The organism is Ruegeria sp. AA6, from assembly GCF_056542865.1.
In genome coordinates this window covers 1-115,343 of the sequence record NZ_JBQGAN010000005.1, presented here as the reverse complement: position 1 = coordinate 115,343, position 115,343 = coordinate 1, and the positions used below count along the sequence as shown (strand labels likewise).

Annotated in this window: 91 protein-coding genes and 4 pseudogenes (1 of these 95 running past the window's edge); 44 read left to right on the top strand and 51 right to left on the bottom strand. The window is 55.4% G+C overall.

Features of this window, described 5'->3' with window-relative positions; translation table 11 throughout:
• A protein-coding gene (locus ACR0LN_RS09125) for a TRAP transporter substrate-binding protein (RefSeq protein WP_480429203.1) crosses the window boundary here: on the bottom strand, nucleotides 1-791 show its 5' portion. Its footprint begins 259 nt before the window's first position; 791 of the gene's 1,050 nt are visible here — the first part of the coding sequence; its start codon is at nucleotides 789-791; its stop codon lies off the left edge, out of view.
• Between the two features lie 334 nt (nucleotides 792-1,125).
• On the opposite strand from ACR0LN_RS09125, the gene ACR0LN_RS09120 reads away from it, so the two are divergent.
• The 3 genes from ACR0LN_RS09120 (at nucleotide 1,126) to ACR0LN_RS09110 (ending at nucleotide 7,123) form a co-directional block, all read left to right on the top strand.
• The gene (locus tag ACR0LN_RS09120) at nucleotides 1,126-1,902 is read left to right on the top strand and encodes a FadR/GntR family transcriptional regulator (RefSeq protein ID WP_480429202.1); all 777 of its coding nucleotides are present in this window, start codon (nucleotides 1,126-1,128) and stop codon (nucleotides 1,900-1,902) included.
• A 556-nt stretch (nucleotides 1,903-2,458) separates the two neighbouring features.
• Complete coding sequence (locus ACR0LN_RS09115) at nucleotides 2,459-5,506, top strand: response regulator (protein ID WP_480429200.1); 3,048 nt, start codon at nucleotides 2,459-2,461, stop codon at nucleotides 5,504-5,506.
• A 3-nt stretch (nucleotides 5,507-5,509) separates the two neighbouring features.
• Nucleotides 5,510-7,123, top strand: coding sequence for an adenylate/guanylate cyclase domain-containing protein (locus ACR0LN_RS09110; protein ID WP_480429199.1), 1,614 nt, complete (start codon nucleotides 5,510-5,512; stop codon nucleotides 7,121-7,123).
• An 11-nt stretch (nucleotides 7,124-7,134) separates the two neighbouring features.
• Here ACR0LN_RS09110 and ACR0LN_RS09105 read toward each other — a convergent pair whose 3' ends face one another.
• Nucleotides 7,135-7,503 carry a response regulator gene (locus ACR0LN_RS09105; protein ID WP_480429198.1) on the bottom strand — a complete coding sequence of 123 codons (369 nt, stop codon included), beginning with the start codon at nucleotides 7,501-7,503 and terminating at the stop codon, nucleotides 7,135-7,137.
• A 288-nt stretch (nucleotides 7,504-7,791) separates the two neighbouring features.
• Nucleotides 7,792-8,811: an AbrB family transcriptional regulator gene (locus ACR0LN_RS09100; protein WP_480429196.1), complete on the bottom strand. Its 1,020-nt coding sequence runs from the start codon at nucleotides 8,809-8,811 to the stop codon at nucleotides 7,792-7,794.
• A gap of 122 nt (nucleotides 8,812-8,933) precedes the next feature.
• Here ACR0LN_RS09100 and ACR0LN_RS09095 point away from each other — a divergent pair, with 122 nt between their 5' ends.
• Nucleotides 8,934-9,614, top strand: a complete 681-nt coding sequence (locus ACR0LN_RS09095) for a GntR family transcriptional regulator (protein WP_480429194.1) — start codon at nucleotides 8,934-8,936, stop codon at nucleotides 9,612-9,614.
• Nucleotides 9,615-10,042: 428 nt separating this feature from the next.
• On the opposite strand, the gene phnY is transcribed toward ACR0LN_RS09095, so the two are convergent.
• On the bottom strand, nucleotides 10,043-11,491 hold the full coding sequence (gene phnY, locus ACR0LN_RS09090) for a phosphonoacetaldehyde dehydrogenase (RefSeq protein ID WP_480429192.1): 1,449 nt from the start codon (nucleotides 11,489-11,491) through the stop codon (nucleotides 10,043-10,045).
• Between the two features lie 223 nt (nucleotides 11,492-11,714).
• Here phnY and ACR0LN_RS09085 point away from each other — a divergent pair, with 223 nt between their 5' ends.
• Complete coding sequence (locus tag ACR0LN_RS09085; RefSeq protein WP_480429190.1) at nucleotides 11,715-12,389, top strand: GntR family transcriptional regulator; 675 nt, start codon at nucleotides 11,715-11,717, stop codon at nucleotides 12,387-12,389.
• A 4-nt stretch (nucleotides 12,390-12,393) separates the two neighbouring features.
• Here ACR0LN_RS09085 and ACR0LN_RS09080 read toward each other — a convergent pair whose 3' ends face one another.
• The 6 genes from ACR0LN_RS09080 to ACR0LN_RS09055 form a co-directional block, all read right to left on the bottom strand.
• The gene (locus tag ACR0LN_RS09080; RefSeq protein ID WP_480429188.1) at nucleotides 12,394-13,350 is read right to left on the bottom strand and encodes an ABC transporter ATP-binding protein; all 957 of its coding nucleotides are present in this window, start codon (nucleotides 13,348-13,350) and stop codon (nucleotides 12,394-12,396) included.
• Nucleotides 13,347-14,324, bottom strand: coding sequence for an ABC transporter ATP-binding protein (locus tag ACR0LN_RS09075; protein WP_480429186.1), 978 nt, complete (start codon nucleotides 14,322-14,324; stop codon nucleotides 13,347-13,349). The genes ACR0LN_RS09080 and ACR0LN_RS09075 overlap by 4 nt, the downstream gene beginning before the upstream one ends.
• 4 nt (nucleotides 14,325-14,328) lie before the next feature.
• On the bottom strand, nucleotides 14,329-15,231 hold the full coding sequence (locus tag ACR0LN_RS09070) for an ABC transporter permease subunit (protein WP_480429184.1): 903 nt from the start codon (nucleotides 15,229-15,231) through the stop codon (nucleotides 14,329-14,331).
• Nucleotides 15,231-16,238, bottom strand: coding sequence for an ABC transporter permease subunit (locus ACR0LN_RS09065; protein WP_480429182.1), 1,008 nt, complete (start codon nucleotides 16,236-16,238; stop codon nucleotides 15,231-15,233). Before ACR0LN_RS09065 ends, ACR0LN_RS09070 begins: the two co-directional genes overlap by 1 nt.
• Nucleotides 16,238-17,332, bottom strand: coding sequence for a M24 family metallopeptidase (locus ACR0LN_RS09060; RefSeq protein ID WP_480429180.1), 1,095 nt, complete (start codon nucleotides 17,330-17,332; stop codon nucleotides 16,238-16,240). The genes ACR0LN_RS09065 and ACR0LN_RS09060 overlap by 1 nt, the downstream gene beginning before the upstream one ends.
• Before the next feature lie 68 nt (nucleotides 17,333-17,400).
• Nucleotides 17,401-18,984 carry an ABC transporter substrate-binding protein gene (locus ACR0LN_RS09055; RefSeq protein WP_480429178.1) on the bottom strand — a complete coding sequence of 528 codons (1,584 nt, stop codon included), beginning with the start codon at nucleotides 18,982-18,984 and terminating at the stop codon, nucleotides 17,401-17,403.
• A gap of 455 nt (nucleotides 18,985-19,439) precedes the next feature.
• Here ACR0LN_RS09055 and ACR0LN_RS09050 point away from each other — a divergent pair, with 455 nt between their 5' ends.
• The 3 genes from ACR0LN_RS09050 (at nucleotide 19,440) to ACR0LN_RS09040 (ending at nucleotide 22,142) form a co-directional block, all read left to right on the top strand.
• The gene (locus ACR0LN_RS09050; RefSeq protein ID WP_480429176.1) at nucleotides 19,440-20,015 is read left to right on the top strand and encodes a beta-barrel domain-containing protein; all 576 of its coding nucleotides are present in this window, start codon (nucleotides 19,440-19,442) and stop codon (nucleotides 20,013-20,015) included.
• A 105-nt stretch (nucleotides 20,016-20,120) separates the two neighbouring features.
• Nucleotides 20,121-20,894, top strand: a complete 774-nt coding sequence (locus tag ACR0LN_RS09045) for an HAD-IIB family hydrolase (protein WP_480429174.1) — start codon at nucleotides 20,121-20,123, stop codon at nucleotides 20,892-20,894.
• Nucleotides 20,895-20,912: 18 nt separating this feature from the next.
• A complete protein-coding gene (locus tag ACR0LN_RS09040; protein WP_480429173.1) occupies nucleotides 20,913-22,142 on the top strand; it encodes a glycosyltransferase family protein in 1,230 nt (409 codons plus the stop codon).
• Here the strand turns inward: ACR0LN_RS09040 and ACR0LN_RS09035 are convergent.
• Complete coding sequence (locus ACR0LN_RS09035) at nucleotides 22,093-23,871, bottom strand: sugar phosphorylase (protein WP_480429171.1); 1,779 nt, start codon at nucleotides 23,869-23,871, stop codon at nucleotides 22,093-22,095. The two genes, ACR0LN_RS09040 and ACR0LN_RS09035, sit on opposite strands and share 50 nt — an antisense overlap.
• 134 nt (nucleotides 23,872-24,005) lie before the next feature.
• The gene (locus ACR0LN_RS09030) at nucleotides 24,006-24,623 is read right to left on the bottom strand and encodes a TetR/AcrR family transcriptional regulator (RefSeq protein ID WP_480429169.1); all 618 of its coding nucleotides are present in this window, start codon (nucleotides 24,621-24,623) and stop codon (nucleotides 24,006-24,008) included.
• Nucleotides 24,624-24,793: 170 nt separating this feature from the next.
• Here ACR0LN_RS09030 and ACR0LN_RS09025 point away from each other — a divergent pair, with 170 nt between their 5' ends.
• The 5 genes from ACR0LN_RS09025 (at nucleotide 24,794) to ACR0LN_RS09005 (ending at nucleotide 29,338) form a co-directional block, all read left to right on the top strand.
• On the top strand, nucleotides 24,794-25,723 hold the full coding sequence (locus ACR0LN_RS09025) for an AEC family transporter (protein ID WP_480429167.1): 930 nt from the start codon (nucleotides 24,794-24,796) through the stop codon (nucleotides 25,721-25,723).
• Between the two features lie 103 nt (nucleotides 25,724-25,826).
• A complete protein-coding gene (gene fghA / locus ACR0LN_RS09020) occupies nucleotides 25,827-26,660 on the top strand; it encodes an S-formylglutathione hydrolase (RefSeq protein ID WP_480429165.1) in 834 nt (277 codons plus the stop codon).
• A 3-nt stretch (nucleotides 26,661-26,663) separates the two neighbouring features.
• Complete coding sequence (sthA, locus tag ACR0LN_RS09015; RefSeq protein ID WP_480429163.1) at nucleotides 26,664-28,121, top strand: Si-specific NAD(P)(+) transhydrogenase; 1,458 nt, start codon at nucleotides 26,664-26,666, stop codon at nucleotides 28,119-28,121.
• Nucleotides 28,118-28,573: a YaiI/YqxD family protein gene (locus tag ACR0LN_RS09010; protein ID WP_480429162.1), complete on the top strand. Its 456-nt coding sequence runs from the start codon at nucleotides 28,118-28,120 to the stop codon at nucleotides 28,571-28,573. The genes sthA and ACR0LN_RS09010 overlap by 4 nt, the downstream gene beginning before the upstream one ends.
• Before the next feature lie 144 nt (nucleotides 28,574-28,717).
• Nucleotides 28,718-29,338, top strand: coding sequence for an HAD family hydrolase (locus ACR0LN_RS09005; protein ID WP_480429160.1), 621 nt, complete (start codon nucleotides 28,718-28,720; stop codon nucleotides 29,336-29,338).
• A 1-nt stretch (nucleotide 29,339) separates the two neighbouring features.
• Here ACR0LN_RS09005 and ACR0LN_RS09000 read toward each other — a convergent pair whose 3' ends face one another.
• Entirely contained in the window at nucleotides 29,340-30,578 is a 1,239-nt protein-coding gene (locus tag ACR0LN_RS09000) for an MFS transporter (RefSeq protein ID WP_480429158.1), read from the bottom strand.
• 148 nt (nucleotides 30,579-30,726) lie between these two features.
• Here ACR0LN_RS09000 and zapE point away from each other — a divergent pair, with 148 nt between their 5' ends.
• The gene (gene zapE, locus ACR0LN_RS08995; protein ID WP_480429155.1) at nucleotides 30,727-31,785 is read left to right on the top strand and encodes a cell division protein ZapE; all 1,059 of its coding nucleotides are present in this window, start codon (nucleotides 30,727-30,729) and stop codon (nucleotides 31,783-31,785) included.
• A 279-nt stretch (nucleotides 31,786-32,064) separates the two neighbouring features.
• Nucleotides 32,065-33,291: pseudogene (locus tag ACR0LN_RS08990) on the top strand (transposase).
• A 219-nt stretch (nucleotides 33,292-33,510) separates the two neighbouring features.
• Here ACR0LN_RS08990 and ACR0LN_RS08985 read toward each other — a convergent pair.
• Nucleotides 33,511-33,885 (bottom strand): DUF4345 family protein, encoded by a 375-nt coding sequence (locus ACR0LN_RS08985; protein ID WP_480429153.1) that lies wholly within the window; start codon nucleotides 33,883-33,885, stop codon nucleotides 33,511-33,513.
• A gap of 17 nt (nucleotides 33,886-33,902) precedes the next feature.
• Nucleotides 33,903-34,826, bottom strand: coding sequence for an SDR family NAD(P)-dependent oxidoreductase (locus tag ACR0LN_RS08980; RefSeq protein WP_480429152.1), 924 nt, complete (start codon nucleotides 34,824-34,826; stop codon nucleotides 33,903-33,905).
• A gap of 112 nt (nucleotides 34,827-34,938) precedes the next feature.
• Here ACR0LN_RS08980 and ACR0LN_RS08975 point away from each other — a divergent pair, with 112 nt between their 5' ends.
• A complete protein-coding gene (locus tag ACR0LN_RS08975; RefSeq protein ID WP_480429150.1) occupies nucleotides 34,939-35,850 on the top strand; it encodes a LysR family transcriptional regulator in 912 nt (303 codons plus the stop codon).
• A gap of 632 nt (nucleotides 35,851-36,482) precedes the next feature.
• Here the strand turns inward: ACR0LN_RS08975 and ACR0LN_RS08970 are convergent.
• A pseudogene (locus ACR0LN_RS08970) lies at nucleotides 36,483-36,807 on the bottom strand (transposase family protein); the annotation flags it as partial.
• Nucleotides 36,808-37,399: 592 nt separating this feature from the next.
• On the opposite strand from ACR0LN_RS08970, the gene ACR0LN_RS08965 reads away from it, so the two are divergent.
• Nucleotides 37,400-38,044 (top strand): GNAT family N-acetyltransferase, encoded by a 645-nt coding sequence (locus ACR0LN_RS08965; RefSeq protein ID WP_480429149.1) that lies wholly within the window; start codon nucleotides 37,400-37,402, stop codon nucleotides 38,042-38,044.
• 100 nt (nucleotides 38,045-38,144) lie between these two features.
• Complete coding sequence (locus tag ACR0LN_RS08960) at nucleotides 38,145-39,920, top strand: adenylate/guanylate cyclase domain-containing protein (protein ID WP_480429147.1); 1,776 nt, start codon at nucleotides 38,145-38,147, stop codon at nucleotides 39,918-39,920.
• 65 nt (nucleotides 39,921-39,985) lie between these two features.
• Here the strand turns inward: ACR0LN_RS08960 and ACR0LN_RS08955 are convergent, their stop codons facing one another.
• The 6 genes and pseudogenes from ACR0LN_RS08955 to ACR0LN_RS08930 form a co-directional block, all read right to left on the bottom strand.
• Nucleotides 39,986-40,564: a hypothetical protein gene (locus ACR0LN_RS08955; RefSeq protein WP_480429145.1), complete on the bottom strand. Its 579-nt coding sequence runs from the start codon at nucleotides 40,562-40,564 to the stop codon at nucleotides 39,986-39,988.
• 150 nt (nucleotides 40,565-40,714) lie between these two features.
• Nucleotides 40,715-42,010 (bottom strand): gluzincin family metallopeptidase, encoded by a 1,296-nt coding sequence (locus ACR0LN_RS08950; RefSeq protein WP_480429144.1) that lies wholly within the window; start codon nucleotides 42,008-42,010, stop codon nucleotides 40,715-40,717.
• 42 nt (nucleotides 42,011-42,052) lie between these two features.
• Nucleotides 42,053-43,363, bottom strand: a complete 1,311-nt coding sequence (locus tag ACR0LN_RS08945; protein ID WP_480429142.1) for a TfuA-like protein — start codon at nucleotides 43,361-43,363, stop codon at nucleotides 42,053-42,055.
• Nucleotides 43,360-44,565, bottom strand: a complete 1,206-nt coding sequence (locus ACR0LN_RS08940; protein WP_480429140.1) for a YcaO-like family protein — start codon at nucleotides 44,563-44,565, stop codon at nucleotides 43,360-43,362. The genes ACR0LN_RS08945 and ACR0LN_RS08940 overlap by 4 nt, the downstream gene beginning before the upstream one ends.
• A 204-nt stretch (nucleotides 44,566-44,769) precedes the next feature.
• Nucleotides 44,770-45,438, bottom strand: a pseudogene (locus ACR0LN_RS08935) (aldose epimerase family protein).
• The gene (locus tag ACR0LN_RS08930; protein WP_480429138.1) at nucleotides 45,398-45,646 is read right to left on the bottom strand and encodes an aldose epimerase family protein; all 249 of its coding nucleotides are present in this window, start codon (nucleotides 45,644-45,646) and stop codon (nucleotides 45,398-45,400) included. Before ACR0LN_RS08930 ends, ACR0LN_RS08935 begins: the two are co-directional and overlap by 41 nt.
• A gap of 151 nt (nucleotides 45,647-45,797) precedes the next feature.
• Here ACR0LN_RS08930 and ACR0LN_RS08925 point away from each other — a divergent pair, with 151 nt between their 5' ends.
• The 3 genes from ACR0LN_RS08925 (at nucleotide 45,798) to ACR0LN_RS08915 (ending at nucleotide 51,160) form a co-directional block, all read left to right on the top strand.
• Nucleotides 45,798-49,340, top strand: a complete 3,543-nt coding sequence (locus ACR0LN_RS08925; protein ID WP_480429136.1) for an ATP-binding protein — start codon at nucleotides 45,798-45,800, stop codon at nucleotides 49,338-49,340.
• A 30-nt stretch (nucleotides 49,341-49,370) separates the two neighbouring features.
• On the top strand, nucleotides 49,371-49,628 hold the full coding sequence (locus ACR0LN_RS08920; RefSeq protein ID WP_480429135.1) for a DUF4242 domain-containing protein: 258 nt from the start codon (nucleotides 49,371-49,373) through the stop codon (nucleotides 49,626-49,628).
• A 116-nt stretch (nucleotides 49,629-49,744) separates the two neighbouring features.
• A complete protein-coding gene (locus ACR0LN_RS08915; RefSeq protein WP_480429134.1) occupies nucleotides 49,745-51,160 on the top strand; it encodes an FAD-binding oxidoreductase in 1,416 nt (471 codons plus the stop codon).
• A gap of 21 nt (nucleotides 51,161-51,181) precedes the next feature.
• Here ACR0LN_RS08915 and ACR0LN_RS08910 read toward each other — a convergent pair whose 3' ends face one another.
• Nucleotides 51,182-53,887, bottom strand: coding sequence for a DUF6493 family protein (locus tag ACR0LN_RS08910; RefSeq protein WP_480429133.1), 2,706 nt, complete (start codon nucleotides 53,885-53,887; stop codon nucleotides 51,182-51,184).
• Nucleotides 53,884-55,218, bottom strand: a complete 1,335-nt coding sequence (locus ACR0LN_RS08905; protein WP_480429131.1) for an SWIM zinc finger family protein — start codon at nucleotides 55,216-55,218, stop codon at nucleotides 53,884-53,886. Before ACR0LN_RS08905 ends, ACR0LN_RS08910 begins: the two co-directional genes overlap by 4 nt.
• 439 nt (nucleotides 55,219-55,657) lie before the next feature.
• Between ACR0LN_RS08905 and ACR0LN_RS08900 the strand changes: the two genes are divergently transcribed.
• Both ACR0LN_RS08900 and ACR0LN_RS08895 read left to right on the top strand, forming a co-directional pair.
• Nucleotides 55,658-57,385 (top strand): type I secretion system permease/ATPase, encoded by a 1,728-nt coding sequence (locus ACR0LN_RS08900; protein ID WP_480429388.1) that lies wholly within the window; start codon nucleotides 55,658-55,660, stop codon nucleotides 57,383-57,385.
• On the top strand, nucleotides 57,375-58,691 hold the full coding sequence (locus tag ACR0LN_RS08895; protein WP_480429130.1) for an HlyD family type I secretion periplasmic adaptor subunit: 1,317 nt from the start codon (nucleotides 57,375-57,377) through the stop codon (nucleotides 58,689-58,691). Before ACR0LN_RS08900 ends, ACR0LN_RS08895 begins: the two co-directional genes overlap by 11 nt.
• 235 nt (nucleotides 58,692-58,926) lie before the next feature.
• Here the strand turns inward: ACR0LN_RS08895 and ACR0LN_RS08890 are convergent, their stop codons facing one another.
• The 3 genes from ACR0LN_RS08890 to ACR0LN_RS08880 form a co-directional block, all read right to left on the bottom strand.
• On the bottom strand, nucleotides 58,927-59,628 hold the full coding sequence (locus ACR0LN_RS08890) for a response regulator transcription factor (RefSeq protein WP_480429128.1): 702 nt from the start codon (nucleotides 59,626-59,628) through the stop codon (nucleotides 58,927-58,929).
• Nucleotides 59,628-61,523, bottom strand: coding sequence for a PAS-domain containing protein (locus tag ACR0LN_RS08885; protein ID WP_480429126.1), 1,896 nt, complete (start codon nucleotides 61,521-61,523; stop codon nucleotides 59,628-59,630). Before ACR0LN_RS08885 ends, ACR0LN_RS08890 begins: the two co-directional genes overlap by 1 nt.
• Nucleotides 61,524-61,593: 70 nt before the next feature.
• Nucleotides 61,594-63,132 carry a sulfatase-like hydrolase/transferase gene (locus tag ACR0LN_RS08880; protein ID WP_480429125.1) on the bottom strand — a complete coding sequence of 513 codons (1,539 nt, stop codon included), beginning with the start codon at nucleotides 63,130-63,132 and terminating at the stop codon, nucleotides 61,594-61,596.
• A gap of 274 nt (nucleotides 63,133-63,406) precedes the next feature.
• Here ACR0LN_RS08880 and ACR0LN_RS08875 point away from each other — a divergent pair, with 274 nt between their 5' ends.
• Genes ACR0LN_RS08875 through ACR0LN_RS08860 form a run of 4 tightly spaced genes read left to right on the top strand, consistent with a single transcriptional unit; the run spans nucleotide 63,407 to nucleotide 67,305 of the window.
• Nucleotides 63,407-64,519: an ABC transporter permease gene (locus tag ACR0LN_RS08875; RefSeq protein WP_480429124.1), complete on the top strand. Its 1,113-nt coding sequence runs from the start codon at nucleotides 63,407-63,409 to the stop codon at nucleotides 64,517-64,519.
• A gap of 1 nt (nucleotide 64,520) precedes the next feature.
• Nucleotides 64,521-65,336, top strand: coding sequence for an ABC transporter ATP-binding protein (locus ACR0LN_RS08870; protein WP_480429123.1), 816 nt, complete (start codon nucleotides 64,521-64,523; stop codon nucleotides 65,334-65,336).
• Between the two features lie 5 nt (nucleotides 65,337-65,341).
• Nucleotides 65,342-66,658, top strand: a complete 1,317-nt coding sequence (locus ACR0LN_RS08865) for an MlaD family protein (protein ID WP_480429122.1) — start codon at nucleotides 65,342-65,344, stop codon at nucleotides 66,656-66,658.
• Nucleotides 66,655-67,305 (top strand): ABC-type transport auxiliary lipoprotein family protein, encoded by a 651-nt coding sequence (locus ACR0LN_RS08860; RefSeq protein WP_480429121.1) that lies wholly within the window; start codon nucleotides 66,655-66,657, stop codon nucleotides 67,303-67,305. The genes ACR0LN_RS08865 and ACR0LN_RS08860 overlap by 4 nt, the downstream gene beginning before the upstream one ends.
• 39 nt (nucleotides 67,306-67,344) lie before the next feature.
• On the opposite strand, the gene ACR0LN_RS08855 is transcribed toward ACR0LN_RS08860, so the two are convergent.
• From ACR0LN_RS08855 to ACR0LN_RS08845, 3 genes are all read right to left on the bottom strand, one after another.
• On the bottom strand, nucleotides 67,345-69,336 hold the full coding sequence (locus ACR0LN_RS08855) for a vWA domain-containing protein (protein WP_480429120.1): 1,992 nt from the start codon (nucleotides 69,334-69,336) through the stop codon (nucleotides 67,345-67,347).
• Nucleotides 69,333-69,872, bottom strand: a complete 540-nt coding sequence (locus ACR0LN_RS08850; protein WP_480429119.1) for an RNA polymerase sigma factor — start codon at nucleotides 69,870-69,872, stop codon at nucleotides 69,333-69,335. Before ACR0LN_RS08850 ends, ACR0LN_RS08855 begins: the two co-directional genes overlap by 4 nt.
• A 61-nt stretch (nucleotides 69,873-69,933) precedes the next feature.
• Nucleotides 69,934-71,514: an FMN-binding glutamate synthase family protein gene (locus tag ACR0LN_RS08845; RefSeq protein WP_480429118.1), complete on the bottom strand. Its 1,581-nt coding sequence runs from the start codon at nucleotides 71,512-71,514 to the stop codon at nucleotides 69,934-69,936.
• Nucleotides 71,515-71,710: 196 nt separating this feature from the next.
• Here ACR0LN_RS08845 and ACR0LN_RS08840 point away from each other — a divergent pair, with 196 nt between their 5' ends.
• Both ACR0LN_RS08840 and crcB read left to right on the top strand, forming a co-directional pair.
• Nucleotides 71,711-72,106 carry a fluoride efflux transporter FluC gene (locus ACR0LN_RS08840; protein WP_480429116.1) on the top strand — a complete coding sequence of 132 codons (396 nt, stop codon included), beginning with the start codon at nucleotides 71,711-71,713 and terminating at the stop codon, nucleotides 72,104-72,106.
• Nucleotides 72,103-72,465 carry a fluoride efflux transporter CrcB gene (crcB, locus tag ACR0LN_RS08835; RefSeq protein ID WP_480429114.1) on the top strand — a complete coding sequence of 121 codons (363 nt, stop codon included), beginning with the start codon at nucleotides 72,103-72,105 and terminating at the stop codon, nucleotides 72,463-72,465. Before ACR0LN_RS08840 ends, crcB begins: the two co-directional genes overlap by 4 nt.
• Before the next feature lie 50 nt (nucleotides 72,466-72,515).
• Here the strand turns inward: crcB and ACR0LN_RS08830 are convergent, their stop codons facing one another.
• The 4 genes from ACR0LN_RS08830 to ACR0LN_RS08815 are packed head-to-tail and all read right to left on the bottom strand — an operon-like array spanning nucleotide 72,516 to nucleotide 76,507.
• The gene (locus ACR0LN_RS08830; protein ID WP_480429113.1) at nucleotides 72,516-72,842 is read right to left on the bottom strand and encodes a cytochrome o ubiquinol oxidase subunit IV; all 327 of its coding nucleotides are present in this window, start codon (nucleotides 72,840-72,842) and stop codon (nucleotides 72,516-72,518) included.
• Nucleotides 72,835-73,467, bottom strand: a complete 633-nt coding sequence (locus ACR0LN_RS08825; protein WP_480429111.1) for a cytochrome c oxidase subunit 3 — start codon at nucleotides 73,465-73,467, stop codon at nucleotides 72,835-72,837. Before ACR0LN_RS08825 ends, ACR0LN_RS08830 begins: the two co-directional genes overlap by 8 nt.
• Entirely contained in the window at nucleotides 73,464-75,548 is a 2,085-nt protein-coding gene (locus tag ACR0LN_RS08820; RefSeq protein ID WP_480429110.1) for a cbb3-type cytochrome c oxidase subunit I, read from the bottom strand. Before ACR0LN_RS08820 ends, ACR0LN_RS08825 begins: the two co-directional genes overlap by 4 nt.
• The gene (locus tag ACR0LN_RS08815; protein ID WP_480429109.1) at nucleotides 75,545-76,507 is read right to left on the bottom strand and encodes a cytochrome ubiquinol oxidase subunit II; all 963 of its coding nucleotides are present in this window, start codon (nucleotides 76,505-76,507) and stop codon (nucleotides 75,545-75,547) included. Before ACR0LN_RS08815 ends, ACR0LN_RS08820 begins: the two co-directional genes overlap by 4 nt.
• A gap of 187 nt (nucleotides 76,508-76,694) precedes the next feature.
• Here ACR0LN_RS08815 and ACR0LN_RS08810 point away from each other — a divergent pair, with 187 nt between their 5' ends.
• The 6 genes from ACR0LN_RS08810 (at nucleotide 76,695) to galU (ending at nucleotide 84,887) form a co-directional block, all read left to right on the top strand.
• Nucleotides 76,695-77,930, top strand: a complete 1,236-nt coding sequence (locus ACR0LN_RS08810; RefSeq protein ID WP_480429107.1) for a lytic murein transglycosylase — start codon at nucleotides 76,695-76,697, stop codon at nucleotides 77,928-77,930.
• A 400-nt stretch (nucleotides 77,931-78,330) separates the two neighbouring features.
• A complete protein-coding gene (locus ACR0LN_RS08805; protein ID WP_480429105.1) occupies nucleotides 78,331-79,959 on the top strand; it encodes a peptide ABC transporter substrate-binding protein in 1,629 nt (542 codons plus the stop codon).
• A 67-nt stretch (nucleotides 79,960-80,026) separates the two neighbouring features.
• Nucleotides 80,027-80,950 (top strand): oligopeptide ABC transporter permease OppB, encoded by a 924-nt coding sequence (gene oppB, locus ACR0LN_RS08800; RefSeq protein WP_480429103.1) that lies wholly within the window; start codon nucleotides 80,027-80,029, stop codon nucleotides 80,948-80,950.
• Between the two features lie 10 nt (nucleotides 80,951-80,960).
• Complete coding sequence (locus ACR0LN_RS08795; RefSeq protein WP_480429102.1) at nucleotides 80,961-81,890, top strand: ABC transporter permease subunit; 930 nt, start codon at nucleotides 80,961-80,963, stop codon at nucleotides 81,888-81,890.
• 1 nt (nucleotide 81,891) lies between these two features.
• The gene (locus ACR0LN_RS08790) at nucleotides 81,892-83,697 is read left to right on the top strand and encodes an ABC transporter ATP-binding protein (RefSeq protein ID WP_480429101.1); all 1,806 of its coding nucleotides are present in this window, start codon (nucleotides 81,892-81,894) and stop codon (nucleotides 83,695-83,697) included.
• 296 nt (nucleotides 83,698-83,993) lie between these two features.
• Nucleotides 83,994-84,887 carry a UTP--glucose-1-phosphate uridylyltransferase GalU gene (gene galU, locus ACR0LN_RS08785; protein ID WP_480429100.1) on the top strand — a complete coding sequence of 298 codons (894 nt, stop codon included), beginning with the start codon at nucleotides 83,994-83,996 and terminating at the stop codon, nucleotides 84,885-84,887.
• Nucleotides 84,888-85,009: 122 nt separating this feature from the next.
• Here the strand turns inward: galU and fcl are convergent, their stop codons facing one another.
• The 3 genes from fcl to ACR0LN_RS08770 form a co-directional block, all read right to left on the bottom strand.
• Nucleotides 85,010-85,987 (bottom strand): GDP-L-fucose synthase, encoded by a 978-nt coding sequence (gene fcl, locus ACR0LN_RS08780; protein WP_480429099.1) that lies wholly within the window; start codon nucleotides 85,985-85,987, stop codon nucleotides 85,010-85,012.
• Between the two features lie 11 nt (nucleotides 85,988-85,998).
• Entirely contained in the window at nucleotides 85,999-87,123 is a 1,125-nt protein-coding gene (gene gmd, locus ACR0LN_RS08775) for a GDP-mannose 4,6-dehydratase (RefSeq protein WP_480429098.1), read from the bottom strand.
• Between the two features lie 128 nt (nucleotides 87,124-87,251).
• A complete protein-coding gene (locus tag ACR0LN_RS08770; RefSeq protein WP_480429097.1) occupies nucleotides 87,252-88,124 on the bottom strand; it encodes a phytanoyl-CoA dioxygenase family protein in 873 nt (290 codons plus the stop codon).
• A 103-nt stretch (nucleotides 88,125-88,227) separates the two neighbouring features.
• Between ACR0LN_RS08770 and ACR0LN_RS08765 the strand changes: the two genes are divergently transcribed.
• Nucleotides 88,228-89,118 (top strand): LysR family transcriptional regulator, encoded by an 891-nt coding sequence (locus ACR0LN_RS08765; protein ID WP_480429095.1) that lies wholly within the window; start codon nucleotides 88,228-88,230, stop codon nucleotides 89,116-89,118.
• On the opposite strand, the gene ACR0LN_RS08760 is transcribed toward ACR0LN_RS08765, so the two are convergent.
• Genes ACR0LN_RS08760 through ACR0LN_RS08750 form a run of 3 tightly spaced genes read right to left on the bottom strand, consistent with a single transcriptional unit; the run spans nucleotide 89,091 to nucleotide 91,539 of the window.
• Nucleotides 89,091-90,170, bottom strand: a complete 1,080-nt coding sequence (locus ACR0LN_RS08760; protein WP_480429094.1) for a helix-turn-helix domain-containing protein — start codon at nucleotides 90,168-90,170, stop codon at nucleotides 89,091-89,093. The two genes, ACR0LN_RS08765 and ACR0LN_RS08760, sit on opposite strands and share 28 nt — an antisense overlap.
• A gap of 59 nt (nucleotides 90,171-90,229) precedes the next feature.
• Nucleotides 90,230-90,970 carry an anti-sigma factor gene (locus ACR0LN_RS08755; protein ID WP_480429092.1) on the bottom strand — a complete coding sequence of 247 codons (741 nt, stop codon included), beginning with the start codon at nucleotides 90,968-90,970 and terminating at the stop codon, nucleotides 90,230-90,232.
• Entirely contained in the window at nucleotides 90,967-91,539 is a 573-nt protein-coding gene (locus tag ACR0LN_RS08750; RefSeq protein WP_480429091.1) for an RNA polymerase sigma factor, read from the bottom strand. Before ACR0LN_RS08750 ends, ACR0LN_RS08755 begins: the two co-directional genes overlap by 4 nt.
• A 49-nt stretch (nucleotides 91,540-91,588) precedes the next feature.
• Between ACR0LN_RS08750 and ACR0LN_RS08745 the strand changes: the two genes are divergently transcribed.
• Together ACR0LN_RS08745 and ACR0LN_RS08740 are read left to right on the top strand one after the other, a co-directional pair.
• The gene (locus tag ACR0LN_RS08745) at nucleotides 91,589-92,521 is read left to right on the top strand and encodes a c-type cytochrome (protein WP_480429090.1); all 933 of its coding nucleotides are present in this window, start codon (nucleotides 91,589-91,591) and stop codon (nucleotides 92,519-92,521) included.
• Nucleotides 92,522-92,620: 99 nt separating this feature from the next.
• On the top strand, nucleotides 92,621-94,927 hold the full coding sequence (locus ACR0LN_RS08740; protein ID WP_480429089.1) for a Tex family protein: 2,307 nt from the start codon (nucleotides 92,621-92,623) through the stop codon (nucleotides 94,925-94,927).
• A 37-nt stretch (nucleotides 94,928-94,964) separates the two neighbouring features.
• Here the strand turns inward: ACR0LN_RS08740 and ACR0LN_RS08735 are convergent, their stop codons facing one another.
• Nucleotides 94,965-96,224: a replication initiation protein gene (locus ACR0LN_RS08735; protein ID WP_480429088.1), complete on the bottom strand. Its 1,260-nt coding sequence runs from the start codon at nucleotides 96,222-96,224 to the stop codon at nucleotides 94,965-94,967.
• 580 nt (nucleotides 96,225-96,804) lie between these two features.
• Between ACR0LN_RS08735 and ACR0LN_RS08730 the strand changes: the two genes are divergently transcribed.
• The 4 genes and pseudogenes from ACR0LN_RS08730 to ACR0LN_RS08715 all read left to right on the top strand — a co-directional run bounded on the left by ACR0LN_RS08730 (nucleotide 96,805) and on the right by ACR0LN_RS08715 (nucleotide 101,581).
• Nucleotides 96,805-98,190 (top strand): AAA family ATPase, encoded by a 1,386-nt coding sequence (locus ACR0LN_RS08730; protein ID WP_480429087.1) that lies wholly within the window; start codon nucleotides 96,805-96,807, stop codon nucleotides 98,188-98,190.
• Nucleotides 98,183-99,268, top strand: coding sequence for a ParB/RepB/Spo0J family partition protein (locus ACR0LN_RS08725; protein ID WP_480429086.1), 1,086 nt, complete (start codon nucleotides 98,183-98,185; stop codon nucleotides 99,266-99,268). The genes ACR0LN_RS08730 and ACR0LN_RS08725 overlap by 8 nt, the downstream gene beginning before the upstream one ends.
• Nucleotides 99,269-99,716: 448 nt before the next feature.
• The gene (locus ACR0LN_RS08720; protein WP_480429085.1) at nucleotides 99,717-100,730 is read left to right on the top strand and encodes a proline racemase family protein; all 1,014 of its coding nucleotides are present in this window, start codon (nucleotides 99,717-99,719) and stop codon (nucleotides 100,728-100,730) included.
• Nucleotides 100,731-100,914: 184 nt separating this feature from the next.
• Nucleotides 100,915-101,581: pseudogene (locus tag ACR0LN_RS08715) on the top strand (IS6 family transposase).
• A 65-nt stretch (nucleotides 101,582-101,646) separates the two neighbouring features.
• Here the strand turns inward: ACR0LN_RS08715 and ACR0LN_RS08710 are convergent.
• Nucleotides 101,647-101,982, bottom strand: a complete 336-nt coding sequence (locus ACR0LN_RS08710; protein WP_480429084.1) for a hypothetical protein — start codon at nucleotides 101,980-101,982, stop codon at nucleotides 101,647-101,649.
• Between the two features lie 618 nt (nucleotides 101,983-102,600).
• Nucleotides 102,601-103,164, bottom strand: coding sequence for a hypothetical protein (locus ACR0LN_RS08705; RefSeq protein ID WP_480429083.1), 564 nt, complete (start codon nucleotides 103,162-103,164; stop codon nucleotides 102,601-102,603).
• 390 nt (nucleotides 103,165-103,554) lie between these two features.
• Between ACR0LN_RS08705 and ACR0LN_RS08700 the strand changes: the two genes are divergently transcribed.
• Nucleotides 103,555-104,235, top strand: a complete 681-nt coding sequence (locus ACR0LN_RS08700; protein WP_480429082.1) for an IS6 family transposase — start codon at nucleotides 103,555-103,557, stop codon at nucleotides 104,233-104,235.
• Nucleotides 104,236-104,566: 331 nt separating this feature from the next.
• On the opposite strand, the gene ACR0LN_RS08695 is transcribed toward ACR0LN_RS08700, so the two are convergent.
• From ACR0LN_RS08695 to ACR0LN_RS08675, 5 genes are all read right to left on the bottom strand, one after another.
• A complete protein-coding gene (locus ACR0LN_RS08695; protein WP_480429081.1) occupies nucleotides 104,567-106,063 on the bottom strand; it encodes a DUF7056 domain-containing protein in 1,497 nt (498 codons plus the stop codon).
• Between the two features lie 10 nt (nucleotides 106,064-106,073).
• Complete coding sequence (locus ACR0LN_RS08690) at nucleotides 106,074-106,700, bottom strand: class I SAM-dependent methyltransferase (RefSeq protein WP_480429080.1); 627 nt, start codon at nucleotides 106,698-106,700, stop codon at nucleotides 106,074-106,076.
• Between the two features lies 1 nt (nucleotide 106,701).
• On the bottom strand, nucleotides 106,702-107,646 hold the full coding sequence (locus ACR0LN_RS08685) for a glycosyltransferase family 2 protein (protein ID WP_480429079.1): 945 nt from the start codon (nucleotides 107,644-107,646) through the stop codon (nucleotides 106,702-106,704).
• Nucleotides 107,643-108,593, bottom strand: coding sequence for a flippase-like domain-containing protein (locus ACR0LN_RS08680; RefSeq protein ID WP_480429386.1), 951 nt, complete (start codon nucleotides 108,591-108,593; stop codon nucleotides 107,643-107,645). Before ACR0LN_RS08680 ends, ACR0LN_RS08685 begins: the two co-directional genes overlap by 4 nt.
• 75 nt (nucleotides 108,594-108,668) lie before the next feature.
• Nucleotides 108,669-109,865: a glycosyltransferase family 2 protein gene (locus ACR0LN_RS08675; protein WP_480429078.1), complete on the bottom strand. Its 1,197-nt coding sequence runs from the start codon at nucleotides 109,863-109,865 to the stop codon at nucleotides 108,669-108,671.
• Nucleotides 109,866-111,042: 1,177 nt separating this feature from the next.
• On the opposite strand from ACR0LN_RS08675, the gene ACR0LN_RS08670 reads away from it, so the two are divergent.
• Nucleotides 111,043-111,543 carry a hypothetical protein gene (locus tag ACR0LN_RS08670; RefSeq protein ID WP_480429076.1) on the top strand — a complete coding sequence of 167 codons (501 nt, stop codon included), beginning with the start codon at nucleotides 111,043-111,045 and terminating at the stop codon, nucleotides 111,541-111,543.
• An 11-nt stretch (nucleotides 111,544-111,554) separates the two neighbouring features.
• Here ACR0LN_RS08670 and ACR0LN_RS08665 read toward each other — a convergent pair whose 3' ends face one another.
• The 3 genes from ACR0LN_RS08665 to ACR0LN_RS08655 form a co-directional block, all read right to left on the bottom strand.
• Entirely contained in the window at nucleotides 111,555-114,299 is a 2,745-nt protein-coding gene (locus ACR0LN_RS08665) for an AsmA family protein (protein ID WP_480429075.1), read from the bottom strand.
• Nucleotides 114,300-114,699: 400 nt separating this feature from the next.
• Entirely contained in the window at nucleotides 114,700-115,080 is a 381-nt protein-coding gene (locus ACR0LN_RS08660; protein WP_480429074.1) for a hypothetical protein, read from the bottom strand.
• A 24-nt stretch (nucleotides 115,081-115,104) separates the two neighbouring features.
• The gene (locus ACR0LN_RS08655; RefSeq protein WP_010437819.1) at nucleotides 115,105-115,227 is read right to left on the bottom strand and encodes a hypothetical protein; all 123 of its coding nucleotides are present in this window, start codon (nucleotides 115,225-115,227) and stop codon (nucleotides 115,105-115,107) included.
• Nucleotides 115,228-115,343 lie beyond the last annotated feature (116 nt).

Genomic DNA, 115,343 nt, shown 5'->3' with positions numbered 1-115,343 from the left:
CAGGCGCTTTCGATGATCGCTTTGTGCTGGTCGCTGGTTTCGTTCCAGACGTCCTTGTTGATCAGCAGTTCGAACACGGTCGCTTGCTGGTGCCAACCGGGGAAGTAGTTGAATTTCACCAGCTTGTGGAAGCCCAAACGTGCGTCGATGGCAGGCATCGAGAATTCGGTCGCGTCGATGGCGCCTTTTTCCAGCGCGGGGAAGATTTCACCACCCGGCAGCAGCGATGTCGCCACGCCCAGTTTCTGCATTACTTTACCGCCCAGACCGAAGAAACGCATCTTCAGACCGTTCAGGTCTTCGGGCGAATTGATTTCAGTTGCGAACCAGCCCGAGGTTTCCGGCGCGATGATGGCGCAGGGCAGAACGTGAACGTTATAGCCCGCCTGATCATACATTTCCTGATACAGGGTCAGGCCGTTACCATAGTACAGCCACGCCATGTATTCGCCCGCTTCGGGGCCAAAGGGCACGGCCGAGAACAGTGGTGCAGCCGGGATTTTACCCGCCCAGTAACCGGCTGTGGTGTAACCTGAGTTGATCTTGCCGGTGGACACGGCGTCCAGAATTTCAAACGGCGGAACCAGTTTGCCCGGCTCATACACCTTCATTTTCAGCGTGCCACCCGACATAACGTCCAGCTGTTCGGCAACGCGTGGGATCGGCGAGCCGAGGCCCGGCAGCTCGGTCGAGAAGGCGATCGGGGTTTTCAGCAGCAGCTTGTCAGCGGCGACCGCAGGTGCGGCCATAAGGCTGGCAGCTACGGCCAGGCTCGTCAGAGTCTTTTTCATGAATTCTCCTCCAGGGTTGGTCAGGGCATCTACCCCAATCAGCGGCGCGGGCTCTTCCAGCGCCCTTCCGGTGGTAAACTAACTTTACCAGTCAGCAGCAGTCAACAATTTTGTTTACCACTGATTGAAATCTCAGCTTCACGATCCGCGCAAATCTCGTGCTGTGGCAGAGTGTATTTTGGGGCTTTACGCTAGTTTGATACAAGTTTCTCTTTGTTTTACTGGGTTTTAAAAGTTCTCCTCCAAGAAGACACACTCGCTTGAAATTTTCGTCTATATGGTTATATTTATTTACCAGTAAGTCCCGAAACTCTTCAAAACAGAGGCAAAGCTCATGAGCCGTACAGCGATCTTTGAACCGGTTGGACACGAATCGCTGGCCGAGGCTGTGGTGGCTCAGATCGAGGATCTGATCGCTTCGGGCATTTTGAAACAGGGGCGCAAACTGCCGTCCGAACGTGATCTGGCCGAGATGCTGCGCGTGTCGCGCCCGAAACTGCGCGAAGCCCTGGCGGTTCTTGAAGAACGCGGGCTGGTAATCACTCAACATGGCGAAGGCACTTTTGTTGCTGCCTTGACCGGCCAAGCGATGATGCCCGCCCTGCTGGCGCTGTATGAACGGCACGAGCCTGCCTTTTTTGATTATCTGGAATACAGGCGCGAGCAGGAAAGCTTTGCCGCTCGTCTCGCTGCGCGCCGGGCCACCACCGCCGACAAAGAGCGGATCGCCGAAATCCTGGCCGAAAATGAACGGGCCTGGAAAGAAAAAGACACGAAAGCTTCGCAAGAGGCAGATTTTGCACTTCATTCCGCGATAGTAGATGCAAGTCAGAACGCGACTTTGATCCATATCATGGCCTCGATCTACGAGCTTACGCGAAAGGGCGTCTTCTATAATCGCGATTTTCTGAAAACGATAGATGGCACTGGACGGCAGCTTTTGTCTCAGCACCTTGAGCTTGGTCACGCGGTCATCGACGGAGATGAAGACCGCGCGGTCAAAGCTGCCACGGACCATATCGACTTTGTCGAAGAGTCGTTCAGACTGGGCATCGAGCGCAGCCGTCGCGAAGCCATGGCAGAAAAACGCAGGTTATTGTCAGAACGGTAATTCGCAGTAACAGTCATCCACCAAAGGTTCTTTTGCGAAACTTCTACCGGCCGAAGGCATCTTGATGCGTTTGCGGGTTAATCGGCCAATACCGTGAACCGAGGAACCGGACTGAATTCATGCATGTGTTGGCGCCACTTTTGTCGGTGACTTTGTTCCCTGGCAACCCATGGCCCTCCAACATGCCGACAAAGCGCTAACAGTCGGAAGCTAGCAATATCCAGTTAACACTGCGCTGCGGATTGCCAAAGCGATAGTGCCCGCATCCAACTCGACGGTTTTGACTGGCCTCTGATTGCGCTCCACCCTGCCCCAAATCTTTGGCGTTGCTACCTGAACTTCAGGATACCACGAAAAAGGACAGAAACTTTGCTGCTACAGTCGATACCAATCGGCTGCACAAAGATGAAGGAAAACAACCTTGTTTTGCTGTTATATTTCAATTCAACTGCCAATAGGCGGGGAAACCTGAATGTAAGTTTCACTGAAGTGCTGGTCTCGCCAACTGGAGAGCACATTTATGAACCGAACCAACGGTCAAAGAAAATCTAGCCCAATGAAAACAAGGGAGACGCTGTTTGAGGAGATCTCATCTCTGGCCGCTGACACCTCAGATCCTGACAGGCTGCTTTTCGAGATCGTTCTCAGATTGAAAACCGCACTTAAATTCGACGAATGCACATTGGCGATGCTGGACACTGGCCGAACCTTTTATTGCGAAGGTTATTTGCAGGAAAATCAAAGCAACCGGGTTGTTTGGAGCGACACACGCATTCCGCTTTCACATGGCCACATAGGCGGGGTTCTACAAAACGGAGACTTGCGTCTGCTTCAGGCCACACAAAACGACAAAGCCCCGGAAAAATCCTCGGCTCCTGTCGCGGAGATGGCGCTGCCAATAAAAACCCTTGGACAGATCGTGGGAGCCATCAGCTTTCGAACCAACCTTTCAGCGGGATTTAGTGACGAAGACATTGGTTTTGCCCAACGCGTTGCGCGCCTTTGTGCTGCGGCAGTTGTTGATAGGCAAGCGCAACATACCGCACCGGAACGGGTACTGGATCGGATCGTTGATGCCATAAACACAATTCCCGAGGGCTTTGCCTTTTATGACTCGGATGATCGTCTGATGTTGGCGAACGAAGCGTATCGAAAGATGCTGTATCCTGGGCATGAAGATCTGGTGAAACCCGGGATGACCTTCGAACAGGTTGTTCGAAAAGCTTTGTCTCTCAACGTTATCTCAGATGCAGTCGGGCGCGAAGAAGAGTGGTTGGCGCAACGGCTGAAACGTCATGAAAACCCGGAAGGCACCCAGATGCAAAGCCGGACATCCGGCGGATGGATCAAGATTAGCGAGCGCAAAACCAACGACAAAGGGACAGTCGCGATCTACAGCGATGTGACCGAGCTGAAGAAAGTCGAAGCTCGCAACGCCGAACTTGCCCAGATCCCGGAGGAAAACCCCAATCCGGTAATGTGTATCCGGGGTGATGGTACTCTACTTTTTGCAAACAAGGCCAGTGATCCAATGTTGGAGGCATTGGGCCTTTCAGTTGGTGCACGCGTCACAGAGGAATGGCTGGCACGCGTCACGCAAGGGTTAAAGGACAACAAACGGCAGGACTTTGAATGTCATGCCGGGGGGATGGTGTTTGCATTGTTGCTGTGGCCAGTTCCGGATGCTGACCATGTTAACCTTTATGGGCGGGACGTGACGCAGTTGAAGCGGGCCGAAAACCGGATGCGAGAACTGGCGCGTATTCCGGAAGAGAACCCCAATCCCGTTTTACGTATCACCGATCAGGGCAAGCTGACTTATGCCAACAAGGCAAGCAAGCCGTTGATCGAGGCGTTGCAACTGAAGGTCGGCGACCGGGTGGGGACCGGGTGGCGCACTCGAGTTGCCAAAGGCTTGCACGAGGACAAACGACAGGACTTTGAATACGAGGCTGGCGGTCAGATTTATTCGCTGTTGCTGTGGCCGGTTCCCGAGGCGGGATACGCGAATATATATGGCCGCGACATCACCGCACAGAAACAGGTGGAAAGCGAATTGCGCGTGGCACGGGATATCGCTGAGGCCGCCAACAAGACCAAAAGCACCTTCCTCGCCAACATGAGCCATGAGCTTCGCACGCCGTTGAACGCTATTATCGGGTATAGCGAACTGATGCTGGAAGAGGCCATTGATCAGAATGACGAAGCAAACCTGAGTGATCTTCGGAAAATTCAATCCGCCGGGAAACATTTGCTGGCCCTGATCAACGACATTCTGGACCTGTCCAAGATCGAAGCCGGAAAAATGGAGTTCACCCTGGAAGCCTTTGACGTTTTCCAGATGATCAAGGACGTCGAAACCACGGTGCTACCGCTGGCCGAAAAGAACAACAACGTTCTAAAAATCGTGTGTCCCGAAGGGGTCGGGGAAATGATCTGCGACCTGACCAAGGTGCGCCAAGCATTGCTCAACCTGCTGTCCAATGCTTGCAAGTTTACTGAAAACGCAACAATCACCCTGTCGGTTCATCGGTCGAATAAGCCGGATCAGTTTGAATTTTCTGTCGTTGATCAGGGTATCGGCATGTCACCCGAACAGGTCGACAAGGTCTTTGACGCATTCACACAAGCGGATTCCTCGACAACACGCAACTATGGTGGCACGGGGCTGGGGCTGTCGATTACCAAGGTTTTCTGTGAACAATTGGGGGGTAGCATTCAATGCAGCAGTACGCTTGGCGAGGGATCGACCTTTACCATCTGTCTTCCGGGCATTTGCCGAGATCCGTCTATCGATGCGTCGCGAAACGTGGCCCATTCCGAGGACGATCCGCACACAGACCCAAACGCTCCGCTGGTTTTGTTGATCGATGACGACCCGACGGTGCATGACCTTTTGGGGCGGCGACTGCGCAGGGAAGGATACCGGATTCTTTCCTCGACCAAAGGCCAGGAAGCTTTGGAACTGGCCCGAAAAACCAGACCTGACGCCATCACACTGGATGTGTTCATGCCCGAGATTGATGGCTGGGCTGTGTTGTCAAAGTTGAAAGAAGACCCGGCATTGGCAGAAATACCAGTGATCATGCTGACATTCGCCGAAGACCGCAGTCGCGGGCTGTCGCTGGGCGCTAGCGAATATCTGGGCAAGCCCATCGACACGGTTGAGCTGTTGAACGCGCTTAAAGAACATTGTCCGTACTTGCCGACGCCCCGGGCCTTGGTTGTTGAAGACGAGGCTGAGACGCGGGAAATGATCTGTCGCATACTTGGCAAGGAGGGGTGGCAGGTTGAGCAGGCAGTTAACGGTCTGGATGCTCTGGAACAGCTGTCCGCACCCATGCCGGACGTTATTCTGCTGGATCTCATGATGCCTGAGATGGACGGGTTTGAATTTCTGGCGAGGATGAAGAAGAACCCAGAATGGAAAGATATACCGGTCATCGTTGTCACCGCGAAAACCCTTTCAAACGACGACCGTGCAAGACTGAGCGGCTCGGTAGAGACGCTGATCAGCAAAGATGGGGATGAAATCGAAACCATCCTCAACCAGTTGAATGACATACTGGCTGGTTCCCGGCCTGCCCCGGCAAGGGAAACATAAGCTGTGAATATCGACCGGGACAACGAAGCCAAACAAGCAAAAGCGATGTGGCTTGCGAATTTGCGTCATAACCTGATCTCACCGGTCAGCGCCATTGTCGATTTTTGCGAATTGCTTCAAAGCGAAGCCGCGCGGCTGTCGTTGGACGAAATCGCCCCGGATATGGACCGGATTTCACATGCAGCGACTGAATTGAGTTCCTTGATCGACCAGCTTCTGCATCCTGACATGGTTCAAAAATTGGCACGTGGCGGCGATGCAGGTGTGAAACAATTGCGACACGATCTGCGAACCCCGATGAATGCGATCAAGGGCTACAGTGAGATGTTGCTGGAGGATTTGGAAGATCTGAACGCAAAGCAACTTGAGGCGGATTTGGTTGGTCTTCTGGAACAATCTGGCGCTCTTTTGCAGCAAATCGACCAACTAGCGGCCCTATCTGACAAACCCTCTAGTGATGGCTTCAAAGTTCCCGATGCGCCACTGAAAACCGCCGCGATGTTCGCCAATCTGGCTCAGAGCATGCGGCCTCTTGCGCAAATTGCAGACACCGATGCACCAACCGGCAAAATCCTTGTCGTGGATGATATCGAGGCCAACCGAAGCTTGCTGGCCCGTCGGTTAGAGCGGGACGGACATCAGGTATGGACCGCCGACGGAGGATACGCGGCCCTGGATATGCTGTCCGACGGCTCGTTCGATCTGGTGCTGCTGGATCTCATGATGCCGGATATCAATGGTTTTGATGTGTTGGCCCGATTGAAAGAGGATGACACCCTCCGCCACATACCCGTCATTATGATCTCTGCCCTGGATGAGATCAAAAGCGTTGCGCTATGCATCGAGGCCGGCGCTGATGACTACTTGCCCAAACCTTTTGACCCTATTCTGCTGCGCGCCAGAATAAGCGCGGCATTGGAGAAAAAAAGCTGGCGAGAGCGTGAGCGTCATTACCTTGAACAGATGGAAGCTGAAAAGAGAAAGTACAAAGATCTTTTGCACAGCATATTGCCGCAGCAAATCGTGACGCGACTGAATGACGGCGAGACCACAATCGCGGATCGCTACAATGACGTCTCCGTTTTGTTTTCCGACATCGTTGGCTTTACAGAGATGTCAGCCTCGCTTCCGCCAGCACAAGTGGTTTACTACCTGAACCGGATGTTTTCGAGCTTTGACGAGATCGCGACAGAGCTTGGCGTAGAAAAGATCAAGACAATCGGTGATGCATATATGGTCGCCGCCGGTGTGCCGGACGGTCATAACGGGCATGCGGAAGTGATCGTTGAAATGGCCCTTCGGATGCTGGATCAGGTTGAGGCTTTGAACCAGGATACGGACTACCCGATGCACATTAGGATTGGCGTGCATAGCGGACCGGTGATCGCCGGCATAATCGGGTCGCACCGTTTCCTCTATGATGTCTGGGGAGATACCGTAAACTTTGCCAGCCGCCTTGAAGCAACGGGCGCGCCGGGTCGAATACAGGTGTCAGAAGCAACGGCCAGACGTGTCGAACATCGTTTTGAGGTTTCTGAACCCATCGACACGCGCATAAAAGGTAAGGGGCAGGTTCGAACTTTCTATATCACCCAACGCAAAACTGCCGGTGATTAGGCAGTTCTTAGTCAGGGCGCTGGCAGCAAGCTTTCCATTTTTCCCAGCAGGCGGCTTAGCTCGACAGGCTTGGTGTCAAAGTCATCACACCCTGCTTCAAGTGCTTTTTCACGATCACTAGCCATCGCGTGTGCAGTCAAGGCAACCACCGGGATCGAGGCTGTCTCAGGCGCTGCCTTTATACGCCGCGTAGCCTCCCACCCATCAATTTCAGGCAGGCTCATGTCCATTAATATGATGTCCGGAGTTTCGCTGCTCGCCATGGAAACGCCTTCCAGCCCGTCTTTCGCAACGACGACCAAATATCCTTTGCGCGCCAACCTGCGTGAAAGCATATCGCGGTTCATTTCGTTGTCTTCTACCAACAGAACTTTAGTCAAATATTCCCCCTAGCACCGCTGCATGTTTTGACCGCCGAACGGTTCAGGCGGACCGAACTATTTGTTCGAAGCGTCACGATTGTAGTTGGGCCGCACAAATATTACTGGCGGGTGCACTCTGTCATCAAATTGGTTCCCCGCAAAGAAAATTTGATTGATAGGGTCGTTTGGCATTCAAGTGGTCCAATGTCGGGCCGAGGCGTATATCCGCCAATTCCAGCGGGTTTGCCGCGGCTGGAATGTTGGGAGAGCGACGTGTCGCAAAACCAAGCTAGCCGATAAACATAATCAATTCTCAGGTTTAGACCAGCGCAGAATAAGGTTTGCTACGATGGGCGCACCGATGATTACCAGCACGATCCTTGTCAGGTGATGCGTGATCACAAAGCCAAGATCGGCACCAGAAACAATAGCAAGCACGGTCATCTCGGCCTGCCCGCCGGGGGCGAACGCCAAAAACGCCTCGACCGGTTGGCCAAAGCCCAACGTTGTAACAACGGCGGTGAATATAGCTGCCAGAACCGCAAGGACGATTACATAAGCGACACCCGCCGCCACGACCTTGCGTAATTCGATCCATGTCACTCCAACAAATTTCACGCCGATACCGCACCCGATAAAGAATTGTGCGGCGAGAATGGCCTCACGCGGTGGGCGGGTGTGGATGAAGTCCCCCAACGAAAGGGCCGCGGTCAGGATCATCGGCCCAAGGATGGAAGCCCCGAACAGACCAATCCGTTCGCCGCCTTTCCAGCCGATAAAGGCAGCCAGAACCATCAGCGCCAATTCATGTACTGGTAGGTCGCGCGCGGGTTCCCCGATTGGGTTGGTCAGCTGGGCGTCATAGAACACAGTCAGAAACAGCGGGGCCAGCGTCACGATGATCAGAACACGAGTGCCATGGATTAGGGACAGGGTGCGCGGATTGGCGCCAGCCTCGGTGCCGAAGATGATCATATCTTGCAATCCACCGGGCATGGCTGCGTAGAAAGACGTCGTGGTGTCAAAGCCCCAAACCTTGCGAAAGAAGGGTACTCCGACCAACGCGATCAGCAAGATGAAGAACGGGACAAGCGCAATCGACGCTGCCATTTGAGGTAATTGGGCAAAAAGAGCCGGCGTAATCGACGCCCCTACCGCCACGCCCAGTATAGTGCGGGCCGCAATCGAAACCTGTCCGAAACCCTCCATCGGAGCATGTGCTAACGCAGCAATCAGGCACGCACTCATCGGGCCGAACAGAAAAGGCAGCGGCAAATCCAATACCCAAAACACACCCGTGCCCAGCACCGCGAGGCCAAGTGTCACAACCCGCTTAGCCAAAAGAGAAGATGCGTAGGTCCGGCTGTGCAAGAGACATATTCCAGCTTTGTTGACTTGCTTGTATCCATTCGTATACATATGGACGCAAGAAGACAAGAGAGCCTGCGATGACGATACAAGACGCCTTACTACAGCCCGGCCCCCACGGCAGTTCCACTTATCAGCGCTTGTTGGACGATATTCGCAATGGCACTCTTCTACCAGGTGAGCGCCTGCGCGAGATTGAGCTGTCTGAACGTTTGGGTGTTAGCCGCACCCCTGTGCGCGAAGCGATCCGGCAATTAGAGGCTGATGGGCTGGTCACCCACATCCCACGGCAAGGCGCAACCGTACGCAGCCTGGATTACGCCGAAGTTATGGAGCTGTATGAAATGCGCGCTGTGCTTGAGGGCACCGCTGCTCGTCTCGCCGCCCGTGCGGCGTCGGACGTCGAACTGGATGAGTTGGACGGGCTTAATGACCGGTTGTCAGAGGCCGGCACTGGCCCAGAGGCGGCCCGGATCAATCGGATATTTCATACCACGCTGTTGGATGCGGCCAAGAACCGGTTTTTGGCGAAATCCATGCTGTCCTTACAAAAGGCGCTGTTGATCCTCGGACCATCGCAACTGCTGGATGGTGATCGGGCCGAAGCAGCGGTGGCGGAACACAGGCGCATCATGGCCGCTTTGACCGCTCGTGACGGCGCGGCGGCTGAGACGGAGATGCGAGCGCATATTCAGGCCGCGCAGCGGATGAGAATCCGCGCGTTGCAAGACCGCGACCGTTCCATCGAAGAAAATCATTAGGTGGACTGGGTATGACGAACCAATCCCTCCGACGGCGGAATCTCGCGTCACACGCGGAGCTTTCGACCTATGCGCAGATCTCTCGGCGGCCCGCTGGTCTAGAAATACAGCGAAGACGACTACCTGACCGCCCTTCTGGAAAATTCCGTGAAAACATATCAGAATCCGGATCGTCTCATTATCCGCATCTAGGATGAGTGCTTTCGGTGGATGGCAAAGCGCAGAGTTCGCTTGCATCTGTCGCTCTCGGCAAAATGATCACTCGCGCAGACCAACACCTTTTTTTGGCGGCGGAAGTATGTCTCTGGTAAACGGGACTGTATTAACCAAAGCTTCTTGCCGCGCTCTTGACCTGACAGTGGAGAAAGAGTGTTCAACAGCGTTGGCCAGCACTCAGAAAGATGAACATTAGTCGATTTCGCTCTGAGTTATCCGGGCCAAGGTAGGGAATAGGTTTTCACATTAGTAAAGAACTTCATGGCCTCGATGACGCCTTCCTTAACCCCATTGCCGCTGTTCTTGATGCCTCCGAAGGGCGACATCTCGATCCGATAGCCGGGCTGCTCCCAAATATTGCAGGTGCCTACGTCCAGACCGTTGATATAGGTAATCGCCCGGTTCAGGTCGTTGGTACACACACCCGAGGACAGACCGAATGCAGTACTGTTAGAGATCTCGATGACCTTCGTATCGTCATCTGGTACACGTATGATGGGTACGATGGGGCCAAAGGTTTCTTCCATCACCAACTCGCTGTCATGCGGCACCTTGTCGATGACGATGGGCGGCAGTAGCGCCCCCTGACGGCCGGGGTGATAGAGGATTTCAGCACCCTCTTCCTCGGCCATATAGACGCGTTTTTCGAATAGCTCAGCGGCCTCGGCGTGGATAACACAGCCCAGTTGGGTTTCGGGGTCTTGCGGGTCTCCGAACTGGATCGCCTTGGCCTTGTCCAACACCAGTGGCACGAAATTGTCCGCAACACTTTCTTGTACGAGAATACGTTTTATCGCAGTACAGCGCTGACCCGAATTGCCGGTGGCCCCTGCCACAGCGATGGCCGCGGCTTTCTCCAAATCAGCTTCGCTTAGGTCATTCAGCACTATCAGGGGATCGTTGCCGCCCAACTCAAGCGCCTGACGTTTGTAGCCTGCCTTCTCAGCAATCATCTTGCCCACCGGAACACCCCCGGTGAACGTGATGATGTCGATGTTTTCGTTGGAGATCATCTCATCACCGATGTCTTGCGGCCAGCCGGTGACCACCTGGAACATCTCGGACGGTAGGCCGGCCTCGTACAGGATATCCGCCAATGTCAAAGCTGTCAGAGGGGTCAGCTCGGTCGGTTTGCATACCATGCAATTGTTGGTCGCAATCGACGGCGCGATCTTGTGGCTGACCATGTTCAGAGGGTGGTTAAAAGGTGTGATCGCACTGATGGCGTTGACCGGCTCGCGTTTAGTGAAAATCTTACGCTCTTTGCCATTGTGGGTCAGGTCGCAGGAAAAAATCTCACCGTCATCTTTCAACGCCTCGGACGCGGCGAACTGAAAGACATCCTGCGCCCGCTTTGTTTCATAGATCGAGTGCTGGTGGCAGATTCCCAGTTCCAACGTCAGCCACTTCGCCAGATACGCGCGCTTTTCACCGATCAGCTCGCCTGCACGCCGCAGGATTTGGCTGCGTTCATATCGGGTCAGTCTCGGCGTGTAGTTCGCGGCAATCTCGAACGCTTTGCGGGCGTGCTCTGCAGTTCCCGCCGGGACGGTGCCCACGACCTCGTTGGTATAGGGATAGTGGACAGGGATCGTTGCGTCGGCAAAAATAACCTCCCCACCGATGCGCATGCCTTCGTTGCGAATGTCGGATGTGTTCATGATCCAATCCATAAATACCGGCGCCGTTGCGACCTTGAAAAAGGCACCTAAGTCCTTTAGTTGCCGCGGGCAATCTGCGGTATATTCCACGATCCGTCCAATGGATTGTGTAAGCAAGAATGCGAAGGCACACGGAACCGTTATCGGTTATGGCTAAGGGCTTGGAAATCGCCTGCTCATTTTGTATTTTGGATACAAGTTTTAAGTGCCCGAGATCGACCAAATGCCCAGAACACGCGCTATCCCCCGACAAAGCCTGCCAGATGTCATCACCAATGATCTGCGCGAGCGGATTCTGAGTGGCGAAATGGCCGAGGGCGAAACAATTCGCCAAGAGGCGTTGGCGGAAGATTATGATGTATCGCGCATGCCGATCCGCGAGGCGTTGAAACGGCTGGACGCCGAGGGTTTGGTACGGCTGACCAACAATCGGGGCGCCTCGGTCACCTCGCATTCTCTGTCTGAGATTGGAGAGATTTTTGACCTGCGCGTCCTGTTAGAGGTCGATCTGTTCCGGCGCGCCATCCAACAGATGGACGAAGCCCATTTCGCCGAGTGCGAACGCCTATTAGATGAAATGGAGAAATCCTATGAGGCTTACGACGTAGGTCGTTGGGGCAGTCTGAACAATGCTTACCATATGGCGCTGTATGCGGCGGCGGGGCGCGGATTGAGCAATGAGATCCTGCAACGCGTCAACGTGCAATCAGATCGCTACGTCCGCATGCACCTAAGCGTCATGGAGCAGCGCGAACCCGCAAAGAAAGACCACCGCGAATTGTTGTCTCTGGCACGTGCGGGCCAGGTCGAGGATGCGTGCGCACTGCTGACGCGTCACATTTGGCGTACCAAACAGCAGTTGCTGGAGATGATCATCGCAACGCGTAAAGACGTTTAATCTGTCAGTCCAATGGATGCAGGCAGGCGACCTGATGTGTTGTTCCGCTCAGCTCCGGAGGCGCGGCGCGGCACTCGTCGGTTGCCAGCCAACACCGTTGCGCAAAGGCGCAGCCTTTGGGAATGTTCATCGGCGACGGCAACTCTCCTTCCAACTTGATCCGCTCTTTCCGCGCTTCGGGATCAGCGCGTGGGGTCGTAGACAACAGTGCCTTGGAATAGGGATGCCTGGGGGCGGCGAACAATTGTTCTTTCGGGGCTTTTTCGACGGCGCGGCCCAGATACATAACGATCACATCGTCAGCGAAATGCTTCACCACGGACAGGTCGTGTGAAATGAACAGATAGGCGAGGTTCAGGCGCTCTTGCAGTTCGACCAGTAGGTTCAGAATCTGCGACTGGATCGAAACGTCCAGCGCCGAAACCGGCTCATCCAGCACCAGCACCTTGGGATTCAGCATCAGCGCGCGGGCAATGGCGATCCGCTGGCGCTGACCGCCCGAGAACATATGAGGGTAGCGGTCGTAATGTTCGGGGCGCAGGCCCACAAGGTCGATCATCTCGCGCGCCCGGGCCTCACGATCAGCGGCGGACATATCGGGGCGATTAATAATCAGCGGCTCCTGCAGAATCTGTCCGATCCTTTGGCGCGGGTTGAGCGAACCATAGGGGTCCTGAAAAACGATCTGCACCGTTTCACGCATCTGCGCCCATTTTGACGGGGTTATCTCGACCCCGTCGATGGTCAGACTGCCCGAGGTCGGCTCCTCGATCATCGTCACCACGCGCGCCAGAGTCGACTTTCCGCAGCCGGACTCGCCGACGATAGCCAGCGTTTTGCCAGGCTGCAGGTCGAAATCCACGCCTGACAGCGCTTTGACAGTCGCCGGTTTCGACAGCAGCCCGCCTTTGACGGTATAGAATCTGGCCAATGCGCTAGCCTGAACAATTGGGGCGGTCATGCCAGTTCTCCGGCGGTTATTCTTTCTACATGGTGGCAGCGGGCCTTGCCAAAATCGGCGCTATGGGGGGTCGGAGGTAGCGTTCTGCAGATATCATCCGCATACTTGCACCTAGGGCTGAACAAGCAGCCTTTTGGCCGATCGAACTGACCCGGCACCACGCCGGGAATGGTCGGTAACATTTTCGATGTCGCCCGCTCGGGCAATGCGCTTAGCAAAGCCGATGTGTAGGGGTGGCGCGGAGTGCGGAACAGGTCTTTGACTGGCTGTTCCTCAACCTTTTGACCCGCATATTGCACCTGCACACGTTCGGCCGTTTCAGCGACAACTCCCATGTCGTGTGTGATCAGCACCAAACCCATGCCTTGTTCATCGCGCAGCCGGACCAGCAGATCCAGAATCTGTGCCTGAATGGTTACATCCAGCGCCGTGGTCGGTTCATCCGCGATCAACAGCTTGGGATTGCAGGCAATCGCCATCGCAATCATGACCCGCTGGTTCATTCCGCCTGACATCTGGTGGGGGAAGGTGTTCAGACGGCTTTCCGGCGCTGGGATTCCCACCTGATCGAACAGTTCAATCGCGCGTTGGTGGCGGTCTTTGCGGTTGAGGCCCAGATGGATGCGCAGGGCCTCTTTGATCTGGAACCCTACAGTGAAGCATGGGTTCAGCGAGGACATCGGTTCCTGAAAGATCATGGCGATGTCCTTGCCGATGATCTTGCGGCGGTCGCGAGCCGAGATTGTGGTAAGGTCGATGCCCTCGAAACTCAGTTGATCGGCAGTGATCGTGGCAGTCCAAGGCAGCAGCCCCATCAGCGCCAGCATCGATACGGATTTGCCCGAGCCACTTTCGCCGACGATGGCCATCAGCTCGCCCTTGTCGACGGATAGATCGACGCCGTCCACGGCGCGGAACTGTCCCGAAGCGGTGGCAAACTCGACGGTGAGGTTTCGGATATCCAACAGGCTCATGTCGTCAGCTCCGCTTTAGTTTCGGGTCCAGCGCGTCGCGCAGCCCGTCGCCCATCAAGTTGATGGCAAGCACGGTGATCAGAATGGCGAGGCCGGGGAAGGTCACCACCCACCAGGCGCGCAGGATGAACTCTCGCGCCTCGGCCAGCATAGTGCCCCATTCCGGCGTGGGTGGCTGTGCGCCCATGCCCAGAAAGCCAAGCGCGGCGGCGTCCAGAATGGCGGTGGAAAACGACAATGCCGCCTGCACGATAATCGGGGCCAGACAGTTGGGCAGCACGGTTTTGAACATCAGTCGCGCTTTGCTCGCTCCGGCCACGCGGGCCGAGGTGACATAGTCCTTTTGCCGTTCGGACAGCACTGAGGCGCGGGTCAGGCGGACGTAGTGCGGCTGGAACACGATCGCGATGGCGATCATCGCGTTGGTCAGGGACGGCCCAAGGATGGCGACCAGTACCAACGCCAACAGCAATGACGGGAAGGACAGGATGATATCCATCACCCGCATGATCAGGGTATCGACCCATTTCGGCGCGAAACCGGACAACAGCCCAATGATCACGCCGCCGGTCACGGCCACACAGACCACAACGATGCCGACGAAGAAGGAATAGCGTGAGCCCATGATCAGCCGCGACAGCATATCCCGGCCCAGCGGGTCAGTGCCTAGCGGAAAGGCCCAGCTGCCGCCCTCTTGCCACGCGGGCGGTTGCAGGATGTGATCGCGGAATTGCTCGGTCGGGTCATAAGGAGCCAGCAAGGGCGCAAATGCCGCACAGAAAACAAAAGCGGTAAAGACCCACAACCCGAATACCGCGCCGCGGTTTTCGCTGAAGTAATACCAGAACTCGCGCAGGGCGCTGGGGCGGTCTTCGGTTTTGGGTTGGGTCGCGGAAAGCTCAGCCATTACCGCCTCCGAATTTTCGGGTTGATGATGCCGTACAGAACATCGACCAGCAGGTTCACCAACATGACGATCACGGCGATCATCAGCAGGCCGCCCTGCACTACCGGGTAATCGCGACGGAAAATGCTGTCGACCATCCACTTGCCGATGCCAGGCCAGCTGAAAATCGTTTCGGTCAGGATCGCGCCTGCCAGCAAGGTGCCAACTGACAAGCCTATGACCGTGATCACCGGGATCAAAGCGTTGCGCAGCGCGTGCAATCCATTGATCCGTGAAGGTGAAAGACCCTTGGCGCGAGCGGTGCGGATGTAATCCTCGCCAAGTACCTCCAGCATTGCCGAGCGTGTCTGACGCGCGATCACCGCCAGCGGGATGGTGCCCAGAACAATCGTTGGCAGGATCAGGTGGCGCACCGCAGACCCGAACGCTCCGGCCTGCCCCGATAGCAGACTGTCGATCAGCATAAAGCCAGTGACACTCGGGAAGTAGTACAACAGGTCGATCCGGCCTGAGACCGGGGTCCAGCCCAGATTGCCCGAGAACACGATGATCAGCAGCAGCGCCCACCAGAAGATCGGCATCGAATAGCCAACCAGCGCCGAGGACATCAGTGCCCGATCAAAGAACTTGCCTCGATTGACCGCCGCAATCACTCCAGCGGGCAATCCCAGCGCCACGGCAAAGATCATTGCGCAAATTGACAGTTCCAATGTGGCGGGGAACAAGGCAAAGAACTCGTCCCAGACCGGTTTCTTGGTGACAAAGCTTTCGCCAAGATCGCCATGCAACACACCGACCAGATAGTCCCAATATTGCTGCAAGACCGGTTTGTCGAAGCCCAGCTTCTCGACCATTTCCTGATAGCGTTCCTCGGTCATCCCGCGTTCACCGGCCATAACGATGATCGGATCGCCCGGCAGGACCCGGATGAACATGAAGGAAATCAGCGTTACGCCCAGAAATGTCGGAATGAACATGCCCAGACGAGAGAGTAAATAGCCAAACATCAGCGACCTATGATTGTAAGATCTTTGGGAAAGCTGGTCAGCGACCGGCAACCGTTTTCGGTCACCAGAACATCATCTTCGATGCGAACGCCGAAATTGTCCAGTTCATAAAGGCCCGGCTCGTTGGTCCAGACCATCCCTGCGCGGATGACCTGATCGTTGCCTCGCATGATATAAGGGGCCTCATGCACATCGCGGCCCAGCCCGTGACCGGTCTTGGTGCGGATGCGGTCGGCATAGGGTGACGCCTCGAGCACGCCGATCACCGCATCGTCAATATCGTGGGCGGTGATGCCCGGACGGCAGGCCTCAAACCCTGCCAGATTGGCGCGCAAAACGGTGTCGTAGACCGCCCTGCCCTCATCCGAGACCTCTTTGACAAAAAAGGTGCGGGTGATGTCGGCTGCAAATCCATGTTTGCGGGCACCGAAATCAAACAATAGCGCGTCGCCTTCCTTGATACGGTAATCCGCCCGCGCCTTGCCATGCGGCCGCGCCGAGTTGTCCCCTGCCGCGACAATAGGATTGAACGCAAGCGCTTCGGCCCCTTCGGCGAACAACGCTTGGATCAGCGCCTGTTCAATCTGCTTTTCGGTCTGACCAACACGCACATCTTCGATGACACGTTCAAGCGCGCGCTCTGAGATGTCGATTGCCGCTTGCAGCGCGGCGATATCTTCGTCGGTCTTGACGATGCGCAGGCCGGATATTTCGCGCTCACCATCCACGATCTGCAAATCGGGCATCGCGTCGGTCAGTGCCTTGGAGACAAAGACCCGCATCACCTGCCCTTCGACGGCCAGTGACCGTAGCGGCATATGTTCAGCCAAAGCTGCGAAAGCACCATCATAACCGGTCTGGTCGAACCAGTCGAATACAGCGCCGTCAAAACCGACCAGTTCCCATGATCCCAACTCAAGATTTGGGACAATCGCCGCCGGTTTTCCTGTGGCCGGGATCACGACCACAAAGGGCCGCTCGTGGCTCATAAAGGGTTTTCCCAAAGCGCGGGTAAAATTCGGGCCGGGCACCAGTGCCACGGCGTCTACTGACATGTCCTTTGCCAGCTGACGATACTCGGACAAATCCGGCATTGGTGCCGACCTCCCAAAAAAGAACACCGGAGCCGCCAGTTGGGCGGCTCCGGGCAGTGAGTGGTAATTTACTCGACGCTCACACCATAGAAGATGTGGCCGCCCAACGGGTGGACTTTGTAGCCCTGCACCTCATTGCGCATCGGCATGAAGACAACCGAGTGTGCAATGGTCGCCCAGGGCGCCTGCTCTTTGAAGATCACCTGCGCATCTTCATACAGCTTGGTGCGTTCTGCCTGATCGGTGGTCTGCTTGGCCTGCAGGATCAGGTCTTCGAACGGTTGGTGGCACCATTGTGCGCGGTTTGACGCTTCACGACCGTCACAGCCAAGCAGCACCGCCAGGAAGTTGTCCGGATCGCCGTTGTCACCGGTCCAGCCCAGCAGAACCGCACCGTCCCGATTCAGTTCTTTCGAACGCGAGAGGTACTCGCCCCATTCATAGGACACGATCTCGACGCCCACACCAATCTTATCGAAATCTGCCTGGATCAGTTCGGCCATACGACGGGCGTTCGGGTTGTACGGGCGCTGTACCGGCATTGCCCAGATCTTCATCGACAGATCGGAAATACCCTCAGCCTCCAACATCGCCTTGGCTGCTTCGGGGTCATAAGCGTCGTCGGTGATGGCATCATTATAGCCCCACATCGTCGGTGGGATCGGGTTCTTGGCAACCTGCCCCGAGCCCTGGAACACCACGTCGATGATCGCGTTCTTGTCGATCGCCATGTTCAGCGCCTTACGGACGTTCGGATTATCGAACGGCTCCACGGTGGTGTTGTACGCCAGATAGCCTACGTTCAGGCCTTCTTGTTCCATCATGTTGATGTCGGCGTCATCCTTCATCGCCTGAATGTCGGCGGGGTTCGGATACGGCATAATGTGGCATTCGCCAGCCTTCAGCTTTTGATAGCGAACCGATGCATCCGGTGTGATCGCAAAGATCAGATTCTCAACTGCCGCCGGGTCTTTCCAGTAGTCAGCATTCTGCGCATAGCGGATCACGGCGTCTTTTTGATAAGCCACAAACGAGAACGGACCGGTGCCGATGGGCGCGGTGTTCAGTTTCTCGGGTGTGCCCGCTTCCATCATCGCATCCGCGTATTCTGCGGACATGATCGAGGCGAAATCCATCGCCATATTGGCCACGAAAGGTGCCTCGGGCTTGGTCAGCGTGAACTTCACCGTGTAGTCGTCAATCTTCTCGATGGACTCGACCAGTTCCGGCATACCCATGCCTTTGAAGTATTCCCAGGTGCCACCCGAAACCTGGTTGTATGGGTGCCCTTCGTCCTTCTGACGCATGAACGAGAAGATCACGTCATCCGCGTTGAAATCACGGGTTGGGGTGAATTCGTCGTTGGAATGGAATTTCACGCCCTGACGCAGTTTGAACGTGTATTCCAGACCATCATCACTGGCCTCGACGCTTTCGGCCAGACCGGGGATGACGTTCGTGGTGCCTGTCTCGAATTCAAGCAGACGATTGTAGATCGGATGCGAGGACGCATCAAAGGTGGTCCCGGCTGTGAACAGGGCCGGATCGAAACCTTCAGGTGAACCTTCGGAGCAATATACCAACGTATTTGCCTGTGCGGCGGCAGCCGACAAGGCAATCGCAGCAGTTGCGGCCATCAATTTCAGTTTCATGTGGGTCTCCCAAAAATGTTTTTAGTCAGACTTTCGCAGTGCTCTTTTTGGCAGAGCATTCTGTGACGACTCGTGTCATCGCGAGGCCTCTGCCCAATGTATCCAAAATACAAAATCCATTGTCAACTGACTCGCAAGGGTCATTTCACGGGACAGCAAACAGACCGGATACACCGACAGGTTCGGTCTTTTGCGCGATTACGACAAGAGTGTTTTAGCAGGGAAAAACAGTTGGGTTCCGATGAGAACTCGGTTTCAAAACGCGCACCACGCACAAAGGCGATGGTCAGTTGGAAAATGTTGGCGTAACCCCAACAGGTGGCTTCTCGTTGATATAGGCGCCGATGCGATCCAGCAGTGGGCGACGGGGACAACCGGGTCGCGTCACCGCCCCTAGATCGCGGAGATGGCCGGGTGCGTCGAATGGTACAAAGCACAGGGGCCATCCATCCCGCTTGAACTGTTCCGCCGCCAGCGCCGAGACGATGGTGCAATCGTCCGAGTGGCAGATATGGCGGCAGATTGTCTCGAACCGCAGCGCGCTCAGGTCGAAACGTTTGCTGGCACGGTTGCAACGGACACAGGTTCTGGCCCCGACCAGCGGTCGCGTAGTAAACCTTGGCGTGTCGACCACTGGTGGCGTGATCCGTCCCGGTGAGCCGATCATGGACATCGTTCCATCGGGTCAGGCCCTGATCGTCGAGGTGCGGGTTCAGACCGGGGACATCGACAAATTGCAGATCGGTCAAAGCACCAGCATTCGCCTTTCGGCCTTTGCCCAAGCCGATGTGCCCGAGGCCAGCGGTCGGATCTTCGACATCTCGGCCGACGCGCTTGAGGATGAACGTACCGGCGAGGCTTACTACAAGGCGCGAGTCCAGCTGGATGCCGACCAGCCGCGTGACGTGTCCGCGTTAGAGTTGGTGCCCGGCATGCCTGCTGATCTGTTCGTGAATACAGGCGAGCGCAGGGTCATCAGCTACTTGTCGCAACCCATCAGCGAACGGCTGGCCAAGACATTTATAGAGTAACCCAAGCAGTCTGCGCCTATTTTTTAGGCGCAGGCTATGTAAATGATCGGAGATTCGCCGCTGCGGATTTGCAACCCCCATCAGCCTTGATCTACTTTCGATCTAATGACTGATGATACCGCCCCCACCCTGCCGCTTTTGGTGTTTTCCGATTTGGATGGGACGCTACTGGATCACCACGACTACAGTTGGGATGCCGCCAAACCCGGCCTTGCCCGTTTGGCCGAATTGTGTGCAGGTCTGGTTCTGGCCAGCAGCAAAACGGCTGCGGAAATTTGCCTTTTGCAACAAGAATTGGGCCTGTCTGACATGCCAGCCATCGTGGAAAATGGCGCTGGAATTCTATGGCCGGATGAAGCTGACGAAGAAGACGACAGCTATCCACACCTCCGCGCTGCTTTGGCCGGGCTGCCCGCAGGGTTTGTTGGTTTCGGGGATATGACCGATCTGGACGTTGCCAAGATAACGGGTCTAAGCCCTGCGCAAGCGACGCGTGCGCGGCAACGCAAATTCAGCGAGCCGGGTATCTGGATTGGGTCTGAACCTGAGTTGCAGGCATTCGTTGAACAAGCCGCGCAACTTGGCATCAAAGCCCGGCAGGGCGGTCGCTTTCTGACACTGTCCTTCGGCAAAACCAAAGCCGATGCGATGGCCGAGGTCTTAGCGCGCTTACGGCCCACACGTACCATCGCCTTGGGCGACGCACCTAACGACATTGAAATGATCCGGGCCGCAGATCAGGGTGTTGTCGTGGCCAACCCGGACGGGCCTTCCATCCCTCTCTTCCCGCCAGAGACTGAGGCGCGTATTCTTAGAACAACCCAGAGCGGCCCGCGTGGTTGGTCAGAGGCGATCCTGACCCTGACCGCCGAGTTTTGACTTCAAAAGGCGTTATTCATGGCTGATTTTCATCAGAACGGAAACATAACCACCCTGCACAATCTGCGCAGCAGGCCCGCCGGACATCTGGCGCACGAGATTTCGGTCTTTGCTGAAACACGCAAGATCACTCTGATCCTGCCATGCCTGTATTCGGAATTGGAGGGACCAGCGCTGGCTGGCATTCTAAAGGAACTATCGCAGGTTCCCTATCTGCACCGCATCATTATTGGTCTGGATCAAGCGGACGAGCAGCAGTATCGCCATGCCCGTTCCTTTTTTGCCAAGTTACCGCAAAACCACGCGGTGATCTGGAATGACAGCCCGAGACTGACCAAGCTGCAAGCGCATCTGCAAGAGCTGGGGTTGGCCCCGCAAGAGCCGGGTAAAGGCAAGAACGTCTGGTCCTGCATCGGGTACTTGTTGGCCTGCGCCGACAGCTCAGTCATGGCCATTCATGACTGCGATATCGTCACCTATGAACGGCAAATGCTGGACCGGTTGGTTTATCCGGTCGTCAATCCGACTTTCCCGTTCCAGATGGCCAAAGGGTTCTATCCCCGCATTGGAGGCGGTAAGTTGAATGGCCGCGTCACCCGCCTCCTGGTCAGCCCGCTGCTGATTGCGTTGAAAAAGGTGATCGGGGATCGCGATTACCTCGATTACCTGCGCAGCTTTCGCTATCCGCTGTCGGGTGAGTTCGCCATCCGCACCCCTACCCTGCCCGATCTGCGTATCCCGTCCGATTGGGGGTTAGAGATTGGCGTTCTGTCCGAAGCATGGCGCAATCTGGCCCCGAAATCTGTTTGCCAAGTCGAAATCGCTGACAACTACGACCATAAACATCAGGACCTGTCGCCCGAGGACGCCAATCGCGGTCTGTCCCGCATGTCCACCGATATCTGTAAGGCGATCTTCCGCAAGCTGGCCGCCGATGGCACCGTGTTCACGCCGAACACATTCCGCACGCTCAAGGCCACCTATTACCGATCCGCTCTGGACTTAATTGAGGGCTATTACACCGACGCCAAGATGAACGGGCTGGAACTGGACCGGCACAAGGAAGAGAAATCTATCGAGCTGTTTGCTGAAAATATCATTCGCGCCGGTCAGGTCTTTCTCGACAACCCGCATGAGACGCCTTTCATCCCGACATGGAACCGCGTCCATTCGGCTGACCCAGAATTCCTTATAAGGCTCAAAGCCGCGGTGTCCGACGATCTGGAGGAATATACGCCGCGTTCGTAATCCAACGGCACTGGTATGGCGCCAGCACGATATCGGGGCCGTTGGTGGCTAGAATTTCTCCGGTCAGGGCATCGGTCCAGACCTCTTCGGCGATCATGTTGATCTCGGCGGGGCTGACATGCACAGGTTCGGACGCAACATTGTGCAGCGCAAAGATCGACTGGCTGCGGTCCAGACTCTGCCGCCAGATGCCAAAGACGCGATCATCCAGTCGCAACGTGAACTGCGTGGCGTTCGGATGGAATGCAGGCTGTTTCGCGCGCAGGCGCAGACGGCGCGACAGTTCAGACAGCACCAGCGCTTGATTGGACCCGGGATCGGCCAGCCGCGCCAGCAGATCAGGGTAGTGCCAGCGATGCCGGTTGATCGCCCGGTTCATACCGCGCCGTTCAACGGCCTCGTGATCGTTGGGCGTAGCCAGCAATGAGTGAATGTAAAACGCCGGTATCCCTTCCAGCGACATCACGATGGTTTGCGAGCAGATAAACCGGGCCAGATGATACTGATCTTCGCCCTTAAACGTGGCCCGCATCGCCTCGAAATACCCGCAGTTCAGCTCATAGGGTTCCTCGCGCCCGTCCGGCAGTGCCCGCATCGACACCAATCCGCCGATCCGGCGCACGGTGTCGATCATGCGTTCTTTTTCCTCGGGGGGTAAAACGCCTTCGGCCGGTCGCATCCCAATGCCGTCATGGCTGGCGGTGAAGTTCAGATAGGCGCAGCCCAATTGAGCAGGGGGCATGGCTGCCTGCCATTCGCGCAGATACCGCGCCGTTCCCGACTGCATCGCGTGCAGAATAAGTGGCGGCAAGGGGAAGTTATAAACAGCGTGCGCCTCGTTCCGGTTGCCGAAATAGCTGAGGTTCTCGGTTCGCGGGACGTTGGTTTCAGTCAGCAAAACCAGCGTTTCGGTGGCGTAGTCGCAGAGCAACCGCAGTAATTGCACGATGGCATGGGTCTGCGGCAGGTGAATGCAATTCGTGCCGATCTCTTTCCAGACAAACGCCACCGCATCCAGCCGCAAGATACGCACCCCCTTGTCGATATGCAGGCGGATGATCCGCAGCATCTCAACCAGAACTTCGGGGTTCGAGAAATCCAAATCCACCTGATCGTGGCTGAAGGTACACCAGACGTATTTTTCGCCCTCATTGGTATCCACCTGCCGCAACAAAGGCGTGGTACGCGGACGCACGACGCCAGACAGATCATCCTCGGGCGAGGCTTCGAAAAAGAAACGGTCGTGCGGGGACTTTCCCTGTAGGTAATTGGTGAACCACGCGCCCTGACTTGAGACGTGGTTCAGCACAAGATCGGACATCAGATGAAAATCGCCCGCGATCCGAGTGATGTCTGGCCAATCCCCCAACTGAGTGCTGACCGAGTAATAGTCCGAAACCGCGAACCCGTCGTCAGATGTAAAGGGAAAGAATGGCAGGATATGCACCCCGTTCACCACACCGCTGAGGTGACGGATCAGAAAATCATGCAGCAAGTCCAAAGGCTTGTGAACCTGATCCTCGATCGAGTTGCCGTATGTGATGAGAACGCTGTCTTTTTCCGACCACAGCTTGTTGCCCGGCTTGCGCCCTTGTTTGCGCCGATGTGTGTTCGGGGGCCAAAAGGCATCAGTGATTTCACGCGCCAGCTCGGCACGGTCGTGGTCGGGGTAAATCTGAACAAGCAGGTCATTCAGGCGTCGGGAAAAACTGGTGTTTACACTGGTCAAGGATCAAGAGGCCTTTTCTACATCCGCCTGATGGTTTGACAGAAAAGTTCATCTGTCAAACGCCAACGTGGCGACCTGCCTCGCTTTGGGTAAAGGCGCGCGTTGCTGCCCAAATCTTGACCAAGCTGGTCTGATCAGACCCCGTAGCGCGCCATGAACATGTCAACCGCCTGCAGAGCGATCTCATCGATCTCAGCTTGGTTGAAACTGGTTTGGATACCCAATGCAGCCTTGGACCAGATGCGAACTTTGCATAATTCCGAGAATTGCTCGGCTGCGATTTGCAGGTCTTCTATGGCCAGCTCGCCCTTTTTCACAGCCTTTTCAAGATATTCGACCATGTGGCGTTGGCCGTTCTGCGGCCCAGCCTCAAAAAAGGCCATGCCAAGCTCTGGGAACCGGTCGCGCTCGGCCACGCAAATCCGAAATACCTGTTGCGAAAAGTCCGACACCAAAAAAGCGGCCAGTTGCGTCGCAGTGATCGTCAGAACTTCGCGAGCAGGTTTGGAATCGTCGATCATCGAGATGACGTGTTCCGCAAGCCGTTTGCATTCGGTCTGCGCAACTTCCATGAACAATAGCCGTTTGTCAGGGAAGTAACTGTACAGCGTCGCCTTGGACACCCCGGCCGCCCGCGCGATATCGTCAACGCTGGCGCCTTCGAACCCATCCGCCATAAAAACCTCTCGGGCACCTTGCAAAACCTGGTCGAATTTGCGGCCCGTGCGGAGGATGGCGGCTGTCTGGGTCATGGGCTCTCCTGGGGTAGCTGATCCACCCAAACTATAAACCGATCAGTTCAGATACAACGATTCGCATGGTTTCATTCCGTATTGGTGTCAGAACGCGGCTCACTGTTACGTTAGCCCCCGGTTCCCGTTGATGATTTGCCGCGTGGCCAAACAATGCTAACACTCTGACCATGGTCGAGATATTTCTGCGCACCCTTCCGTTTTTTGCGATTATCGGCCTGGGATATTGGGCCGGTCGCAGCCGGTTTTTCAGCGAAGAAGCGACCGCATATCTGACCAAATTCGTATTTTACTTTGCGCTTTCGGCAATGCTGTTCCGATTTGCCGCCACTCTGCCCTTTGCCGAAATTTTCAATGTTCGGCTGGTTGTGGGCTACTTGCTGGGCACCACTGCCGTCTATGTACTGGCAACACTCGTCGCCTGGATACGCAGGCTGGACATTCCTACCGCCGCGGTCGAAGCCCAATGCGCGGCCATCGGCAATGTCGGTTTTCTGGGCCTGCCAATGCTGGCAATGCTTCTGTCTGAGGCAGCCATTGGTCCGGTGATGTTGGTTCTGACGGTCGATCTGGTGGTGTTTTCCTCGCTGATTGTCATCCTGATAAACGGAGGACGGGACGGCAAACTGACCCCGGCAACCCTGCGCCTGATCGGGTTGGGACTGGTCAAAAATCCGATGATCGTGTCGATCTCAGCGGGAATGCTGTGGTCGGCATTTCAGGTGCCGGTTCCGGCTGTTCTTTACGATTTCCTGACCATTTTGGGCGGTGCAGCCACGCCCGGTGCCTTGTTTGCGATCGGGGCTTCACTGGCCTCGAAATCCGCTGAACGTGCGCAGATCGCAGCATGGCTAAGCTTCTGTAAGCTGATCGTTCACCCGGCCTGCGTCGCAGTTGTGCTGTTGTGGCTGATCCCGATTGAAACATTCCCGGCCTCGGTCGCTATCGCCGCTGCAGCTCTGCCTGTGGCAGGCAACGTCTATATGCTAGCGGCGCACTATGGCGTGGCCCCACATCGGGTCTCGGCGGCAATCCTTCTGTCGACAGCAGCCAGTATTCTGACGGTGCCCGTCGTTATCGCCTGGCTCGCAACACTCTGACGAGCATCTGCCAAAAAAATGCACGCGCCAGAGGTCCGCGGCCTTTACGCCACGCCCTTGGGTCGTTAGCCATGTCGCGACCTCAAATGAAGGACTCTGACAGATGGAAACCCTTTCGGAAAACGCCTGTTTCGGTGGCGTGCAAGGCGTGTACCGCCATGCTTCCTCAGCCTGCCAATGCGACATGACCTTTGGTCTGTTCCTGCCCGCCGAGGCCAAGGACGGCCCGGTTCCGGTCCTGTGGTATCTGTCTGGCCTGACCTGCACCCATGAAAACGCCATGACCAAGGCCGGTGCGCAGGCTTGGGCCGCGGAGCAAGGGATTGCCGTGGTCTTCCCCGACACCTCACCGCGCGGTGAAGGCGTTGCCGATCACGAAGACTACGATCTGGGACAGGGTGCCGGGTTCTACGTAAATGCCTCTCAGTCCCCTTGGGCACCGCATTTCAACATGTGGGATTACGTGGCCGAGGAACTGCCCGCGTTTCTGGCCGAGAACTTTGCCCTCGACATGGACCGTCAGGCAATAACCGGCCATTCGATGGGCGGCCATGGCGCGCTGACCTTGGCGATGAACCTGCCGGGGCGCTATCGCTCGGTTTCTGCCTTTGCGCCGATCTCGAACCCGACTGGGGCGGATTGGGGCCGCAAGCAACTCAGCGCGTATCTGGGCGATGACGAGGCCGCCTGGGCCAAACATGACGCCTCGCTGATGATGAAAGAGGTTGGCTTTGATGGCCCGATCCTGATCGACACCGGAGCCAATGATCAGTTCATCGACCTGCTGCGCCCCGAAGCATTGGCGCAGGCGATTGCCGAACGTCGCCAACAGGCAACTTATCGTCTGCAGCCCGGCTATGACCATTCGTATTTCTTTGTGTCGACCTTCATGGAAGATCACATCACCTTCCACGCCGAGGCGCTGTACGGAGACTGAGGCATGAGCGAATACGATTACGACCTGATCATCATTGGGTCGGGTCCTTCCGGGCGATCGGCAGCCATTCAGGCGGGCAAACTGAAGCGGCGCGTTCTGGTGATCGACCGCAAGGACCGGTTTGGTGGTGTATCGGTGCACACCGGAACGATCCCCTCGAAAACCCTGCGGGAAACAGTGCTGAACCTGTCCGGGTGGCGCGAGCGCAGCTTCTATGGCCGCTCATACCGGGTCAAGGATCAGATCCGGGCCGAAGACCTCAAGGCGCGTCTGCACATGACGCTCGACCACGAGGTCGACGTGCTCGAGCATCAGTTCAACCGCAACCACGTGGAGACCCTGAACGGTCTGGCCAAATTCGTCGGCCCGCATGAGGTTGAGGTTGCAACGGACGCCGGGGAAACCACCCGCCTGACGGCGGCCAAATTCCTGATCGCCACCGGAACGAAAACCTATCGGCCTGACTATGTACCGTTCAACGGCAAAACCGTTGTCGATGGTGATGATTTTCTGGAGATGGCGGAAATTCCGCGTTCGCTGGTCGTGATAGGTGCCGGGGTGATTGGCGTCGAATATGCCACGATGTTTTCAGCCCTGGATGTGCGCGTAACTCTGATCGAACCGCGCGACTCTTTCCTTGATTTCATCGACAAGCGGCTGATCCACGATTTCACGCACCAAATTCGTGAAAACGGTGTTGATCTGCGGTTGGGGTCTGCTGTCGAAAAGATCGAAGATGCGGGCGAACATGTCGAAGTCACGCTGGATAATGGCCGCCATGTGCGTGCCGAAATGCTGCTGTTCGCGGCTGGACGCATGGGTGCAACTTCGGCGTTGAATTTGGACGCAGTCGGGCTGGAAACCGACCATCGCAACCGGATCAAGGTGGACCGCAAGACCTATCAGACGTCCGTCCCGCATATTTATGCGACTGGGGACGTGATCGGGCATCCCTCGTTGGCCTCAACCTCGCTGCAGCAGGGCCGCGTGGCAGCCTGTCATGCGCTGGATACGCCAACCCTGCCGGAAAGCCCTTGGTATCCCTATGGCATCTACTCGGTGCCCGAGATTTCCACCTGCGGCATGTCCGAAGAAGAACTGCAGGAACGTGGCATTCCCTATGAGGTCGGCGTGGCACGGTTCCGGGAAACCTCGCGCGGGCATATCATGGGGCTGGAGCACGGCATGCTGAAAATGCTGTTTTCGCTGAAAACCCGCCGGGTGCTGGGGGTGCAGATCGTCGGTGAAGGTGCGACCGAGTTGATCCACATCGCGCAGGCCGTGTTGAATCTAAAGGGCACGGTCGACTATTTCGTGCAGAACACGTTCAATTATCCAACACTGGCTGAGGCATACAAGATCGCTGGCCTGGACGCGTTCAATCGCATGCCGATCCCAGACGAGTTCAAAGTGCGCAAGAAACCTGTCGAACCCGCCAAGAAAGAGGCTAAGAAAGCGTGACCACGCTCTATGTCGATGGCGATGCCTGCCCCGTAAAAGCCGAGGCCGAACGGGTGGCCACACGGCACAAGGTGCCGATGGCGCTGGTCTCGAATGGTGGGCTACGGCCTTCGTCGAACCCGTTAGTGCAGGTCGTCATCGTTTCAGAGGGTGCGGATGAGGCTGACAAATGGATCGCTGAACGCTGCGGGCCGGGGGATGTTGTTGTGACGTCCGACATCCCCCTGGCCGCGAAATGCGTCGAGGCCGGGGCGCGGGTGCTGCGCCCCAACGGCGAGGCGTTCACGGCGGCCAATATCGGTCAGCAACTGGCGATGCGCGATCTAATGGCTGATCTGCGTGCTGCCAATCCGCTGGGCGCGGGCGGTGGCGGTAAGCCCTTTGGTAAGGCGGATCGGTCCCGGTTTCTGGATGCGCTGGAACGTGAGTTGCGTGCGGCGTTGCGCCGGTAGCGCTCCCGCCGGTCGGCGACGCATCAAAGATGCGCCTTCTTCCGTTGGGCCGGGCAGCGCTGCGCGCTGCGGTTCAGCCTTGTAATTGCGGTTTGAGATTGGTTCAGTCGGGCACAATCAGGATTGTTTTGACAGGAATAACTTATGCCGATTGAAGCCGTTGTTTTTGACATTGGGAATGTTCTGATCGAATGGCAGCCAGAGCGCTATTACGACAAAACCATCGGTGAAGAGCGCCGTCGCGCCATGTTTGCCGAGGTTGATCTGCACGGAATGAACGACCTTGTCGATCAGGGGCACCATTTCACCGATACGATCTATGACTGGGCCGAAAAATACCCCGATTGGCGCGATGAAATTCGGATGTGGCACGACAACTGGATCGAACTGGCCGCTCCGGAAATCCCGCATTCCGTTCGTTTGCAGCGGGCCTTGAGAGCCAAAGGCATACCGGTTTTTGCTTTGACCAATTTTGGTGTGCAAAACTTCGACTATGCCACGACGGTCTATCCCTTCCTCAATGAGTTTGACCGACACTATGTCTCGGGTCGGATGCGGATGGTGAAGCCATATGCTCCGATTTATCAGATGGTCGAGGATGATTGTGGTCTGCCCCCTAGCAGTCTGCTGTTCGCGGATGATCGCATCGACAATATCGAAACCGCGCGCTCACGCGGCTGGCAGACGCATCACTTTAACGGTCCGCAAGGGTGGGCAGACCGTTTGGTGGCCGAAGGGTTACTGAGCCCTGAGGAAGCCCTCTAGATCAGGCCGGGACAACTGTGGGCCGATTTTCACGAATGGGAAGGTGGACAATGGCGCTGAAGGCGCCAATGGCCACACCAATCCACCACACCATCGTGTAATCACCATACTGGTCATACAGCCTGCCGCCCAGCCAGACGCCCAAAAAGCTGCCGACCTGATGGCTGAAAAAGATGATGCCATACAGAGTGCCCATGTAGCGCAGACCATAGAGATGGGCGACCAGACCTGAAGTCAACGGCACCGTCGCCAGCCAGAGCGATCCCATCACCAACGAGAATGCAATGACCGAGAGCGGCGTGATCGGGAACATGATAAACGCGGCGGCGGCCAGAGTCCGTCCGGTGTAAACGGCGGCCAGCAAATACTTCTTTGGGAAATGGTTCCCAGCCCAGCCCGCCAAAAGCGTACCAGCGATATTTGCCAATCCGATCAGAGCGATCGAAACAGCGCCAAGCGCCGAGGTTGTTTGTATGCCTATGGAATGCAATACCCCACCCGGCTGAATCGGCCCGCACATCTCGGTCACGAAAGCGGGAAAGTGGGCGGTGACGAAGCCCAATTGATAGCCGCAGCTGAAGAACCCGAGAAAGATCAAGGTGTAGGACGGATCACGGAATGCCCGACCCAAAATCTGGCTCATGCTCTCTTCCAACTCGGCCTTGCTGACGGGTTTTGGCACGCGCATGAAGGGCAATGACAGCACAAGGGCGAGGATCGCAACTGCGAATACGATGAAGACCTGCTGCCACGGCAGGAAAGTCAGTAGCCATTCGGCGGTTGGGGCGCCGATCACCTGACCGAAACTGCCTGCTGCTGTCACCATGGCCAAAGACATCGAACGGTTCTTGTCGGACGAGGCACGCCCGACCACAGCTAGCACAACACCGAACCCGGTGCCTGCGATGCCGAACCCCACCAGCCACGCGTACATTTGATGCCCGAACGGTGTGACAGACCAAGCCGACAGCACCATGCCCGCCGCATAGGTCAGCGCGCCCAGAAAGATGGCCTTACGGTCGCCGACTTTTTCGGCAATCGCGGAAAAGATTGGCTGACCGACGCCCCAGGCTAGGTTTTGGATTGCAATCGCAAGTGAGAAATCTGTGCGCAGCCAGCCGAACTCGCTGGCGATCGGAATCTGGAATACCCCAAACGAGGCGCGCACAGCGAAGCTGACCGTGATGATGATACACCCAACGATCAGGATCGGGTTCAGTAGACGAGCGGATTGCGGCATTTGGACCTCGGGGACTTTATCCGGCGGACGGTAGCGGATTCCTTCGGCTGGTCAAATCAGCAGATTTGCGGTCACGGATAAGGAAATTTGATGTGTCGACGATATTGGCCGCTTTTCAAGGCGCAAAGCGGGCGCTATGGCTCGGGCTATGACGGATTTGATTTCGCTGTACAACGCCCGAATTGCCGAGGGCACTTTGACACGGGACGACGCGCAAGAGGCCGTTCTACCCCATTTCGAACGCATCCGCGAGGCGTTGACCGCCCCGGTGAAGCGAAGCTTGTTCCGCAAGGCACCTCCTCCGCCCAAAGGTCTCTACCTGTGGGGTGGTGTGGGACGTGGCAAATCCATGCTGATGGATATGTTCGTTGATGCGTTGGACGGGGTCTCGGCGCGACGTGTGCATTTTCATGCCTTCATGCAGGAGATTCATGCAGGTATGCACAAAGCCCGTCAGGATGGTGTCGAAGATGCTCTTGCTCCGGTCGCGCAGGAGGTTGTGAAAACAGTTAAACTGCTGGCGTTCGATGAAATGCAGATCACCGACATCACCGACGCGATGATCGTCGGCCGCCTTTTCGATCTGCTGCATGAAGGTGGCGTGGTAGTTGTCACCACGTCCAACCGGCATCCCGATGATTTGTACAAAGACGGGCTGAATCGTCAGTTATTCCTTCCGTTTATCGCCCATATCAAGGAACAGCTTCAGGTTTGGGAACTGGTCTCACCCACTGATTACCGTCAAAATCGCCTGGAAGGCGCGCCGGTGTATTTTACTCCGATTGGCCCAGAGGCGCGGCAGAATATTCGCAGTGTTTGGCATGATCTTTCAGGTGGCGGCGGTGAACCTATGGTGTTGCAAGTCAAAGGGCGTGCAGTGGAATTACCCGCGTTTCGGAACGGTGTTGCGCGCGCTTCGTTTTACGATCTGTGCGGTCGGATGCTGGGGCCTGCGGATTATCTGGCGATTGCCGACGTGCTGAAGGTCTTAGTGTTGGAAGACGTCCCCCGCCTTTCACGGAATAATTTTAACGAGGCCAAACGGTTCGTCACACTGATCGACGCCTTGTATGAAGCAAAGGTGCGGCTGATCTGTTCCGCCGCCGCCGAACCCGAGATGTTGTACGTTGAGGGCGAAGGAATTTTTGAGTTCGAACGGACCGCGTCTCGCCTGCGCGAGATGCAGGATCAGGATTGGGGGAGATAGGGGGGCGCTGCCAAGCCGTAAAATGCACTTTTGGTTAGCACCGCGCCTCGCTTTTCAACCTGGGGCAAATGCATTGGCGCATGCATATAATGCTGAGCGCAAAAGCGATAACCGCGCCATCAAGCGAATGGCATTTGGAATACATGGACGGCGTTGGCCGCCCTTACCCTCATTGGCTCATGTTGCAGCGAAGTTCAGCTTTGTCCGGATAGCGTTGAAAAATCCGTTGATTAGTTGATCTCTCGCTGATTCACTCGATTTGAGAGTGGCGTTAAAGCGATGTTGGGACCCAGGCAGGTGGCGCAAGGCGTGCTGTTTCATGAGTTCTGATTTGACGAGTTTGGTCCTGCCGATCATCCCTAGCATGGGATTGACCGGTTCCCTGATTTATCGGAAGTCCGCTCACTGCTGGCGCCATCCTATGGCTTGCATGGCCGTCCTTCGACTGATCCTGAACTGATGATCAGGATCTTGTTGTTGGGTTATTGCCAAGGCATTCGGTCTGAACGCCACCTCTGCGAAGAGGTTCATATCAACTTGGCGTATCGCTGGTTTTGCAAACTCGGTTTGATTGATCCTGTGCCGGACCATTCTATCTTTCCGCAGAATCGGCACGGTCGCTTCCGGAAAAGCGATTTGTTCCGACACCTCTTCGAATCCGTTCTGAAGCGCTTTATTGACGAAGGTCTAGTTGGGCGCGAGAGCGTCGATGTCGACGCCAGACTGATCCCCGTCAATGCGAACCAGACGCGCGGCATTGATAGCAAAGACTGTCTGCCGCCCGACCTGACCACGCTCGTGGTTCAGGAATAGTTTGAAGCACAGGATGATGCCGCATTCGGCGCGTCGACTAAGGTCGTACCCGAACAAATCTTGCCGGTTGATCCCGCCGCTTGCTGGACCGGGGCAGATGGCGGTACAGCCTTCTTAGTATGTTCAACCAACTATATTGTGGATTTGGACGAGGTGGTCATTGTCGACGTGGAGCCGTCAGTTTCAATCCGCGCCGCCGTAACCTTTTCCGCTCGCCGATGGTTCGACCGGATTACGGATCGCTTCAGCGGGACGCCAGACAAGCTGGTTGGTGTTACGGGCTACGCATCAGCCGAGACCTCGGGTTGGTCGGTGGAAGAGCGCGGTATCGCCCTACACATTCCGGTCTGGGATAAATCGAAGCGAACGGACGGCACATTCTCGCGCGATGACTTTATCTATGACCCTGCAACCAACAGCTATACATGCCCCGGCAACAAGGAACTGCGTTCCGTGCATGAAACCGCGTGAGATATCGCCCGCGTAATCCGGAAAACAGACGCCTACATGACTTCATTCTTTCAGAGGCGGAAGGCCGAGATGCTTATTGCCCATCTGACGCGACACATGGGCGAACCAATGATGCGGCTTCGAGGACCCAATGACGCATATGAACAGTTCCTACTCACAGCCACCGCGCAAAACCTCCGGAAGCTCGCAAAACTGCTCCCGCAACCAGCACCAACGGGCTGAAACGAAAAGCTCGACCAATTCACGCGACGCCCGAGGCGCGTCCAAACTTCAAGTTTTTCAATACTAGCTCCGTAAAGTGGGCATTCACAGCTATACATTCAGCTTCCGAGAGGCGCGACAAAGCGGGATCTACTAGGGTCCCCACTCTTAGAAGCGGTCAAATACTGTGCTGGCAACGGCGAATTCATCTTCGCCGCCGCATTTTTGAAGCCAATCCGCCTAGACAGTAAGCTGGTAGTAAGCTGAAATTAGTACAGTGATGAGAACCAGTTCAACGACCAATGGCGGCAGAACCGCCCTATCGAATCCATCTGCCAGTATGCTGACAACGCGACCAAAAGCCACGACTCCCATCAGGATCGCAACAACCATGTAGGCTAGCGTCTGCCCTGTTGTCAGACCGATCACCAGCAAAGCAACCGAGGCCAGAAACAGACCGCCGATCACCGAGCGAATGGTGCTGAGCCCAGCAGTTCCCACGGGTTCGATGGCAAAATTGGCGACCATGCGCCGGGGTGCAAACATAGACATGATACCGAGGCCCGTCAGCATGAGCGTTGCAAGAATGACAAAGATGTTCAGTGTGGTTTCCATTTGATTTCTCCTTTGCTTCAGGCAAATTGGCGCAATGCCTGTTTTGCGTTGTCCTGATTGGTGCAGTCTGAAAGGGTTCCATCAATGCTGGCCTGATCCACGACAGGTCCAGTGGGGTACCCTGCTTTACTTGCGTAGAAATGGCCGGTTTTGAATTCTGGGTTAAGCAACCCGTCCAGATACCGTTTCGCTCCGGTCTCTGCGCTGTGCATCATCCCGAACAAAGGCATCAATACGCCGCCCACATGCTTGAAGAAAATGCGTTTCAGCAGAGGCAAATCATCAAAACCCGCAGTCCCGGTCGTACCGCCAGGACTCATGGTGACAAAACGGATATGCGGATGCTGACGGGCCATCGCTCCCATCCAAAGGGTTGCAGTCAGCTTGGCGTAACCATAGGTCTGCATCGGATCGCCCTCGGGGCCAAACTTGCTACCGTCCGCTATTGAGCGGAACTCGTCCACGGTTCTTTCGGACAGATTAGGGCGATGCATCCCCATCTTGGGAATGCCTCGTGCAGCTTCGGAACCGGCATAGAGGATTGTGGTCGTTACCAACTGGCGTTCCAACAACGTATCCACCAGAACCACATGGCCCAGAACATTGGTGGCGAAGATATTGGTCACACCGTCTTTGGTGAGACGATTGGGATCTCGACCTCCTGTACCACCTGCATTCAGGATGACAGCATCTATTGGGATGGAAAGGTCAGCCACAGCGGCGCGAACCGAGTCGGAGTCAGCCACGTCCATCTGGACAATGTCAAATATTTTGCGTCCGGTCTCACGCTCCAGCGCCGCTTTGGCAGCTTCGGCTTTGGTTTCGTTACGGCAGGCCAGATAGATTTTGTCGATACCTTTCTGCAAGGCAAGCTGGCGCGCGGCTTCACGACCAAGCCCGGCATTTGCGCCGGTTATCATTACGGATTGGATCGGATTCATGGGTTTGGTTCCCTGGAGGTCACTCTTGGTGGGCTCAACATAAGGCGGTCAGTATTTGACATATAGATGGAAAAAAGTGGACTCTTTGCTTCAAAAATGAAACACATGGCGCATGTCGACAAACGAAAGCCACACACTCAATTGGGATGACCTGAAGTTCTTTCTGGCCGTTGCCCGAACCGGAACTCTTCGCGGCGGGGCAGAAAGTATCAAGGTGAACCACACCACTCTGACGCGCAGGCTTTCTGTCATGGAACAGCGCGTTGGCAGCCGGTTGTTCGACCGTTCCAAATCTGGACTTGCCCTGACGCAGCTTGGTGAAGACCTGATGCCGCATGCCGAACGCGTGGAGGAGGAAATGACTGCCGCATCGCGGGTCATCGTCGGTCGAGATGCACAACCATCCGGTACGGTTTACGTCACTCTGCCCCATGGCTTTGCCATGACATCCCTAATGGATGATTTTGCTGCCTTCGCCGCGCTTTACCCAGACATTACCCTTAACATGAATTTCACAAACGATATCCGCGACCTGATGCGCCGGGAGGCTGACGTCTCTTTGCGTGTCGCAGATGAGGTCACAGACGATGTTGTTGGACGAAAGCTCGTCCAGATGTCACAGGCAGCCTATTGCACGCGAGAATACGCTGAACGCATACGAAACAATGGCGGTGAAGGGATACACTTAATCGGTTGGCATGAACCAGAAGACGCGACAAGTGCGAAATGGGTGAAAGACAGCTACTATCCCAATGCCACGCTAAAACACCGGGTTTCTGAACTGGTCCCTCTGATTACGCTGGCGGCATCCGGTCTGGGCATGGCCTACCTTGCTTGCAACCTTGGCGACCGTCACCCCAATCTGATCCGAGCACCATTCCAAAAGCCCATACCCTATCGAAGCATTTGGCTGCTGCTGCATCGTGATCTTCAGAACACGGCAAGGGTCAGACTGTTTGTCGATTTTCTTGCCGAGCGGGTTAGGTCCAGGCGCAACGAATTTTGGGTTGTGGGAACTGAATAGCACGGGCAGCGGCCATTCATTTGGATGCGGCGGAATGCGATCTTGGGCTCTCAACGGTCGGTCTCTACGTTGAATATCAATGGCCTATCTCAGCCAAAAACGGACATTCACAAATAGACTTTGCAAGAACGGAGAGGTGGACAAAGCGCCCATGTCGGCAGCATTGTGAAAAGCCGTGTAGTCTTTGCAGCCGGCCTCTGCACTCGGATCCGCACCTGATTTCAGCATAAGCTAAACGATTTCCGCATGATTGCCACGAGCGGCCCTCTGCAATGGACTACCAAAGTCGAAAACCGAGTTAGCATCCGCGCCATGTTCAATAGGGATTACGACAATTTCTTTAAGGCCGGACTGTGCGGCAAAGAACAAAGGCCGTGCCAGGCAGGCAGAAGCAACACTACCTTCGGCAGCGGAAGAAGACTATAGCGCCTCAACATCACCATTTCTGGCAACCTGCAGAGTCAGGGGAATTAGCCAATTGCTCATGACACATCCGGGTTTTTTTGGCATCGACGACGACTTGGACCGCAATATTTGACTGCTTTGAATTCAATGCCGCCGGTTGGGTTAACGCTGCATTCTAGCTTGCGCTAAAAATTAGATCCTCAAGCTCTGCCAATTAGGCTCAGATCTTACAACCGATAGATGACCCTGGCGGTGATAGCGATGGCCAAGTGGAACATGCCTGGGCTTTGGTCGTAGTGGGTTGCAACACGCCTTTAGTCTTTTTAGCGGCCCAGCATGAATTCGATCGGATTGCGCCTTTTGGAGCGACGCTTGTCGAATCTGACGATTGCAGCGCGTTGCTTCCGCCCTGGGATACAGGTTGCTATGCCTTTGCCTTTCCATGTTTCTCTGAGCCAGCCAGTGTCACAGCCGCGATCTACAGGCAGCCATTCCACATTGGGCAGGCCGCTGAGCGGTGCGCAAGCACCACATTTACACGCTGACCTGACCGCCGTGCCGCGGGCTTCCAGATACTAGCGCGGGGTCGCTTGAACGCACGTCATTTGTCTTTTCACTTCGATTACAACGGTCTATCCGTCACCTTGGTCCGCCATTAGGTCGATCATCAACTGAGCGAAAATACCTTTGCCGCTCTACCGGTTCCAATGGTTGTAGAGTGTTTTGTATAGGGGCACTCTTTGGGCGAAACGCGCCTCTGTAAACCGTCACGATCAATGAATGTAATCCCACTCGAGACCCCATCTGCTCATCAATCTGTAAGGAAAATTCAGTCATGTTCACCGCTCGCCTTCGAGCCGCGACTCTCAACATCAGGCGAAATCAACGGGCCCGGAGCCTAAGGAAGTTATCGATCTCGTTTTTCTAAAGAATTTGTCCACAGGGGAAGCTCACAACCTGCACGACTCCGCACAATCTTCTGCCGACTACCCGCCCGACTGCTTCAAGGAGGCCGGTTTCCAATTTTCGGCCGCCATTGGTACATATTCGCCGGACACTTGTTTTCTAACTTCGTGTTTCATGCATACGTGTGTTAGGGTCCGGGACGTATATTTTCTTATTTTAGTTAAGGGTAGTTGTACAATTGCCAGATAAATCCAACAACGCATTCACGCTGCGCCCTCTGGAAAAAGCGGATCTGGAGGTTATCACCCCCTGGTTTCAGGACATCGAAGACCTCGGCCGGTTTGACCGCACTTCGCGAATCCCATTCAACCTTTCTCAAACCGAAGAAGTATGGGGCGACGCATTTAGCGCATCGGGGAGCACTGGGAAGTGCTGGTTCGTCGTCGTCGCAGATAATGGTCAAGTTATGGGCCTGGCTGGCCTGGAAGCAATTTCCCCGATAAATCGGGATGCGATCATTGCCATGTTTGTTGAAAAATCGGCCCGTAGGCTGGGACTTGCGATCCGAGCAGCGGCGTTGCTTGCAGATTTCGCATTCCGTCAGCTTGGCCTGAACCGGCTGACGTCTTACTACCGGCAAGACAACCACATCAGCCGCGATCTCGTGGAAAGGCTGGGTTGTCAGGTTGAAGGCACGATGCGGGAAGCTTGGTATGCGGACGGAACATTCCACGATATGATTGTGGTTGGGCTGCTCAGGCAAGACTGGACGGACCGGCGATTGACCCTGGCGAATGAGTTGAGCCCAGAAACAATAGTAACATTCGGTTCAGGCGGGTGCCCGCGCTGGTCATGGCCACCACAGGTTGATAAGTGTAACTGACTATCCGCGACAATTTGGGTGTAGTTTTACGCTCAGACTGCATAAGCCTTTTTTGATATAAGGTGACCATAGGGTTCGAAAACGGCCCTTGAGACGAGTTATGAATGTGAACACCACGGGTCCAAATCCTTCCATAACGCAGAAGCTGGGTGCTGTCTTATTTGCCGATGTCGTCGGCTATTCGCGCCTCATGAGCGAAAATGAGTTGGACACGTATAATGCACTGAAATCCCTACTGTATCAGCTTGAGGAAACCTGTGCACGTTTCCAGGGCCGCGTGGTAGAAGTACGCGGTGATGGGATTCTGGCCTTATTTGAAACCGCTACAAGCGCCGTGGAATTTGGGGTGGAACTGCATCGCATCGCGAACCAGCACAATCAGGATCGTGCAGAAAGCCAACGAATCAACTTTCGCGCAGGTATTCACCTTGGTGAGATTCTGATTGATGATCGGGGAATTCACGGCGACAACGTCAACATCGCGGCCCGACTACAAGAAATTGCTGAGCCCGAAAGAGTTTATGTTAGTTCCGCAGTCTACGATCAAGTCTGCAACCGCCTGCGATACGGGTATGAGTTTCTGGGACCCAAACATCTAAAGAACATCCTCTCGCCGGTCTCGACTTACTGCGTCCGAAGCGAAGTCGCCGGTGCAACGATGGCCGGGACAATGCGGCCTGACGTACTTGGTGATGTTTTGGAGCGCCCCGACACGCCATCGGTTGCCGTTCTACCCTTCAGCAGCCAAGGCGGGGATGAATCGGATAGTTGGATCGCCGAGGGGCTGACCGACGACATAATCATGAACCTGTCGAAATTTCGCAACTTGTTTGTCATTGCGCGAAACTCGTCTTTCTTCTTCAAAACACAGTCAATGCCTCCGAAAGAGGCCGCTCAAAAACTGAACGTGCGTTATGTCGCGCGGGGCAGCGTGCGGCGCTCTGCCAGCCGTATTCGAATAACTGCGGAACTTGTCGATGCCACCACCGAACGCACCATTTGGGGCGAACGGTTTGACCGCAAGATCGACGATATTTTCGATATTCTGGACGAAGTAACTGAATGCATCGTTGCCGCTACTGCAGTGATGATCGAGTCACATGAAAAGCAGCGTATGACGCAGGTCGTTCCGTCCGATTTGGAAGCCTATGGATCGGTACTTCAGGGCCAATACCACATCTTCAAGTACACACGGAACGACAACAAGAAAGCGCACAACTTCTACCAGTCCGCGCTGGAACGAGACGAAGGGTATGCCCGCGCAGCAGCGGCCTTGTCTCGCACGTTAAATATCGACTGGCGCTATTCCTGGTCCGAAGACCCGTCGAGTGCGCTGGATCAGGCGCTGATCTTTGCCCAACGCGCCATCGAGCTTGATCCCACGGATGCGCGTGGTTTTGGTGAGTTGGGCTATGTGCATCTTTATCGGAAAGAGCACGATTCCGCGCTACAATCCTATAAGCGGGCTTTGGCATTGAACCCCAATGATGCCGACATGCACTCGGATTTTGCCGACGCTCTGGCTCATTGTGGTGACAACGAGTCGGCAATCACCCATCTCCAACAGGCGATGCGTTTAAATCCGTACTTTCCAGATCAATACCTGTGGCATCTTGGCGGGGCTTACTACAACCTCAAGCGCTATCAAGAGGCGATTGATGCCGTTAATAAGATGAACAATCCCACCGAAGGGCAGCGTTTGCTGGCGGCAAGCTATGCGCAGCTTGGTCAGACGGAACTTGCCCGCCAGATCACGGACAAGCATCGTGCAGCGCACCCGAACTTTTCACTGAAACGTTGGGAAACAGTCCAGCCGGACAAGTTGGAAGAAGACACGCAGCATTTTGTTGAGGGTCTGAAAAAGGCCGGGTTCTGAAAAGGCCCTTGCAGTGCAAGGGCCTGTCGAGATCTTTCCACGATGTGACACTTAATTGTTTCGCGTCAGTCGTCTGACCCTCGGGCGCGGGCACCGCTGACACGTGCGCCACTCACGCGGGCGCCGCTGACTCTGGCACCGCTGACACGCGCGCCACTGACTCGTGCTCCGCTGACGCGAGCACCGCTGACTGACGGGCTGTCACCCCCGAAAAAGACATCCAGAAGGACCTGTTCGAACTGGCCCGTCATTACATCCATGCGCATTGTCTGGTCAGCTTTGTCATACCGCCAGACCCTGATCTCGTCAGCCACTTGATAATCCGCTGCGGCGACACCGCCGAGGCCAGGCTCCTTCGGCGCTCTAGACGCATGGGCCGGCGGCTCATTCTTTTTGGCAATTTCTTCACCGTCTCCATGCACAAGGAAAATTACCGGCTCGGGCAGATCGTAGTAGGTTCCCTCAAAAGCGAAGCCGTAAATCTTTGCGAACCTCGGTCCTTTGGCACCTTTTGCTACGCCGAATTGGTTGTCGAGATGCTTGTTTGCGCCCTGACCGGTGGCAGCAATGCGCTTGTATTCCAAATCTTTTAGTTCGCGGCCAAATAACAGCACTTCTGAAAAACTGAGCAAGGATTCAGGCATATCGTATTCTCCCAACTATGGGATAGACAGAGTCAGAACCCTTATCTCCCCCTATAAACGAACCCGAGCAAGAATTTCGGGTCAATGAATTCGAATAATCACTTCTCGAATGCATGCCACAAAACCGCTTCAAAATAAAGGATTTTGGTTTCAATCCGGCACTTGTGTACGGACCGAATGCGAATGACTGTCTTCGTCTGGGTCAGGCAAGCGCGGCCCGGCAGTTGTCAAACCAATGTCGCGCATGCGGAAGTTGCCCTCGATAATGCGCCGGAACGCACCACCGGTTATTTCCTGATCGACGGCCAACAGGGCTTTTTCGACCCCAAAATAGCTGAGCATATCCGCGTCCAACCGGTCCCATGCGTCGGCTAAATATGTCCCGAGATAATCGCGTGCCTCCAGTAATGCGATGCGAAAACCTTCGGGGTTCTCAGCATAACGCTTGTCGAAAATTTCTTGCATAACCTCACTGTAATTCGGTGAGTCTTCCAGCCGGTCCGACAAGTTTTCGTCTTCGGCCGAGATCAGGCCGTGCAACAATAAGCGTTCGTGATAAATATCGACGAATATATCAAACATTGCCCCGGTTAAGGGCTCTGACAATGCGTGTTCGCTGGACCACCCCGCAGCAAATTCCGAAAGTGACCGGTTGTTCGCGGCCATACGGATTTGCGCATTGTCTGAAAGCTCGGCAAACCGGCTAAGGCGGTTGAAGGTGTAAAGGTTGCCCCGCGTATTTTCGAGTAGCTTGTCCACGACGGAACCGAAATGCAGTGATGCCAGCAAGGCCACCATGTCAGCTGCCGATTCATGAAACCCGTAGTATTCGCCCCCGGCTTCCCCGTCCGAGGGCATGCCGATCACGCTGTAGATGATGGCATGGCCGATCTCATGCGCGACCACATCGAAATTCAGGCTGTAGGGGCGATATTCATCCCCGTGTTCATGGGTGCCGCCTGTTTCCAGAAAACCCCACCCGATATGAGCGTTATCGAGGCTGGGAAGCAGCGACAACTCTAGCCGGTCGAAGTCGCGGGCAAAATGCCAAGGGATTGGACGGTCGAAATACCCCTGCCAGACATCCATTGTAAAATGCGCTGACCCAAACAAATGCGCGGCCTCAAAGGCGGGGTCGGACGGGTCGATATGTATGAAATTGCCGAATTCATCCGGCGTGGCCGGTGGCTGAATATAGCCATCCCAGGGCGGCAAATACATTCCCGGCCCGTCTGGTCCCGGCACAATCGCACCGTATGGGGTTGTTTTCCCCACCGGATTGACGGTGTACATGCGCGGACCCGACGGGCCTGGGCCGATGCTTCCTTGCGGGGCTGAAACCTCGACCAATTCCAGTTCAGCGTCCGGCTCAAGAAAGGGAGATTGTGGAAATAGCAAAAACCGCGTGCCGGGTTCTTCCTCTTGCATCTGTTCGGGGTAATTCACTCAACGCCCTCCCGTGTCGTGCCCGGTCAAATCCAGTGGCCTTTACTCGGCGGCTCCTGCATCAGTTCCAGAATGGCAATATAAAAATTCAGCTTCTATCAATTTATAAAACGCATCCCGGCCAGACAAACCAAGAGCCTCTGCATAGGAATCAAGATCATCGGGCACCTCTTGGTCAAGATGAGATTCAAAATACCATATCAGCACACGCAGGCGATCTGCCCCAGCCTCACCCACCGAAATAGCATTTTGCGCCTTCCTGACTGCCCGATCGCGCAGGATCGTATATTGATCCAACCGTCGCAACTCAGACAGTATTTGCGCGTCCAATTGCCCAGAGCGCGCGGCGATCGCGGCTTCAATCCGAGCGCCATCCGCCAGCATGTTTTCATAACGTTGAGGGCTCAGATCATTCGCTGCGATCCACTCCATCAGATCAGAACGACGTGACAATCCCACGCTGGCCCTGTGGTCGTCCATTTGCCTGACCAGATCGGAACGTGCAGGGCTGTGGTCCTTCCGATTTGTATCCTCGCCTGACAAAAGGGCCAATGCTGCGCGTTCTCGCATGCGCGCATATAGTTTCGGGTCCAGACGCAATTCATCCAAGACAGAGCCGTCGACAACCGGTTGAGCTGTATCTACCCGAGCGCGCAGTTCCTTCCACATCAAGGTGCGCTCGGTCCGCACGGGGTCCAAAGGGGGCAGGCGGGCTTCGGCCAGATGGTCGGACATGCGCTCAAGCATGGCGCGCGCATCCTCGGCCTTGGCGTCGATGCGGCCCGATGGAAGCCATTCGGTGAATGCCGTGATTCCGGGCAGTTCATCCAAAGCAACCAGAATATCGGGCCAAACCCGTTGGCGATAATGCATCGCTTTCGAGTGCCGCAATATCTCGGCAGCTGAGTCCGGCAACAAAATTCCATCATTCTGAGCCTGCGCGACGGTCGCACGGATTGACACCATTGGCTCACTCAGCGGCTGAAATCCCAGTTCGGCCGGGCTGTGCAGCACCGCGACCTCATCGTCATCCTGCAAAACGCCGCTGTAGTAGTCCTCAAAAATACCGCCAACACCGATCATCCCGAAATCGGCCAGTTCAGCGGCGCGCAAGGCCCCCATGCTGGCACTGCCAAATACCGGGATACCATGCTCGATTGCCCATAGAATTTCCTTGTGCCAGACCGAAGGCACGCCTTCGAAAAACCCATCAATGATGCCGATTGCATCAGGCTTTTCCTGCACAACACGATAAACGTCGCCCTGACGAACTGGCGGAAGAATTCTTGCGTCCAGACAGTCAGACACCGCATCGGGTGAAAGGGTAGGGCCGACGAAAACGATTGCTGTCATATCCGCCCCTCTGAAACGCGCAAAGCCCGTGGGCCGGGAATGTAATCAGGTTCATCATGCGGCGCCTCAAGGCCGGGGACAATCGCACGAACGACTGCAATATCGAATTCCGCGTGCGACAGATCCACGGTCACCACTTGCGAAATACCCGCACTTGCAAGCCGCCGTAGAAGAAGCGCTAGGTCTTCATCGAATGATCCGGTGACGTGGGACGGGCAGTCGGAAAACTTGTTCCTGGCCTCGGACCGATCGATCAATCCGCGCACATAACGGGCCCGATCGGATTTTGCTGGATCCGTGAATTCTGCGGGGTCCAGATCATCCCGCGCGCCAGAGATATAGGTTAGTCGGGTTTGCGCCGCTTCGGTCAACGCCCGAAGCAAAGCAATCGCCCGATCCGGGTGACAGCCGTCACCGATACCAATATGGCCGGGTTGCCCGCCGCCTTCGCATATCACGCAGCGGAAACTGGCAACGCCGATGTCAGATGTCGTGTTCCACAGACCCATCTCTAGACCGGCCGCAGCAATCATCTCGATGGCCTGACGGCAACGCGGATCGTCAACACTGTCTGGATCAAGGCGTGGTCGCTTCGCCTGATGATGCCAAAGCGTTGTCGCGTCTCTTTCAATCAATTCGCAGATGGCATGGCAACTGGCCTCGTCCAAATTGTTCCCCGACGCCAACCCGTTGGTGGTTCGAGGAAAAGCCTTCTGCCCACCGACCGGAGCTGTCGTATAGTCCGTGTCGACCATCTCAAGAGGGACCCAACATGAATTGTCGGTGCCCAAGTCCTGTCCCAGAACCCACAACATGTTAGCGTTTGGGTCAAAGCGTCCACCCGTCACGCGCGAAAGACGGGCGACATCGACTACGTTCGCTTGCATTGAAAGATCGGCATATCTGGCGAGACGCTGGGGCAGATGAACCCGTTCGGCGTGCCAGGATTCAATCGCCTCCATCACGCCGGACGCTTCGGCGGCCGACAACGACAAACCCTTGCCCAACGACACCGCAACTGAACGCGAGTTTGGCCGTGAAACCATCACTGCCGGCAACCCGATCCGATCCAATCCGGTCAGGTTTGCAATCCGGGTAATACCCATATCTTTCAAAAACGGTTTGACGATCGCCAGGGTTTCTTCGGGGTCGCGCAACCGATGCGTGTCCAGCATATATTGCTTCTGCGATCCATCCGGCATGATACAAGCCTTGCTCAAATAATTGACCACAACGGAAAAATAACTGCGCCGGGCCAGTCTGTTATGCGCAGGATGAGGGATCGAGCCCGCCCGGTCAACAGCCACAATCCTTTAGTCCACTAGAGGTCAGCCGAGACTCATGTCGGTAGAGTTTGTTCGGTTCCAAATGACGTTAAAATAGGAGGGGTTGTGCAGCGCATCAGGTCAGCACTGCGGTTCTGGTGCCAAGCCGGAGTAAGCGCGGAATGTTTCACCGGCCAGGATCCGTTTGTCAGGGTAGTTCATATGGGTCCCTGAATAGAACTGCAGACCCGGCTCTGTCGACGACAACTCCATCTGAATCCCCGAGTTCGAGGAAACCAGTACAGCGACAGGATTTTCCGCAGTACGCTGATCCGAAACGTAGAAATTGTGGTCGTAGGAACAGGCTCCGACCTTGCGTGGCTTACGGAAATCGAATTCAGTTTCTTGCACTGACGCGGGATCACCCAGAGGAATAAAGTCATCGTCAACCGGCAGATACCGATCAGTCGCAGTTTGCAGAATATGATCCTTTATGTGGCCGCGACCGCATTAATTGAAATACCAGTGTAGCGCCAAATTGCAGACCGTTGTGCAGTCCAAGCCTTCGATTTCGAGGCACAAACTGGATGGGCTTTCCACGCTATAGAGCGCAACGACATCCAACGCACCACCAAACACCATGTGACCGTCGGGCAAATTCAAGAAAAAGCTGGCGCTGCTTGCAGAATGGTGCGTGACCTCCCACAGTTGCCACGCGGCACCGTCCTGCCTCCGTGCAAGCAATGGCGACCCCGAAAATTTCGATCCATCAGAATTTGTCGCCTTCGTAATTATAGGTTCCGTTCGCATTTCTGTTCGCACACCGCCCTACAATTGGACCCAAGTACTCATCCTGGCGTAAGTATTCTGCCGGATCGCGCCAGCCCAGCACCAAGGGGTGCTCGATACCATCAAGGCGAAGGTCGCAGAGCGTCGCGCCCAAAGGAATCAGCTTTGCAGTCAAATCTCCGTTTGAATTTTGAACTACCTCAATTGCGCAAGCGTCAGTCTGCGGCATTCTCGTCTCCTGAAACCCTACGCCAATGGCATTTCAACTTTGTTGCAACATGATGCTCACAGCCTTGAGCGTCGAAGACGTTCGCGGTGCTTGGACCAAGTAAAAGAAGCGCTATCTTGATCCGGCTCCGAATCCTCCGCATGATCCCCCAATGGGCTTCGAGGTTGCTGGATGGCTGAAGACACTTGGGCTGGAGCAATATGTTGACGCATTTGCCCACAACGATATCGACGCGCGCGTTTTACCCCTGCTGACCAACGATGATCTGCGCGAGATCGGAGTCTCTTTGGGGCACAGAAAAATTCTATTGGCCGCTATACAGGCTTTGCGCGACACCGATCAGAGTGCCTCCTCGGTCCCTAGTGGTGAGCAAGCCCGCCCCCGAGAACAGGCGCACTCGGCAGCAGAACGGCGGCATCTGACAGTCTTGTTTGCCGATCTGGTCGGCTCGACAGAACTGACCAATCGCCTGGATGCCGAAGACATGCGGCTGTTGCTGCAAAACTACCAAGATGCCGTGGCAGGTGCCGTTACTCGATATGGCGGGTACGTCGCTAAGTATCTGGGCGACGGGCTATTGGTTTTCTTCGGCTGGCCGCACGCCTTTGAGGATCACGCCGTTCGCGCCGTCAAAGCTGCATTGGATGCGGTGCAACGCGTCAAAAGTTTGAAAACCCCTGATGGCCAGCCTGTCTCTACCCGCGTTGGCATAGCCAGCGGAGACGTTGTTGTCGGCGACACCGTAGGTGAGAACACCTATGAAGAAGGCGCCATGACCGGGGCCATCCTGAATCTCGCAGCACGCATCCAAGAAAAAGCCGCACCCAATACGATCGTTTTACCCAAAGAAGAAACCGAAACTACTCTACATCGGATCTTTGAGTTTTCGTCGATGGGAACGGTCTCTCTGAAGGGGTTTGAAGAACCGCGAACCTTGCTGCAAGTGGTCGCCGAACGTAGCGCCGAAAGTCGGTTTCGGGCCGCCCACAGGGAAGATGCGAGTAGTGTTCTGATTGGCAGGGAATTCGAGAAAGACATTCTGCATCAGACCTGGCAGAGGGTTCAAAGCGGACAGGGCGAAGTTGTTCTTCTTGCAGGTGAAGCCGGTATCGGCAAGTCGCGCCTGACCGAAGAATTCCTTAGCGACACCGGCATCGCCGAAAATGCAGATATCATTCGGCTGAATTGCTCGCCCTACCTGAACAGCAGCCCGTTTTACCCTGTCACTGAACGTATTTCGCAGGATGCCGGGGCCGGCCCGGATTATGACGATGACAGGGTCGTTGATCGCGTACGAACCATGTTGGAAACCCGCCCGGGGATCGAGCTTGATCAGGTCTTGCCGGTCTTTGCCGCACTGGTGGCACCCGGAAGCGATCTTGCGAAACACGTGCTGAACCTGTCGCCGCAGGAACAGCGGGATCTGACCATTCAGACCTTGATTAACACGGTGAAAGCCCGCTCTGCCGTTCGTCCTGTTATTTTGTGTGTTGAGGACGCGCATTGGATCGACCCTTCGACCCGCGCGCTGCTACACCGGTTCAAATCCATCTGTACGGATCTACCTCTGATGATCTTGGTCACGCATCGACCGGGGTGGGACATGGATCGAGACGAAGGCGATGCCCATGTGCACACGCTGCACCTTCGCCGCTTTGATACGGCCCATGTGGCCAACCTGATCCGCAATGTATCTGGGGTTGAGCCCGACGACCGCCTTGTGGCCCTGATTGTTGAAAAAACCGACGGTGTGCCACTGTTTGTTGAAGAGATGACCCGCACCATGATGGATGCCGGGGAACCGGGACGGATCTCGGTTCCTTCATCCCTGAAAGGTGCTTTGATGGCTCGGCTTGACGCCGTTTCTGCTGGCGCCAAACAGGTAGCTCTGACCGGCTCGGTGATCGGGCGAGAATTTGAGCCCTCGCTTCTGCGCCAGGCCATGGCCACCGACAGCGCAACCGTGCAAGCCGGGTTGGACGAGCTGTGCAAATCAGGCTTGATCTTTGAAAGCGGCCACAACAAGGATCACTTCGTCTTTCGCCACGCCCTGATCCGCGACACTGCCTATCAATCTATGCTCAGTGCCACTTGCAGGGCGCAACACGCAGATGTTGCCAAAGCCTTGATCGAGTTGCGATCTGCCGAGATTGCCCGTCGACCCGAACTAGTTGCCCACCACCTGACCCAAGCTGAAGATTGGGCCGCCGCCTTTCCGCGTTGGAAGTCTGCAACCGAAATGGCTTTGGCCCGCTCGGCTAGCCAAGAGGCGATGGCCAGCGCCAAAGAAGCCATGAATGCCGCGCAAAAACTGGGCCCAAACAACAAGGTTGAAGAAATTCAGGGTCAGATTTTGATGGGTCGAAGCTTGGACAGCGTTGGGCGATTGCCCGAGGGAGTCAGCCTGCTCAAAGAAGCCTCAGACGCAGCCCGCGAGTTAGGAAACGCTGAACTGGCTGCGGATATCGCTGGCTATTTCGCCGATTCCTGTATGATGTCCAGCGAAAGGCACGATGAAGCCATCGAAGTGTGTCTGGACGCACTGTCCAATTTGCCGCCAAGCGACGAAGTTCGCCAATGCGGACTGCAAAGTCAGCTCGCTCGGGCCTATATGTTCGTCGGGCAACTCAATGAGGGCGCGCGCTATGGCCAGAACGCCATGGAACTGGCGGCCCGGTTGGGAGACTACAAGGCCCAGTTTTCCGTCATGATGATGCGGTACGCGGCACCGTTTATCGCAAGACGAGAATATGAAACACGCGATTGGCGTGAAAACCTTGAGGCGATGCATACAGTCGCAGAAAAACTGGGAACGATCGACCAGGGTCGGGACCGGACGCTGAGCCTTTTTGTCGGCGCCGAGATGGCGGACCGGCAATTGATGGACCATTCGCTGCGCCTGCTGACGGAAGTGTCGCAAAAGGACAACCACTTGCAGCTTTATTGGGTGCAAACCCACGCCCGCGCAATGGTGGCCATTATGGATGGTCAATTTGATCAAGCCGAACAATTCGCCAATGAGGCCGTCCAGATTGGACGGCAAACGCACGGCAAGCATGTTGAGGGCGTTTTTGGCGTCCAGATGTTCACCATTCGCCGCGAACAAAGCCGCCTGCATGAGGTCGCGCCAGTCATCAAACAGCTCATGTCCGAAAGCCCCGAGGACCAAACCTGGAAACCCGGCTTCGGTCTGATTGCAGCGGAGCTGGGCTATGCCGAAGCCGCTGAGCGTATCCTGAATGAATTGGCGGAAAGCGGGTTCGCCCTGCCGCCGGACGCGATGTATTCCACCACGCTATCGTATTTGGCCGATATCTGTGTAGAGGTCCAAAACAGAGATCACGCCCAAACTCTGTTTGACTTGTTGAAACCGTTCGAAGATCTGACCATCACCGCCGGAGCTACGACAGTTTGCACGGGATCAGCCGCCCGGCGGCTGGGCAATTTGGCCGCATTGCTTGGGGATTGGCAAGCGGTTGAAAGGCTGTTCACCAAGGCCATCAAGATCGACACCGACATGGCGTGCCCGCCCTGGATCGCCCACAGCAAAGCAGCATACGCTCGGGCTTTGCGCTGCCGTGGTAGTAAGCAGGATTACGATCTGGCCCTGCACCTCGAGGCAGATGCGTTGGCAACAGCCCAGAAATTGAGTATGGTTTCCCTCAGGTCAAGACTCGAAGGGCCTGCGAGTTAAAACCCTGACAACATGCTCTGGGGGGTGCATATGCCAAGGTATATTATCGAACGTAATTTCGCTGAACAGCTGAATCTCAGCGAGGCGGACAAAGCTCATATCAAAGAAATCAATGACGAGACGGGCATTGAGTGGATTTTCTCGTTTCTAAGTGCTGACAAACGCAAAACTTATTGCCTGTACGAAGCACCCGATGAGGAAAGCCTGAGAAAAGCAGCCGAACGGCTGAACGTTCCAGCCGATGTCATTACCCCGGTGGATCAGATCGACCCCGGCATCTTCGCCTAATTCTGTTCAATAGCGCGGCGCGCTGGATCGTCAGTGGCCAGCAGACGCGCATTCTGTGCAATTCAATTGAGGCAGTCAGACAAGAAACCCTCCCTACGCAAGGAAGGTTAAAAGGCATGTTTGACTTAAAGACACTGGATGGCGGTGCGGCCACTGTAGATCAGGCCGCGCTGGATACGCTAAACGCGTCGCTCAGAGGGGGCGTTCACCTGCCCGGCAGCCCTGAATATGACGACGCCCGCACAACCTGGAACAGCGTCGTGGACCGCCGCCCTGGCTTTGTCATCCGCGCCTTCGGGGCCAGCGATGTGCAAAAAGCAGTGAACTTCATCCGCGAGACTGGATTGATCATGTCTGTGCGCTCTGGTGGCCACCAGATTGCCGGGCACGCTGTTGCAGACGATGCGGTTATGCTGGACCTGTCGCAGATGCGTTCGGTGCATGTCGATCCTTTGGCCAGAACCGCGCGCGTGGCACCTGGCGCGGTACTGGGGGACGTGGATCGCGAAACTCAGGCGCATGGCCTGGCGGTTCCGGTCGGCATCAATGGCACAACTGGAATTGCTGGCCTGACCTTGGGCGGCGGGTTCGGTTGGACAACACGCAAATTTGGCATGACCATCGACAATCTGATTTCGGCCGAAGTGGTTACAGCAGACGGTGCCATCGTCCATGCCTCGGCCAATAGCCACCCCGATCTTTTCTGGGCCATCCGAGGAGGGGGCGGCAACTTTGGCGTAGTAACGTCCTTTGAGTTTCAGCTACATCCGCTTGGCCCCGAAGTCCTGTCAGGACTGGTGGTGCACCCGATTGAGGCCGCCCCGGACCTGCTGGCCCAATTCGTTCAAATTGCAGACACAGCGCCGGATGAACTGACGGTTTGGGCCGTAATGCGCATGGCACCTCCCCTACCCTTCCTGCCCCAAGAATGGCATGGGCGCGAAGTTCTGATCTTCGCCGCCTGCTATGCCGGAGCGATGGCGGACGGTGAAGCGGCGATGGCCGAATTGCGCAGCATGGGCGATCCAATTGTGGATGTTATCTCGCCACACGCGTTTGTGGACTGGCAATCCGCGTTTGACCCATTGCTGGCGCCCGGCGCGCGCAACTATTGGAAAAGTCATGATTTCAGCACCCTGACGTCCGACGCGATTTCTGGCCTGCTTGAGGGAATTGCCAACCTACCTGACCCCGCCTCGGAAGTTTTCATCGCCCACGTTGGTGGTGCCATGGCCCGCATACCCGCCGACGCCACCGCTTATCCTGAACGCTCTGCGCATTTTATCATGAACGTGCACAGTCGTTGGGAAGACCCGAACAAGGATGAAGCCTGCATCAATTGGGCCCGTGCACTTTATGATCGGATGACCCCGCATGCCACTGGCAGTGCCTATGTCAACTTCATGCCTGCGGATCAGAGTGAGGCAACGGCCGGTGCCTACGGCGCCAACGGCGACAAACTTGCCGAGGTAAAGCGAAAATACGACCCGAACAATCTGTTCCGGATCAATCATAATATCCAGCCAGCCTGACCGTTGGATCAATCCCGCGCGTCAGGTCACGTTTCGCTGAAATGCTACGATCTGACGCGCAAATTTTCCCGATTTTCCGCCAGCTTTTACACCCTGCAACGCGGTCCGAGAATCCGCCGATGAAATCCCCTCACCGGACGCGATACAGAGTTCGTACAGCAACTCCAGGATTCCACCCAAATCACGTGGAAGCGCAGTTGGCAGGTCAAACATCATTGCTCCCAACGCTTTTTTTATTTCCAGCGTATGTAGATCGGACGTTCCAGCGACTTCGGCCACTCGTTTGGTCCAACGTCGCAAAGGCAGGCCAGCACTAAAAACAAGAGAATGCGCAGCAGAACCAAAAACACTCGGTTCAAATTGCTGCTGCGCAATCAACGTAGCCATTGCATCAATTGTGGTCGTTCCGATGCCCTCATCCGCGCTGGCCAGATACCAAGCAAGCATGGCATGAGCCATCTGTCCGGGCTTAGGATCGGGCCGGAACAGCGGGTCCAGAAACATCAGACAGTGATGGTTCGTCAGTTTTTGATCAAGTTCCAGTTCGAAAATTCCGGCTGAAAAGAACAACTCGGAATGAGCTGGTCGGATCAGGCCAACCCAAGGGTTTAGATGCGTCATCCAACTGGCACCTGGGTCGGCTCCGTATGTGTGCTCGAATTTTGACGGCAACGCAAAACCCAACGTGGCATCCACGTTCGCGGGGATTGGTGGGTTCACACTCAGTTTGGGCCGAGGCCAGACATAAGGCTCGATCCGCCGAATATCTGCATGAAAGCCATAGTTGGCCGGCACACCCAAACCGGGGATGGGTTCGCCAACCATCTTTTGAATAGAGGAATCCGCGCGCAGTGGAGCGGTCGAGGACCAGGCAATTGTCCATAACTGCTTATCTGTTTCAGGCGCAATATTGGCCCCCAGCGTATAGGCCAAGGCGCGCTCGGCCTCACTCTGTGGCATGAAACCATTCAGAGCAATGTCTCGCCCTTCGGGTGCAAGGCGCATCAATGCCAGTTTAAAGTCAGCATCACCGGTTTGAACGCCAAGATTTCGATAGTGCTGCAACCGATCAATTAGTTTGCTTGCGGCGAGATACCCGCGATTGTCCGTGGGCGCTGACAACATAGGAACCGCAAAGCCACGCCGCACGAAACCCAACAGTTCCTTGGCCCGCGCTGCGAACATCCCCTCAAAACTATTCCGCTCGACCGTAAGCGGCACATGCCCGTGATAGCGGGGCACTAGAAAGGATTGCATTTCGGTGTCGAAATCCGTTCCGTTGGCCCATGCCAAAGCCGTTGCCAAAACGGATCTTTCAAACGTCCCGGATGTATTGAACGCATTGTCCAACGCGCGTTTTTGCAACTGGGCAGCCCGCTTTGCCAGCGGCGACAATAATAACTGCGCGGTCGCACCAAACCGTACCACTCCGTCATAGGCGCGCTCAATCAGAAACGGATCATCGGGGTTTTCCAATAGCTCCAGAAAAACCGCCGCCGCCTCCTCGGCCGATGTGACGGGTTCAATGGCCGCCAAGGTCGCCAAAGATAAGTCTGGTTGCGGAGGCGACACGACAGAACCAGTTGCCAAAACAATTGGCACCCGTGCCTGCACCGATGGTGCCAACACATCCACATAATCGCGCAACTTGTCCTGAACGTCCGGGGAGTTTTGCTGATTAAGGGTCTCAATTAGATCCAACGCGCGCGCCTGAACATCTGCAGCTTCGGAAATCAGGGCCGAGACAGCCAAAAGGGCGATTTCAGACGCCCTTTCAGGATTGCGTTTGGCGCAGGATTTCAGCAATTGCAAAGCCGTATTGGCACTTGTTTTCTGTCGGCTTTGCAATGCAGGCTCGATAGAAGACATCAGGGCATCAGGGTCTATTACGTGTTTTTTATCAATTTGCTTCAATATCTTGAGCGCAAAGGCCACGGTTGGTGGCACCGCACTGGTAAGCAGATCAAGGTATCGCGTCACTCGGTCGTGCATTTCTGCATCCGAGGGGCAAAGCTCAGTATGAAACCGTGAATACCAGCCAGCCCGAAACTGACCAAAATCCCGCTCCAGCGCATCCAGAGAGGTATCTAACGCACGGCTTCGATCCAAGGTGCCATCTTGGCACAACCCTATCAGGACTTCCGTCCAAGATGCTCCCGGACCACAGTATTTATCATGCGCAGCAAGGCTGAGGTCTCCGCCGCCTTCGACTTCAAAAAAGCGCCAGACGTCCTGATTTAGGAATTGCGCGCGCGCCTGCGACGGCACCGCTGCTTCTTGCGCGTAGTAGCCCAGAATGTACGCCTCGGTTTGCGGAATATTGCACAACCCTTCGTGACTCAACGCATGGATCGTTTGGATCAGGCGGGGGTTGTCTTCGACTGCAGCCTCGGCCCAAGCATCCATCCAGCTAAGCTTGAGAGCGCGGAAAACGTCTGCCAACGGAACCGTGCGCGGCAGAATTTGCCAATCTCCGCATTTGTACTCCGAGGGGCGCGCGGTCGCCAGAACGGCGACCCCCAAGGCCTCGCCATCTTTCGCAATATCAGGGAACCGTTTCTTTCCGTTGAACTGACTATCCCAGTAAGCTTTTTCATAGGCCTTCTGCGTTTTCAAAGCGGTGGGCGCAAAGGCGCGACGGTCAGCTTCAGGTATCGCCGCAAGGACTTTTAGAACCTTGGATGCGCGCTTGGTTGTTATCAGCTTCAAGAACTCTGCGTCCGTCATTCTGAATGCTCCAACGCTATTTCCACGGCCAGAATATGCTTGCATGGACCTCGCGTGCTTTTGTTCTTGGAATACCATGGGCAGGTGCAACTGGGACCGTCATCATCAAATCGAACACGATGCACGACGGCATCGCTAATCACATCTACCCCGTCCTGCAGAAGTGTTACCGCGTTTTGATCAACCAGCTTGCGGGCAGCCTCAAGGCGCGGGTTCATTGCATGCACCCTGCCCATATCAAAGGGCAAAACGCGATGAAACCAGGCAGACTGGGTCAGATCAAACCCGACAAGACCTGATGACGCCAGATGCGACATAGCGATGTTCAGTTGATCGCCGGATAGGTCGCCACTCTGCGCGAGCGACGGCAAATCCAACTCGTCCTGCCAATTCAACTGGGCGCGCAATGCGGCTACATCAACATCTTCTTGCGCTAGATCGTATAGCAGCCGCCCGTCACCCGAGAAGCCACGCCAGGGTTCGGCATTCACAACCAGACATAATCTTTGAGACCCAAAGTCCAGCACCCAGGCCGAGCTTTGCAAAGCCGCATTGCCATAAACATGCAGAGCCCTGGCCTTACCGACCAGGGATTCCAACACCCGCAGACGATGCCCGCCGCGCAGCAGTACACTATTGTCAACGGGACGCGCTGATGTACGCGCGTTGTTACCGACGCGCCGCACCCAAACCTGATGGCCAGACTTAGAACGCGGCAAGCTGCGCATAAACCTTTGCGCCGATACGGTCGGCAGCGAGAACACGCGTTCCATGCCTGAAAGATGAGCCTGCACCTCGGCAAAGCCTTTTACCCACCGCACAGGCAACGGGACCTTACGCTCGGTGACGACACCCTTCTCATGAGATAAGCCGACCTTATCTGACCCGATGGTGATCTCTAGTCGGCTATCGACCTTGGTTTGCGCAAGCAAGGCGCGCAGCTCTGACCCGAAGTCTACATTGGTGGTACCTTTACTGCAGCGCTCGATCTCAAGCGCATCATCATCGATGTCCAGCCGAATATATGCGCTGCAACAGGCCGAAAAACCTTCGAACCTCACGGTGCTCCTGCCAACGGTGGCAACCGGGTCTGCCTCGCGCAAGATCCGAGACAGCATTGAAGGTGGCGCATAGAACCGTGAACCGACGATTTCAGAAACTGCCCGCAAAGATTTAGCGGTTACATCGGGCGTTTTTGCGAAAGCAGTCAGGTAAACTTGTGGTCTGCCCTCACTTGCCTGGTCCGTTGCCAGAAACAACATGTGCCTGTTGTTTTGTCCGGTCAGAGACGATCGTCTGACGTAGCTGTAAACGTGGTCAATTCCGCTCATTCACGAACTCTCTCGTCCAATCGCATGGAAACATCGGCCGCAGTCAAAAATGCCCAAAATATTCAAAAAATCATTGGTGCAAACAAACACCGAGAAATTGTCAATAATTTGTCTCACGCACTAATCTGCACGAAAAGGGAAATGGGCATTTGGCTCGAATGTTCCAGAGAGGTTTTGTCTGGCGCATCCAAATGGCCGGCCGGGTTTCGATGTGCCGCTTTCATTTCTTACTTCTTCGGCGGAATCCAGTTTGAATTCGGCGTAATTTGGCGCATACGTTTTAGTTACGGAATCGTTGATTGACGAACCAGTTCATTTCTTTAATCCACCAGTTCTCGCTTTTTTCGGCATTGCGGCATAAACTGAAAACAACCGCCCGGAAAGAGCACAATAGCCGCTGTTAACACCAAAGGCCCTGTTCGTGAACACTCTAAACCGCATGATGCCGCCCCGCCATGAACTACGTAAGGTGCGCAATCAAGGAATAACCTTTCTGGCCCTGGCGTTCCTGTTCAGTATCTTCGTCAACTTGCTGATGCTGACCGGGCCTTTGTTCATGCTGCAGGTCTATGACCGAGTGCTGAGTTCGCGGTCAGTCGAAACACTTACAGCATTGTTTTTGCTGGTCATGCTGCTCTATGGCCTGATGGCAATGCTGGATTTTGCCCGTGGACGCATCGTTGCACGGTTTGGAGCCCGTTTTCAGTCGCAGCTGGACGAACGCGTGTTTGACGCCACTATGCGGCGCGCATTGCTTCCAAAGGCGCGGTCCGCACCAGCGACTGGACTACGCGATCTGGAAGCCATTCAAAATTTGTGTTCCTCACCGGTTTTGTTGGCCGTAATGGATATTCCTTGGACACCGGTCTTTTTGGCCGCGATTTTTCTGTTTCATCCGTTGCTTGGCTGGCTGGCCGTCGCGGGTGGTCTCGTGCTGATCCTGATCGCCTTGTTGAACCAACGATTGACGCATCGCAAGGTGGCATCGGCACAACGGGCATCAGCCCAAGCCAACGCTTTTTCCGAGCGGGCCAGACAAGCTGCCGAAGTTGTTCGTTCGCAAGGAATGCAAGCGGACATCACTCATCGCTGGCAAAAGCAGAGAACCGACGCGCTGAGCCAAACTATCGCCACCAGTGACTGGACCGGCAGCTTTACTTCATTGACCAAGTCAATGCGGCTGTTTTTGCAATCTGCGATGCTGGCGCTCGGCGCATGGCTTGTATTGCGCAACGAAATGACCCCTGGGGCGATGATTGCCGGATCGATCCTGCTGGGGCGGGCGCTTGCGCCGGTTGAACAGGCGGTCGGCCAATGGGGAATGGTGCAAAGAGCCCGAACCGCCTGGACTTCATTGAACCAGTTTCTGGATGCTACACCACCCGAAGCCCCGCGCACCAAACTGCCTGTACCCAAGGGCCAGCTTACTGCAAAAGAGTTGACCGTAATTCCGCCAGGTGCCAGCAAGCCGACGCTGCGCAACGTCACATTGCGCCTTGAGCCGGGCAAGGCCCTCGGCGTGATCGGCAAGAGCGGATCTGGAAAGTCCACACTGGCCAAGGCACTTTTGGGCCTTTGGCAACCCGCTGCCGGAGAAATCAGGTTAGGTGGCGCGACATTGGATCAATATGACCCGACGGATTTGGGTCAACATATCGGCTACTTGCCGCAAGAGGTCACTCTGTTCAACGGGACAGTGGCTGAAAACATTGCCCGCATGTCAGAACACCCCGACCCCGAGGCCGTTGTCGCAGCAGCTAAAAAAGCCAACGCACACGAGTTGATCCTGTCGCTGAGCAAAGGTTACGACACGTTTCTGGAGGGCAATGACAGTCAGCTATCCGGCGGCCAAAAGCAACGTATTGCACTGGCCCGTGCGCTTTATGGCGACCCGGTTCTGCTCATTCTCGACGAGCCCAACTCGGCGCTGGATGCCGATGGGACCGAAGCGCTGAACGCGGCTGTGCGCGGGCTGAAAATGGCTGGCAAAGCGGCCATCATCATGACGCATCGCCCGCAGGCGATCTCGGAATGTGACGATCTGGCGGTAGTCGAAAAAGGCCAGGTCGTGAAAACCGGAAGCCGAGATGAGGTATTGGGCGCAATGGTTCAGAACGCCAGCGCAATCAAACGTGGCCTTAGTCAGGTGAAAAAAGATGCAGGATAATGCGGATAACAATATGCGCCCCGTATGGCACATCACTATTCCGGCTATCGTTGGCTTTACAGCGCTGGCAATATTGATTGGCGGGTTGGGTGTTTGGGCAGTCCAGACGCGTCTGGCTGGGGCCATCATTTCGCAGGGAAACATCGAAGTTCAAAGCAACCGACAAGTGATCGAACACCCGGACGGAGGTGTCGTGGGTGAAATTTTCGTCCGCGACGGTGATCTTGTTGCTGACGGTGAATTGCTGGTGCGTCTGGACGATACGTTCCTGTCCTCGGAAAAAGCCATCGTTGAATCTCAGCTTTTTGAGTTGATGGCGCGCAAAGTCCGGCTGGAAGCCGAGCGCGACGGCGGCGGTTTGGAAACTGTGGTGCCTCAGTTGGCCGCGCTTCAAGAGCAGGAAAGCATCGATCCTGAGCTGATTGCCGGGCAAAGGCGTTTGTTTGAGGCGCGCCTGGACACCATGAACCAGCAAATCGAGCAACTGGGAAAACAGCGAGACCAGATTGAGGACGAAATCAAGGGCACCGAAGCTCAGCTGGTGTCTTTGCGTCGCCAGGTCGAACTCATTCAGGATGAGCTGAAGGATCAACAAAGCTTGCTTTCTCGCGGCCTCACCTCTGCCAGCCGCGTATCTGCTCTGCAGAGAGAAGACGCCAACCTGACTGGTCAAATTGGCCAGTTGGAATCCACCATCGCGCGTCTGACAGGCCAGATCGCCGCCACCGAAATTGAAATTGTCGAATTATCCGCGACGCGACGCGAACAGGCGATTACCGAGTTGCGGGATGTGCAAGCGCGGATCTCAGAACTGGCCGAGCGCCGTCTAACGTTGAATGTAAGACTTTCGCGGTTGGATATTCGATCACCTGTCGCGGGAACGGTTTACGGAAGTCAGGTCTTTGCGCTGCAATCGGTGATCCAGCCAGCGGAACCAATGATGTATATCGTTCCTCAGGATACCCCCCTATTGGTGGCCGCACGCGTGGATGCTATTCATGTGGATCAGCTGCATATCGGTCAGCCAGTATCCTTGCGCTTTCCGGCCTTCAACCAGCGTGAAACGCCCGAGATTGATGGCCGAGTGATCACGGTTTCAGCGGATACGTTCACAGACGATGCCACAGGACAAACCTTCTATCGCGCCGAGGTCATTCCCGAAGACAACCAGATTGAGCGTCTGAACGGGCAGCCGTTGCTGCCGGGCATGCCTGTGGAAACCATGATCAAGACCGACGAAAGAACTCCGCTATCTTACTTAGTCAAACCGTTGACTGACTACTTCAACAGGGCCTTCCGCGAGTAATCAGAAAGCCACTCTCAGACCTGGTACTAATTTCCCAAAAGGGTGGTGTCGAAGACGACACCACTCGGGATTTCTCCCAGTGCAGTCCCCGTTGACCGTACCCAACCCGTATTTCAAGCCCAGATGCGCGATTGCAAAAACCAGCTGGGTTAATCCTGCCTCCTGACCTTAGAACTCCCGACGCAATTCGAAAAATTTGAGGGTTCTAATCTGTTGATCAAATTTGATCGTCAACTTACTGCCACTCAACATCTCCGAGGAATATATATCCGGCACCGTAAATGGTCTTGATCAGGCGCGGGTTTTTTGGATCTTCCCCCAGTTTCGTACGCAAGCGCGAGATACGTACATCCATGGCGCGATCAAAACTTTCACCAGCGGCGCCGCCAAAAGTTTCTTGCATCTGCGCACGGCTGATCAGGCGTTTCGGGCTTTCCAGAAACAGGCGTAAAACCTCACCTTCAGCGTGGCTGAACGGAAATTCCTCTCCACTGCCATCCACGAGAACATAGCGATCAAAATACGCCGTCCAACCGTTGAAGTGGGCCACTTCTAATTGTGGGGCCTGTGTTCGTGGTGACCTTAGCCTGGCACGAATTCGGGCTACCACCTCGGCCGGGTCAAACGGCTTGGTGATATAGTCATCCGCCCCAAGCTCTAGCCCGGTAACGCGATCCTGCACCTGCGCGCGACCGGAAATAATGATAACCGCGGCGCCCTGCTCCAGCGCCAAACGATGAACAAGCGCCAACCCGTCGGTGTCTGGTAGGGAAAGGTCAACCAGGCATACATCCGGTGTCACCCTTTTCAGCGCGGCTTCGAATTCCCGCGCCCTGGCAAAACTCTGGGTGCGAAAACCAGCTTCTTCCAAAGCATCAGTCAAAACACGCCGAATTTCGGGCTCATCGTCGACAATGGTAACCAGCGGTTGGTTCATCAGGCAGCCTCGTTTCGGATCAGAGAGGACAATTGCGCGCGCGTGAACGGCTTGCGCAGCACTGGCGCAAGTGTCAGTGCTTGCTGGTGCAACGGGTCGGAATATGGCAGAGACGTCATCAGCAAACAGGGCAACCCCGGCTTAAGTTTGGCCAAAAGGTCCAGCCCCGTGCCCTGCCCTTCCAGACGAATATCCGACAGCACAAAAGCGATTTCGTCGATATTGTCTGTCAGCGCCAAAGCCTCACCGACCGAAATTGCTTCGACCACAGAGTACCCTAGCTCAATGAGCATATCACGAAACTGCCCGCGTAATTTGTCGCTGTCTTCGACCAACAACACCAAGCCTTCCTGCATAGGTGGTGCCGGGCGATAGGGTAATCTCATAGCCACAGTCGCGCCCGAAGGGGTGTTGCGCAGGTTCAGATCTCCGCCAGCAAGCTTTACGGTGTCATAGACCATCGGCAGACCCAACCCGGAGCCTTTGCTGCCCTTGGTGGTAAAGAAGGGGTTCAGTGCCTTTTCCAGACCTTCCGTGGAAAAGCCCGGGCCAGTGTCGGACACCCCGATCTCAATCCAAATGTCGCCGATTTTATGTGCGCTGATCGTGATCTGCCCGAACCCACCACATGCATCTCGGGCATTCAGAACCAGGTTCAACAAGGCATCCTGAAGCATGCCAGGGTCCAACATCAGTGCTTCGTTCGGCAGCGTATTCACCACGGACAGTCCAACACCACGCGGTAAGGATGGAGACGCGAGTACACGCAGATCCTCTAACAAACCGCGCATATCGGTCGCTTTCGGCTGCAGCGTCCGATTGCCCGTCATATCAGCGATCCGGTTCAGCAACTGCCCACCCCGTCGTGCGGTTTGCTGGGTGGCCGCCACAAGCTCTTGCGCGTCCTTAGGTAAGTTCATTTTTTCCAACCGGGACTGCATGCCCAGAATAATCGTCAGCAGGTTCGAGAAATCATGCGCCAAACCGCTGGTCATCTGAGCGGCCATCTCGCGGCGCCGGGTTTGTTGCAACGCAACGCGCGCCTGCGTTTCCTCGGTGATATCCACCGACATCACGTAGACGCCCCCCTCGCCATCCGGGGAAAACGAGACACGAATACGGCGGGAATCCTGATCCTCGGTGAACTCAAAAACCGAGGTTTCGCCGCCGTAGGCTTTTTGCAAGTGAGGCTCGACACGTGCGAAAGCCGCAGCCCCCAGTGCCTCGGATATATGCATTCCCAGGATTTCGGACGGACGACCGGGCATGACAGAACTGAGCCTGCGGTTCGAATAATCGTACCGCCCGTCACGGTCCAGATGAGCAATATGCGCCGGCATCATCTCGGTGGTCATGCGCGTGCGAGCTTCGATCTCGGTCAGCTGGCGCTTGGCCTCTTCCAGGGCCGTGTTGGTGGCAGCAAGTTTGCGATTGGCGCCTGACAACTCTTCGGCCCGATCCAGCAATTGGTCAGACAGCTCTTCGGACCGGGCGCGCAGCAATGCTTCGGCCTGTTTGGTGTTGGTGATATCGGTATAGACCGAAACCCACCCCCCTTTGGGCAATGGGGCCCCTTCAACCGAAATCACACTTCCGTTGGCGCGAACACGTTCCATATAGTGAGGTTCGAACGCAAGCGCTTGCCGGACTCGCAGGTCAACGGCGTCTTCGACATCAATATCTGTGCCGTATTCACCATGGCTGGCCAGATAGCGGATCGTTTCGCTGAACGCCGCGCCGGGCTGTACCAATTCATCCGGCAATTCGAACATATCCTGAAAGCGGCGATTGCTGACCACCAGCCGCAATTGGCTATCATAGATCGACAAAGCTTGACCGATCAGGTTCAGACCCGCAGTCGTCATCGCCTTTATCTGCTGTTCAGTAATGTCCAAATTAGCCCTCCCCGTGATCCATGCGTAGCATCGGATACCTCACAGGTGTAGGGGGCACAGACGCGACAGATTATGCCGGATAGCGCGGTTTGGGTTTTGCGCCCTCGGGCGTCAACGAATACAGAGACAACGTGTGATCCATGTTGCGCATCCGGTGCCGCAACATCTGCCGCCCCAAACGCGCCAGATCTGGCGCGTATTCGGGGTCTGTGGCGACGTTCTCCAACTCTCCCTTCCCTTGATGGTCGAACAGGATTGGTGGCAAGTCAGCGGCAAATTCAACCAGCGTAAAGCGGTCATCCCGCAGAATGCTAAGGCACGAGTCGCTATTGCCTGTACCCAGTTGCTGCTGCCATGGCGTCGGGTTTTGCGGCTCTGAAAAGTCCAACTCACTGAATGAATAACTCCGCCAGTCCTTTGGCACCTGCCCCTGCAGCAAAGGCATCAGTGACCGCCCGTCCATTGAATTCGGAACCTCTCGCCCGACCCATTCCAGGATCGTCGGAGTGATGTCGATGGACTCGGTCGGCGCAGACACCACCGTACCGGCCCGCGCCTGATTGCCCGGCATACGGATCATCAGCGGCGTGTGGTAGGCGGCATCATAGACCGTCATCTTGCCCCAGCTATGACGATCGCCCAGCATCTCGCCGTGGTCAGCGGTAATCACCAGAAGGGTATCGTCGCACTGACCACTGTCCTTAAGAAACTGGATGACGCGACCAACGTGATGATCCACTTCGTTTGCCAACCCCAGATACACCGCGCGCAGGGCTTGTATGTTCTCGGGTGTTGGATCGACAGCATCAAAGCCTTCGACAAAATCTGCGGCTGTCTGATTGTCCATCGCCGGACCAAAGAACGGGTGCATTGCCCGTTCTGCCGATGCCTCATCAAAACCAGACGGCAAAGGCAATGCGGCCGGGTCGTACATGTCGTTGTAGGGCGCAGGGGCCACCAGCGGGGGATGTGGTCGGATATAGGTCAGATGGGCGAACCAATTTTGGCCCTTGAACGGCGCAATGTTCGATAGAAACGCGTCTGTCAGGAACGCAGTGTCGCTGTCTTCGGCACGATATAGGGCAGGATCGTTCAGGCGTGGCGTCGCGCCGGCTTCGGAAGCTGGTTTGTATAAGTCCCAGTAGTTGTCGAACGCATAACCTTTCTGCATCAGGTGCCCGCGCCAGGGGTAGGACTCCTCAAGCCGCATCTCGATCACTTCGTGAAACCCGACCATAGGGTTTTCGTAGGACTTCAAAAGCGGATCGCCCGCATCGTGCACTCGCGGATCGGCGGCAGTATCGGTGTACCCAAACAACATAGGAAGATAGCCGGCCTTGCGCATCTCGGTCGCGATATTGGGAATGTCGTGCCGCAGGGGTGTGCCATTGCGCACCGATCTGTGGTTCATCGCGTATTGCCCTGTCAGGATCGATGCGCGTGAGGGGCCGCACGGATTGGTGACCGAGAAGTGGCGATCAAAACTGACCGCCTCTTCCCTGAAAGCACGCAGGTTGGGCAGGTCGACATGGGCGGCAAAAGCACCGTTCAGGCAATCTGCCCGCAATTGGTCAATGATGATGAAAAGAACATTTCCGGCGTGCTTCATTTTTCTAACCCTGATTCCACCGAGGTGTTTCAGAATCGAACTCTGTAGCGGTTCCGCAGTCCCGGCAAGCGGTTCTTAGACCTGTTAAATGCTCAGGCTTAATAGAAGTTTCCGAACAACAAATGACCTTGTTAACCAAACTTGGGCACGGCGGCCAATCTCGTCCCTGAAATTGTCACACCCTTGCTATGGTACGGTGCCAAATGCCGTGCCCGCGCAAAAATCCGTTGCAGGTCAATACGGTTTCACATCACATACGGCCATGACGCAGCCCATGATACATTCGGACCATGACGCCGACGGCGTCTGCCTGCGGATTTCGGGCGAAATGCTGACCCAATCTTTGAGTGCCGTGGAACAGGCATTTGCAGCGGTTAAGCCTCAAGGTGGCAATATCACGTTTGACCTTTCCGGGGTCGAAGCGTTGGATACCAGCGGAGCTTGGCTGATCGCCGATCTGGCACGGCGCGTCCGCGCCGGGGGTGCTGAAGTAACGTATGAAGGGCTGAAACCGGCCCATTCCGCCCTGCTAAAAACAGTTGCGGAAAACATGCCGGACGAGCCGGGGGTAGTGTCCGAACAACGCGGATTTGTCGATTGGGTCGCGAGCATCGGCGCGCGTACGGTCGGCGCGTGGAATGACACCCTTTCTATGCTGGGGTTTCTGGGCTTAACGCTTCATCGGCTTGCCAGAACCATCGTGATGCCGTGGCGGCTGCGTAGGGCCGCCTTGGTATCCCAGATGGAAGAAGTCGGCTTCAAGGCCATCCCAATCGTCGCCTTGATGGGCTTTCTGATCGGCGTTGTGTTGGCGTTCCAAGGTGCCACTCAGCTGAAACAGTTCGGGGCCGAGATTTTCGTGGTCGAACTGATCTCGATCTCTGTTCTTCGCGAATTGGGGATTTTGCTGACCGCCATCATCGTTGCCGGCCGGTCCGGGTCGGCGTTCACTGCATCAATCGGGTCGATGAAGGTTCAGGAAGAGATCGATGCCATGCGCACGCTTGGTTTGGACCCGATCGAAGTTCTGGTGATCCCACGCGTCGTGGCCCTGCTGATCATGTTGCCGATCCTCGGCTTCATCGCCGATATCTCGGCCTTGATCGGCGGCGGGTTGATGAGTTGGATCGACCTTGACGTCAGCCCCGGCATGTTCGCCACCCGACTGAAAGAAAACACCGGCATATGGCAATTTGCGATCGGTATGATCAAAGCACCGTTCTTTGCGCTGGTAATCGGCGTCATCGCCTGTTGGCAGGCGATGCAGGTCAAAGGCTCTGCTCAAAGCGTAGGACAAAGGACAACGGCTTCGGTAGTACAGTCGATCTTTATGGTGATCGCGCTGGACGCACTGTTCTCGATCTTCTTTTCGGTGTTGGAGGTCTGACGTGGACGGAGTCGTTCTGCAAAAGACCTCGGAGACAGGCACACAGCGCGAGGCGGTGATCCGTGTTCGTAACCTCACCAATCAGTTTGGGCCGCAGGTCGTCCATCAGAACCTTGACCTGGATGTTTGGCGCGGTGAGGTGCTGGGCATCGTAGGCGGATCGGGCACTGGTAAGTCGGTCCTGCTCCGCACAATTGTCGGCCTGAACAAGCCTGCTTCGGGCAGCATCGAAGTGCTGGGCGTCGATGTATTGAATGGACCCGAGCAAGAGCGACGTCGCATCGAAAAACGTTGGGGCGTCGCGTTTCAGGACGGTGCTTTGTTCTCTTCCTTGACGGTGCTGCAGAACGTGATGGCTCCGCTGCGTGAACACACCGGTATCAGCGAAAACCTGATGCAGGCACTAGGGAGCCTGAAAATTAGCCTCGTCGGTTTGCCGCAACTGAGCTGTGGCAAGTTTCCGTCCGAGTTATCAGGCGGCATGCGCAAACGTGCTGCACTGGCCCGTGCGCTGGCACTGGACCCGGAAATTGTATTTCTGGACGAGCCCACGGCCGGTCTCGACCCCATAGGGGCTGCCGCCTATGACGAGTTGATCGGCGAGTTGCAGCATGCTCTTGGTTTGACCGTTTTCATGGTCACACATGACCTCGACAGCCTCTACGCCATATGCGACCGGGTCGCAGTGCTTGCGGAAAAACGGGTTCTGGTTGAAGGACCGATTGAAGAAATGACCAAAGTCGATCATCCTTGGGTGCAGGGATACTTCACCGGCCCCCGGGCACGCGCTGCGCAAGAGAAGGGGCAGGACAGGTAGAGGCCATGGAAACCCGAGCGAACTATATCCTGATCGGCGCATTCACCCTTGCGGGCATCCTTGGGGCGTTTGGCTTTTTCCTGTGGCTGGCGAAATTCGAAGTCTCGCGGCAGTACGCTTATTACGACGTGCTTTTCGACAATGTCTCGGGCCTGTCTGCGGCCGGTGGGGTCAGCTATAACGGCCTTCCGGTGGGTCAGGTGATCTCGTTGCAGTTGGATGACAATGATCCGTCCAAAGTAAGGGTCAAGCTTGAGGTCGACGCCGATATCCCTGTGACCGAAGAGACGATTGCACAGTTGCAATCTCTTGGTGTGACTGGGGTCAGCTATGTGGAACTGTCCGGCGGATCAAGCAGCGGAACGCGGCTGCCTCAGAACAGTGTGATCAAAAGCAAACGCAGCGCCATCCAGTCACTGTTTGAAGGCGCTCCGAAAGTGCTGGATGAGGCTGTCACACTGCTGGAAAACCTCAACGCAGTGGTCGACGACAAGAACCGCCAATATGTCAGCGACATCCTCGACAACCTTGCCTCGGCTTCGGGTAAGCTTGAGAATACGCTTTCGGATTTTGAAACACTGTCCTCGGATCTGGGCGGGGCGGCCAAGAAAATCGCTGATTTTACAGACGGGTTAGACACGCTGGTGGCGTCTGCTGAAACGACGCTGAACACGGGAACAGACACCCTGAAAAGCGTAAAAACTGCGTCTGAATCTGCAACCGCCGCATTGGACACCGCCAAGACCGCGATTGAAAACGCGGATCGCGTGATTCAGGACGACGTGAAACCGTTCATCGACCGCGCCTCGACCCTGGCTGAAAATCTGAACGGGCTGACGGATGAGGCCGAAGTGTCTCTGGCGACGATTTCCGAAACCTTCGTGAACGCCAATGAAACACTTGGGTCGATCACCGGTACGATGGAAACCGCAAATGACACCCTGGCCTCGGCAGAGCGCGCCTTTGACTCGGCCAACAAAGTCATAAACGACGATGTCGGCGCTGTGATGGAGGACATCAGTTCAGCTGCGAACGAAGTGGCGAGCACGGTGAAGAACGTCACCGAACGGCTGGACGACATCTCGGCCGATATCCTCAGCGCATCGCAATCCGCGTCCGAACTGTTGGGCACCATCGACGGCATCGTGCAGAACAACCGTCGCCAGGTGTCTGATTTTCTGCGGGTCGGCCTGCCCCAATTCACGCGCTTTGTCGAAGAGTCGCAGCGGCTGGTCATCAGTCTGGACCGGTTGGTGGACAAGGTCGAACGTGACCCCGCGCGCTTCCTACTTGGAACCCAGGCATCGGAGTTTCGCCAATGATCAGGTTTATTGTTTTGGCGGTGGCACTGGTGTCGCTTAGCGGCTGCACGGGCTTGGGCACACTGCGGCAGGCATCCAAGCCAAATGACCTGTATCTGCTAACCCCGAAAAGCACCTTTTCAACCTCACTTCCGCGCGTTCAAAAACAGATCGTGGTGCAGGAGCCGACGGCCACGGCCGCAGTCAACACTGATCAGATTGCGATCCAGCCCACGCCTCTGCAGGTCCAGTACCTGCCCCGCGCGCGTTGGGTGGACCGAGCGCCACTGATCGTGCAAGCACTGCTGGTGGAAAGCTATGAGAACAGCGGCAAGGTTGCAGCTGTCGGCCGTTCAACCGTCGGTCTAAGAGCGGACTACGTCATCGTACCGGATCTACGGGAATTTCAAGGGCTGGCGATCACCAACCCAGATGGTTCGCAGACCATCCGCGTCGAAGTGCGTATGAACATCAAGATCATCGACGAGTATGAGGACAAGATCATCGCCTCGGATTCATTCCGCGAATTCGTGGTTGCCGCCAGCGACAAGACCCCCGATCTGGTTAAGGCTTTTGACGACGCGTTAGGCAAAACCATGCGGGATGCGGTGGAATGGAGTGTGCGAAAGATCAACACCCACGCCGCCAACAATCCCAGACAGTTCTAAGCTGTGAAAATGGACGCCGTCGTATGACAGCGCCCCATCTTACTGAGCCAGCGTTTCAGCCAATCGCATTAGGGTGACGGCTTCGGCGCGATATCCAAATGGGTCCTGCCCTTTCGCTGAATTGGCCAGCGCGATTGCATCTTCATAAGACCAAGACCCCAGATATTCCCCGCCACGCAGCAGTTGCCCAAACCCGGCAATCGCGTAGGAGAACTGCACATCCTCGGATGCAGCGCCCTGATCGGGTAGGATTCGCTCTTCGATCAGTCGGCTTGTTGTCGCGCCGGGCTGTTTGTAGCGCAGTTTTAAGTACCCGATCTCGTCCGTCTCCTCTGTTGTTACTTGTTCGGCATAGCGCAGAGGGCCATTACGGATAGCGTCCGAACCAACCGGTGTGACTTCGTAGATCGCCGTGACTGTATGACCCGCACCGATATCCCCTGCATCCACCTTGTCATTCGCAAAGTCCTCACGTCTCAGGGCGCGGGTTTCATATCCGATCAGACGGTATTCAGCGATCTGGGCAGGGTTGAATTCGACCTGTATTTTGACGTCATTGGCAATTGGGAACAGCGCCCCGGTCAACTGATCGACCAGCACTTTGCGCGCCTCGCCCAAGGTGTCGATATAGGCAGCCTGCCCGTTTCCGTTCTGTGCCAGCGCCTGCATGGTGGCGTCATCCAGATTGCCACGGCCAAAACCCAGAACGCTTAGAAACGTGCCGCTATTACGTTTGCGGGCAATGAAATCTTTCAAGGCGTCGGGGTCCGACAGGCCAACATTAAAATCACCGTCGGTGGCAAGGATCACGCGGGTGACCTCGTCATCCGCCGCCATGCTTTCGGCGACCTGATAGGCCTGTTGCAGACCCGCTTGCCCAGCGGTGGAACCGCCGGCCTGCAATTGATCCAATGCTGACAGAATCTTAGTCCGCTCTGACGCCGCAGTCGGTTCCAACACCTGCCCCGCGCTGCCTGCGTATGTGACGATTGAGACCTGATCCTTGGGTCGCAGTTCCGACAGCAACAGGCGGAAGGACTGTTTGAGCAGCGGTAACTTGTTCGCGTGTTGCATCGACCCCGACGTGTCAATCAGAAAGACAAGGTTCAAAGGCGGGCGGTCCTCAAACCGGGGCAACGTTCCCTGAATGCTAATATGGACCAGTTGTGTGCCATCGTTCCACGGCGTCGGGGTCACCGTGATCGTCGGACGGAATGGCGTATCTCCCTCGGGCTCGGGATAGTTGTACGGGAAGTAATTCATCATCTCTTCGACCCGCACTGCGTTTTTCGGCGGCAATTGACCCCGCATCAATGAGGACCGGACAATCGAATAAGAGGCCGTATCGACGTCAATCGAGAAGGTCGACACAGGGTCTTCAACCGTAGCTTTCAAAGGGTTTGTATCAGCGTTGGCAAACGCTTCGGTATCCGCTTCTGGCACGAGGCTCGGATCTGATTGGGCTGGGCGTGGCGAAATTGACGGGGCTGCATCAAGCAACGCACCAGAAGCTATTCCTAAACCTGCGCTACTGTCGGCTTCCGAACTGAAAGAGCGTAAACCGGGCGATGAAACCGCTGACGGCTCGGCGACGCGTTCTTCGATGACCAACGGTGCCTCGACCACTGGTTCGGAAACAGCCCCTTGCGGAACGGCGTGTGAAAGGTCGCCATCCTGATCAATCTCGGTTGTTTGCACCTGTGGCTCAGCACGTTTGGTGTTCGGCAGTGAAGTTGGGTTTTTCGCAAAGTCCCAAGTCTGCGGCAGGATCACAACCAAAGCCACGGCGGCAATAGCGGTTGTCGCGGTTAGGGCTCCGCGATGGGATAGGACGTTCAACATCGATTTTGCTCCTTGTGTCAGGCGGGCTATCGGGTCCCGCTTGACAGTCGGACGCATGTCGGCATGCGATCCTTGGGCACGGTCGAAGTTTTTCTGCGCCAGTTCCAGATTTTCCGCCCGGCGTTGCGCGTCCGGCGCGGGTGTTGCGGCCTCCATCAGCGTTTTGAAATCTTCAAGATCGTCTGTCATTCTGCCAGCTCCTCTTGCCGAAGGGCGCGCAAGCGTTTGCGGATTTCCGACATGCGCCACGACACTGTGCCTTCGGACACGCCTAGCACCTCGGCAGCCTCGGCATGAGTCATCTCGTCCTCCAGCGTCAGGGCCAGTGTGTCCTGCAAGTCTTGTGGTAAGGATCGCATGGCCCGTTGCAACCAATCGACCGCTTCAGCAGTTTCCGCGGCTTCGGCACGGCGCATCTGTTCCACATCACCCCATCCTGCAGCGGCGCGATTGTGGCTGGCCTGACGTCGGCGTGAATCTTCGGCGGCGTTGACGACAACCCGGTACAGCCACGTCGTGAACTTGGCCTGCGCACGGAATCCAGCGATTTTGGCGGGCAGCGCCGCGCAGATATCCTGCGTCAGATCCTCGGCCAAATCCGCCCGACCTGTCAGGCGAAATCCCAATCTAAAAATCCGGTCGTAATGACGCGCCAAAAGGGAAGCAAACGCGTCAGCGTCCCCTTTCGCGGCAGCCATGGCCAAATCTTCATCCGACGTTGTCATGCGCATCACGATGGGTATGACGGATCGGAAAGGTCAATCCTTGGCGTCTGATAGAAAAAATCTAAAAATGTTCTGCCGTAGCCAATTTCCAGTCTGTCGCGAACTCCTCGGGTATCGCATCTGTCAGCAAAACACCTTCGTCGAGAAAAGTGTAGAGGTCGGCGTAGGATCGCTCCCTTTCATCCGCCAGACGGCGACGAATATCGCTTGGGCGCAGGTCCGAGACCTTTTCCTTGCCCATCGCCCCTAAAAGTTCGCGGAAACTTTCAAGCGTGGCGTCGTGAAAGCGGTGTACCCGTTTGCGTTTCTGTGGCACGTGCACGGCGCGACCGCGGATCGGGTCTTGTGTGGCCACACCTGAAGGACAGCGGTTTGTGTTGCAATGCAGGGCTTGAATGCACCCCACAGCAAACATCATCGCCCGCGCCGCGTTGCACATATCGGCCCCAAGCGCGAATTTCTCGACCATGTCATAGCCTGTCGCAACCTTGCCCGAGCAGATGATCCGGATCTTGTCACGCAATCCAACGCCGCGCAGACAGTTGTTGACGAAGATCAGCGCCTCGTTCAGCGGCACGCCCAACCGGTTGGTGAATTCCACAGGGGCCGCCCCGGTGCCCCCTTCGGCGCCATCGATGGTGATGAAGTCCGGCAGAATACCGGTTTCTAGCATCGCCTTGCAGATCGCCATGAACTCGGACGGCCGACCGATACACAGTTTGAAACCGATGGGCTTGCCGCCCGACATCTCGCGCAAGTGCTGCACAAAATGCATCAACCCTGTTGGACCCTCGAAGGCTGAGTGGATGGGTGGAGAAATGACATCCTGATGCTCGGGCACTCCGCGAATTTCGGCGATTTCTTTATCTACTTTCGCGGCGGGCAACACCCCGCCATGGGACGGCTTTGCGCCCTGTGACAGCTTGATCTCGATCGCTTTGACCACGTCCTTCTTGGCTTTCTCGGCGAACAAGTCCTTATCGAAACCACCGTCCAGTGTGCGGCATCCAAAATACCCGGTGCCAATCTGCCAGATGATATCTCCACCCTCGGCCAAATGATGCGGAGAGAGACCCCCCTCGCCCGTATTGTGGGCAAAGCCGCCGTCCTTAGCCCCACCGTTCAATGCCCGGATCGCGTTGGCACTAAGTGCTCCGAAACTCATTGCTGAAACGTTTAGGCGCGAAGCATTGTAAGGCTGGGTACACTGCGGCCCGCCCAGCATGATGCGTTCTTCGCTTTCTTCCACGTGTTTGGGGGCAAGAGAATGATTGGCTCTGTGATACCCCACAGTCTGAATGTCGAACTGGGTTCCAAAGGCTTGCGTATCCACCTGCCCTTTGGCACGGGAATAAACGAGGCTGCGAATGATGCGGTTGTAGGGGCGTCCGCTTTCGTTGGTTTCCACAAAATACTGACGGATTTCCGGGCTGACGAATTCCAGCATATACCTGAAATGCCCCAGAACCGGATAGTTGTTCAGCACGTTATGCTTGGTTGTCAGCATGTCATACAGGCCGACGACCGCATAGGGGATCAGAACAACCAGCAGCCAATGGGCCGGAGGCCAAAAAAAACCCCACAGCAACGTCAGAGGCAGGCACACATAGCTGAGAAAGTAATAGAGTCTGCGGACAATCATTTCGTGCTCTCCCAAAGTGGCGGTACCGGCTTAGCGGCAAGCGTGGATCAATTCGACGTTTGGTTGCAAGCGTTTATACCCCGCGTCACAGGGTTATTATATCCCCTGATGGGGGCCTTGGACCCGGTCACGGTTGATCCTTAGGGCGGCAATATGTATGCCAAATCACAGATGTAATTGGGCAGAAAGATAGGACGTGACACAGACCCGACCCGCTGCCCTTATGTTTATTGCCGTTTTTGTGGGCGGCGCTGCCGGGTCGCTGCTGCGTGAGGCTTTCGCGGTGCAGATCCCCGGTGTTCCGATTTTTACGGCTACGTTTGGTATTAACATTATCGCCTGCTTCATCCTCGGATGGCTTTATGCGGTTCGGCACCGTGTGCACGCCCACGTCCTGCATCTTGGCGCAGTTGGGTTCTGCGGAGGGCTGTCGACCTTTTCTTCCTTTGTCGCCGAACTTGAGCGCATGGCCTTGACGAATATCTGGGGCGCCATTTCAGCTGCGACACTGGAAATCGTGATCGGCATCGCGGCCGCCATTTTGGGCGAGGCCATCGGAAGGCGGGTTCACAATTCAGGGTCAGCGGGATGAGCGAGCTTTACCTGCACGCCATGTTCGGGCTTGGAGGTGGGTTGGGGGCAGTATTGCGCCATTGGATCGCGTTGCGCGTCAGGCATGACCTTCCCTTGGCAACCTTGATCGTGAACATTCTGGGCAGCCTGCTGCTGGGCTTGTGGATCGGTTATCTTGGCGGACCGGTCGATTTGGGCGAAGAAGAAAAACGGCTGGTTTTTGGGTTCTGCGGGGGGTTCACGACCTTTTCCAGTTTTGCTTACCAGTCACTGGAACTGCGGCGCGAGCGTACGATTGCGCTGGCCGCAGCGAACATCATGCTCAGCCTGATCTTGTGCTGGTTCGCGCTGTGGCTGGGCTTGTTGTTAATGCGTTAAAGAGCCACGACCGCTTTTAAGTATTCTTATTTCAAGCCTTTAGCAGGTGGCTACATCGGATAAGTGTGCATCCGCACCGCCAGATTTCCCATAATCCACACCGTTCCGAGGATGATAATCAACAAAACGAGCGTTGAAAAAAGGACAAGATCCAAGTCCTCGCGGCTGCTGCGTCGCCGGTCGATATGCAGGAAGTAGACCAGTTGCACAATCAATTGCGCCAACCCCAGTAGTGCGATTGAAAGGTAAACCCCTTTGGTTTCAATCCCGTATTTGTAGGCAATCGTGAAAACGGCGATTGTAAGCAACAATGAACCGCCATAGCCGACGACATACCGGCGGCGTTCCCGCTGATGCATCTCGCTTCGGTTATCCATAGGCCAGCCCTCCGAAATATACGATGGTGATGATGCCGATCCAGATCAGGTCTAGGAAATGCCAGAATAGGGCCAACCGCACGACGCGCGACATCAAAAGATCAGTCAGGCCAAACATCCGCAGCTGGATGCCAAGAACAACCAACCACAAACACCCCGCCGCCACGTGCAACCCATGCAGCGGAACCAAACCGTAAAACGCCGACAAGAAACCGCTGCGCTGTGGGATGCCGCCTTTTTCGGCCATCGCCAAAAAATCGCGGATCTCCAGCACCAGAAAGCAGAGCCCTAGAACCAGTGTCACAAAAAACCAGAATACGATCCGCCATCGGGGCAGGTTGTACTTCAACGCCAACATCGCCAACCCGACGGTCAGGCTACTGGTCAGCAGGATCATAGTTTGGGCGAAAATGCTTGTCAGGTCGAACAGCTCGTGCGGGCCGGGACCGCCTGCCTGCGCGTCGATCATGGTGATATAGATGGCGAACATCAGGCCGAAATAAACCAGGTCGCTCATCAAAAAGACCCAGAAGCCGAAAGTGACAACCTCGCTTGCCTTGTCGGCACTGGCGTGTCGTCGTCCGAGATTCAGACCCGGATAACTGTGCGTCGGTGCGCGCTTCATGTCGTCGCCTCCAGATCAGGGCGGGCCAGGCCGCGGTTTTCTGAAGCGATTTCATGATCGCGATCGACGGCCGTTGAACTATGAACCAGATCCAACCAGGCCTCGTGCTGTTTGCGCACCTCTTCAGCGGGGATGACCTCTTCAATATTCAATCTGAAGGTCCAGAGGATGAAGGACAGCAACATCAACGCTGTCATCAGTACAGCCAACCACCAGATCCACCAGACCAGCGCGAACATCCAAACACCGCTGAGCACACAAAGCAAAAACCCGATGGCAGTATTGCGTGGCATCGAGATGTCTTCGTAGGAATCCGGCGTCGGATAGGCGTCACCCCGCTCCTTTGCGGCCGCGAAATTATCCCTGTCCGTAACCTGCGGAATGATAGCAAAGTTGTAGGGTGGTGGAGGCGCCGGGATCGACCATTCCAAAGTGCGGGCATCCCAAGGATCACCAACCGGTACACGGGTTTTATCGCGGTCGCGGATGCTGACCCAAAGTTGAACGACCACCGACAACAGGGCCATCAGGATCACCAGCGCGCCGATGACGGCGATGATCATATAGGGGTGAAAGCTGGGGTCCTCCCAGCTGAACGACCGGCGTGGCATTCCCATAAGGCCAACAAAATAAAGCGGAAGGAACGTCAGCATGAACCCGACCGTCCACAATAGAACTGTGATCCGGCCCCAATACTCGCTCAGGCGGAAGCCAAAGGCTTTGGGGAACCAGTAATTGTAACCCGCCAGCAGGCCGAACAACACGCCCGGCAGCAGCACGTTGTGGAAATGCGCAACCAGAAACAGGGTGTTGTGAACCTGATAATCGACCGTGGGATTGGCCAGGATCACGCCCGACAGCCCTCCGATCACAAACAGCATCAGAAACGCCAAACCGTAGAGCATCGGCACTGAAAACCGGATGCGGCCGCGATACAGGGTGGCCATCCAGTCATAGACTTTCACACCGGTTGGGATCGCGATCAGCATAGTGGCAATCCCGAACACCGCATTGATCAAAGCACTCTGGCCCATGGTGAAGAAATGGTGCAGCCAGACGGTGAAAGACAGCACCGCGATACACATCGTGGCGATCACCAGCGAATTGTAGCCGTACAGCCGCTTGGCCGAGAAGGTGGCGAACACCTCGGAATAGATGCCATAGGCGGGCAGAACCAGCAGATAGACCTCGGGGTGGCCGAACAGCCAGAACAGGTTGGCGTAGTTCATCATGTTGCCGCCGAGGTCATTGGTGAAAAAGTGGAAATCCAAGTAACGATCCGCTGCCAACATCAGCGCAGCGACCCCTAGCGGCGGCATGGCAAAGATAATCAGGATCGAGCTGCTGATAATCGTCCAGCAATACATCGGCAGGCGCATGAACTTCATCCCAGGCGCACGCAACTTGTAGATCGTGACCGCAAAGTTAATACCGGTCAGAGTGGTGCCGATACCCGAAACGACAATGGCCCAGATCCAATAATCCGGCCCCACGCCGGGGTTGAAGGCGGCACCGGTATACGGCGGATAAGCCGTCCAACCGCCTGTCGAGAAGTTACCAACGACCAGCGACACCATCAGCATCATGCCCGCCGAAACGGTCAGGCCCAGGCTGATCTGATTCATCACCGGAAACGCCACATCCCGCGCGCCAATCATCAGCGGGATCAGGAAATTCGCGACCCCGAAGACAAAGGGCACGGCGACAAAGAACACCATGATCGTACCGTGGGTGCTGAACAGTTCGGCGAAATGTTCAGCTTCCAGGAAACCTTCGCCGGGCCCCGCCGCCTGCTGGGCGCGCATGACCACGCCCTCCAACACGCCACGCGCCAGCATGACGATGGCGAAGACGATATACATGATACCGATCTTTTTGTGGTCAGCACTTGTAAGCCAGTCGCGCCATAGTGGCCCCCAAAGTCGGAACCACGTGAGCAACCCAACTACGGCGATGACACCTATGATCACAATTGCCGCGGCTGCATTGGCCACAATTTCATTCGCGTTGGGGTCTTGGATCAGACCTGCAATCGGAAAGGAATCCCAGCTCAGACGCCCAAAGAAACCGGTTTCGGTCATTGTGCACCCTCCTGCCCGTATTCAGCCGTGCCCGGTTGTTGATCTACCGGCAGCGCCTGTCCGCCGTGGTACCGGTGTAGGATGGTTTGAAACAGATCGCCCTCCTCCAGCGTGAAATACAATGCGTTGAGTGGCATTTGCGCGGTTCCCAATGCCGCATGCACCTCGTCCCGATCTGTGCGCATGGCCAGTGTTCGGTAGGTGTCATCGGTCAATGGGATGCCATTCGCCCGGACACTTTCCACCCAAGCATCAAAGTCCTGAGGCTGCATCGCCTGGGTCAGAAATTTCTGTTTGGTAAAACCGCGGCCATTATAATGAGTGTTTTCGCCCTGCATCGTCTTCGGCGTATCCGCGGCCAGATGCAGCTGCGTCGTCATCCCCGGCATGGCATATATCTGACCGGCCAGAGCGGGGATCATGAACGACTGCATCACCGTATCTGTGGTCAGCGTCATCGCGATCTGTTGTTTAACTGGGATGCCGAATTCACCGACGGTTGCGATGCCCAGATCGGGGTAGATGAACAGCCATTTCCAATCCAAACCAACGACTTGCACGTTCAACGCGGGCGTCTCGCCGAAGGTGGCCGCGTAAGGGTCCAGCCGGTGCGTTGCTTTCCAAAGATAAAAGGACAACAAAGCCACGATCACCACCGGCACGCCCCACATGGCGAATTCCAGTTTTGGAGAGAAGTCCCATTTGGGCCGGTACGCCGCAGCACTGTCGTTACGCCGCCGGTATCGCATTGCTATCAGTGGCACCAAAACCAAAACAGGAACCACAGCGATCAGGATCAGGATAGTTGCCCGTATAAGGTGCGTTTTCTGCACCGCCGCAATCGGGCCTTGCGGGTCCATGAAGCTATCGCTCGCCCAAGCGATCTGTACCGAAGCGGCCACAATCACAGCCGTCATCACTACGGTCAGCAATATGGCTGAAGGTCTGAGTAAGGCCACGCCTGATCGTCCTCTTACGTCGTCGCTTTCGGCCAACTATCGGCAGTGTCAGGAAATTTCACAAGGTTTTTTCCAAAACCGTCGATTGTCCTACACGTCGCCTGAACAACCGTTACATTACGATTATGCAAATCTCCGCCAATGCTGTGGTTGACTTAACATTCGCAGCGCGCAAGATTTTCTGGCGATGCGTCGACTTTTTCTCGTCTTTTTCGTCCTGACTATTGCGACCAGCGCGCATGCGCAGGATCGCGCTGTGGTCGAGAGTCAATTTCAAGAGTGGCTTCAAGATATTGTATGGCCACGTGCCAAAGCCAAAGGTGTTTCGCGCCGAACGATGCGCCGGGCGTTTGCAGGGGTCACACTCAACTGGAAGCTGCCGGATTTGGTACCTCCGGGCAGTTCCGCGCAGGTGCCCAAACAGCAAATGCAGGCCGAATTCGGATCGCCGGGGCGCTACTTCAATAAAGGGTCTGTTCAGGGGGCTACGGTCACAGGTCGACAGATGGCGCGTCGGCATTCAGAGACTTTAGCTCGCGTTGAGGCTGAAACAGGCGTGCCCGGCCGCATCATCCTGGCAATTTGGGGCCGCGAAAGCGGATATGGGCAAGTTCCCATTCGCCACAACGCCTTTCAGGTGCTGGCTACAAAAGGCTTCATGAGCACCCGCGCCGACTATTTCACAGAAGAGCTAATTGCCGCCTTACGGATTGCAGAAGCCGGGCACGCGCCGCCGGGTTCCTTGAAAAGCAGCTGGGCCGGGGCGCTGGGTCAGCCTCAATTCATGCCCTCAAACTTTCTGACATACGCGGCCGATGGCAATGGCGACGGTCAATCGGATATTTGGGGCTCTCCTGACGACACGATCGCATCGATCGGGAACTTTTTGGACCAACACGGGTGGATTACCGGGCGTGACTGGGGCTTTGAAGTGACCGTTCCCCCAACGGTTTCCTGCGCTTTGGAAGGACCTGATCAAGGTAAGCCCATTCGGGATTGGGTCAAAATGGGTGTCACACGGGCGTCGGGCAGACCGTTCCCCGAGCATGAGTTGCAAGGCGAAGGATTCCTGATGATGCCCGCTGGGCGCAACGGGCCTGCCTTTATCGTCACGCCCAATTTCTACGTTTTGAAGGATTATAACAAAAGCGACCTCTACGCCCTGTTTGTAGGTCATGTGGGGGACCGTATTCAGTATGGTGTCGGCGATTTTCAGGAACGCTGGGGCAAAGTAGGCAAGCTTTACCGATCAGATATTGCCGCCATGCAAAGGGCATTGGAACAACAAGGTCACGATGTCGGTGGGGCAGACGGCCTACCCGGATTCAAAACGAGACGCTCGATCGGGCGCTGGCAACAGGCAACGGGCAGCGCGCCTACCTGCTTCCCGGAATCCAGCATGAAATCCGCTCTGGCGCAGTAGCGATTCGCACCTGCCGTCACGTCAATTGACAGATTTCCTGGCTGCCCACGGGTCAAGCTGCGACTGCGGTCTTCACAAAAATGTCAAGAACACCCCTAGTTTCATTATTATATTTCCGGCGACGCAAGGGCGTGGATCACAATCCACCTGTGGTTGCCTAATTTTAAGGCACCATCTTTATCCTCCCTGCAAATAGTGCCACCTTCGACGCCAGTGAAAGGCGACTTTCGCAAACACGTTCCCGACTGCATACCAAAAGACTGCGACACGGTGTTCATTGCGAACTGACAAAGCAAAATTCGAACCCATCTCAGTCCTGTGCAGCGTCGGACAAACATGGTGGTCGTCCGCCATCCTGAAAGGATGCGCGCGCCGAACCCCAAAATGGGAGTAGAAAAACATGAACACACACATTCGGACAACTCTGGCGGGGCTATTGGCTTCGACCATGATCACCGGCGCCGCATTTGCCGCCGGCACCCATCCGACAACCGGCGAAGCGCTGGCCGAAGATCAGACCTTTATCTATCGCCTTGGCGATGAGCACAGCTCGGTCGACCCGCAGGTTGTCGAAGATACCTATGGCGCAGAGATTACCCGCGACCTGTTCGAAGGGCTGATGAATCAGGACGAGGATGGCAATCTGGTACCGGGCGTCGCCACCGGCTACACCACCAACGATACCAAAGACGTCTACACCTTCACCCTGCGCGACAATGCCAAGTGGTCGAACGGCGATCCAGTGACAGCAGGTGACTTTGTCTACGCGTGGAAGCGTGCCGTCGATCCCGCCCTGTCCTCGCCCTATGCGTGGTTCATGGAATTGATGTCGATCGAGAACGCGGCTGAGATCATCGCAGGCAATAAACCGATTGACGATCTGGGCGTCAAAGCCATTGATGACCACACACTGGAAGTCACCCTCAGCGCGCCTCTGCCGTATTTCCCGCAGATGACCACGCATTCGACCACCTTCCCTGCCCCGCAGAAGGTGATTGAGGAACATGGCGACGCCTGGACCCGCCCCGAGAATATTGTCTCGAACGGCGCCTATATCCTGACCGAGCATGTGCCGCAGGAACGTTCGGTTCGTGAACGCAACGAAATGTACTGGGACAATGAGAACACCATTCTCGACAAGGTGGTTGCACTGATCATCAATGACGAAAACGTTGCCCTGACCCGCTATCTGGCAGGCGAACTGGACCGCACCGAGGTGCCCGCTGGTCAGTTCCCACGCCTTAGCCAGGAACACCCGGATCAAGCCATCAGCTTCCCGCGCCTGTGCAACTATTATTACACTTTCAACCTGACCGAAGACGGCCCCGAAGCGTTCAAGGACCCCAATGTGCGTCAGGCGCTGTCGTTGGCCGTGGATCGTGCGATCATTACCGAAAAAGTCATGGCTGGTGGCCAGCCCCAAGCCTATACCTTTGCGCCGGAAGCCACCGCTGGTTTTACTGTTCCCGAGGTTGAAATGGCTTCGATGACCCAGCCCGAACGCGACGAGCTGGCCAAAGAACTATTGGCTGGTGCCGGATACGGCCCCGACAATCCGCTGAGCTTTGAGATGGTCTACAACACCAACGAAGACCATAAAAAGGTCGCCGTGGCGCTGAGCCAGATGTGGAAACAGAAGCTGGGCGTGAATGTCGAGCTGGCCAACATGGAATGGAAAGTGTTCCTGGAAGAGCGCGGCAACCAGAACTTCGATCTGGCCCGTGGCGCATGGTGTGGCGACTATAACGAGGCGTCCACTTTCCTTGACCTGCTGCAATCGCAGTCGGGCTATAACGACGGCAAATATGCCAACGCCCGCGTTGACGAGCTGCTGGCGCAAGCCAAAACCGCGGATGATCCGGCGCCTCTGTATACCGAGGTCGAGCGGATCATCGCACAGGAAACCCCTGTGATCCCGATCTATCACTATGCGGGCGTCTACATGATGGACACCGATGTCGGGAACTGGCCGATCAACAATGTCGAGCAGAACTGGTATTCGAAAAACCTCTACAAGGTCGCCGAGTAATCGTCTTTGAACCACGCCCTGCCCCGGGATCGCCCGGGGCAGGGCCAATAAACATTGGGGGCATGAAATGCTTGCCTATAGTCTAAGGCGACTGCTGGTCGCCATTCCGACGATCCTGTTGCTGATCGTCGCCTGTTTCTTTCTGATGCACTTCGCGCCCGGCGGGCCTTTCACGTCCGAGCGGCCCCTGCCCCCGGCGGTTCTGGCCAATATCGAGGCACGCTACGGGCTGGATCAGCCGCTGTGGAAGCAGCTTTGGGACTACCTCTACAACATCGTCGTGCATTTTGATTTCGGCCCGTCCTTCAAATTCAAGGACCGGGACGTGAATGACATCATCGCACAGGGTTTCCCGATCTCGCTTACCTATGGCTCACTGTCCTTCTTGGTGGCGACCACCATCGGTGTTGGTCTGGGGATCGCCGCCGCGATCAAGCACAACAGCTGGATCGACTATTTCGCCGTGGGTCTGGGAATTGCTGCACAGGCGCTGCCGAACTTCATCATGGGTCCGATCCTGATCCTGACCTTCACCCTGTGGCTGGGCTGGCTGCCCGGTGGCGGCTGGAACGGAGGGCAATGGCCTTACCTAATCATGCCGGTGATTGCGCTGGCGACCTCTTACATGGGCTCGATCGCGCGGATCACACGGTCGTCGATGCTGGAGGTTCTGAACTCAAACTTCATCCGCACCGCCCGCGCAAAAGGTTTGCCTACCAGAACTGTGATCTGGCGCCATGCGTTGAAGCCGACTTTGTTGCCCGTGGTGTCCTATCTGGGGCCGGTTTTCGTCTACGTGCTGACCGGTTCAGTGTTTGTCGACATCTATTTCTCGACCGGTGGTCTGGGACAGGCCTATGTCGGATCGGCCCTGTCGCGCGACTATGCCGTGCTGTTGGGCGTCACGATCCTGTATGGCGCTTTGACCGTTGTCGTGAACCTGCTGACCGACCTGGCCTATGCCTGGTTCGATCCGAAAATCCGTTACTGAGGGGCTGGCAATGCTTGGTAAATCACAAAAAGCCGCCCAGCTGGCCGAAGACGTAACCGACTTCACGGTCATTCAGGGGCGTTCGCTCTGGCAGGATGCGCGGATGCGCTTTGTCCGTAACAAGGCCGCAATGGCCAGCGTGTTCATTCTGACTCTGATCGTTCTGTTTACGATCATCGGCCCGTTCTTCGCAGTCTGGAATAACGAGGAGATCGACTGGAACGTTATGGGGGACGTGCGCGGCATGGGGATGCCCTCGATCGATACCGGGCACTATTTCGGTGTCGATGATCTGGGGCGTGACCTCTATAGCCGTGTTATTCAGGCGACAACGACATCTTTGCTGGTGGGTCTGATCGGGGCAGCAACCGCACTGATCGTCGGTACCTGCTATGGCATCGCTGCAGGCTATATCGGTGGGCGAACCGACAGTGTGATGATGCGCTTTGTCGACATCCTGCTGGCGATCCCGGCCACGCTGATCATCATCCTGTTGCTAGTTGTCGCCGGGCGGTCGTTCTTCATGCTGTTCATCGCGCTTGGTGCCGTGGGATGGCTAACCATGGCGCGGATAGTTCGGGGGCAGACGCTGACCCTGAAAAACCGCGAGTTCATCGAGGCGGCGCGCGCCGCCGGTGTTAGCGAGTTCACCATCATGTATCGCCACATCTTGCCTAACCTGTTGGGCGTGGTGATCGTCTATGCGTCGCTTCTGGTGCCCGAGATGATCCTGACCGAAAGCTTCATCTCGTTCCTAGGGTTGGGAATTTCGGAACCCTACACCTCGCTTGGTCGTCTGATCGCCGAAGGTGCGGGAACGATGGCCTATGGCACCCTTTGGCAGCTGATGTTCCCCCTGACTTTCTATGTCGCCATCATCATCTCGATGTTCTTCATCGGCGATGGTCTGCGTGACGCTCTGGACCCGAAGGATCGCTGATATGAGCCTGTTTTCTGTTAAAGACCTGAGCGTCCAGTTCGACACTCCTGATGGCGTGGTCGAAGCCGTCAAAGGCATCAGTTTCGACATCAACCCGGGCGAGTGCCTTGGTATCGTCGGCGAAAGCGGGTCGGGCAAAAGCCAGACGTTCATGGCCGCGATGGGGCTGTTGCCACCAGCTGGGCGGGCGCTGGGATCAGCCATGCTGAACGGCAAGGAAATTCTGAACCTGCCATTGGGTAAGCTGAACAAAATTCGCGGCTCTGATGTGGGAATGATCTTTCAGGATCCGCTGACCGCGCTGACCCCTCATCTTCGGATCGGCCAGCAAATGCGTGAGGTCCTTCAAGTGCATGAAGGGCTGCAGGGCTCGGCTGCACGCGCCCGTTGTCTGGAATGGCTGGACCGCGTGCGTATCCCCGAAGCGAAGCGGCGTCTGGATCAATATCCGCATGAGTTATCGGGTGGTATGCGCCAGCGCGTGATGATCGCCATGTCGATGTTGTGTAATCCCAAGCTGCTGATCGCGGACGAGCCCACCACGGCATTGGACGTGACCGTTCAGGCTGACATTCTGGATCTGATGGTACGTCTGCAAAAGGATGAAGGCACCGCGATTGCCCTGATCACCCATGATATGGGCGTTGTCGCGCGGATGTGCGACCGTATTCAGGTCATGCGACTGGGTCAGTTCGTCGAAGCCGGAGACACACGCGAAATCTTCCGCGCGCCGCAGCACGACTACACTCGATCATTGCTTGAGGCGATGCCGCGCATAGATGCCGGAGACGCGCCCAAAGCGTTGGACAAGGTCGACGAGCCGCTGCTCAAAGTCGACGACGTCAAGGTGCATTTCCCGATCCACGTCAAGGGCGGCCTGTTTGGTCGCAAAGTGCCACTAAAGGCCGTCGATGGCGTCAGCTTTGATATCCGCAAGGGTGAAACGCTGGGCGTCGTGGGTGAGTCGGGCTGTGGCAAGTCAACACTGGCCCGGGCAGTTCTTCAGTTGATCGAACCCAGCGGCGGCAGTGTCAGCTGGCTGGGCCATCCGATTGTCGGCCTCAGACGGGCCGAGCTGAACAAGTACCGCAAAGACCTGCAGATCGTCTTTCAGGACCCGCTGGCCAGCCTCGATCCACGCATGACCATCTCAGCTTCGATTGCCGAACCGCTGAAAACCTATCGCCCTGATCTGAACGACCGCGAACGCAAAGATCTGGTCGCTCAGATGATGGAACGGGTGGGTCTTAAGTCCAATATGATCAACCGATATCCGCATGAGCTTTCCGGTGGCCAAAACCAACGAGTGGGAATCGCGCGGGCCATGATCAACAAGCCCAAGCTGATTATATGCGACGAGGCAGTCTCTGCATTGGACGTGTCCATTCAAGCTCAAATCGTCGAATTGTTGCGAGAACTGCAACAAGAGTTTGGGCTGTCGATGATCTTCATCAGCCACGACTTGTCGGTTGTGCGGGCGGTCTCGAACCGGATCATGGTCTTGTATCTGGGTCGGATTGTAGAACTGGGCGATGGCGAAGTGATCTGCTCTGATCCGATCCATCCATACACCCAATCCCTGATTTCTGCTGTGCCGATCCCGGACCCGGATGTCGAACGCAGCCGTCAGCGATTGAAACTGCCCGGTGAACTACCCTCACCAATGGACCCCAAGGCTGCATTACGGTTTCTACCCAGCCGGTTAGCGACAGGTCAGACTGACTATGTTCCGCAGCTGAGTGAAGTGAAACCCAACCATTTTGTGGCGGAACATGATCCGTTGGATGCCATCCTGAACAGAGCATAACCTGACTGCCCCGAAGTCGATAACGTCTTCGGGGCCTGGATGCATCTGCTGGCTCATTTCTTTTGCTATCCTCCTTGAAGTGCTTACGCCGCGTTTTTTTACCGCGGATCAGAGCATGGAAGCGGGACGCGGTGGCAAATTTAAGCTGATCGTTTTGACATAGTCGCCCTCAGATGGCACCATCTTTGAGGCAGAAGCGCAGACTGTTTGTTAGCGTTGATTGTTATGTTCACAGGGCCTATTAGGTCCCTTAATTCAAGGCCAACAGTCCTTGGAAAATTTGCTTGAGAGGTTATATGGCACGCAAGGTCACGAAGGCGATCTTCCCCGTTGCAGGGCTTGGCACCCGTTTTTTGCCAGCCACAAAGTCAGTACCGAAAGAGATCATGACGCTGGTTGATCGCCCGCTGGTGCAATACGCCATCGACGAGGCGCGCGCCGCTGGAATTACCGAATTCATCTTTGTCACGTCACGCGGCAAGTCCGCACTTGAAGATTATTTCGACCACAATTTGGTTCTGGAACAGGAGCTGAAAACCAAAGGCAAGGACAAGCTTTTGGAAACTCTGAGCGCTACCAACATGGAAAGCGGCGCGATTGCCTATATCCGCCAACACAAAGCGCTCGGTCTGGGCCATGCGGTCTGGTGTGCCCGGCGCTTGATTGGTGATGAACCATTTGCAGTGATGCTTCCCGATGACGTTATTGCGGCCGACAAGCCTTGCCTGCAACAGATGGTAGAGGCTTATGAAGAAACTGGTGGAAACATGGTAGCAGCCATGGAAGTTCCCGCCGAAAAAACCAGCGCATATGGTGTGCTGGATGTGGGCGATAATATTGGCCCGGTCGTCCGGGCACGTGGCATGGTAGAAAAACCCAAACCTGAAGAGGCTCCATCGAATCTGGCGGTGATCGGTCGCTATGTTTTGGGTCCGTCGGTTCTGTACAACCTGAACCAGATGAAGAAGGGCAGCGGTGGTGAGATTCAGCTGACCGATGCGATCGCCGAAGATATCGGCAACGGTGTACCGGTATTTGGCTATAAGTTCGACGGTCAGCGTTTTGATTGTGGATCGAAGGCAGGTTTCCTGCAGGCAACTGTTGCCTTTGCTTTGGCTCGCGACGATCTGCGCGAGGATTTGAGCCAGTACCTGCGCGATATCGTGGCAAGTGACAAGGCAGCGCAGTAACGTACCACTTAAGTCTTTGGACTTTGACGATCTTTACCGGGCCAAGGCGTTATGTGCCTTGGCCTTTTCTTTGCGCGTATGAAGATTTTGAAAGAGATTTCCAGGCGTTCTTCTCGCAGTGGTCATTTGGCACGCAATTCCGTGTCTGCCTGATCTAAAAACCAAGCATAAGTTTCACGAATTCCGTCTTCGAGCCCGACACGCGCGCGCCACCCCATATCCGCCAGTCGGGACACATCCATCAGCTTGCGCATAGCGCCATCCGGTTTGCTGTCATCCTGCGTGATCCGCCCGGTGAAGCCTGTAGTTTTTGCCACCAGCGCCGCCAGTTCCGCAATCGAAACATCCTCGCCGCAGCCCACATTGATATGGCTCAGCATCGGTTGGGTGTTCGCCTGATAGACATCTCGCGGCAGGTCCAGAACGAAAAGCGAGGCCTCGGCCATATCATCCACATACAAAAACTCGCGGCGGGGCTTGCCAGAGCCCCAGATCACCACTTCGTCCTGCCCGTCTCGTTGCGCTTCATGAAAGCGGCGGATCAAAGCAGGTAGGACGTGACTGTTTTCTGGGTGAAAGTTATCGCCTGGCCCATACAAATTGGTCGGCATGACAGATCGGTAGTCGACCCCGTGCTGCCTGTTATAGCTTTCGCACAGCTTGATCCCGGCGATCTTGGCAACGGCATACGGCTCATTGGTCGGCTCCAGCACGCCGGTTAGCAGGGCGTCTTCGCGCATCGGCTGCGGCACCGCGCGCGGATAGATGCACGAGCTGCCCAGTTGAAGCAGGTGTTTAACTCCAGCGGCAAAAGCCTGATGTATCACGTTACATTCGATCATCAGGTTATCGTAAATGAAATCCGCGGGATATGTGCTGTTGGCGTGAATACCACCAACTTTTGCAGCGGCCAGAATGACGACATCTGGACGCTCAGCCTGCATAAAATCCCGTACCGCTGCCTGATCGGTCAGGTCAAGTTCCGAGTGGGTGCGCGCGACCAGTTCAAGCGTCTCGCCCGCTGCCTGCCGTTTTTGCAGACGACGCAAGATAGCGCTGCCAACCATACCACGATGACCTGCTACATAGATCTTACGCATGTCGCTGCTCCTCAGCCGTTTTCCAAGCTGACAGGCAATTCATAGCCATGCTCTTTCAATAACGCATGACGTTTTGCGGTCTGAAGATCCTCGTAAACCATTTCGGCGCACATCTCCTGGACAGTCAGCTCTGCTTCCCACCCCAGTTTTGTCCTGGCCTTCGAAGGGTCCCCCAGCAGTGTGTCGACTTCGGCCGGACGGAAGTATTTCGGGTCGATGCGCATGACCACGTCACCGGGCTTGAGGGCGGGCGCGTTGTCGCCTGCAATCGAAACAACGGTTGCGATTTCGTCAGGGCCTTCGCCGGTAAACTCCAGCGAAATGCCCAGCTCAGCCGCAGACCATTCAATGAATTGTCGAACAGAATGCTGAGCGCCTGTGGCAATCACAAAATCCTCAGGAGTGTCCTGTTGCAGCATCAGCCATTGCATACGTACGTAATCCTTCGCATGTCCCCAATCCCGCAGACTGTCGATATTGCCCATGTAGAGGCACTGTTCCAGTCCTTGTGCGATATTCGCCAGACCGCGCGTAATCTTTCGGGTCACAAAGGTCTCGCCGCGACGCGGGCTTTCATGATTGAACAAGATTCCGTTGCAGGCATAGATTCCATAAGCTTCACGATAGTTGACCGTGATCCAGTAAGAATACAGCTTGGCCACCGCGTAGGGCGAACGCGGATGGAATGGGGTCGTTTCACGCTGTGGGATTTCCTGAACCAACCCATACAACTCGGACGTAGACGCCTGATAGAAACGCGTTTTCTTTTCCAGCCCCAGAAAACGGATCGCTTCCAGCAATCGCAAGGTACCGATGGCATCGACATCCGCTGTATATTCGGGGGCCTCAAAGCTGACCGCGACATGAGATTGCGCCCCAAGATTGTAGACCTCGTCCGGCTGCACTTCCTGAATGACACGCGTCAGGTTCGACGTATCGCTCAGATCGCCATAGTGTAGGTACAGATTTGGGTTGGGGTCGTGCGGATCCTGATAAATATGATCAATTCGCTGGGTGTTGAACGAAGACGCCCTGCGCTTGATCCCGTGAACCTCATAGCCCTTTTCCAGCAAGAATTCCGCCAGATAGGAACCGTCCTGCCCCGTGATGCCGGTAATCAACGCTTTTTTCGTCATTATTCTTCCCCGGGAATATTATGCGCACCGTTGTCGCCTCAAGACATTAAGGCGACGTGGAATGCAACCCAAGGCAAAAACCGGTCACGAGATCGGACGAAAGCTGATTAACTGGCAAGGTGACGTAATCAGCTTGACCCATAAAGAGGTACCGCGTCCTGAGCCCCTTCTGCCAACGCCTTGCTTTGATCACGGCGCACCTGTTCATACAATTCCAGCGCTTGATCTGAGAACAACTGGTTCGGAGGCTCAACATGCACGAAATTCGACTGCCCGTCCCGTCCGCGAGCCATCAATGCATAGTCACGATCCGCGACCAATTGTTTGGCATTGGGATTGAGATAGCGGATTGCCAAGCCGATCCTTCGGTCCTCTGATCTGTTTGGGCCGGACCCGTGAATTGTCAGACCGTGATGTAACGACATTTGCCCTGGCGCCAACTCGATATGGGTTTTGTCTTCGTCTGCAACCTCGACTGCAATTTCTTGTCCGCGCGACAGCAGGTTGGTGTCAGAATAAGTATCGTTGTGCGGCAAGATCGGGTTTTTATGGCTGGCCCGCACGAAGTCCATACAGCCGCTTTCAATCGTGGCGGGGGATAGCGCGATCCAGGCGGTCACTTGATCGGGCGTTTCACCCATGCCCCAATACGTCAGATCCTGATGCATGCCTACTGTATGTTTTGTATGGGCTTCCTTGATGAAGAACTCGGCTGACCAGACCATGATGTCTGGCCCCAGGACACCTTCGACCACATCCAACACCCGCGAATCCAGCGCAATCTTTGCGGCCATCGGAATCACCAAATGCGCATTCACGCGCTTATAAGTATTCAACGGCAAAGGCAGGTCTGCCGTCAGCCAATCCTGCTCAAGTTGTTCTAATTCCGCGCGTATTTCTGCGGCCTCGTCTTCGGAAAACACCGTCAACGGGAAAAGAAACCCATCTTCCCAGTATTGTTCCGTTTGAGCGTCAGTCAGAGTGTTTGGAGTATGTGACATGGTGGTTCCCGATGGCTGCCATTCACCACAGGATAATCCAAATTTTCGGCAGCTCAGCGTGTAACCTCTTGCCCGTTAGGCTAAGTTTAACTTACCCTTGGTCATGTCGTCCCGCATCCCGTCCCTCAATTGGCTGCGCGTCTTCGAAGCCGCTGCCCGAACAGAAAGCTTTGCCCGCGCAGCGGTGCAACTGAACATGTCGGCGGCGGCCGTCAGCCAACAGGTTAAGGCACTGGAAACCCGGTTGGGCACGCCTTTGTTTCACCGCCACGCTCACGCAGTAACCTTGACCGAAGCCGGTCGCGCCTATCTGCCGTCGGTTCAACAATCCCTTCTTATGTTGGAAACCGCGACCACCGGCCTGTTCGGCGAAACCCGCGAACAACGCCTTTTTGTTCAATCCGTTCTGCTTTATGCCCACGGAGTTTTGGCCAGCGGGTTACCGGATTTTCAAGCAGCACACCCTCAGATCGGCCTGTCACTTACAACTGGAAATCTGGTGTCAGATTTTGCCAATCGATTCACCGATCTGCAGATTGTTTTCGGCAACCCCGCCCTGTTTGAAGCCGAAAGCGACCTGTTGATGCACGAACGCCTGTATCCCGTTGCGCCGCCTGAAATCGCCGAACAAATTACCCATCCCCTGGACCTGTTTCAGTTCCCCTTGATCGAGGTGTCGACTCATCGCGCAAGCTGGCTGCATCTGTTCGAAGCATTGCGCCTGTCCTCCGGCCAAGCGAGGTATTTCTTTGCCGACAACTCGCTGATGGCGGCTGAACTTTCGGCCAGCGGGGGTGGAATTGCGCTGGCCCGTGCGCCAGCATCAAACCGGATTATTGAACTTTCGGGCCTTGTCCCTTGCCTGCCGGAAATTCAGATCGCAGGTCAAGAAGCCTATCATCTGGTTTATCCTTCCCAAAAAGCCCTGCGTCCGCCAGCGCGGGTCTTTCGCGAATGGCTGCTGGATCACAATGCGGCGGTCCAAACCCGGTAGCGCCCCTGCCCTGTCACTTCGCGGATCAGTCCACGCCGGGTAAACCGGTCGATGTTGCGTTGCACGGCCGCGCGTGACGCCTTTGTCAGTTCTTCCGCCAACGGGGCCGAAACCATCGGCCAGGCGGTCAGGACGTCGATCAACAAAGGAGGAGTCCGCCCGCTCAGCCCACTGGTAGCTTCTCGTGCGCGCTGTTCCCATGCGTTGACGCGATCCAGATGCATCAACGCCGCCAATGCCGCTTGCCCTGCCCCACGCACCCAGGCCGAAAGTTTTTCCTCGACTTCCCCTACCCCCCGCAACGCGCCCGGCCCGGACAGCGCCAATGGCATAAACTTAGCCCCACCGCGCCCCATGGTGGCCGCGTGGCGCGCCGCAATGACCGCAGCCTCGGTGTCCTGTCCGATCCCGGGCGACAGGGCGCGCCAGGCGTGGAATCCAATCGCTGCCTGCGTCACCGGATGTAACCCTTCGGAATTGCGCATCACCTCGGCCAGATCGGCCACGGCCTCAGGAGTGTCATCGACCCCTTGCGCCATGCGATCCAGAAAGGCGGTCAGACCACTTTCCCACCCTCCTTCAGATGGGCCGGGACCAGAGGTGAGCCTTCGCACCGCCCACCCGGCCCGAAACAGAGCCTGCACATCGTCACCTGTCGCCCCAATCCGCAGACCGGTCCACAGAGCAAGGCGATCGACACTGATCCGGTCTCCGGTCCACCAACCCAGATCGGACACATCCATCAGCGCCAAACGATGCGTCCAGCCATTGGGCCCTGCACGAAGCCGTTCGTCCAAGGCACCGAAAATCGCGGCAAGATCGGCCAGTTCAAACGAAAGCTCTGCCTGCGCGGCACGCCAATCCCGTGGGTCAAACAGTAACCGCCGATCAGCTTTTGGGCCCGGGATCAGAAAGTCATCGACCGGATCGTCATCCTCGGGGGGCAGAAACCACAGGTCGTCATCCTCGGGCGGGTCCACGTCATAGATACTGGCAGGACCAACCGCATCGGCGTCCTCATCCGGGTGGAGTACGACAGGCTTTTTTGTCATGTCCGGTATATTTCTGGGATTTGACCTGCTTAACAAGGCGTTTTTTGCGCATTACGCGCTTAACCTGCGAAAGTTGTGGTCAGAAAATCCAACTTTCCACGCAGATCGCTCTGCGCGCTGCTGCCGATCAGCATGTAGCCATAGCCATCCTGCGCCCAGGTCGCGGTTGCAAGTCCGCTGAGCACAGCCTGCTTCACATCCTTGTTCGGCGCGCCCTCTCCCTGCCGGATGACACAGAAGGCAAAGGGTTGGCCCTGCGCGTCGGCAAACACAACCTGGACCAGCGGCTTGCCCTTGAAGGACAGGATTTGCGCGCGTTTCAACTCCATCCCCGGCAGCGCCTCAAGCGCAGCGCGGTTAAGCGACCGGCCCAGCTGTTCCTCGGCCAGCGCGAATTGCGCATCCAGCGCTTGCGGGGAACTGTCCAAAGACGCAATCGTATCGGGCACATAAAGCGACTGGTAAATCGCGGCCTGTGCAGCCCACCCCAGCGGCTCGGGGCGCGTGGCCCAATAGGTGGCGGACACCGCCACAACCGCGACCGAGGCCGCGACGGCCAGCAACCGCAACCCGCCTGCGGCCGCCGGTGCTGCGGCCACCGGCTGGGGCAGATCAACACGGGGCGTTTCAGCGGGCAAACTGTTAAACACCGCCTGCACCACGGGTGCAAACAGGTCCAGCTCCATCAGGCGCTGTTCCAGTTCGGGGTCCGTCTCAACCGCACTTTCGATCGCGCGGGCTTCGGCCTCATCCGCTTTGCCTTCCAGATACGCCGTCAGCGTGTCATCGGAAAACTTCATTTGCCACTCCGTCGAACGGCGTCTGCCGCCTCATGCTGCATCACAGTTTTCAGTTTCTGCCGGGCGTTGGACAGCCGGCTCATGATAGTTCCTATCGGCACCTCCAGCAAAGCGGCGGCTTCTCGGTAGCTGTAGCCTTCGACGAAGACCAGCATGACCGTTTCCCGCTGCGCCTCTGGCAGTTGCATCACTTGTGTAAACACTTCAGCGGCGAAAATATTCGTTTCAGAATCCACCCCGGACGCAACCAATTCCGCTTCGGGCGTCACGGACAGCGCCTGCGCCTTGCGAACCGAACGCGCCCGCACCTCGTTCAGCCAGATCGAGCGGCAAATCGTCATCAGCCAACTATCCAGCCGCTCATACGAGGTGACCTGATGGTGGCGTTCAAGCGCACGCAGGCAGGTGGATTGCAACAGATCATCCGCCACGTCCGATGCACCGGACAGTGCCAGTCCGAACCTCCAAACGCGTTTTGAATGCGTCTGGATTGCGCGGCGCACGGCCTGTTCTGAACTAATCTCACCACCCATCGAATAAATCGCGACCTGTGTGTGTTTGCTTCCCACGGACCGTGGCCCATGGGGTCAGGACTGGCATAACCCGAGGAGGAAAGAAATGAAACTTCTGTTGAAGGCAGTCACGATTGCGTCGGTAAGTGTTGCAACCCCGGTGCTGGCGACAGGCTGGACGCTAGTTCCCGAAAACTCTCATCTGGCCTATGGCACCGTAAAGAAAGACACAGTGGGCGAGGTCAATTCCTTTACCGGCCTCGATGGTCACGTGACCCAGGATGGCAATGCCCAAATTCAAATCGACTTATCCTCGGTTGAGACCAATATCGACATACGAAATGAAAGGATGATCGAGCATGTGTTCCGCTCAGCGGCCACCGCGTCACTAACGGCTGAGTTCGACATGGCCGAGGTCTCGGGCCTTGGCGTAGGCGAAACGACCACGGTGGACGCCGAGGCTGTATTATCTCTGGCCGGAACAGACGTTGCCTTTGATGCCGAATTGTTTGTGGCCCGCTTGTCCGAAACCTCCGTGCTGGTATCGACCAACGACATGGTATTTATCAGCACGCAAGATGCCGGCGTGAATGCGGGCGTCGACAAGCTGATGGAATTGGCCGGTCTGCCAGGCATCACAAGGACCGTTCCCGTCACCGCGCGGCTGATTTTCAACCTAAATGGCGAACAGGCTGCGGTCACATCTGCTACTGCGGTAGCAGCAGTCGCGGGCGACGTTAAAGCGGGCAAGAAAGTTTTCCGCAAGTGCAGCGCTTGCCACAAGCTGGACAAAAATCGCCACTCGGTCGGCCCATCGCTACACGGCATTTTCGGCACCACAGCCGGGCAAGCTGATGGCTTTCGCTATTCCGCACCTTTGAAAGAGTCTGGTATGGTCTGGACTACCGACACCCTGGCTGCATTTCTGTCGGACCCCAGAGGCACTGTTCCCGGCAACAAGATGCAGTTTCGCGGCCTTGAAGATGAAAAAGACATCCACAATGTCATCGCTTATCTTCAGGCAGAAGCGCAGGACTAACTGACTGATGGACCAATCTTGCCCATGGCTTCGCCTGCCCCTTTTCCTCGCAGGCTCTGCTGGCTAAGAAGGTCCTCCAGACATATTCAGGAGGCCCCCTTGGACCGCATTGCCCGCACCATAGCCACCGAAATCAACGCCCGCCCGGAACAGGTTGGCGCCGCGGTGAAACTGCTGGATGAAGGGGCAACTGTTCCCTTTGTCGCCCGTTACCGCAAAGAAGTAACCGGTGGGTTGGATGATACGCAGCTGCGCACCCTGTCCGACCGCCTGACCTATCTGCGTGAACTGGAAGCCCGGCGCGAAACGATCCTCGGCTCGATCAAGGATCAGGGGAAGTTGACTGATGATTTGGCCAAATCCATCGCGCAGGCCGATACCAAGGCGCAGTTGGAGGACATCTACCTGCCCTACAAACCCAAGCGTCGCACCAAAGCAATGATTGCGCGCGAAAACGGATTGGAACCGCTGGCCGACGCCATTCTGACGGACCGGTCCGCCGACCCCGAGATTTTGGCCGGGTGTTACGTGACCGAGACGGTGCCGACGACTAAGGATGCCTTGAATGGTGCCCGGGACATTGTTACCGAACGGTTAACCGAAAACGCCACCCTTTTGGGCGAACTTCGAAATTTCATGCAACGCGAAGCTGTGTTGACGTCAAAAGTGATTGACGGCAAGGAACAGGAAGGAGCGAAGTTCAGCGACTATTTCAACCATTCTGAGCTGTGGGCAAATACCCCTTCTCACCGCGCATTGGCGATGCTGCGCGCCTCGAAAGAGGGGATCGTGACGCTGGATATCGCACCCGAACCCGAAACTGGCGCTGCACGGGCCGAGGCGATTGTCGCCGCTCATCTGCGCACACGCGGCGATGGTCCTGCCGATAAGTGGCTGCGCAAGGTGGCCGGGTGGACTTGGCGGGTGAAACTGTCCCTATCGATGATGGTGGAACTGATGGCCGATCTGCGCAGCCGCGCGCAAGAAGATGCAATTCAGGTTTTTTCCCGAAACCTGAAAGACCTGCTTTTTGCAGCGCCGGCTGGAGCACGGGCAACACTGGGTCTGGACCCGGGCATTCGCACTGGCGTCAAAGCAGCCGTAGTGGATGCGACTGGCAAAGTGGTGGCGACAGACACTCTTTATCCATTCCAACCCAAAAACGATCTTCGCGGGGCGCAGGCTGCAATTCTGAACCTGATCTCCGCCCATCAGGTTGAACTGATCGCCATCGGCAACGGCACGGCCAGCCGCGAAACCCAGAAGATGGTGGCCGATACGTTGAAACTCCTGCCCAAGACAGTCACCGCTCCAACCAAGGTTATTGTTTCGGAAGCTGGTGCTTCGGTCTATTCCGCCTCGGAACTGGCCGCGCGCGAGTTCCCTGATCTTGACGTCTCATTGCGCGGAGCGGTGTCGATCGCCAGACGTCTACAAGACCCCATGGCCGAGTTGGTGAAGATCGAGCCCAAGTCTATTGGCGTCGGCCAGTATCAGCACGATGTAGACCAGCATCGCCTTTCACAATCTTTGGCATCTGTAATCGAAGACGTGGTGAATGCGGTAGGCGTAGATCTGAACACGGCGTCTGCTCCCCTGCTTTCGCACGTATCAGGGCTGGGGCCGGGTTTGGCCGAAGCGATCGTGATGCACCGCGACTTGAACGGAGCGTTTCAATCACGCAAGGAGTTGCTGGGTGTCGCCCGGCTTGGCCCGCGCGCTTATGAGCAATGTGCCGGATTTTTGCGCATAAGGGACGGCGCGGAACCGCTGGATGCTTCTTCGGTCCATCCGGAGGCGTATGGCGTAGCCCGTCGGATCGTTTCGGCCTGTGGCCGCGATATTCGCGAAATCATGGGAAGCGACGATGCGCTAAAAGGACTTCGGGCAGAGCAATTTGTCGACGATACCTTCGGCCTACCGACCGTGCGGGATATCTTAGCAGAACTGGAAAAACCCGGCCGTGACCCTCGACCTAGCTTTGTGACCGCGTCATTCAAAGACGGAGTCGACGATATCACTGACTTGAAGCCGGGAATGGTGCTTGAAGGTACGGTGACCAACGTCGCGGCCTTCGGCGCTTTTGTGGATATCGGTGTTCATCAGGATGGTTTGGTCCATGTCAGCCAGTTGGCCGACCGGTTCGTCAAGGATCCGCATGAAGTGGTCAAGACGGGTCAGGTGGTCAAAGTCACGGTGGTCGAGGTTGATGTACGTCGAAAACGAATCGGCCTGACCATGCGCAAGGACGGTGGAGCCTCAGCACGCGAAGATCGAGCCGGACATGGGTCTGCAAAGAACATAAGACACTCTAGGCCAAACAAGGAACAACACGCAAAATTTGGCAATAATGCGCAGAACGGTGCGTTTGCGGATGCCCTTAAATCTGCAATGAAAAAGCACTGAACCTTCAGGGGCCGGATGCGGCCCCTTCCCTTACGCCTTACTCGAACGCGTCAGGCTCCAATTCCTGCCAGAAATCGAAGATTGCGTTGGCGTTTAACCCGGACCGCCAGCCATGTGCGCGGAAATGCTCTCGGTCCAGATCATTGTCGAGCCCGGCCATGAACAACCGCTTGTCGGCATCGCGTTGCGTCGGGTTTCGCCGCGAAACCAGATCTTCAACGATTGCCAACTTGCGTGACCTTTCAGCTCGATCCGCAGCACGCACCGCATAGGCCTCATCCTCTCGTGCCTTTTCAACCTCACGAAGACGCGCGGCTTCTACGGCTTCAGGGCTGGGTGCCTTTTGAGTTGGTGTTTCCAATGGTTGATAATCGTCGCGCAAAGCCGCAGACAAATACCCAACGGTCGACTTCACATCGCCCTGCCCCCGGACATAGTCAAGTTTTTGCTGCACGTAGTCTTCGCCATGTTCGGCGATCCATTGTCGGGCCAACCGGTCCGAGACACCCTGCTTGCGCAGCGTCTTATACACCTGCAAGTTTCGAACGCCGTCACTATCATCAATCTCAAACATCGCTTTCTGAGGATTGCCCTTGATCAAAAAGCGAATATCAGTGACAGAGCGCCCTTTCTTTTGAAACTCAGGCTCAATCAGAATGTCTGAGCTTTTGTTCACCTCGGCAACGGCGGGTTTGATGATCTTCGCGTTGAGATGCTTGAAGCTGCTGTAATAGTCACTGCCGTCAACGCCCATGAGTTTGCGGAACACATCCAGCGTCCACCATCCGGTCGAGCCCGTTCGCACAAACCTGTAACAATTTTCGTAAAGTGCGAGACCGTGCCCAGAACTGAAATTGCGCTGAATCTGGACATTGATCAATGCATAGATCTTCGGATCATAAAGTTTTTGCGCCAATGCGGGAGAATAAGCATATTCGCAAACTCCGTTTTTAAGCTTGGCAAAGCTGAGTAATGAGGACACACCCCATTCCTGTCGACCTTGCTCATCCAACATATCCCACTCAGCTACGGTTTCAGCCAAAGCCCGCAGACTTGCCCGGAGCGTATCGAAGTCGTTCGAGTTATAGCCGACCATCATCGCCAATGTTCGTGCATCGATCGTATGAGATTGAGCAGAGGTCAAAGCATCATAAGCATTCAGCAGCAATACGTTGGAAAGCTTACGCTGCAACAAAGTAAGCTTGCCGCTGATGTGAATCGCGGCGACGTTCTTCTTGACCGTTTCCCGACGCAAGGGGCCGGTCAGTTGATCCATATCTAATTGTGTATCCGGCATGATTCTGCCTGGCTGCTCGTTTCGATATTTCTGGCATGAAAAGTACCTGCGGATCAATTCATTTTGGGTACCCAAATACAGGAGGCACCTCGTCCCGTATCCAGGTACCTTGCATTGCGGGGCGCAGGGTTATCCACAGAAACGCGCCTGTCGGCCGCACGCATGCGCTTCAGACACCTCCCCAAAACGAATAAATGTCGTCGATATAGAGCCTAAACTGACTATGAATTCAATGTCCTGCGAATCGGAGCCCTTCTTACTGAAAAAGAGAACCTTTCATCCCGCTTACGGGCACCTTTGATCCCGGAAATGGGTCCCCTTAACCCCGTAAACAGGCACCAACTTCATTGTAAAGCATTGTTTTAAAATAAGTTATTCAATCCAAAGATTCTAAACTCTCTAAATAAAATAAACTTTTGTCCTGCGTGTTTTCTTATTTTTGACCTAGTTTCGCGACGAAACCATACTTCCAGCAACCTTTCATCAGGAATCACGCATTCAAAGGATAGCCTCGAGAATAAATGTTCGCTATGTTGGGTAATATACGTCGCTAAGGCGAACATTATCTGAGGCATCGACAGTGAACAAATCTAACCAACCTCCGCTACCTCCGTATCTGAATCTAGATCCGGAACTTGCGGCCCAGAAGTTACCTAATCCTATCGGTACATCACGATTCGCTAAAGCAGCTACATTCTGTGCGAAAGGGCGTGAGGACCTTGCGCGTCGAGGGTATGCCCCAGACGGAGAAAAAAGACTTCGACGTTTCTCAATCTGGGAGATAACAAAGTATCTGATCCCAGTCGCTCCAGCGCATTTGCGTCGTGTACTCAAGGCAAACCCCGACCTCCCGCAAGGTGAAGGAGAAGCTGGCTCCAAGTGGTTTACACTGGAGGAAGTGCTTACGCTTCGTCAGCATTTCGCCGCAGAAGGCGTAAGTACGAAAGAATACTTGCCTTATCGGCCCGAGGGCCTTCCTGCGAAGGTGGTCGCCGTAGCCAACTTCAAGGGTGGTGTAGGTAAAACTTCGACTGCTGCGCATTTGGCAATGTCAGCGGCTTTGGACGGATATAAAGTTCTGGTCATAGACTTAGACAGCCAGGGGTCAATGACCTCAATTCTCGGCGGAAATGTTGCCGATGAATGGCAAACTGTCTTTCCATTGATAGCCAAAGACTATGCCCGTGCGGTGCAGGAAGAAAACAGGGTTCGAACAGCCGCCGGGCAAACTGAGATTCCTTTGGATGAGACGCTGCAGGAAGCGCTCAACACCCTGCCTCGTGACGTGATTCAAAAAACGCACTGGCCCAACATCGATCTGATCGGCGCGCAACTGAACTTGTATTGGGCAGAATTCCAAATTCCGGTTTGGCGCATGGGGCTGCGCAGTTGGCCGCTTTGGGACGGTCTGACCAACTTCCTTCATGACGAAGGTGTGCTGAATGACTACGACATTGTTTTTCTGGATACGCCTCCTGCACTTGGGTACCTAACAATCAACGCGCTGGCCGCAGCTGATATTCTCTTGGTTCCACTTGGTGCATCTTTTCTAGAGTTCGACTCGACCGGTCGGTTCTTCGACATGCTCTATACCACCTTCGCCAGCATTGAAGATGGGGAGAACGCAGCACAACGAGCAGCCGGTTTGCCAGAACTCAAGTTTGAGTGGGATGTGGTGAGGGCGATCATAACCCGGTTTGATGCCAGCCAACAAACAGACATGGCGAACGTCATTCAGGCGTATTTTGGCGATTTCATGAACGCGTACCGGCAGGACTACACTGCTTTGGTCGGTCAAGCGGGTGAACAGGTCAACGGGATTTATGAAGCGGACTACAGGGATTTTAACCGGGATACATATGTCCGCGGTCGGGAAACTTTTGATCGCACCTATGCTGAATTCAAACAGGTTCTGATTGGTTGCTGGTGGCGCGACGCTCAGATGGGAGGAGAGAATAATGGCTAAACGCAGAAGACTGAGCGCACCGGATACTGCCGAGCTTGAGCAACTCGAAGCCGGTTTCGCCGCGAAACCCTCGATCAGTCCTTTTGAATCTAAATCTTCAACGCCTCCAATCGCTCAGGTGGCAGCGGAAGCGGCAGCTTTGAACAGTCTGACTGCCGTAACGGATCGCGTTGCCTTGGCACAGGATCAGGGTGACGCAACCAAATGGCGGGATGCTCAGGGCGCCGGCTTGGTCGCAGAGATGCTGCCACTTGATCAGATTGACGTCGATTTCATTCGCCGTGACCGCATGGTCGAGGACGAAGAAGCGATGGCCGAACTACTGGAATCCCTGCGTGTACACGGTTTGCGTACACCGATCGAGGTAACACGCGACGGTGATGGCTTTGGATTGATCTCGGGCTTTAGGCGACTGAAAGCATTTCTGCATCTCGCGGAAACGGATTCGCGCTTTGGTAAAATCCCTGCTTTTGTCCGAGACGCAGGTTCGGGGCAGGGCGCTTATGTATCTATGGTCGAGGAAAACGAGCTAAGAGCCAATCTCAGCCCGTATGAGCGAGGCCGGATCGCGGTTCTGGCTGCAGGGCAGGGGGTTTTTCCATCCCCCGAAGCAGCGGTTGATGTGCTATTTGCAGCAGCTTCAAAGGCCAAAAGATCAAAGGTTCGTAGTTTTGCCATGGTCCATGAATCGTTGGGTGACCTCTTGCAGCACCCCGTTGCATTGTCCGAAAAGTCCGGGCTGAAATTGGCCGCTGCTCTTCGAGACGGAGCTCAGCCCAAGTTGCGCCAAGCATTAGCAGGGGTAGGAGAGCTGGACCCCAAATCGGAGTGGTCGATCTTGGAAGCCGCCCTGAAAGAAACGCCCGCACCTGAGAAAGACAAGGCGAGGGGAGGACGCCCTCAACAGGTACAGCGTTTGGCGCCTCTCGCTCTTGCGGAAGGAGGGGAAATATTGGCTGAAGTATCTGCAGGAGAATTGCGTGTGCGTGTACGGGGCCAAAATTTTTCGGAAAAGGTTGCTCAGGATGTTGTAGAGCAACTCGCTGTATACTTGGGTGAGCGCCGAACCATGACCTGACCTACAATAGACATACAGGTCACAAATTGAGACGTAGCCTTTTCAAAGACTGAAGCCGAACCCAGGTAGTAGTTTGTCGGCTTCAAGATGAGTGGACTGCGAGTCGTGATGTAGCGCGCAAAAAGGAGTACTTTTGCGCGCTATGTGAATTAGGTGAAATGATTACACTGGCCGCTATTCACTGTCTGCGTTCTTGAGCATCAATGGCAAAAGTTGGCAACAGATCCGTTCAGGTATCGCTTACACAAATCCCTCTGGCCAGGTCACAACCGACGAAATCCAATTCCCGATTGCGAAGGGCTAACGCACTCCACTAAAACTTATAGTTTTGCTGAGAATACGATTGGTCGTTTAGCGTAATCCTCGGAAGCTGGTACCTGTCCTGAAACAAAATCAACATCCAAGTGTCCACCAATTCACTTGGATGACTTTTGAGGGTCAATAGCGAATGCATTTTGTACGGCGGCTCAGCATCATCGATTCCCACACCGCAGGCGAACCGACGCGCATGGTCATCTCAGGGTTCGAGCGTATACCGGGTTCCACAATGGCGGAACGGAAGAAAGCGCTTGAGACTGATTTTGATTGGCTGCGCCGTGCGGCGATGCACGAACCGCGCGGACATCGCGATATGTTTGGTTGCGTGTTGATGGAACCGATCGATCCAACGGCGCATATTGGTGCTGTCTATATGGATGGCGGGCGCTTTTATAACATGTGCGGTCACGCTTCGCTGGGAATATGCGCCATGATGGTCGAGACCGGTCGCGTGCCGACAAAAGGCAACATGACCAAGGTCAGGATTGATACACCCGCGGGCATAGTCGAGGGTAGTGTTCAAACCAATGATGACGGTCGGGTCGTGGATGTGTCGCTGATTGATGTGCCTTCCTTCGCGTTCGCCCTGGACCAATATGTCGACGTCCCCGATTTTGGAAAGATCCGCTGCGACATCGGGTACGGAGGAAACTTTTTCGTCATCGCAGAGGCTGTTGATCTGGGGTTCGACTCGATTGACCCAGAACATACGACCGATCTTATCAAGGCAGGTGTCGCGCTCCGTGCAGCTGCAAACCAACAGATCTCTGTTCAGCACCCGGAACTGGCGCACATAGACGAAATCGACATTGCCATGATCACTGCGCCGCCTGCGGACAGCAATGCGGATGCCCGCAACATTGTGATCCAAGGTGACGCACAAGCCGATCGTTCACCTTGCGGTACAGGCACCTGTGCGCGCATGTCCGTGCTGCACGCAAAAGGGAAGCTGGCCGAAGGCCAATTGTTCCGCCATCAAAGTTCAATCCGCACTGTGTTTGACGCCGTTATCAAAGACACCGTAATGATCGGAAGCTTCTCTGGAATTATTCCGCAAATTAGCTGCCGCCCCTACCTGACCGGATTTTCCGAACTCGTCTTTGACCCCGAAGATCCTTTGATCGACGGTTTTGCGTTGAACTGATCAGGGTTCATCTCACCTCCCCGTGGCTTTCTCCTTTGCCACTTCTAGCCGCCTTCGCACCAAGCGAGGGCGGTCTTTTGTTAAGCGGCAACTTTCGAGGGATCTGTTGCAAATTTTTGACCGTTGACGCGCGCGTCACCATAGGGTGAATGACTATCGGTATTTTCAAGTCGAAAGTCGGACTATGATCTCTTTCATAGGTGCGCATTATCCGAAGGACGTTATCCTATTCGCTGTGTTCCTCTATTTTCGCTATGGTGTCTCCTACCGCGATCTCGAAGAGATCATGGCAGCGCGAGGCGTATCGGTCGATCACACGACGTTGATCCGATGGGGCATGCGGTATTTCGGTGCGATGGCAGAAACAGCACGCCACCAAAAAAGCCCATGTGGCCGCTCCTGGAGAATGGATGAGATTTGCATCCGAATGAAAGGGGCGTGGGTGTATCTCTATCGAGCCGTAGATAAGAATGGCAGAACACTTGATTTCATGCTTTCCCAGCGCAGAAACAAACCGGCTGCCACGAAGTTTTTTTGCTCGAATGTTGGAAACCAATGGGTCGCCGAGGAAGATTGTGATCGACAACAGCGGGGCTGATACTGCGGGCCTGAAAGCCGTTAACAAAATGCTGAAGAGCTTTGGCTGCCCGATCCCAATCGAGATGCTGAGGCGTAAATACTTGAACAGGACCACCGCTTCATCAAGAGGCGCGCGGCCAATGCTGGGGTTCAAAGCTGTCGCTTCAGCGGCGGCAACGCTCGACGGGCTCGAAGTCGCGCACATGATCTGCAAGGACCAATTCACAACAGGACGCTGTCCGTTTCGTCAATTCTTAGAGTTGGCAATCTGAACCTGAAGCGATCGCAAATCTATTTGACCGGCCTAAAACTTTGCAACAGAACCATGCGTAGGTTATTATGATTGGCAAATGATACATAAAATTCTGTTTTTCAACGGTTTTCCGACGAGGCCCCATAGATAGTCCAGAGTTTTCGCCAGTCGTTCCGGCAGCAAGAAAAAATCAGGAAGGATTTCTATCAATTTCTCGCCGACTTCAGGAAAGATCACCAGCACGGAGGCAAAAAACAGCGAAATCCAACCGGCAACTTTTAACATGAACCTCCCAAAAGAAGTATTTTCCGGGAATTTATGCTCCAGAAAAACAGGGACACTCTCCGCAGCCACGCGTTCACCCCTTTGTATCTGTTGCGTCAGTTTTTTCAGGTCAGTCTTTGAGAGCGCTTCCGGCATAGCTACCATGCTATAGAGAAATTACGGGCAGTTGTGAGTTCAAATTCAGCTTCGTCAGATTGCAATCAACTTTAGTAATCATTCATTAGAAAACAAACTGCGAAGTCATTTCTTCTTTATTGCATGCCTTTTCGTACGAGCCCTGCGCAATTATTCAACTTCATCAGTTGAACGACGGCTTTGCCTAGATAAAGGGTGCCGCTCCTCCTCTTTGCCTTTGGATACTCTGTTGGACAGGATTGGACAGATGCCAAGTTGGGAAAGCATTTAGTCGTTTCGAAAAATCTATTCGCGGTTTCATGTTCTCAATCCCCTCTGCCTGTCCTGTATGGCTAGATTATCCAGGCTCAGTGTGAGCAGTTTTCTCCAATAAGCTAAATTATGTTAAATTGCCTGAGCCACCAGCCATACAGCGTTCAAATTCAGTCTGGTAACATGCGGCGCCTGTATTGCGTAACCGAGGTCTTGGACTAACGACCAAGAAGTAGCATGGTGCTGGCACACGCGTTGCTGGTTTACGGGAGCCTTAGCAACGAAGTACTTCAGGTGAATTCGAATGCTGAGGAATTCACCTGAATCAAGATAGGGACGCAAATCAACTTGGCTCGAGCCGCCAGTTCATAACCCGCCCGGCATGATGGCTTGTTCAATGGCGTCGATTTCCTGGCGGTCCAATTCGGACTTAGCCTCCCATATGACACGCACGTAGTCTTCCTTTAGACTGGCAACAATCCTATCTGCGTCAGAAATCGCCAGGCTTATTACAACCGCTTGCAGTGCCAAGTTAAGTACCGGATCATACATCACTGCATTCCTTCCGACACTCATTTCAGTCGAAACATCGTATACGATATCCCACACGTCTTCCTCGTCGATACAACGTATGAAATGAAAAGGTGCGTTTGGTGCACGCCAAAACTGTAGGACATAGGTTCGAAATTCATCGAAATCAGGATGCTGCTGAATCAAACGCCGCTCTCGGGCGCAGAGCAAGTAGTACTCCAGGAATGCACCGGGACGGTTAGCTTCGTTTGAAAGTCGGATTCCCACAGCAACGAGGTTTCGGAACAACAGGTCGAACTGAAACGGGCCAGCACACATTTCCCGCACGTAGTGTTCACGCGCTTGGGCAAGCGCAATTGAAATTGTTTTGGGGCTCAGGGTGGTGATTGTATTCGTCATAAAGCACTCTTTCTATCAGGTTACGGCAAACCGCCGTTCCCGGAATGTGGAGGCGTTTGAAAAAGAACGAAGCGACGTTCGGTTTTATACTCCTGTGGTCGGCAGCCATTGTGGGCTTTATGAACACTCTATGCATGGTCCAGCGAGCAGCCTGACGATCCCCGCCCTGTAAGGGAATTACTCAGAGCCCAATCGCTTTGGCACGCAAATAGTCTGTTAGCCACACGACGTTATCTGCACGATAAAACGGGTGTCCCTCTCGATGCATGCTGCCAGTATCGATCCTAAGGACGACTGGTTTGCCGGGCTCTGTTGCAAAGATTTAGCTGTTGACGCGTTGGGGTTTCGCGCGTGGATGGCTTTCGGTCCCAACTAGTCGAAAGCCAGTTCATGATCTCCTTCAAAGGCGCACAATATCCCAAGGATGTGATCCTCTTTGCTGTGTTCTTCTACCTTCGATACGGTGTTTCATACCGGGATCTGGAAGAAATCATGTCCGAGCGAGGCGTTGCGGTAGATCACACGACGCTGAACCGTTGGGTGACAAAATACGCTGGTGCAATTGCCGATGTTGCGCGCAGGCGAAAGGGACCGTGCGACCGTTCCTGGAGAATGGACGAGACTTACATCAAGGTGAAAGGCAACTGGGTCTATCTCCATCGAGCCGTCGACAAGCACGGCAAGACGCTTGATTTCATGCTTTCCCCGCAGCGAAACAAACCGGCTGCGACAAAGTTCTTCGCCAGGATGCTGGAGGTCAACGGGCTTCCGAGGAAGATAGTTATCGACAAAAGCGGAGCTAACACGGCTGGCATCAAAGCCATAAACAAAATGCTGAAAGGCTTTGGTTGCCCGATCCCAATCGAGATGGTCAGGCGGAAGTATCTGAACAACATCGTGGAGCAGGACCATCGCTTCATCAAGAGACGAACTCGGCCGATGTTGGGGTTCAAGGCCTTCGCTTCAGCGGCGGCTACACTGGACGGGATCGAAGTGACGCACATGATCCGCAAAGGTCAGCTTACGCCCGGAATCTGTCCGTTTCGTCAATTTGCGGAATTGGCAGCATAAGCAGAGGGTTCGGTACCAACCCTTCGTTCAGTAAGAAACTTTGCAACAGATCCCTTGGAAATTGCGCTTGCTCAAAAAAAGCATGATCGCGGATGGGGACGACGGCGAATGAGGTACCCTGCATCTGAAAAGCTGGAGATCATTCGTCTGATCGAAAACTATTCGGTGCGAACAATCGTCAGATCACGCATGTTCGTCAATTGGACCTCATAGTTTGCGACACATCCCAGCTCGCTAACGTTACCTAGGCGATGGGCAATACCCAATAGACTCTCCAAGTCGTTCCGGCATACGCCCCGGGTGCGCCCAATGCGTCCGTGCACAGAAAGCTCTAGTCTGAATAGATGCCTTTGAAGAGCAGGGCACGCTCGGATTTTGTCGGTAAGAGCTCGGGATTGGTTTCGAATGGCAGCATGATGTACTGCGTTAGAAAGCCGTAGTTCGCCTCCAGTGCGGATTGGAATACCGCGCCCAATTTGTCTGTTCGATAGGTTGAAATCACAAGATGAGGTTCAGCGCCGAGCAGTGCGTGGTAGAGAGTAGAGTTCTGCCCTTCTTCGTTGGTTTTGATGACGGCTTGGGCATCAAGCCAGAGGCGGGGCTCCATACGACGGCTGGGGATCATACCGATGCCGTCGAAATAGGTTTCGTCTTTCGCAAGCTGCGCTTCTGCCTGTCGAACAAGCGCTATTTGAGCACTGTTATCATGGTTCAGATACTGCACATTCCGAACGGTGCTCAGTACGGCGATCACTATCAGGAGGCCAACCGTAATCAAGGACCATCTTTCCGACTGTCGAAGAAGATCGGTCGCCGCCACGGCACCGTAGATCGCCAGGAAAGGCAAGGCCATGGTGAACACGTATGGCCACGTCTGATCGTGAAAGAAAACAAGTGCAGTGAGCAAAACGCTGTAGATAAGGAAAATACGTGTGGCACTGTCGCGTTTGAGGAAACGTTTGGCAGACAGAAAAAGCCCAAAAACAACTAAACCATATTGCAACGTGTTACGCAAAATCGTCTGCCACACATATGCCTCAAGCCCTTTATAGTAGCTACCGCCATTGAGTGCGAGTTCGGCGGGTCCCAGGAAGAGTACCTCCAGAACCTGCGGCATCGCTGAGCCGCCGAGCAGGGCGCCGTAGACCGCTATGGCGAAAGCCCAGCCCAGAATAAGCTGGCCTGCGCGTTTGACTGCACGGGCGAAGGACATCATGCAGATTGCATCAACCACCAGTGCCGCGCCCAGGGCGAAGTTGAAATAGACCGATTTCTGCGTTGTTACGAACGCAAGCCCGCTGAGCAGACCCGCAATGAGAAGGATTTTGGCGCGGTCAGTTTCGTATCGGACGATAACCAGCACGGCCATCGCCGCAAACAACGTGGCAAGTGGTTCGGATCGGAGACGAAACCCTCGCTCGATGAAATTGCTGAAGCTCAGCAAGAGCGCTATGGCTAGCAAAGCCGTGATACGTTCATGACCCAAAGCGCGGGCGCATTTGTAGATGCACCAGGTCAGCGCCAATGCTAGACCTGCCGTGGTCAGTCGGCCCGTCATCAGCATAGACGTGGCATCCCAGCCGATTAGGTGAGAAAGCTCATAAAAAACGGCGTAGCCGACCGCTTTTTTGGGCCAGATATACTCAAACGTGCCGTCAAACAGGTAGACCGGTTGGGTAAAGTGCCAAAACTCGTCCATCACAAAACGGGTGTTGACCGCCAGCACGAGCATGATGGCGATTTTCGCAAGTACGAAAACCCAGATCACCAACGACAGCTTTTGTTCCTGGCTAACAGCGGAAGGCTTGGTATAAGCGAGCGCAGTCATACCTTGTGCCCTATCTCACGACTTTGAAGGCGTGGTTCTGTGACCAAGGTTTGATCGATTGTTCCGCCGCGATAGCGTCTGGTCCAAAAACCGAAGTGATCAGTTCGCGCTGCTCGTCCATGGTCATGTAGGCCACGTTCTTGTCGCCACCAATGTGAACATCTGCAATGTAACAGGCCGCATGAATTGGCGTTTTTCGTCTCAGCCAGTCCTTGAACACGAGAATACCGCCCGGCATCAACAGCTTTTTTGCGGCCTCCAGGATGTCCGTGCGGATTGGACCCGGAACGTGGTGCATAACATCGTTGATTACAACCAGGTCGAACTGCCCGGCGCATTCTTCGGCAAGGTCCTGAGCGTCGATCTGACGAAATTCTGCACGGTCTCCGTCAAACATACGTCCTAAATGCGGGATAATATCGATGCCCAGATAGGAAGCATGAGGGAAATCCCGGCATAAACGCTCTGCCAAGGCTCCCTCGCCGCACCCGATTTCACAGATAGCTGTTGGATCTGCCCAACCCTGAATACAGTCCGTCAGGTTCTCCAAGTCAATGAAAACACGGCGGTATAGCTCCGAGACTTGCCTCTCATAGGGGCCAAAAGCACGCCGTACACTTGCTCCAATCGAACCCATTTCATGTTCCTCGTTTCAGTCCCAATTTCAGTCGGGGCACCAGTCTGTTCAAAAGCTGGGTGGTCATGAAAAAATCGCGCCATTCGAACGGTCCAAGTAAGAAAAACGAACGAAGGGCGGAACCAACACCACGCAGGCTGCGATGATGCAAGCCTGCCAAACAAACGTTGAGCGCGTTGGCCGCTTCTGCGCGCTTGCGAGCACGTGTCGCCAACCGTTCCGGGAGATGCGCCAGATGACGGTCGAGCGGTATCTCCAATTGGCGTTTGAAGGATTGCAAGTCTCGCGACCCAGTCATGGTCAGGGATTCTGGATGAATCCGAAACGCCGAAGCATGTTCGGGGTCCCAAGCCAGACCGTTCTGCGCGAGGCTCAGCCATAGATCCCAATCTGCCGTGTACCAAAGCTCCTCATCAAGGCCGCCCTTGCCCAGAGCAGCATCGCGCCGGAACATGACCGCAGGCAGCGCCAAGGTGTTTTGCACAATGAGGTGCGAAAGCGCTTCTTCGGAAGTTAGGATACACCTTGCGTCCCCAAAAGGCGGGCACATCTTCCCCACAATTTTCCCCTGGGTGTCGATGAGATCGGCACCATGCACCCAGATGTCGACGTCTTGAAAACAAGTACTTATCTCTTTCAGAAGTGCTGCACGCTTCGGCAACCAAATATCGTCCTGGTGCAGCATTGTGACGAGCGGCGCGCGTGCCTCATGCAGGCCGATATTTGTGTTCTCTGTCCACGAACTGCCACCGGGATTGTCGATGATTCGGATTGGAAGGCGGTTCTGCGCCTCCCGAAGAATCTCGCGGCTGCCATCGGTTGAACCTTGGTCCACGGCGACAATCTCAAGCCCGTCGCATTGTCCAGCAATGGATGACAGCGCGGTATCCAGCGTCGCTCTACCGTTAAAGATAGGCATGATCACTGATAGCCACGGCCGCGTCACGGAGCGCTCCGCTTTTGCATTTGGAGACCGGAGAGCAAGAGCGGCACAACCAAGAAAAAACCCAAGGTCGAGACCACCCGCAAGGCCAAAGCGGCTTCGACCGCTTGATCGAACGGCACGCCTTCGCGTACGAGCACGCCCGCCCAGGTCACTTCCACTACCCCCAATCCACCTGGAAAGACGGGCAGCGACATAAGAAACAACACCAAGGGATAGGCAATCAGAAGCGGCAGGACGTCCACGCCCGCGATGACGCCGAGCAGCAAGACATTCAGCGCGGCAAGGACGGCATATCCAAGAAGGCTCAGCGCGGTGACTGATATCAAGATGCGGTCCGGCAGCTGCGCTGTTCTTTCGAAGCCTGTCCGCAAGCGGGCGGCGGCTTGAGACAAAAATGACGTCCCCTGATCCGCGATACTCGCCAGCAGCTTCGACGCCAACTGAATGCCAACTCTAACGAAGACAACCATGGAGGCCAATATGAGCATCGCGGCTATGGCATCAATCACCCAGCCAGCCGTTGGCACCAGAAACAAAAAGCTCAAAACTGCCGCGCTAACGAGGACGAGAAGCTGAAATGTTTGCTCCAATGCTGATGTGCCCAAAGACCGCAAGACCGGGATATCAAATCGCGATGCAAACCAGGCGCGAATGACCGGGGTGCAAAGTTGGATCGGCAGGATTTGCCCAGCAATGGCGGCCGATGTTGTCGCCGCCGTCGCATGCTGCAGAGAAATGGTTTCGCCCTGTTGGGAAACGGCCTTAAGCAACACTCTCCAGCGCACCGCCGCCAAGATGACGATTGTGGCTTGGACAAAGGCGATGACACCATAGGCCCAAATGGGAATGCGGGCGCACAAAGTTACAAAATTAGCGAAAGACGCGCCGCTACCCAAAAAAAGGGCGATCATCCCAAGAATCGCGCCAACCGTGATGGACAACGCCATCCAGATCCGGCGCCGCTTCGTGTCAGCCCGTTCTACAATGTTTGCCCCCTTCATCATGTGACCCGCCTGCTTTGATCAAACACTGATAGCAAATAGATGTCGGGAGCGGTTGCCAGATACTACCGATAGCAGGAAACCGGCAAAGAACACCTGTGCGCCGACCACGCACATCGTTCCGGCTGCGATCATCGACCGCATCGCACTGAGGCCCGTATAGTCCGACGCGATCCACCCGAACGTGATGGTGCTGATCCAGGTCAAGCCGCCCACGATCAGAACCAAGCCCGCCAAGAGCCAGTATTCCAGACGCGACGCGTTGAGAAAAACCAGAGCGCGTTTGCTGGGGCGCCGAATAAGCTCTTTGTAATTGTAAAGCTTTGCAAAAAGACCCATCACTATCGTCTGCACTGAGATGATCATTGCAGCACTGGCCATGACGGCCCAGTGGCTGCCAAAGAAAAACCCGCCGATCTTCACTAGTTCTTCACCGCCTGCAACAAGCAGAGCGGTCATTATGACAAGCCCAAGCAGGCCGAGTACGATGCCCGGTCCCATGAAAAGCCAGCTCGGGCTCAGCAACAACATGTAGATGAGGTGCCGCATCCCATCGCGCCAAGGATTCAGATGCGGTGGACGGCCACGTTCATCAGGAGACAGGGTGACCGGCACTTCTGCAATCTTGTAATCCAGCAGGACCGATTTCAGAAGCATTTCGGAGGCAAACTCCATTCCTGATGAGGACAGGTTGAGACGCTCTAACGCGGGCGCGGTCAAAGCACGTAAGCCACAATGGGCATCGCCAATATCGGTTTTGAAAAGAACACGTAGAACACCAGAAAGCGCCGGATTGCCGATGTACCGGTTCTTCCAGGGCATTGCGCCGGGCTTTATACCACCGCGAAATCGGTTGCCCATGCACAGATCAGCACCTTTCAACAATTCCTCAATCATCGGAACCGCTTCGACGAAATCATAAGAGCAATCACTATCGCCCATCACCAGGTATTGCGATTTCGCCGCGCCAAACCCGGCGATCAAGGCCGCACCGTAGCCGCGTTCTGTCACATGCACGACCCGCGCACCGGCACGATTGGCGATGTCTTGACTGCCATCATCGCTGCCATTGTCAGCAACGATCACCTCTCCGGAAAGACCAAATTTTTCTTTGATCCCAGCCAGAGCTTCTTGCGCGCGCAGAATGCACTTCTCCAGTGTTGCGGCCTCGTTGAGACACGGTAAGACAAAGGCAACTGAAATGGTTTCGGTCTTCATGAGCCCCTCGTTTGCCACTAAGCTAAGTTTCGAAACAGTTAGTTTCCGATACAGCAGGTTTTTGTGTCGAGATTGGGGCGTGCATCGTACTGTTTTAAGAATTGAACGCTGAGGGTTTGTGATTGCTTCAGAGACCCTTTGGCATTGTCAGGTTATTTTTGATGGCGCGCGAGACAGGAGCATTGCATCGATTTCGAAGCATCGTCACCGAGCCTTCAGTCGCGACGGATTGAAGGCGTATCGCGTGGCTTGAAGTCGGTGAGGTCGTCGTGAAGAACAAATCCACTTGCACGCGTTCAAGTGGGAACCCAATCGGCCTGGACCTGACGTCCGAAGAGAGTCGCCTACTATTCTCAAAGGTTCTTAATGCCGGGTCGGATACTTTTTCGTTCTTGATTGGTTGCCAATTGATGCCAGAGAGACAATTCGATTTAAGACGCATCCGGTTTCAATCAACAGTAACTCAATCACCGCTTTGGTCAGTGAGACAGCAAAATCATCGCCTAAGTTCACGCCTAGTAGAAAGTGTACTCAAGCACCTGCATTTCCAATTCTTCCTGCCTGTCTTGCCCTCACAAAGCTAAAGAGAACCAACCCACAGATGGCCACGTAAGTCCGGGCATGGCTGACCTGAGGTAAGGCCATCTAAGACCAAGACTTGTTGTTGATCCCTTTTCCGAATTATTTCGGCGAGTTGAGGGTGTTGCGGCGGACAGCGGGTTTTGTTGAATAGGGGCACCGATCACCCCGTGCGGGTGATGCCACCCCGTTTTCAACAGGGCGCGGAATTTGCGGAAATTCCGGCGATGACAGGCGATCTGCGGGGCGGCAAAACGTTGTCCCGACAGAGGTCTCGGGCAAACATGTGAAGTCTATGTCGGCTGCTTAGCAGCCGTTGGCGCAGCGCGCGGCGAAAGTGTTGGAAAAGCCCATTCTGCAAAATGCTGCGTGAGGTACGATTATCAGCTTTGCGCAGAAAGCGGACTTTGCAAAGTGCAGCGCACTGCTCAAAGTGGGCAATCCTTCCAATAGCAGCGTATGCGGTTTTGAGCTGGAAGCAGACTTCACGGTTGCGCTCTGACAATTTGTGTCCTGGTGAAGCTTTTCCTGTATCGTTTGATTGATCTTCTTTGATCGGTAGGATGGGTAAACCTTCAAGACTAATCCGGGGTCAAAAATGTACAGATATGTGCTGACAACGTTGGCTTTGTGTTGTGCAAGCTTACTTCATGCCGCTGGTATGGAACGGTGGGGCGAATCCGGGGACTGGACAATCCTGATTGATCCCGAAAAGGGCAACGGCTGTCTTGCTTGGAAATCCTTTGAAAATGAAATGACCGTTGAAATCGGCGCAGCACCCAATCAGGCCGGCGGCTTTTTTGCCGCTTTTAATCCGGCCTGGGTTCAAATCGAGGACGGGGCGACCGGGACCGTACAGTTCGATTTTGGTGATGCGAGATTCGAAGGCGAAGCGGTGGGTATCTTCAAGAATGGAGTTCCTGGTGGCTACGCCTTTTTCGACAACCCTGCGTTTGTAACCGAGTTTGGAAAACGCCAAAGCGTCACGATTATTGGCGAAAGTGGCGCCGAGGTTGAACTCGACCTCAGTGGATCTGCAAAAGCCATTGAGGCCGTTCTGGCGTGTCAGGCCGAACAGCCGGAACCACTGAAGAACTAAGTAGCGTCCAATTATTGCAATTGATTGATGTCTGGCACACAAGGTTGCCTGTCGGCAGGCATTGCATCAGCGCCTTCTGGAGCCTTGTTTCTGGACCCGCCCACATCCAGCTTGAACTTTGGCGACGAAAGCTGGCCAGTCACATCAAAGGGCCAGGCGCTTCGGGATAGGGGTTTGCCAACGCGCCGCGGCTCAGCTCTAATTGCAATGCTGTCGTTCAGCCAGTCCACTTGCCCCCTTGCAACCAATTGAACCGATCCTGTTTCAATGACGATGGAGTTTGAACTGACTTGGCCGACCTGGATATCAACCGGGGCAACAACGCAAGTTATGTCGGTGTAACCCTGCCGAAACTCTTCTGAAAACAGCCAGGGGAAAATACCCAGCCCCGCCAGTTCCAATAGGCTGGTGCTGATATAGCCCTGCGACATCGACAAAGACGCGTTGCCGCGCATGGAGTTGATGAAGGCCTTACCCGAGGTGATGCTGCCTGAAACGTTGAACTCTCCGCTCAAACGGCCATAAGCATCAATACCAATTCCCAATTCATCAAGGATCTCACCGAATTCCCATCCCGAGGTCGATCCCGACAAGGAAAGCCAATCGGGTGAGTCAATCAGATCCATGACCGCCCGAAGGCTAAAGTTTCCGCCGCCATAGGCCATTTGAAGAGGACCAAAATCCACGGTTCCGTCTTTGGCAGACAACTGGCTTGAAACAGATGTTACGCCTTGCTGGCCTACAATCTCTTTGAAGTCTATCTGTACCTCGACGTCAGTTTCTCGCAGAACACGTTGCAGATCCAGAAGATCGGCAGGTTTCCCTTTCTCCTTTGGCAACACCAGGGGCTGAACGTCTGTTTCCTTCGGCAAAACCAAAGGCTGAACTTCGGCTTCAGGTTCTTTTGATGCCTCGCCTACCAGGCCTTTCAGTTGGTCCAGCACGGCGGTCAGGTTCTTAAGGTCGTTGAGATCGAGCGTCTCGCTCGTAATGTTGCCACGGACGACGGATGCACCTTCGGGAAACCGCGCATCCAAAGCCGCCAGAAGATCAGAAGACCCGGCTTTGAACTGGATTGCGGCATCAAAGTCTTCGCCCTGCCTGGAGGTTTCAGCATCGATAGCTAACGCTCCGATTTCGACAGGTTGCAAGTTGAGCGCGGTCAGAAACTGGGCACCGTCGTCGACATCCAGTTCCACGTCGAAATCGAGACCGGCCAGTCCTTTTAGCTCGTTGACAGATAGTGCGAGATCAAGCGCCCAGAGATCGGTGTCGTAAGTGGTCGCGTAAAACCTGTTGAGTGAAACCGGCCCGCCCGCATTGGATATGTTGAAATCGGCTTTGATGCCGCCGAACTGGTCAACATAACCTTCATCGAGGTTGGGCAAAATCAACTTGGCGGGTCCGTCGAGCACACCATCGAAAGTTACGTCCCGGAGTTGGAGAAGATCGAGGATTTCACCTTCGGCTTTCAGGACAGGCTCTTCAATTGGACCGGCTTGCAGCGCGATGCCAAGCATGGCGAGCCGGCCGTCCGGCATGCGGCGAATGCTTTCGATAGAGGATGGACCGATTACGTCCAGACCTTGGTCGAACGCATTGGTTTGGAACAGCAACTTCTCGAATTCGAAGGAAGCCAGGGATCCGACCATATGCATGTCAAAGCCCGTGAACTTCAATTCCTGGATACTTTTAGCTGCTGGTGGCGGCTGTCCTTCCGGATGTAGTCGCGCGTTGAAAAGCAGATCGACGCCCTGAGCGGTGTGGATGTCATCTATTGAACCTTCAGCTTCGAGTTTCTGTCCATCTTCCAGGCTTACGGTGGTTGTAAACGCTTCGATCTTCAGAGCGTCCTGAGACACGAGCTCAGCCTGCAACTGGCCATTGCCTTCCAGAACGCGTTCCAGCCCGATGACGTCTAGAAAATCACCGAATTCACCTGTGTCCATTTCCAAGACAGCCCGATAGCCACCCCCTTCGTCTTCCGAGAACGCCTCGCCATCGTAGCTTACGGTCATTTCCCCAAAGCTGGCGCGCGTCGTAAATGGCGCGTCGCGAGGGTAGTCGCCTTCGATTTCGAAACCCTGACCGTTGACGGAGCCGGATCCAGAGACCTTTGTTCTTTGTCCACTATCTACTTGTTCGAGCGTGAGTGACTGAAGGTCAAACACAAACGAGAAGCCCGAGACCTTGTCGTCGATGTTTAACCCGATTGACGTGAAGCTGACATTCTTGTCGCTCAGAAAGTTCAGGATTCCGCTGCCTTCTGTGTCGCTCTCCTTGGTACTATCAGCGCTAGCGACGTCTTTTTGGTCATCCGCTGATACAGGTTCTTCGGACACGGGCTTGGGCGTTGGCCTGTCTTTTCGCCAGCTTGTTGTGCCGTCTGCGGCTGTAAGAATATTTGCTTGGAGACCTTCCACGACGAGATTGTCAAAATGCAGACGCCCATTGGTCAAAGCGACAATATCCAACTCCAATTCCAACAGGTTCAGTTCTACAAGTGGTGACTCCGGCATTGTCTGGCTCGGGATGACCACCCCACCGACGTAAATGTGACTGACGCGGCCGAGCGCGACGCTTACATCATCGTTGACCAACAGGGGCCGACCAATTTGTTCCGAAAGAACTTGTTCAATAAGGCCGCGCCGCATGTCCGAGAACATCGGAGCAGCAAGCAACAACCAAACAAAGGCGACAGTTGTGACAGCGAGAATTGCGACAAGCCCAATTATTCTAATTAGCCAAACCTTCATGCGCTCCCCTATCGCCGCTTTCGCCCTTCAGTCTCTGACAAGCAGATATTCGGCCCACCTAACTGAACGCCCCTTCTGAACCATTTTCAGGTCGGTTGGGCCGTTTCACTATTCGTCTTAGATAGCCCCGCCAGTCGCTTTTGTTCTTCCCATAAGTACACTTGCCCTATTGGTTGTAGCCTCTTTGGAAGTCTGGATTGGTCCAAAAGTCTGAACGTCATCGACCTATTGGACGCGCGTTGCTGAAAAGATAGTAAGCGCAAAATGTACAAGAAGGGCTTTTTTCATCGCCAGGTCCGGTGTCCGGGTTTTCAACTTGGGCCGGGGTTCACAGAAAGATCGCCCCGGCCAGCGTCAGGACAAGCGAGGTAATTCTTGCCGTGAAACATCGTACTTTCATCTAGTTGAGAAGATCACCGACGACGCCGACGGCATCAACAACGGTAGACAGGTCATTCGTAACTTCGAGGACTTCGCCATCGACCTGAATGTAGCGGTTTCCTTTGCCCGGCTCCTTCAGCTTCCATTTGGAAAGATCCCCAATATCCTCGAACTCCAGATTAGATGGGAGCTTGGCACCGCGCGTGTAGCGTTTGATCTGACCAGGTGGGATAGTCTTTGGGCCTTTTCCGGGTTTGTCTTCAATCTGAATACTGACATCACCGTCCTTGCCCCCCTTGTTCGGCTTTTTACCCTTGTTGTCTTTGGCATGGGCATCGCTGCCTCCAAGGGTGAAAAACACAACTGATAAGGCTGCGAGAATTCCGTATACGATCTTCATAGACTTTTCCTTTGCTTCCTAACTTCATTCAACCGGAGTTGAAAATTCCGGCACGCGCTTCAGGGCTTCGATCATGTCCGCGCTCGTCATCAGTTCGATGAACGTGTAGTATTTCAGAACCCCTTGGCTCAGACGCGAAGAATACATGGCCTGCACTATCCAAAGAGCGAGCCAGTGCTGCGCAGCCGATTTCAGCTACGCAGCAGACAGGTCACAATGCGCCTTCGTCGCCCAGGAACTCGATTCCAGCCGTTGCGCCATCA

Coding starts and splice junctions, on each gene's coding strand:
- ACR0LN_RS09120 (WP_480429202.1), top strand. CDS start 1,126: ATGAGCCGTACAGCGATCTTTGAACCGGTTGGACACGAATCGCTGGCC.
- ACR0LN_RS09115 (WP_480429200.1), top strand. CDS start 2,459: ATGAAAACAAGGGAGACGCTGTTTGAGGAGATCTCATCTCTGGCCGCT.
- ACR0LN_RS09095 (WP_480429194.1), top strand. CDS start 8,934: ATGACGATACAAGACGCCTTACTACAGCCCGGCCCCCACGGCAGTTCC.
- phnY (WP_480429192.1), bottom strand. CDS start 11,491: ATGAACACATCCGACATTCGCAACGAAGGCATGCGCATCGGTGGGGAG.
- ACR0LN_RS09085 (WP_480429190.1), top strand. CDS start 11,715: ATGCCCAGAACACGCGCTATCCCCCGACAAAGCCTGCCAGATGTCATC.
- ACR0LN_RS09080 (WP_480429188.1), bottom strand. CDS start 13,350: ATGACCGCCCCAATTGTTCAGGCTAGCGCATTGGCCAGATTCTATACC.
- ACR0LN_RS09075 (WP_480429186.1), bottom strand. CDS start 14,324: ATGAGCCTGTTGGATATCCGAAACCTCACCGTCGAGTTTGCCACCGCT.
- ACR0LN_RS09070 (WP_480429184.1), bottom strand. CDS start 15,231: ATGGCTGAGCTTTCCGCGACCCAACCCAAAACCGAAGACCGCCCCAGC.
- ACR0LN_RS09065 (WP_480429182.1), bottom strand. CDS start 16,238: ATGTTTGGCTATTTACTCTCTCGTCTGGGCATGTTCATTCCGACATTT.
- ACR0LN_RS09060 (WP_480429180.1), bottom strand. CDS start 17,332: ATGCCGGATTTGTCCGAGTATCGTCAGCTGGCAAAGGACATGTCAGTA.
- ACR0LN_RS09055 (WP_480429178.1), bottom strand. CDS start 18,984: ATGAAACTGAAATTGATGGCCGCAACTGCTGCGATTGCCTTGTCGGCT.
- ACR0LN_RS09045 (WP_480429174.1), top strand. CDS start 20,121: ATGACTGATGATACCGCCCCCACCCTGCCGCTTTTGGTGTTTTCCGAT.
- ACR0LN_RS09040 (WP_480429173.1), top strand. CDS start 20,913: ATGGCTGATTTTCATCAGAACGGAAACATAACCACCCTGCACAATCTG.
- ACR0LN_RS09030 (WP_480429169.1), bottom strand. CDS start 24,623: ATGACCCAGACAGCCGCCATCCTCCGCACGGGCCGCAAATTCGACCAG.
- ACR0LN_RS09025 (WP_480429167.1), top strand. CDS start 24,794: ATGGTCGAGATATTTCTGCGCACCCTTCCGTTTTTTGCGATTATCGGC.
- fghA (WP_480429165.1), top strand. CDS start 25,827: ATGGAAACCCTTTCGGAAAACGCCTGTTTCGGTGGCGTGCAAGGCGTG.
- sthA (WP_480429163.1), top strand. CDS start 26,664: ATGAGCGAATACGATTACGACCTGATCATCATTGGGTCGGGTCCTTCC.
- ACR0LN_RS09005 (WP_480429160.1), top strand. CDS start 28,718: ATGCCGATTGAAGCCGTTGTTTTTGACATTGGGAATGTTCTGATCGAA.
- ACR0LN_RS09000 (WP_480429158.1), bottom strand. CDS start 30,578: ATGCCGCAATCCGCTCGTCTACTGAACCCGATCCTGATCGTTGGGTGT.
- zapE (WP_480429155.1), top strand. CDS start 30,727: ATGACGGATTTGATTTCGCTGTACAACGCCCGAATTGCCGAGGGCACT.
- ACR0LN_RS08985 (WP_480429153.1), bottom strand. CDS start 33,885: ATGGAAACCACACTGAACATCTTTGTCATTCTTGCAACGCTCATGCTG.
- ACR0LN_RS08980 (WP_480429152.1), bottom strand. CDS start 34,826: ATGAATCCGATCCAATCCGTAATGATAACCGGCGCAAATGCCGGGCTT.
- ACR0LN_RS08975 (WP_480429150.1), top strand. CDS start 34,939: ATGTCGACAAACGAAAGCCACACACTCAATTGGGATGACCTGAAGTTC.
- ACR0LN_RS08960 (WP_480429147.1), top strand. CDS start 38,145: ATGAATGTGAACACCACGGGTCCAAATCCTTCCATAACGCAGAAGCTG.
- ACR0LN_RS08955 (WP_480429145.1), bottom strand. CDS start 40,564: ATGCCTGAATCCTTGCTCAGTTTTTCAGAAGTGCTGTTATTTGGCCGC.
- ACR0LN_RS08945 (WP_480429142.1), bottom strand. CDS start 43,363: ATGACAGCAATCGTTTTCGTCGGCCCTACCCTTTCACCCGATGCGGTG.
- ACR0LN_RS08940 (WP_480429140.1), bottom strand. CDS start 44,565: ATGCCGGATGGATCGCAGAAGCAATATATGCTGGACACGCATCGGTTG.
- ACR0LN_RS08930 (WP_480429138.1), bottom strand. CDS start 45,646: ATGCCGCAGACTGACGCTTGCGCAATTGAGGTAGTTCAAAATTCAAAC.
- ACR0LN_RS08925 (WP_480429136.1), top strand. CDS start 45,798: ATGGGCTTCGAGGTTGCTGGATGGCTGAAGACACTTGGGCTGGAGCAA.
- ACR0LN_RS08920 (WP_480429135.1), top strand. CDS start 49,371: ATGCCAAGGTATATTATCGAACGTAATTTCGCTGAACAGCTGAATCTC.
- ACR0LN_RS08915 (WP_480429134.1), top strand. CDS start 49,745: ATGTTTGACTTAAAGACACTGGATGGCGGTGCGGCCACTGTAGATCAG.
- ACR0LN_RS08910 (WP_480429133.1), bottom strand. CDS start 53,887: ATGACGGACGCAGAGTTCTTGAAGCTGATAACAACCAAGCGCGCATCC.
- ACR0LN_RS08905 (WP_480429131.1), bottom strand. CDS start 55,218: ATGAGCGGAATTGACCACGTTTACAGCTACGTCAGACGATCGTCTCTG.
- ACR0LN_RS08900 (WP_480429388.1), top strand. CDS start 55,658: ATGATGCCGCCCCGCCATGAACTACGTAAGGTGCGCAATCAAGGAATA.
- ACR0LN_RS08895 (WP_480429130.1), top strand. CDS start 57,375: ATGCAGGATAATGCGGATAACAATATGCGCCCCGTATGGCACATCACT.
- ACR0LN_RS08890 (WP_480429128.1), bottom strand. CDS start 59,628: ATGAACCAACCGCTGGTTACCATTGTCGACGATGAGCCCGAAATTCGG.
- ACR0LN_RS08880 (WP_480429125.1), bottom strand. CDS start 63,132: ATGAAGCACGCCGGAAATGTTCTTTTCATCATCATTGACCAATTGCGG.
- ACR0LN_RS08875 (WP_480429124.1), top strand. CDS start 63,407: ATGATACATTCGGACCATGACGCCGACGGCGTCTGCCTGCGGATTTCG.
- ACR0LN_RS08865 (WP_480429122.1), top strand. CDS start 65,342: ATGGAAACCCGAGCGAACTATATCCTGATCGGCGCATTCACCCTTGCG.
- ACR0LN_RS08860 (WP_480429121.1), top strand. CDS start 66,655: ATGATCAGGTTTATTGTTTTGGCGGTGGCACTGGTGTCGCTTAGCGGC.
- ACR0LN_RS08855 (WP_480429120.1), bottom strand. CDS start 69,336: ATGACAGACGATCTTGAAGATTTCAAAACGCTGATGGAGGCCGCAACA.
- ACR0LN_RS08850 (WP_480429119.1), bottom strand. CDS start 69,872: ATGACAACGTCGGATGAAGATTTGGCCATGGCTGCCGCGAAAGGGGAC.
- ACR0LN_RS08845 (WP_480429118.1), bottom strand. CDS start 71,514: ATGATTGTCCGCAGACTCTATTACTTTCTCAGCTATGTGTGCCTGCCT.
- crcB (WP_480429114.1), top strand. CDS start 72,103: ATGAGCGAGCTTTACCTGCACGCCATGTTCGGGCTTGGAGGTGGGTTG.
- ACR0LN_RS08830 (WP_480429113.1), bottom strand. CDS start 72,842: ATGGATAACCGAAGCGAGATGCATCAGCGGGAACGCCGCCGGTATGTC.
- ACR0LN_RS08825 (WP_480429111.1), bottom strand. CDS start 73,467: ATGAAGCGCGCACCGACGCACAGTTATCCGGGTCTGAATCTCGGACGA.
- ACR0LN_RS08820 (WP_480429110.1), bottom strand. CDS start 75,548: ATGACCGAAACCGGTTTCTTTGGGCGTCTGAGCTGGGATTCCTTTCCG.
- ACR0LN_RS08810 (WP_480429107.1), top strand. CDS start 76,695: ATGCGTCGACTTTTTCTCGTCTTTTTCGTCCTGACTATTGCGACCAGC.
- ACR0LN_RS08805 (WP_480429105.1), top strand. CDS start 78,331: ATGAACACACACATTCGGACAACTCTGGCGGGGCTATTGGCTTCGACC.
- oppB (WP_480429103.1), top strand. CDS start 80,027: ATGCTTGCCTATAGTCTAAGGCGACTGCTGGTCGCCATTCCGACGATC.
- ACR0LN_RS08795 (WP_480429102.1), top strand. CDS start 80,961: ATGCTTGGTAAATCACAAAAAGCCGCCCAGCTGGCCGAAGACGTAACC.
- ACR0LN_RS08790 (WP_480429101.1), top strand. CDS start 81,892: ATGAGCCTGTTTTCTGTTAAAGACCTGAGCGTCCAGTTCGACACTCCT.
- galU (WP_480429100.1), top strand. CDS start 83,994: ATGGCACGCAAGGTCACGAAGGCGATCTTCCCCGTTGCAGGGCTTGGC.
- fcl (WP_480429099.1), bottom strand. CDS start 85,987: ATGCGTAAGATCTATGTAGCAGGTCATCGTGGTATGGTTGGCAGCGCT.
- gmd (WP_480429098.1), bottom strand. CDS start 87,123: ATGACGAAAAAAGCGTTGATTACCGGCATCACGGGGCAGGACGGTTCC.
- ACR0LN_RS08770 (WP_480429097.1), bottom strand. CDS start 88,124: ATGTCACATACTCCAAACACTCTGACTGACGCTCAAACGGAACAATAC.
- ACR0LN_RS08765 (WP_480429095.1), top strand. CDS start 88,228: ATGTCGTCCCGCATCCCGTCCCTCAATTGGCTGCGCGTCTTCGAAGCC.
- ACR0LN_RS08760 (WP_480429094.1), bottom strand. CDS start 90,170: ATGACAAAAAAGCCTGTCGTACTCCACCCGGATGAGGACGCCGATGCG.
- ACR0LN_RS08755 (WP_480429092.1), bottom strand. CDS start 90,970: ATGAAGTTTTCCGATGACACGCTGACGGCGTATCTGGAAGGCAAAGCG.
- ACR0LN_RS08745 (WP_480429090.1), top strand. CDS start 91,589: ATGAAACTTCTGTTGAAGGCAGTCACGATTGCGTCGGTAAGTGTTGCA.
- ACR0LN_RS08735 (WP_480429088.1), bottom strand. CDS start 96,224: ATGCCGGATACACAATTAGATATGGATCAACTGACCGGCCCCTTGCGT.
- ACR0LN_RS08725 (WP_480429086.1), top strand. CDS start 98,183: ATGGCTAAACGCAGAAGACTGAGCGCACCGGATACTGCCGAGCTTGAG.
- ACR0LN_RS08720 (WP_480429085.1), top strand. CDS start 99,717: ATGCATTTTGTACGGCGGCTCAGCATCATCGATTCCCACACCGCAGGC.
- ACR0LN_RS08710 (WP_480429084.1), bottom strand. CDS start 101,982: ATGCCGGAAGCGCTCTCAAAGACTGACCTGAAAAAACTGACGCAACAG.
- ACR0LN_RS08705 (WP_480429083.1), bottom strand. CDS start 103,164: ATGACGAATACAATCACCACCCTGAGCCCCAAAACAATTTCAATTGCG.
- ACR0LN_RS08700 (WP_480429082.1), top strand. CDS start 103,555: ATGATCTCCTTCAAAGGCGCACAATATCCCAAGGATGTGATCCTCTTT.
- ACR0LN_RS08695 (WP_480429081.1), bottom strand. CDS start 106,063: ATGACTGCGCTCGCTTATACCAAGCCTTCCGCTGTTAGCCAGGAACAA.
- ACR0LN_RS08690 (WP_480429080.1), bottom strand. CDS start 106,700: ATGGGTTCGATTGGAGCAAGTGTACGGCGTGCTTTTGGCCCCTATGAG.
- ACR0LN_RS08680 (WP_480429386.1), bottom strand. CDS start 108,593: ATGGCGTTGTCCATCACGGTTGGCGCGATTCTTGGGATGATCGCCCTT.
- ACR0LN_RS08675 (WP_480429078.1), bottom strand. CDS start 109,865: ATGAAGACCGAAACCATTTCAGTTGCCTTTGTCTTACCGTGTCTCAAC.
- ACR0LN_RS08670 (WP_480429076.1), top strand. CDS start 111,043: ATGTACAGATATGTGCTGACAACGTTGGCTTTGTGTTGTGCAAGCTTA.
- ACR0LN_RS08665 (WP_480429075.1), bottom strand. CDS start 114,299: ATGAAGGTTTGGCTAATTAGAATAATTGGGCTTGTCGCAATTCTCGCT.
- ACR0LN_RS08660 (WP_480429074.1), bottom strand. CDS start 115,080: ATGAAGATCGTATACGGAATTCTCGCAGCCTTATCAGTTGTGTTTTTC.
- ACR0LN_RS08655 (WP_010437819.1), bottom strand. CDS start 115,227: ATGTATTCTTCGCGTCTGAGCCAAGGGGTTCTGAAATACTACACGTTC.